This is a genomic window from Leisingera sp. SS27 (assembly GCF_028368855.1).
GTDB lineage: Bacteria > Pseudomonadota > Alphaproteobacteria > Rhodobacterales > Rhodobacteraceae > Leisingera.
This window is the reverse complement of record NZ_JAQNCY010000009.1, coordinates 56,425-151,888: the sequence shown is the minus strand read 5'-3', so window position 1 is coordinate 151,888 and position 95,464 is coordinate 56,425. Positions and strand designations below refer to the sequence as shown.

General features: G+C 63.1%; 95 protein-coding genes, 1 other RNA gene, 1 pseudogene and 1 riboswitch (1 of these 98 cut by a window edge). Of the genes and pseudogenes, 43 read left to right on the top strand and 54 right to left on the bottom strand.

Annotated features, from left to right (window positions below; all coding sequences use genetic code 11):
* Positions 1–993, top strand: a 993-nt coding sequence (gene eno / locus N6L27_RS17800) for a phosphopyruvate hydratase (RefSeq protein ID WP_271908692.1), incomplete at its 5' end; no start/stop codon positions are given.
* Between the two features lie 225 nt (positions 994–1,218).
* The gene (locus N6L27_RS17795; RefSeq protein WP_271908691.1) at positions 1,219–3,561 is read left to right on the top strand and encodes a methyl-accepting chemotaxis protein; all 2,343 of its coding nucleotides are present in this window, start codon (positions 1,219–1,221) and stop codon (positions 3,559–3,561) included.
* A 272-nt stretch (positions 3,562–3,833) separates the two neighbouring features.
* Here N6L27_RS17795 and N6L27_RS17790 read toward each other — a convergent pair whose 3' ends face one another.
* Positions 3,834–4,466: a tyrosine-type recombinase/integrase gene (locus N6L27_RS17790; RefSeq protein WP_271908690.1), complete on the bottom strand. Its 633-nt coding sequence runs from the start codon at positions 4,464–4,466 to the stop codon at positions 3,834–3,836.
* 564 nt (positions 4,467–5,030) lie between these two features.
* Positions 5,031–5,239, top strand: a riboswitch (cobalamin riboswitch).
* A 159-nt stretch (positions 5,240–5,398) separates the two neighbouring features.
* Here N6L27_RS17790 and N6L27_RS17785 point away from each other — a divergent pair.
* From N6L27_RS17785 to N6L27_RS23305, 10 genes are all read left to right on the top strand, one after another.
* Positions 5,399–7,282: a TonB-dependent receptor plug domain-containing protein gene (locus N6L27_RS17785; RefSeq protein WP_271908689.1), complete on the top strand. Its 1,884-nt coding sequence runs from the start codon at positions 5,399–5,401 to the stop codon at positions 7,280–7,282.
* A gap of 3 nt (positions 7,283–7,285) precedes the next feature.
* Complete coding sequence (locus tag N6L27_RS17780) at positions 7,286–8,122, top strand: ABC transporter substrate-binding protein (RefSeq protein WP_271908688.1); 837 nt, start codon at positions 7,286–7,288, stop codon at positions 8,120–8,122.
* A complete protein-coding gene (locus N6L27_RS17775; protein ID WP_271908687.1) occupies positions 8,119–9,102 on the top strand; it encodes a FecCD family ABC transporter permease in 984 nt (327 codons plus the stop codon). The genes N6L27_RS17780 and N6L27_RS17775 overlap by 4 nt, the downstream gene beginning before the upstream one ends.
* Positions 9,099–9,854, top strand: a complete 756-nt coding sequence (locus N6L27_RS17770) for an ABC transporter ATP-binding protein (protein ID WP_271908686.1) — start codon at positions 9,099–9,101, stop codon at positions 9,852–9,854. The genes N6L27_RS17775 and N6L27_RS17770 overlap by 4 nt, the downstream gene beginning before the upstream one ends.
* Positions 9,854–10,510, top strand: coding sequence for an adenosylcobinamide amidohydrolase (locus N6L27_RS17765; protein ID WP_271908685.1), 657 nt, complete (start codon positions 9,854–9,856; stop codon positions 10,508–10,510). Before N6L27_RS17770 ends, N6L27_RS17765 begins: the two co-directional genes overlap by 1 nt.
* Complete coding sequence (locus N6L27_RS17760) at positions 10,503–11,504, top strand: DUF6925 family protein (protein ID WP_271908684.1); 1,002 nt, start codon at positions 10,503–10,505, stop codon at positions 11,502–11,504. The genes N6L27_RS17765 and N6L27_RS17760 overlap by 8 nt, the downstream gene beginning before the upstream one ends.
* Before the next feature lie 11 nt (positions 11,505–11,515).
* Positions 11,516–12,157, top strand: coding sequence for a MotA/TolQ/ExbB proton channel family protein (locus N6L27_RS17755; RefSeq protein ID WP_222505944.1), 642 nt, complete (start codon positions 11,516–11,518; stop codon positions 12,155–12,157).
* Positions 12,154–12,534 carry an ExbD/TolR family protein gene (locus tag N6L27_RS17750; RefSeq protein ID WP_271908683.1) on the top strand — a complete coding sequence of 127 codons (381 nt, stop codon included), beginning with the start codon at positions 12,154–12,156 and terminating at the stop codon, positions 12,532–12,534. Before N6L27_RS17755 ends, N6L27_RS17750 begins: the two co-directional genes overlap by 4 nt.
* Positions 12,535–12,539: 5 nt before the next feature.
* Positions 12,540–12,923, top strand: a complete 384-nt coding sequence (locus tag N6L27_RS17745) for a biopolymer transporter ExbD (RefSeq protein WP_222505942.1) — start codon at positions 12,540–12,542, stop codon at positions 12,921–12,923.
* A gap of 422 nt (positions 12,924–13,345) precedes the next feature.
* Positions 13,346–13,711, top strand: coding sequence for a TonB family protein (locus N6L27_RS23305; RefSeq protein WP_158525098.1), 366 nt, complete (start codon positions 13,346–13,348; stop codon positions 13,709–13,711).
* Between the two features lie 872 nt (positions 13,712–14,583).
* On the opposite strand, the gene N6L27_RS17740 is transcribed toward N6L27_RS23305, so the two are convergent.
* From N6L27_RS17740 to N6L27_RS17720, 5 genes are all read right to left on the bottom strand, one after another.
* Positions 14,584–15,531, bottom strand: a complete 948-nt coding sequence (locus tag N6L27_RS17740; RefSeq protein WP_271908682.1) for a DMT family transporter — start codon at positions 15,529–15,531, stop codon at positions 14,584–14,586.
* Positions 15,532–15,763: 232 nt separating this feature from the next.
* A complete protein-coding gene (locus N6L27_RS17735) occupies positions 15,764–16,759 on the bottom strand; it encodes an endonuclease/exonuclease/phosphatase family protein (protein ID WP_271908681.1) in 996 nt (331 codons plus the stop codon).
* On the bottom strand, positions 16,740–17,438 hold the full coding sequence (locus N6L27_RS17730; protein ID WP_271908680.1) for a molecular chaperone DjiA: 699 nt from the start codon (positions 17,436–17,438) through the stop codon (positions 16,740–16,742). The genes N6L27_RS17735 and N6L27_RS17730 overlap by 20 nt, the downstream gene beginning before the upstream one ends.
* Positions 17,439–17,447: 9 nt before the next feature.
* The gene (locus N6L27_RS17725) at positions 17,448–17,969 is read right to left on the bottom strand and encodes a GNAT family N-acetyltransferase (protein ID WP_271908679.1); all 522 of its coding nucleotides are present in this window, start codon (positions 17,967–17,969) and stop codon (positions 17,448–17,450) included.
* Positions 17,966–18,574 (bottom strand): VOC family protein, encoded by a 609-nt coding sequence (locus N6L27_RS17720; protein ID WP_271908678.1) that lies wholly within the window; start codon positions 18,572–18,574, stop codon positions 17,966–17,968. The genes N6L27_RS17725 and N6L27_RS17720 overlap by 4 nt, the downstream gene beginning before the upstream one ends.
* Positions 18,575–18,703: 129 nt before the next feature.
* On the opposite strand from N6L27_RS17720, the gene N6L27_RS17715 reads away from it, so the two are divergent.
* Positions 18,704–19,666, top strand: a complete 963-nt coding sequence (locus tag N6L27_RS17715; protein WP_271908677.1) for a hypothetical protein — start codon at positions 18,704–18,706, stop codon at positions 19,664–19,666.
* Between the two features lie 88 nt (positions 19,667–19,754).
* Here N6L27_RS17715 and scpA read toward each other — a convergent pair whose 3' ends face one another.
* Positions 19,755–21,884: a methylmalonyl-CoA mutase gene (scpA, locus tag N6L27_RS17710; RefSeq protein WP_271908676.1), complete on the bottom strand. Its 2,130-nt coding sequence runs from the start codon at positions 21,882–21,884 to the stop codon at positions 19,755–19,757.
* Entirely contained in the window at positions 21,850–22,782 is a 933-nt protein-coding gene (locus N6L27_RS17705) for a hypothetical protein (protein ID WP_271908675.1), read from the bottom strand. Before N6L27_RS17705 ends, scpA begins: the two co-directional genes overlap by 35 nt.
* Positions 22,783–22,959: 177 nt before the next feature.
* Here N6L27_RS17705 and N6L27_RS17700 point away from each other — a divergent pair, with 177 nt between their 5' ends.
* Positions 22,960–23,394 carry a DUF4174 domain-containing protein gene (locus N6L27_RS17700; protein WP_271908673.1) on the top strand — a complete coding sequence of 145 codons (435 nt, stop codon included), beginning with the start codon at positions 22,960–22,962 and terminating at the stop codon, positions 23,392–23,394.
* Between the two features lie 19 nt (positions 23,395–23,413).
* On the opposite strand, the gene N6L27_RS17695 is transcribed toward N6L27_RS17700, so the two are convergent.
* The 3 genes from N6L27_RS17695 to N6L27_RS17685 all read right to left on the bottom strand — a co-directional run bounded on the left by N6L27_RS17695 (position 23,414) and on the right by N6L27_RS17685 (position 26,442).
* Positions 23,414–23,917 carry a hypothetical protein gene (locus tag N6L27_RS17695; RefSeq protein WP_271908672.1) on the bottom strand — a complete coding sequence of 168 codons (504 nt, stop codon included), beginning with the start codon at positions 23,915–23,917 and terminating at the stop codon, positions 23,414–23,416.
* Positions 23,918–24,064: 147 nt separating this feature from the next.
* A complete protein-coding gene (locus tag N6L27_RS17690) occupies positions 24,065–26,110 on the bottom strand; it encodes an acetyl-CoA carboxylase biotin carboxylase subunit (RefSeq protein WP_271908670.1) in 2,046 nt (681 codons plus the stop codon).
* 128 nt (positions 26,111–26,238) lie between these two features.
* On the bottom strand, positions 26,239–26,442 hold the full coding sequence (locus tag N6L27_RS17685) for a hypothetical protein (protein ID WP_039186172.1): 204 nt from the start codon (positions 26,440–26,442) through the stop codon (positions 26,239–26,241).
* Between the two features lie 677 nt (positions 26,443–27,119).
* Here N6L27_RS17685 and N6L27_RS17680 point away from each other — a divergent pair.
* Positions 27,120–28,262: a DcaP family trimeric outer membrane transporter gene (locus N6L27_RS17680; protein WP_271908669.1), complete on the top strand. Its 1,143-nt coding sequence runs from the start codon at positions 27,120–27,122 to the stop codon at positions 28,260–28,262.
* An 83-nt stretch (positions 28,263–28,345) separates the two neighbouring features.
* Here the strand turns inward: N6L27_RS17680 and N6L27_RS17675 are convergent, their stop codons facing one another.
* From N6L27_RS17675 to N6L27_RS17635, 9 genes are all read right to left on the bottom strand, one after another.
* Positions 28,346–28,690: a hypothetical protein gene (locus N6L27_RS17675; RefSeq protein ID WP_271908667.1), complete on the bottom strand. Its 345-nt coding sequence runs from the start codon at positions 28,688–28,690 to the stop codon at positions 28,346–28,348.
* 69 nt (positions 28,691–28,759) lie between these two features.
* Positions 28,760–28,900 (bottom strand): hypothetical protein, encoded by a 141-nt coding sequence (locus N6L27_RS17670; RefSeq protein ID WP_222502801.1) that lies wholly within the window; start codon positions 28,898–28,900, stop codon positions 28,760–28,762.
* Positions 28,901–29,114: 214 nt separating this feature from the next.
* Positions 29,115–29,498 carry a DUF6497 family protein gene (locus tag N6L27_RS17665; protein ID WP_334312507.1) on the bottom strand — a complete coding sequence of 128 codons (384 nt, stop codon included), beginning with the start codon at positions 29,496–29,498 and terminating at the stop codon, positions 29,115–29,117.
* 107 nt (positions 29,499–29,605) lie between these two features.
* A complete protein-coding gene (locus tag N6L27_RS17660) occupies positions 29,606–30,034 on the bottom strand; it encodes a hypothetical protein (protein WP_271908661.1) in 429 nt (142 codons plus the stop codon).
* Positions 30,031–30,411 carry a hypothetical protein gene (locus N6L27_RS17655; RefSeq protein WP_271908659.1) on the bottom strand — a complete coding sequence of 127 codons (381 nt, stop codon included), beginning with the start codon at positions 30,409–30,411 and terminating at the stop codon, positions 30,031–30,033. Before N6L27_RS17655 ends, N6L27_RS17660 begins: the two co-directional genes overlap by 4 nt.
* A gap of 8 nt (positions 30,412–30,419) precedes the next feature.
* Positions 30,420–31,952: an acyl-CoA carboxylase subunit beta gene (locus tag N6L27_RS17650; protein WP_039186168.1), complete on the bottom strand. Its 1,533-nt coding sequence runs from the start codon at positions 31,950–31,952 to the stop codon at positions 30,420–30,422.
* A 167-nt stretch (positions 31,953–32,119) separates the two neighbouring features.
* Positions 32,120–33,328, bottom strand: coding sequence for a hypothetical protein (locus N6L27_RS17645; RefSeq protein ID WP_271908658.1), 1,209 nt, complete (start codon positions 33,326–33,328; stop codon positions 32,120–32,122).
* A 10-nt stretch (positions 33,329–33,338) separates the two neighbouring features.
* Positions 33,339–33,716 carry a hypothetical protein gene (locus tag N6L27_RS17640; RefSeq protein WP_271908657.1) on the bottom strand — a complete coding sequence of 126 codons (378 nt, stop codon included), beginning with the start codon at positions 33,714–33,716 and terminating at the stop codon, positions 33,339–33,341.
* The gene (locus N6L27_RS17635) at positions 33,713–36,487 is read right to left on the bottom strand and encodes a hypothetical protein (RefSeq protein ID WP_271908655.1); all 2,775 of its coding nucleotides are present in this window, start codon (positions 36,485–36,487) and stop codon (positions 33,713–33,715) included. The genes N6L27_RS17640 and N6L27_RS17635 overlap by 4 nt, the downstream gene beginning before the upstream one ends.
* A gap of 177 nt (positions 36,488–36,664) precedes the next feature.
* Between N6L27_RS17635 and N6L27_RS17630 the strand changes: the two genes are divergently transcribed.
* On the top strand, positions 36,665–37,876 hold the full coding sequence (locus N6L27_RS17630) for a multidrug effflux MFS transporter (protein WP_271908653.1): 1,212 nt from the start codon (positions 36,665–36,667) through the stop codon (positions 37,874–37,876).
* A gap of 75 nt (positions 37,877–37,951) precedes the next feature.
* On the top strand, positions 37,952–39,340 hold the full coding sequence (locus tag N6L27_RS17625) for a helix-turn-helix domain-containing protein (protein ID WP_271908651.1): 1,389 nt from the start codon (positions 37,952–37,954) through the stop codon (positions 39,338–39,340).
* Between the two features lie 81 nt (positions 39,341–39,421).
* Here N6L27_RS17625 and N6L27_RS17620 read toward each other — a convergent pair whose 3' ends face one another.
* Positions 39,422–39,682 carry a hypothetical protein gene (locus N6L27_RS17620; protein ID WP_271908649.1) on the bottom strand — a complete coding sequence of 87 codons (261 nt, stop codon included), beginning with the start codon at positions 39,680–39,682 and terminating at the stop codon, positions 39,422–39,424.
* Positions 39,683–40,123: 441 nt separating this feature from the next.
* On the opposite strand from N6L27_RS17620, the gene N6L27_RS17615 reads away from it, so the two are divergent.
* The gene (locus tag N6L27_RS17615) at positions 40,124–40,603 is read left to right on the top strand and encodes a DUF1579 domain-containing protein (protein WP_271908647.1); all 480 of its coding nucleotides are present in this window, start codon (positions 40,124–40,126) and stop codon (positions 40,601–40,603) included.
* Between the two features lie 94 nt (positions 40,604–40,697).
* Here the strand turns inward: N6L27_RS17615 and N6L27_RS17610 are convergent, their stop codons facing one another.
* The 5 genes from N6L27_RS17610 to N6L27_RS17590 all read right to left on the bottom strand — a co-directional run bounded on the left by N6L27_RS17610 (position 40,698) and on the right by N6L27_RS17590 (position 47,217).
* A complete protein-coding gene (locus N6L27_RS17610) occupies positions 40,698–40,937 on the bottom strand; it encodes a YdcH family protein (RefSeq protein WP_019295698.1) in 240 nt (79 codons plus the stop codon).
* A 164-nt stretch (positions 40,938–41,101) separates the two neighbouring features.
* The gene (gene betA, locus N6L27_RS17605; protein WP_271908645.1) at positions 41,102–42,757 is read right to left on the bottom strand and encodes a choline dehydrogenase; all 1,656 of its coding nucleotides are present in this window, start codon (positions 42,755–42,757) and stop codon (positions 41,102–41,104) included.
* A gap of 103 nt (positions 42,758–42,860) precedes the next feature.
* The gene (betB, locus tag N6L27_RS17600) at positions 42,861–44,318 is read right to left on the bottom strand and encodes a betaine-aldehyde dehydrogenase (protein WP_271908644.1); all 1,458 of its coding nucleotides are present in this window, start codon (positions 44,316–44,318) and stop codon (positions 42,861–42,863) included.
* A gap of 56 nt (positions 44,319–44,374) precedes the next feature.
* Positions 44,375–45,883, bottom strand: coding sequence for a choline-sulfatase (gene betC / locus N6L27_RS17595; protein ID WP_271908643.1), 1,509 nt, complete (start codon positions 45,881–45,883; stop codon positions 44,375–44,377).
* Between the two features lie 125 nt (positions 45,884–46,008).
* Positions 46,009–47,217: a BCCT family transporter gene (locus tag N6L27_RS17590; protein WP_271908641.1), complete on the bottom strand. Its 1,209-nt coding sequence runs from the start codon at positions 47,215–47,217 to the stop codon at positions 46,009–46,011.
* 159 nt (positions 47,218–47,376) lie between these two features.
* Between N6L27_RS17590 and betI the strand changes: the two genes are divergently transcribed.
* Complete coding sequence (gene betI / locus N6L27_RS17585; protein WP_271908640.1) at positions 47,377–47,952, top strand: choline-binding transcriptional repressor BetI; 576 nt, start codon at positions 47,377–47,379, stop codon at positions 47,950–47,952.
* Between the two features lie 16 nt (positions 47,953–47,968).
* On the opposite strand, the gene N6L27_RS17580 is transcribed toward betI, so the two are convergent.
* The 4 genes from N6L27_RS17580 to N6L27_RS17565 all read right to left on the bottom strand — a co-directional run bounded on the left by N6L27_RS17580 (position 47,969) and on the right by N6L27_RS17565 (position 51,650).
* A complete protein-coding gene (locus N6L27_RS17580; protein WP_271908639.1) occupies positions 47,969–48,982 on the bottom strand; it encodes a DUF1036 domain-containing protein in 1,014 nt (337 codons plus the stop codon).
* Positions 48,983–49,047: 65 nt separating this feature from the next.
* Positions 49,048–49,968 (bottom strand): DMT family transporter, encoded by a 921-nt coding sequence (locus tag N6L27_RS17575; protein ID WP_271908638.1) that lies wholly within the window; start codon positions 49,966–49,968, stop codon positions 49,048–49,050.
* 50 nt (positions 49,969–50,018) lie between these two features.
* A complete protein-coding gene (locus tag N6L27_RS17570) occupies positions 50,019–50,963 on the bottom strand; it encodes a pirin family protein (RefSeq protein ID WP_271908637.1) in 945 nt (314 codons plus the stop codon).
* A gap of 84 nt (positions 50,964–51,047) precedes the next feature.
* Complete coding sequence (locus tag N6L27_RS17565) at positions 51,048–51,650, bottom strand: LysE/ArgO family amino acid transporter (protein ID WP_271908636.1); 603 nt, start codon at positions 51,648–51,650, stop codon at positions 51,048–51,050.
* An 89-nt stretch (positions 51,651–51,739) separates the two neighbouring features.
* Between N6L27_RS17565 and N6L27_RS17560 the strand changes: the two genes are divergently transcribed.
* The 3 genes from N6L27_RS17560 to N6L27_RS17550 are packed head-to-tail and all read left to right on the top strand — an operon-like array spanning position 51,740 to position 54,195.
* Positions 51,740–52,624 (top strand): LysR family transcriptional regulator ArgP, encoded by an 885-nt coding sequence (locus N6L27_RS17560; protein WP_271908635.1) that lies wholly within the window; start codon positions 51,740–51,742, stop codon positions 52,622–52,624.
* A gap of 16 nt (positions 52,625–52,640) precedes the next feature.
* Positions 52,641–53,333, top strand: a complete 693-nt coding sequence (locus N6L27_RS17555; protein ID WP_271908634.1) for a nitroreductase family protein — start codon at positions 52,641–52,643, stop codon at positions 53,331–53,333.
* Positions 53,334–53,346: 13 nt separating this feature from the next.
* The gene (locus tag N6L27_RS17550; protein WP_271908633.1) at positions 53,347–54,195 is read left to right on the top strand and encodes a hypothetical protein; all 849 of its coding nucleotides are present in this window, start codon (positions 53,347–53,349) and stop codon (positions 54,193–54,195) included.
* A gap of 24 nt (positions 54,196–54,219) precedes the next feature.
* Here the strand turns inward: N6L27_RS17550 and N6L27_RS17545 are convergent, their stop codons facing one another.
* Positions 54,220–54,693 carry a GNAT family N-acetyltransferase gene (locus tag N6L27_RS17545; RefSeq protein ID WP_271908632.1) on the bottom strand — a complete coding sequence of 158 codons (474 nt, stop codon included), beginning with the start codon at positions 54,691–54,693 and terminating at the stop codon, positions 54,220–54,222.
* Between the two features lie 87 nt (positions 54,694–54,780).
* Positions 54,781–55,521: a YebC/PmpR family DNA-binding transcriptional regulator gene (locus N6L27_RS17540; protein ID WP_271908631.1), complete on the bottom strand. Its 741-nt coding sequence runs from the start codon at positions 55,519–55,521 to the stop codon at positions 54,781–54,783.
* A 122-nt stretch (positions 55,522–55,643) separates the two neighbouring features.
* Between N6L27_RS17540 and N6L27_RS17535 the strand changes: the two genes are divergently transcribed.
* On the top strand, positions 55,644–57,419 hold the full coding sequence (locus N6L27_RS17535) for an SLC13 family permease (protein WP_271908630.1): 1,776 nt from the start codon (positions 55,644–55,646) through the stop codon (positions 57,417–57,419).
* 22 nt (positions 57,420–57,441) lie between these two features.
* Here the strand turns inward: N6L27_RS17535 and N6L27_RS17530 are convergent, their stop codons facing one another.
* The 4 genes from N6L27_RS17530 to N6L27_RS17515 form a co-directional block, all read right to left on the bottom strand.
* Positions 57,442–57,567, bottom strand: coding sequence for a hypothetical protein (locus N6L27_RS17530; RefSeq protein ID WP_260015436.1), 126 nt, complete (start codon positions 57,565–57,567; stop codon positions 57,442–57,444).
* Positions 57,568–57,684: 117 nt separating this feature from the next.
* Positions 57,685–59,463: an SLC13 family permease gene (locus N6L27_RS17525; RefSeq protein ID WP_039186117.1), complete on the bottom strand. Its 1,779-nt coding sequence runs from the start codon at positions 59,461–59,463 to the stop codon at positions 57,685–57,687.
* 209 nt (positions 59,464–59,672) lie between these two features.
* Positions 59,673–60,485 carry a TIGR00282 family metallophosphoesterase gene (locus tag N6L27_RS17520; protein ID WP_271908629.1) on the bottom strand — a complete coding sequence of 271 codons (813 nt, stop codon included), beginning with the start codon at positions 60,483–60,485 and terminating at the stop codon, positions 59,673–59,675.
* A gap of 196 nt (positions 60,486–60,681) precedes the next feature.
* The gene (locus N6L27_RS17515; RefSeq protein WP_271908628.1) at positions 60,682–61,206 is read right to left on the bottom strand and encodes a hypothetical protein; all 525 of its coding nucleotides are present in this window, start codon (positions 61,204–61,206) and stop codon (positions 60,682–60,684) included.
* Positions 61,207–61,310: 104 nt separating this feature from the next.
* On the opposite strand from N6L27_RS17515, the gene N6L27_RS17510 reads away from it, so the two are divergent.
* Genes N6L27_RS17510 through N6L27_RS17485 form a run of 6 tightly spaced genes read left to right on the top strand, consistent with a single transcriptional unit; the run spans position 61,311 to position 66,864 of the window.
* Positions 61,311–61,532: a hypothetical protein gene (locus tag N6L27_RS17510; RefSeq protein WP_271908627.1), complete on the top strand. Its 222-nt coding sequence runs from the start codon at positions 61,311–61,313 to the stop codon at positions 61,530–61,532.
* Positions 61,532–62,992 (top strand): TolC family protein, encoded by a 1,461-nt coding sequence (locus N6L27_RS17505; protein ID WP_271908626.1) that lies wholly within the window; start codon positions 61,532–61,534, stop codon positions 62,990–62,992. Before N6L27_RS17510 ends, N6L27_RS17505 begins: the two co-directional genes overlap by 1 nt.
* A gap of 14 nt (positions 62,993–63,006) precedes the next feature.
* Entirely contained in the window at positions 63,007–64,365 is a 1,359-nt protein-coding gene (locus tag N6L27_RS17500) for a multicopper oxidase family protein (RefSeq protein ID WP_271908625.1), read from the top strand.
* A 38-nt stretch (positions 64,366–64,403) separates the two neighbouring features.
* Positions 64,404–65,102: a copper-binding protein gene (locus tag N6L27_RS17495; RefSeq protein WP_271908624.1), complete on the top strand. Its 699-nt coding sequence runs from the start codon at positions 64,404–64,406 to the stop codon at positions 65,100–65,102.
* A 55-nt stretch (positions 65,103–65,157) separates the two neighbouring features.
* Positions 65,158–66,408 (top strand): ABC transporter ATP-binding protein, encoded by a 1,251-nt coding sequence (locus tag N6L27_RS17490; protein WP_271908623.1) that lies wholly within the window; start codon positions 65,158–65,160, stop codon positions 66,406–66,408.
* A gap of 15 nt (positions 66,409–66,423) precedes the next feature.
* A complete protein-coding gene (locus N6L27_RS17485) occupies positions 66,424–66,864 on the top strand; it encodes a c-type cytochrome (protein ID WP_271908622.1) in 441 nt (146 codons plus the stop codon).
* A 331-nt stretch (positions 66,865–67,195) separates the two neighbouring features.
* Here N6L27_RS17485 and N6L27_RS17480 read toward each other — a convergent pair whose 3' ends face one another.
* The gene (locus tag N6L27_RS17480) at positions 67,196–67,753 is read right to left on the bottom strand and encodes a 5-formyltetrahydrofolate cyclo-ligase (RefSeq protein ID WP_271908621.1); all 558 of its coding nucleotides are present in this window, start codon (positions 67,751–67,753) and stop codon (positions 67,196–67,198) included.
* Positions 67,754–67,762: 9 nt separating this feature from the next.
* On the bottom strand, positions 67,763–69,151 hold the full coding sequence (mgtE, locus tag N6L27_RS17475; RefSeq protein ID WP_271908620.1) for a magnesium transporter: 1,389 nt from the start codon (positions 69,149–69,151) through the stop codon (positions 67,763–67,765).
* A 142-nt stretch (positions 69,152–69,293) separates the two neighbouring features.
* Here mgtE and guaD point away from each other — a divergent pair, with 142 nt between their 5' ends.
* On the top strand, positions 69,294–70,589 hold the full coding sequence (gene guaD / locus N6L27_RS17470; RefSeq protein WP_271908619.1) for a guanine deaminase: 1,296 nt from the start codon (positions 69,294–69,296) through the stop codon (positions 70,587–70,589).
* Between the two features lie 10 nt (positions 70,590–70,599).
* Here the strand turns inward: guaD and N6L27_RS17465 are convergent, their stop codons facing one another.
* The 4 genes from N6L27_RS17465 to N6L27_RS17450 form a co-directional block, all read right to left on the bottom strand.
* A complete protein-coding gene (locus N6L27_RS17465; protein ID WP_271908618.1) occupies positions 70,600–71,040 on the bottom strand; it encodes a CAP domain-containing protein in 441 nt (146 codons plus the stop codon).
* Positions 71,041–71,044: 4 nt separating this feature from the next.
* A complete protein-coding gene (locus N6L27_RS17460; RefSeq protein WP_271908617.1) occupies positions 71,045–72,382 on the bottom strand; it encodes an 8-oxoguanine deaminase in 1,338 nt (445 codons plus the stop codon).
* Positions 72,383–72,490: 108 nt separating this feature from the next.
* Positions 72,491–73,291, bottom strand: a complete 801-nt coding sequence (gene hisN, locus N6L27_RS17455) for a histidinol-phosphatase (RefSeq protein ID WP_271908616.1) — start codon at positions 73,289–73,291, stop codon at positions 72,491–72,493.
* A gap of 109 nt (positions 73,292–73,400) precedes the next feature.
* Positions 73,401–73,772 (bottom strand): helix-turn-helix domain-containing protein, encoded by a 372-nt coding sequence (locus N6L27_RS17450; RefSeq protein ID WP_019295723.1) that lies wholly within the window; start codon positions 73,770–73,772, stop codon positions 73,401–73,403.
* A 351-nt stretch (positions 73,773–74,123) separates the two neighbouring features.
* Here N6L27_RS17450 and N6L27_RS17445 point away from each other — a divergent pair, with 351 nt between their 5' ends.
* On the top strand, positions 74,124–75,089 hold the full coding sequence (locus N6L27_RS17445) for an NADPH:quinone oxidoreductase family protein (protein ID WP_271908615.1): 966 nt from the start codon (positions 74,124–74,126) through the stop codon (positions 75,087–75,089).
* 178 nt (positions 75,090–75,267) lie between these two features.
* Here the strand turns inward: N6L27_RS17445 and N6L27_RS17440 are convergent, their stop codons facing one another.
* On the bottom strand, positions 75,268–76,149 hold the full coding sequence (locus tag N6L27_RS17440; RefSeq protein WP_039186094.1) for a LysR family transcriptional regulator: 882 nt from the start codon (positions 76,147–76,149) through the stop codon (positions 75,268–75,270).
* Positions 76,150–76,274: 125 nt separating this feature from the next.
* Between N6L27_RS17440 and N6L27_RS17435 the strand changes: the two genes are divergently transcribed.
* The 3 genes from N6L27_RS17435 to N6L27_RS17425 all read left to right on the top strand — a co-directional run bounded on the left by N6L27_RS17435 (position 76,275) and on the right by N6L27_RS17425 (position 78,029).
* Positions 76,275–76,496: a DUF1127 domain-containing protein gene (locus N6L27_RS17435; RefSeq protein ID WP_271908613.1), complete on the top strand. Its 222-nt coding sequence runs from the start codon at positions 76,275–76,277 to the stop codon at positions 76,494–76,496.
* 197 nt (positions 76,497–76,693) lie between these two features.
* The gene (locus N6L27_RS17430) at positions 76,694–77,470 is read left to right on the top strand and encodes a Bax inhibitor-1/YccA family protein (protein ID WP_271908612.1); all 777 of its coding nucleotides are present in this window, start codon (positions 76,694–76,696) and stop codon (positions 77,468–77,470) included.
* A gap of 85 nt (positions 77,471–77,555) precedes the next feature.
* The gene (locus tag N6L27_RS17425) at positions 77,556–78,029 is read left to right on the top strand and encodes a GNAT family N-acetyltransferase (RefSeq protein ID WP_271908610.1); all 474 of its coding nucleotides are present in this window, start codon (positions 77,556–77,558) and stop codon (positions 78,027–78,029) included.
* 615 nt (positions 78,030–78,644) lie between these two features.
* Here the strand turns inward: N6L27_RS17425 and rpmG are convergent.
* From rpmG to gatC, 6 genes are all read right to left on the bottom strand, one after another.
* Positions 78,645–78,812, bottom strand: a complete 168-nt coding sequence (rpmG, locus tag N6L27_RS17420; RefSeq protein WP_008554190.1) for a 50S ribosomal protein L33 — start codon at positions 78,810–78,812, stop codon at positions 78,645–78,647.
* A 118-nt stretch (positions 78,813–78,930) separates the two neighbouring features.
* Positions 78,931–79,340: RNase P RNA component class A (rnpB, locus tag N6L27_RS17415), an RNA gene on the bottom strand.
* A gap of 186 nt (positions 79,341–79,526) precedes the next feature.
* On the bottom strand, positions 79,527–80,216 hold the full coding sequence (locus N6L27_RS17410) for an N-acetylmuramoyl-L-alanine amidase (RefSeq protein ID WP_271908609.1): 690 nt from the start codon (positions 80,214–80,216) through the stop codon (positions 79,527–79,529).
* Complete coding sequence (locus N6L27_RS17405) at positions 80,216–81,001, bottom strand: hypothetical protein (protein ID WP_271908608.1); 786 nt, start codon at positions 80,999–81,001, stop codon at positions 80,216–80,218. The genes N6L27_RS17410 and N6L27_RS17405 overlap by 1 nt, the downstream gene beginning before the upstream one ends.
* 40 nt (positions 81,002–81,041) lie before the next feature.
* Positions 81,042–82,529, bottom strand: a complete 1,488-nt coding sequence (gatA, locus tag N6L27_RS17400; RefSeq protein ID WP_271908607.1) for an Asp-tRNA(Asn)/Glu-tRNA(Gln) amidotransferase subunit GatA — start codon at positions 82,527–82,529, stop codon at positions 81,042–81,044.
* A gap of 87 nt (positions 82,530–82,616) precedes the next feature.
* Positions 82,617–82,904 carry an Asp-tRNA(Asn)/Glu-tRNA(Gln) amidotransferase subunit GatC gene (gatC, locus tag N6L27_RS17395; RefSeq protein WP_222478346.1) on the bottom strand — a complete coding sequence of 96 codons (288 nt, stop codon included), beginning with the start codon at positions 82,902–82,904 and terminating at the stop codon, positions 82,617–82,619.
* Between the two features lie 187 nt (positions 82,905–83,091).
* On the opposite strand from gatC, the gene N6L27_RS17390 reads away from it, so the two are divergent.
* Positions 83,092–83,784 (top strand): metal-dependent hydrolase, encoded by a 693-nt coding sequence (locus tag N6L27_RS17390; RefSeq protein WP_271908605.1) that lies wholly within the window; start codon positions 83,092–83,094, stop codon positions 83,782–83,784.
* Positions 83,785–83,888: 104 nt separating this feature from the next.
* On the opposite strand, the gene N6L27_RS17385 is transcribed toward N6L27_RS17390, so the two are convergent.
* From N6L27_RS17385 to N6L27_RS17370, 4 genes are all read right to left on the bottom strand, one after another.
* On the bottom strand, positions 83,889–84,512 hold the full coding sequence (locus N6L27_RS17385) for a DNA-3-methyladenine glycosylase I (protein ID WP_271908604.1): 624 nt from the start codon (positions 84,510–84,512) through the stop codon (positions 83,889–83,891).
* Positions 84,509–84,802 carry a YciI family protein gene (locus N6L27_RS17380; RefSeq protein WP_271908603.1) on the bottom strand — a complete coding sequence of 98 codons (294 nt, stop codon included), beginning with the start codon at positions 84,800–84,802 and terminating at the stop codon, positions 84,509–84,511. The genes N6L27_RS17385 and N6L27_RS17380 overlap by 4 nt, the downstream gene beginning before the upstream one ends.
* 20 nt (positions 84,803–84,822) lie before the next feature.
* On the bottom strand, positions 84,823–85,404 hold the full coding sequence (locus N6L27_RS17375) for a TetR/AcrR family transcriptional regulator (protein WP_271908602.1): 582 nt from the start codon (positions 85,402–85,404) through the stop codon (positions 84,823–84,825).
* A 97-nt stretch (positions 85,405–85,501) separates the two neighbouring features.
* Complete coding sequence (locus N6L27_RS17370; protein ID WP_271908601.1) at positions 85,502–85,951, bottom strand: nucleoside deaminase; 450 nt, start codon at positions 85,949–85,951, stop codon at positions 85,502–85,504.
* Here N6L27_RS17370 and N6L27_RS17365 point away from each other — a divergent pair.
* From N6L27_RS17365 to N6L27_RS17340, 6 genes are all read left to right on the top strand, one after another.
* Positions 85,950–87,023 (top strand): pseudouridine synthase, encoded by a 1,074-nt coding sequence (locus N6L27_RS17365; RefSeq protein ID WP_442915793.1) that lies wholly within the window; start codon positions 85,950–85,952, stop codon positions 87,021–87,023. The genes N6L27_RS17370 and N6L27_RS17365 overlap by 2 nt on opposite strands.
* Before the next feature lie 174 nt (positions 87,024–87,197).
* The gene (locus N6L27_RS17360) at positions 87,198–88,091 is read left to right on the top strand and encodes a 5-bromo-4-chloroindolyl phosphate hydrolysis family protein (protein WP_271908599.1); all 894 of its coding nucleotides are present in this window, start codon (positions 87,198–87,200) and stop codon (positions 88,089–88,091) included.
* A 16-nt stretch (positions 88,092–88,107) separates the two neighbouring features.
* A complete protein-coding gene (locus N6L27_RS17355) occupies positions 88,108–89,298 on the top strand; it encodes a toxic anion resistance protein (RefSeq protein WP_271908598.1) in 1,191 nt (396 codons plus the stop codon).
* A 23-nt stretch (positions 89,299–89,321) separates the two neighbouring features.
* Entirely contained in the window at positions 89,322–90,245 is a 924-nt protein-coding gene (locus N6L27_RS17350) for a DUF2927 domain-containing protein (RefSeq protein WP_442915795.1), read from the top strand.
* Between the two features lie 26 nt (positions 90,246–90,271).
* Positions 90,272–91,447: an SPFH domain-containing protein gene (locus N6L27_RS17345; protein ID WP_271908596.1), complete on the top strand. Its 1,176-nt coding sequence runs from the start codon at positions 90,272–90,274 to the stop codon at positions 91,445–91,447.
* Positions 91,448–91,521: 74 nt separating this feature from the next.
* On the top strand, positions 91,522–92,643 hold the full coding sequence (locus N6L27_RS17340) for a TFIIB-type zinc finger domain-containing protein (protein ID WP_271908694.1): 1,122 nt from the start codon (positions 91,522–91,524) through the stop codon (positions 92,641–92,643).
* A gap of 94 nt (positions 92,644–92,737) precedes the next feature.
* Here the strand turns inward: N6L27_RS17340 and N6L27_RS17335 are convergent.
* A pseudogene (locus N6L27_RS17335) lies at positions 92,738–92,875 on the bottom strand (Hsp20/alpha crystallin family protein); the annotation flags it as partial.
* Between the two features lie 474 nt (positions 92,876–93,349).
* On the opposite strand from N6L27_RS17335, the gene dtd reads away from it, so the two are divergent.
* Both dtd and N6L27_RS17325 read left to right on the top strand, forming a co-directional pair.
* On the top strand, positions 93,350–93,796 hold the full coding sequence (gene dtd / locus N6L27_RS17330) for a D-aminoacyl-tRNA deacylase (RefSeq protein ID WP_271908595.1): 447 nt from the start codon (positions 93,350–93,352) through the stop codon (positions 93,794–93,796).
* Positions 93,797–94,222: 426 nt separating this feature from the next.
* Positions 94,223–95,464 carry the 5' portion of an ABC transporter substrate-binding protein gene (locus N6L27_RS17325; RefSeq protein WP_271908594.1) on the top strand. The gene runs 342 nt beyond the window's last position, so 1,242 of the gene's 1,584 nt are visible here — the first part of the coding sequence; the start codon lies at positions 94,223–94,225; the stop codon falls past the right edge of the window.

The following is a 95,464-nucleotide window of genomic DNA, read 5'->3' as shown; positions in this document are numbered from 1 at the left end:
GACGGAACTGCCCGCAAGAGCCGCCTGGGCGCGAACGCAATTTTGGGAGTTTCTTTGGCGGCAGCCAAGGCAGCAGCTAAAGTAACTAACCAGCCGCTCTACCGCTATATCGGCGGCACCTCGGCCCGCGTGCTGCCGGTTCCGATGATGAACATCATCAACGGCGGCGAGCATGCCGACAACCCGATCGACATCCAGGAATTCATGATCATGCCGGTGGCCGCGGACAACATCCGCGAAGCCGTGCGCATGGGTTCGGAAGTTTTCCACACCCTGAAGAAAGAGCTGTCGGCCGCAGGCCTCAGCACCGGGATCGGCGACGAGGGCGGCTTTGCCCCCAACATCGGCTCCTCCCGCGAGGCATTGGACTTCATCCTGAAGTCGATCGAAAAGGCAGGCTACAAGCCCGGTGAAGAGATTTACCTGGCACTGGATTGCGCGGCGACCGAATACTACAAAGACGGCAAATATGTCCTGTCCGGCGAAGGCAAATCCCTGTCCTCCGAGGAAAATGCCGACTATCTGGCGGCGCTGGTCAATGACTACCCGATCATCTCCATCGAAGACGGCATGTCCGAAGACGACTGGGACGGCTGGAAGCTGCTGACCGATAAGATCGGCAACTCTGTGCAGCTGGTGGGTGACGATCTGTTCGTGACCAACCCGGCGCGTCTGGCTGAGGGCATCGAGCGCGGCGTGGCAAACTCGATGCTGGTGAAGGTGAACCAGATCGGATCCCTGACCGAGACCCTGAAGGCGGTCGATATGGCGCACGGCGCCCGCTACACCAACGTGATGTCGCACCGCTCCGGCGAGACCGAGGACGCCACCATTGCCGACCTCGCGGTTGCCACCAACTGCGGCCAGATCAAGACCGGCTCTTTGGCGCGGTCCGACCGGCTGGCCAAGTACAACCAGCTGATCCGGATCGAAGAAATGCTGGGTGAAGTGGCTGAATACGCAGGAAGATGTGTTTTAAAAAGTGGCAAATGATTGGAAAATAAATTGCGCGCCGCGCATTTTGGCATCTTTTTCCTTGGGTGTGTCTATTTGGAAAGTGGATGATTGGCGCTTTAACTTCCCGTTTCGTGACGAGTTGCGGTCCGCTAGGTTCCAGATTTCTAGTGACAGTGCATTCGTATTTGATGAGCAATCAAAAGGAAGAGGTGATTATCTTTCAGTTTAACCTGTCCCTCCCATACAATCAGGAATGATGCGATGAAACTTCTTACGAAAATCGCGGCTTCGAAATCTGCAATTGATAACCTTAGCACCAAAACAAAAATCGTTCTGGTCGCGCTTTTTCCATTGGTGTTGGTGTTGGCGGTCGGGATTCTTTCAGTGGTCAACCTGGGACGTATGGAAAAAGCAACTCAGATGGTTGCTGACACACAGGAAATATTAAGCGAGGCGCAGACGCTGGCAGAAGCAGCTTCTACGATGGAATCTGGACTGCGTGGCTATCTGCTCGCAGGCAGAAGTGAATATCTAATTCCTTATGACGCTGGAAAGACTAGGGTAGCACAATCTTTTAAAACTTTGCGGCAGATGTCAGTTGGTGAGGCAAACATTTTAGCACTATTGTCCGAAGCAGAACAAATACTTGCTGGGTGGCAGAGTGAAGTGGCCGTCAATGCTATAGAACTGCGCCATGAGATTGGCGATGCCATGACCATGAATGACATGGCCGATGAAGTAAAAAGAGCCAAGAGTAAAGTATACTTTGAAGAATTTCGTACACTTGTCGGCCAGATGATCGGCATGGAAGAGCTTCTTCTGGTAGATAATCGTGACTCTCTAACATCACGGATCACCGCGGGCCTGTCAGATCCAGGGCTACTCCAGGAGCCATTCCAAGATGTTGAAAGAAACTATCTTGTACTTGGCATGGCAAAAAACCTACTTGCCGCAGCTGTAGACATGGAGACTGGCATGCGCGGGTTTCTTTTGGCGGGAGAAGAGTCTTTCCTTACACCCTTTGTGCAAGGAACCCAGCGTTTCGATGCCGGTATAGATGCTTTCCGGGCCGCGATGCAGGAAGACATCCTGTTATTGGATCAGCTGGATGGAATTTCCGAAGTAATTGAAAAATGGCGCGGTGAGGTTGTGGTGCCAATGCTGGACTTGCGCCGAGAAATCGGCGACGCGGCCACAATGGATGACATGGCGGATTTTGTTGCCGAGGGACGCGGCAAGGCCTTTTTTGATAGTTTCCAATCCACTATGACGAAACTCCGAAATGAAGTTTCTGCGGCGATGGCTGCCAACCAAGCTGCCAACGAAGAGATCGCAGCTCAGACGCGCAAAATGATCCCTGCCGCCATTGTTGCTGCGATAATAATCGGTGCTGCAATGGCGCTGGTGACAGGATCCGGCATCGCTTCGGGCATTCAACGGATTGTAGTATCCATGCGTGGCCTGGCTGAAGGCAACAACGCAGTGGAAATCCGCGGCCAAAAGCGCGGCGACGAAGTTGGAGATATGGCCCGGGCGCTGGAGACGTTTCGCGCCGAATTGGTTCGTATGCAGGAGGTCGAACAGCAGAAGGCCCAAAGCAAAGACGCCGAATTGGCATATGTAGTGCAGCAGCTAAGCGAGCGCCTATCACGTATGGCAAATGGTGATCTAACCATACGCATCGCCGAGACATTCCCGGAGGAATATGAAAAACTGCGCGGCGATTTTAATGGCTCGATCGACAACCTGAACACCACAGTGCAGCAAGTGATCGAGGCTTCTTCGAGTATCCGTAACGGCGCGGCGGAAATCAGCCAAGCCTCGGATGACCTGTCGCACCGTACCGAAAGCCAGGCTGCTACCCTGGAGCAGACAGCGGCGGCGATTGATGAGCTTACAGCCAGCGTGAAATCTGCAGCCAAGGGCGCGCGCCGTGTAGAAAACACCGTCCGAGAGGCCCGCCAAGAGGCTGTAAGCAGCGGCGAAGTGGTGCGAAACGCAGTCGCTGCAATGGGTGCAATCGAGGAAAGTTCCAGAAAAATCGACCAGATCATTGAGGTGATCGACGATATTTCGTTCCAGACCAACCTTCTTGCACTCAACGCTGGGGTAGAGGCATCCCGTGCTGGTGAGGCCGGCCGCGGCTTTGCGGTTGTAGCCTCGGAGGTGCGGGCACTAGCGCAGCGTTCCTCGGATGCAGCAATGGAGATCAAAACGCTGATTTCCGACAGCTCCCGCCAAGTAGATCAGGGTGTCGATCTGGTAGGTCGGGCAGGCGAGGCTCTGCAGTCAATTTCCACCCGTGTCAGCCATATCTCGAAGCTGGTCTCCGATATCGCCGAAGGCGCGGAGGAGCAATCCACTGGCCTACACGAGATCAACACTGCAGTGACACAGCTCGATCAGGTGACTCAAAAGAACGCCGCGATGGTGGAAGAAGCCACGGCCGCAAGTCATATGCTGAACGCCAACGCGATCAATTTGGCAAAACTGGTAGCCCGGTTCAACGTCGATGGCAATGGTGCTGCACCCGTGGCCCCGGCAGTGAGAAAAGCGGTTGAAACACGCTCCTTAGCACACGGCAGCAAGGACTATGAGATCTAGACTAGCTCAAGCACTGTAAGTGCGGCGAAGGATCGGAAATTCCTGCGCCTTGTGATTTCGACGTTTGGTCTTCGCTGCGGCAAGCATGAATGACCGTTACTTCCCCTGCTCTGCGGCGCTGACATCTGAGCGCTTGCAGCATCTCTGTTGTTGCGTGCGCATGCAGCGCGAAATTCGACATTTCAGTTTGGGCTCGATCCGACCCACCGCTGCGCCGCGAACGCAGGTCCGCTCAGGATTGGCGAACGGCAAGAGCCGCCCGCCAACGTGGATCAAATGTCGATTTGCTCGGCAATGTTCAGCGCATCTTCGAGTTCGACACCAAGGTACCGTACTGTGCTGTCTACCTTGGTGTGACCGAGCAGAAGTTGAACCGCTCTGAGATTTCCGGTTTTGCGGTAAATCTCAGCTGCTTTGGTCCGGCGCAGCGAATGGGTGCCGTATCCACTGGGTTCTAGCCCAATCGCGGCCACCCAACCCCTCACAAGCCGGCCATATTGGCGCGTTGAGATATGCGGGCGGTCGTGAAACCGGCTGGGAAACATGAAGCGGCAGCCGATCATTTCCGGCAACTTGATCCATGCGGCGATGGTATCCCGCGTGTTTTCAGAGAGTTCGAACTGAACGGGCCGCTTGGTTTTGCTCTGGATCACGGACACGCGTTCGCGAACGCGACCGTCCCTCACCAAGTTGGTGACGGTCAGTTTCACCAGATCGCATCCGCGAAGCTTGCTATCAATCGCCACATTAAACAGCGCAAGATCGCGCAGGTTGCCCGCCAGTTCGAGCCGCGCGCGGATCGCCCAGACCTGTTTCGGCAACAGCGGCCGTTTCTGGCCGATGATCCGGCCCTTGTTCCAGGCTCTTCGTTTCGGGGTGACCGCGGGAAGTTGGACTCTTGGCATATTGCTCCCTCCAATCCTCCCGCCAATCCCAGACATCAACACAGCGCTGACGCCTCAGTTTACTGGTGGTTTGCATGGCCGTTGTCAGGTTGCGTGTACTTTGGGAAACGCCGCGGATGCATTGGGCTGGTCTGAGCCCATTCTACCGAATGCTGCGCCTGATCTCAGCGGCAGCTATGCGAGGAAAGTTGCGTTTCCAAGGTCGGCACTAGTCGACGCAATGGATCAGCCTGTCCGGACCATTTCAGACATTCCTCAGCATCGAAGCAGCCACAACTCGGCAGGCCCAAAGCAGCAGTTCTGCGGTAGATGCACTGATTGAGGTTCACCGCCGGCAGTGAGGCTGGCATGCGTTCATCCACTTCAATCAAATACTGCGATATACGTATGCACCTTTGCTTCCGAGTAAGGACTTTGAGCCTAACCGCATCAGTCCTCCATTTCCCGAAGTAGTATTCAGTTTTAACAATTTAACGAAATCAGTTTCTTGCGATGACGCCTTTTGGCGCCCCCTCTAAGCCGCCTCACTAGACTTTGGCGCTTGACAGAATAAGTTCAGTTTGCCTAAGTCCCGGCCATTCTGGTCCGGCTGGGAGACCACCCGGTTAAAAGGGAACACGGTGAGGTGTAGCCAACAGGCGCCGAATCCGTGACTGCCCCCGCAACTGTGAGCGGAGAGCAATGCTGCGATATGCCACTGCCCCAAGGGGCGGGAAGGCGCGGCAAAGCCTCGACCCGCAAGTCAGGAGACCTGCCAGGATGATCACCCTGTCCGGGTGCGGGGCGCGCCAAGGACAACGGACTTCCGTAGTGGTGGCAGTTTTCACCGTCTGCGGGGGCAAAGCCTTCCAAAGACCAAAATTTTGAACATGCTGCCCGGCATGGGCAGCCGCTTGGCCTGTGCTTGCTGCGCGGGCCGGGAGGAATGGAATATGCGCAAGGCAAGCTTGTCCCTGGCCGCCGCCCTGGCCGCCGCCCCTGTAATCGCAACCGCTCAGGATGAAGAAGTCACCGATCTGGGGGAGATCATCGTCTCCGGCGGCTTCACGCCGGTCGAGGCCCAGAAGTACGGCCGCTCCGTCTCGGTCCTGACCAGCGAGGAGATCGATGATCGCGGCATCACCACCGTCCAGGACGCGCTGCGTTCGGTACCCGGCCTGATGGTGAGCGGCTCCGGCGACAGCTTTACCCAGGTCCGCATCCGCGGCGCAGAAGCCAATCACACGCTGATCCTGATCGACGGCGTCGAAGCCTCGGGCGGTGACAGCGAGTACATTCTGTCCGGCCTAGACACTGCCAATATCGAGCGGATCGAAGTCCTGCGCGGCCCGCAATCGGTGTTCTACGGCTCCAACGCCTCGGCCGGTGTGATCAACATCATCACCAAGTCCGGCGGCATCGGCACGGAATACGGCGGCAGCGCGGAAGCGGGGTCCGACGGCTACCGGGCCTCGGCCCGGGTTTCGTCGCGGACCGAGCGCGGCGGTATCGCCTTCAGCTTCGCCCATGACAATGACGACGGCTATGACACCTCGGGCGATGGCGGTGAAGAAGACGGCATCCGCCGCAATACACTGCAATTGAAAGGCGACTACCTGGTCACCGACCGGCTGAAACTTGGCTTCAACTTCCGCACGTCGGATGAACGCTATGACAGCGACCGCACCTCCTTCACCGCAACGGATGCGGCCAGCTATGTCGTGGATGATCCGACGCAATTCAGTGACCGGGATGAGCAACTGGCTCAGGTCTATGCTGAACTGGACACATTGGGCGGCCGCCTGAAACACCGCCTGTCAATCGAACGTACTGACTTTGACCGGTCCCTCAATGGCGGTACCCCGACCGAGACCAAAACGGAAGCAGCAAAGTACCTGCTGAGCTTCGGCCTGGACGGGCAGTTAGCGGATCAAGCAGACCACCTTCTTAACGCGATGCTGGAATGGGAAGAGGACTCCAGCAGTTCCAACCCGGCCTTTGCGCGCGAAACCAATTCGATTGCCCTGGAATACCGCGGCAGCTTTGCCAACGGCCTGGACCTGCAGCTCGGGGTGCGCCACGACAACAACAGCGTATTCGAAGACGCCACCAGCTGGACCGCCAGTGTCTCCTACACTTTTTCTGGCAGCGGCGTGCGCCTGCACAGCTCGGCTGGAACCGGTATCGTGAATCCCTCTTACTTTGAGCTGTTTGCCAACAGCACATTCGGCTCCACCACCTACCTCGGCAATCCGAACTTGCAGCCGGAGGAAAACCGCAGCTTCGATTTCGGGGTTGAGGTGCCGTTCCTGCAAGGGCGCGGTCTGGTTGATGTGACCTATTTCGACGAGACGCTGACAGGCGAGATCGAGAGCTACATGGTGAACGCAACCACGTTCTCCTACCGCAACCAAGCCGGTGACAGTGATCGCAAAGGTGTTGAGCTGGCAGCAAGCCTGGAAGCCACCGAATACCTCGATCTGCGCCTGTCCTACACCTATTTGGACGCCACCAACCCAAATGGCTCGGTCGAGATCCGCCGCCCGGAGCACGAGCTTCTGTTGAGCGCCACTCTGGATACTTTCAACGGCCGCGGCTCCGTCACCGCGGACATCCGGCATGTGGCAGGCAATTGGGACAGCCAGTTCTTTGGCTCCTTTGCCACAACTGAGCTGCCGGATTACACCACCGTTGATGTGGCTGCTCAGTATGAGCTGACAGATAACGTGGTGCTGACCGGGCGCGTCACCAACCTGTTCGACGCGGACTACGCCGACGTCTGGGGCTACGCCAAGCGCGGCCGCGCCGCCTATGTCGGCGTGCGGGCGTCGTTCTGACCCATGCGCAGGCTGCCCGGCATAGTCCTGGCCCTTTTGTGGGCCGCCACCGGCGCCTTTGCCGGGCCGTCGCGCGTGGTGTCGATGAACCTTTGCACCGACCAGCTGGCGATGCTTCTTGCGGCGCCCGGGCAGCTGGCCTCGGTTTCTTATATCGCGCGGGATACACGCGCCTCGGCCATGGCGGAAAACGCCCTGGCCTATCCAATCAACCACGGGCTGGCCGAAGAAATTTATTTGCTGCAGCCTGACCTGGTGATTGCCGGCGCCTATTCGACACCGGCTACCACGGATATGCTGCGCCGTCTTGGCGTGCCGGTGGTGGTGTTCCAGCCCGCCAGCTCGCTGCAGGACGTGCGCGCGCGTATCCTGCAGATGGGTCAGGCTCTAGATCGAGAAGAGGCGGCCCGCGCACTGCTGGCAGGCTACGACCAGCGGCTGGCAAAGCTGGAGCAAGCCGGGCCGGAGGCACCACGCGCCGCGCTCTATGCTGCCAACGGCTTCACTTCCGGCAGTATGACCCTCGCGGGCCGGATCCTGCGCGCGGCGGGGCTGCGCAATATCGCGGATGAGCTGGGCTATGCGCACTCCGGTCATATGCCGCTGGAACTGCTGGCATTGTCGGCGCCCGAAATGCTGATCGGCACGTCGCCCTATCCGCGCGCCTCGCGCAGCGAGGACAATCTGGCGCATCCGGTGGTGCGGCAGCTGGCCGCCCGCAGCGGCGCCGGGCAGATACGCGATGCGGATTGGGTCTGCGGCACCCCGCATGTGCTGCGCGCGGTGGAAACCCTGGCCGCAGAGCGCCGGCTGTTTGCGGATAAGGAGAGCCGGGAATGACCCGTCTGATGCTGTCGCTGGCCGCAGCGGTGCTGGCGCTGTTCCTGCTGTCGCTCACCGTGGGGCCGGCTGATGTGGGCGCTGGCGAAAGCCTGGCCGCTCTGTTTGATGAGGGTTACGGGCCGCTCACCCTGGTGATGCGCGAAATCCGGCTGCCGCGGGCGCTGCTGGCGGTGATTATCGGCGGCGGGCTGGGGCTGGCGGGTGCCGCGATGCAAGGCTATCTGCGCAACCCGCTGGCTGAGCCCGGGCTGATCGGTGTGTCCTCCTCGGCGGCGCTGGGGGCGGTGCTGGCGATCAACACCGGGCTGGCGGCCAGCCTTACCCTGGGCCTGCCGCTGGCCGCTCTGGCCGGTGCTCTGGCGGGTGTCTTTCTGGTGATGGCGCTGGCAGGGCCGCAGGGCGGCTCGCTGACGCTGATCCTGGCGGGGATTGCGATCTCAGCGATGGCGGCGGCGCTCACGTCGCTGGTGCTGAACCTGTCGCCCAACCCCTTTGCCGCCAATGAGATCGTGTTCTGGATGATGGGCTCGCTGGCGGACCGTTCGATGCTGCATGTCTGGCTGGTACTGCCCTTTGCGCTGTCGGGGGGCGCAATCCTGCTGACGCTGGCGCGCGGTCTGGATGCGCTGACCCTGGGCGAGGATGCGGCGCAGACCATGGGGTTGAACCTGAACCGGCTGCGGCTGCTGCTGGTGGCCGGAACTGCCGCCATTGTCGGCGGCGCAACCGCGGTGGCCGGCGCCATCGGCTTCATTGGGCTGGTGGTGCCGCATATCCTGCGTCCGCTGGTTGGCGGCCAGCCGTCGCGGCTGTTGTGGGCCTCGGCACTTGGCGGCGCCATCATGCTGCAACTGGCTGACATTGCGGTGCGGATCATCCTGCCGTCGCGGGACCTCAAGCTGGGAGTGGTCACCGCCCTGGTCGGCGCGCCGCTGTTCCTGCACCTGATCTATAAGACGCGGAAGGGGCTGGCATGAGCGTGCTTTCGGTCCGGAACCTTTCCGTCACCTTGCGGAACCGCCCGGTACTCCGCGATGTGTCCTTTGAAATCCAAACAGGTGAATTCGTCGGCCTGCTGGGGCCGAACGGCGCTGGCAAAAGCAGCCTGATGCGTTCCGCCCTGGGGCTGATTCCGGCGCAGGGGCACAGCTCGCTGGCGGAGATGAGCGCCACGGAGCGCGCCCGCGCGGTGGCCTGGATGCCGCAATCTCGCGAAATTGCCTGGCCGGTCCCGGTGGAGCGGCTGGTAGCGCTTGGCCGCCTGCCGCATCTGCCTCAGGGGCTGCGGCTGCCGCCAGGCGATCAGGCGCTGGTCGACCAGTCGATTGAGCGCATGGGGCTCGGTCCGTTCCGCCAGCGCGCTGCGTCGCGCCTGTCGGGCGGCGAGCAGGCCCGCGCGCTGATTGCCCGCGCGCTGGCGCAGGACACGCCGCTGCTGATGGCCGATGAACCCGCCGCCGGGCTGGACCCGGCGCATCAGATCTCCACCATGGAGGTCTTTGCCAGCCTCTCGGCCGAAGGCCGCGCCGCGCTGGTCTCTCTGCATGATCTGGGGCTGGCGGCGCGCCATTGCACAAGGCTGATCCTGCTGGCCGAAGGCAGCATCCTCGCCGACGGGCCGCCCGCCGAAGTGCTGACTCCGGACCTGATGGCCCGCGCCTTTGGCATCTCGGTCTGGCATGAGATAACGGCGCAAGGGCCGGTGTTCCAGCCGCTGGAGGTTCTGTGATGGGCACGGTCACCCTGGAACGCCCCTGGATCGAGTTTGACCTCGGCGCAGAGATGCAAGTGCTGAGCTGGGCGGTGAACCGCCCCGGCCTTGTTACCGCCCGCCGCATCCTGTGGCGCGAGGTCAGGAACCGCGATCTGCCGCGGGAACTGGATGTGACCGAATGGTTTGCCGGTGAACTGGCACTGAGGGGCTGCGAGGATGCCGTGGCCTTCCTGACCTCGCGGGATGTGCGCCGCTATTGCGAGGCCTCAGCCGCTGTAGAAGGCATCAGCGCTCAGGCGGTGGCCACTGTCGGCCTGTCCAATGCCGAAAGGGCCGGCAGCCGGATGGATTACGCCAGCCGCAACTGGGGCACCATCAATGTCGCCCTGCGCCTCTCCGAAGGACTGACCCAGGCCGGACTGATCGAGGCGATGAGCATAGCGGTCCAGGCCCGCACCGCCGCAGTGATGGAGGCGGGCATCGCCCTGCCAGGCGGCATCGCGACCGGTACCGGAACCGACTGTGTTGCGGTGGCGGCACCGGCTGGTGCAACTTCCTATGCCGGGCTGCATACCGCTACCGGCGAAGCCATAGGCAAAGCCGTTTACCAGGCTGTCCATCTGGGCGCCCTGGAATGGAAATCAACCAACAGGAGGGCAGCACATGCCTGAGCTTCACCAAGTGCTGAAAGATGCGCTGATGCAAGAAGATTGCGGCTGGAACATGGGGTCTTTTGGCGCCATTGCCGAGTTCCATCATGTCTATGGCGACCCGGCCCCGCAGGAGCATGCCGGGCTTATGCAGGTAACCCCCCGCGGCGGCGTGCGCATCGACAACTTGGAGGGCGTGCGCCCGGTCGCCTATGAGACGCTCAGTCCAAAGCCGCACCGCTGGACGCAAGCCGTGTCGCTGTGCTTGCCGCATGACGCCGCCGCGATGAACCAGCGCGTTGCGCTGACCGCGCTTGGCCCCGACGAAGATGCGCTGCGCGACGAAGACCGCGGCACCCAGCTGTTCGACATGGGGCTGGGCCAGTATCAGGCGGATTTCTGCATCCGCACCGCCGACCCTGAGCTGCTGGAGGTTCTGAACGAAAACGCCGGCCGCTCGCTGTTTGAGCACGGCAACCCAGCGATGGGGGCAATCCTGAAGCACCATCCGCACCGGGTGCTGCCGACCCGCCTTGGCCGGGTCGAAGTTTATCAAATGATCGGCGGTCCCGACACCGGCGGCAAGTCTCCCGAAGGCCCGCACACCCATGTGCTGCCCAAACTGCTGCGTGCCGAGCGCACCCATTCCGCCAACACGCCCATCCCCGAAGGCTGGGTGCCCTGCTGCGGCGTCCATCCTGAGAACCCGGTGATAGGCCGCCTGGGCGAGGACAAGGTCTTCAACCGCGCCGCCTTTGACGCGTTCCAGAAACTGCTGAGCACTTGGGGCGCCGAAGCATACTGCCAGGGCAAGCAGGCGGTCTGGGAGCTGCTGGAGACGGAAATTCCGGCTGAGGATGCCGTAGAGCCCGACACCCGCGAAGGCCGGGCCGGCTGGCGCAATGGCATCCGGCAATGGCGGGTGCTGCATGGTCCGAACCGGCTGACCGAGGCTTACGCCGAACGCTTTGACCGCGGCACTGAGCAAACTGATCCGGAAAACCCGGGCCACTGACGGAGGCTGCGATGTCCCTAGCCCCTCTCCTCGATTTCATGGCCCGCGGCGGCCCCGCCCTGTGGGTGATCGCGGCGCTGTCGGTACTGACCCTGGCGCTGTTCTTCTGGCGGGTGATCGGGCTTGCGCAGGCGGGTGCCTGGCGCAAACCGCAGGCTGACGCCTGGCTCGGTCAATGGCGTGCGGGGGGCACCCCGCCCAACAGCGCAGGCCGCACGCCGCTGGACCGGGTGACGCAGTCCGCGATGCGGGCGCTTCTGACACCTGAGTTCAGCCCAGACACCGCGGAAAAAGAGACCACCCGCATTGCCAAGGCAGAGCTGGCGGGCCTCCGCCGCGGCCTGCGCCCGCTGGAGCTGATTGCCGCCGTAGCGCCTCTGGTCGGGCTCCTTGGCACCGTGCTGGGGATGATCGGCGCGTTCCAGGCCCTGCAGGAAAGCGGCAGCGGCGCTGACCCTTCGGTGCTGGCCGGCGGCATCTGGGAGGCGCTGCTGACCACGGCGGCGGGCATGGCGGTGGCAATCCCGGCCTCGGCTCTTGCCTCCTGGATAGAGGGGCTGGCTGAGCGTGAGCAAGCCGCAATGGAGGACGCCGCGACCCGTGTGTTCTCCGCGGCAGCCGCCCGCCCGGCACTGCGGCACGCCGCAGAATGACACTTGCCTTTGGAACACCGCGCGCGAAAAAGCGCCTCAGCCTCGCGCCGATGATCGACGTGGTGTTTCTTCTGCTGGTGTTCTTCATGCTCGCCTCGCAATTCGGCCGCGACCGGGTGGTGCCATTGGCCATGGACGGCGCGGGCAGCGCCTATCAGGGGCCGCCACGTCTGGTTCAGGTGACCGCCGAAGGGTTGCGGCTGAACGGGGTTCCAGCGGAGGAAGAAGCCCTCGCGGAGCGGTTGACCGCGCTGACCCGCAAGAAATCGGATGCGATCATCCTGCAACCGGACACCAAGGCTTCGCTGCAGCAGCTGATGGATGCGGCAGGTCTGCTGTCCGGAGCCGGCTTCACCGGCCTGGTGGTGATGGAGTGAGCGGCATGAATTTCTCAACACCCAAGAAGCGGCAAGCAGGCGAGCCAATCCTGCCGATGATCAATGTGGTGTTCCTGCTGCTGATCTTCTTCCTTCTGTCCTCACAAATCGCGCCACGCGCGCCCTTTGCGGTGACCCCGCCGGAGCTGGAAAGTGGTGAACCTCCGACGCCGGAGGCGGTGCTGTTCATGGCCGCAGACGGCCAGCTGCATTTCTCCGGAGCTGAAGGTGGGGACGCCCTGGCCGCTGTTGCGGCGCAGGCAGCAGAACTTGAGGTCCTCACACTGCGCGCCGATGCCGGGGTGCCTGCCCGCGAGGTTGCGGCGCTGATCTCCCGGCTGCGCGACGCAGGCATCAAGGCTGTCAGCCTGACAGGTACAGGCTCTTGACCCGGCGCGCCTTGTTCCCCGCCTGCCTTGCCGCCGCCGCTGTGCTGCACGCCTTGCCATTTCTGACAATGCGCGAGGGCGGCACAAGGGCAGCCGGCTTCGGCAGCAGCGGCAGCGGGCAAGTGACACTGGCGGCCGCCTCTGAGGCGCTGACGCAGCAGGTCTCTGACTGGAACCGTCCGCCGGAGGTCCACACGCCAGCTCCTGCCAAGGCCCCAGCCGACCCACCGCAGCAGCCTGTGCAGGCTGCCGCTCCGGCTGCGCCTTATGCCCCGCACGCTCCGGCAGCTGTCAGTTCGCCTGTGCTTGCCGCTGCACCCGCCGCGGACACAGCACCTGCGCGGCAAGTATCACCGCCGCCTCCACCACCTCCGCCCGCTGCAGCGGCACCCGCCCCATCCCCCGCACCTTCAACGGAAAGTATGCAAGAGCAAGCTGCCGGCAGCAGCCGCCAACAGGCCAAGGGCGACGGCGGCGCAGATGCGGCCACCACCGGAGATACAAAGCGCACTGCCAGTCTCAAGAACCGCTGGGGTGCAGCAATCATCTCGCGGATCGAGCGGCAGAAACGCCCGCCCCGCGGTGGCGGGGAGGGGACAGTACGGCTACACCTAACGGTCTCAACCCAGGGGCGTTTGATGACCGTTTCTATTACCCGAAGCTCCGGCAACGCAAAGGTAGATCAAGCGGCAGTAGCCGCGGTAAAAAGAGCCCGTGTGCCGCGTGCTCCCAAAGCCCTGGCGCCCGGCAGCTACAGCTTCACATTCCGCACGACATTTACCGGCTGATTGCAGCTTTCTCCGGCCCTCTTCACATTGTGGAACACATCTAAGGTGTAAGTAAGTGCCAGCTTGTTGACACACTTAGATGTTTCAACCGCAAAAGCATTAGGTATGTCTGCGAAGGGTATAGAAAGAGACAAGCTTTATACTGTCCCAAAAACTGTCATCCCAGCCCGCTGGCAATTTTCAAAGGATCGATGTTTCGTTTTCAATAGATCGACAGACCTCCAATTTGAACGTCCGATTTAATGGCGCAAAGTTTGTGGCTGGTTGGCTGCAGCGAATTTTTTCTTTCCGCCCAGCGAGCATGAACGACCCCGGTGATCTGCTATTAGGACGAAGGTTCGCAATACGGCGGCCTGCAGCCATTGTCCCCGGCGACCGGAGCGACGGCTTTGTCCCGCGACATGTGAATTGCCGCCACGATCTTTGCTGCGCTTTGCATCAACGGCCGTTTTTCCCGCCGCACAGCGGCACAGGGATTTGCGCTGCCGCAGCAATTTTCGCGCTGCGTGCGCTCGCAGCACAAAATAGAAATGACCGTCTTGGGCTCAACGCAGAGATGTCACCAACCAGAGGCGGCTGCCCACAACCGACGCAGAGCGCCGTTAGACGCCGTGCGGCGTTCGAGCGGGATGGGACTTAAGAGCGGAAACATTGCGCAGGAGCCTGCCTTTGCAAGCTTTGCGCAGCTTTCTAGAAACGGGCACTGAAGCTGATTGCAGCCACCAGCGAGTCTGAACCAGTTTTCAACCGTTGAGACACCCTCGGGAAAGCTCAGGCATTAAAAAAGAGCCCGACGCAAGGCCGGGCTAAGCCGTGGCGGAGGATCTCGCCACTCAGGAAGGGTAAGCTGTGCCACTTAACATAAGGCGCCTCTATTCAGCTTGCTGCGGTTTTCGCCGGAAAATGCGGGAGAACAATCGTCCGTCTGTGACAGCAAAACCCAAAGCAATAATGCCAAACCCTATCCAGGCTTCCGGCTCCATCCGCTCACTGAGGAACATCACACCAAGCCCGATAGCAAAGGGCGGGATCAACAGAGTGACCAAAAGCAGATTGGCAGCCCCTGCCCGCGCCAGAATTGCAAAATAAAGGACGTACGCCAGTGCAGTTGAGAGAGCAGCCATGCCCAGAAGAGCCCCCCAAATGCTTAGGGACAGGGCAATATTCGGGGGGCCATCAACGGCGAAGACAACTGGGATCATGAGAGCCGTGCTGCCAGCCAGCATGCCAAACGCGTTAACCAGCGGGGGCTGGCCGGACAGCGCTGTTCTTCCCCAAACTCCCGCAAAAGCATAAGACAGAGTGGCACCAAGGATTGCGAGTTGCGCCAGATTTCCGGGATTGAATTCAGTCACCGCACTTGGCCCCATTATGAATGCCACCCCTGCGATACCCAGTGTGGCCCCCGCAATCTTCTTCGGCGTCAGAGGTTCGTCCTTGAGCAACAGCCCTGCGACAACTGCGGCGAACATTGCCGTCGTTGCATTCAAAATTGATGCCAGCCCGCTGTCGATCTGCGTCTGCCCCCAAAAGATCAGCGAAAAAGGAATAGCATTGTTGAGAGCCCCCATGACGAGGTAAGCGCCCCAAACCTTTGGTGACAAGGGAATACGCAATCCTTTGAAGCGAACGATGATGGCAAGGAGCGGAACAGCCCAGAACACCCTGTGAAGGGTGATTGTGAACGGTGGAACTTCTGACAACGCAACTTCGCCAAAAAAGAACGACCCACCCCATACTGCGGCAAGCAGCAGCAGCATGGCCGCGGCCTTCAAATCCATTGATGTCATCGGTGGCTGGTTCATGTCTTGCGTTTCCATCGGAAGGTTTCCTGAATGCCAAATTAGCTTTCAACGCGAAGCGAAAACGACCCGTTTCTTGCGCATTGGCTGTCCGGTTTCGGTATTGCTGCCATACGGTCTGATGACCGCTTCGGGCAGTGTTCGATCTGCTGCGGCAGCAAAGTGAAGGGCCCGAGCAACGGCGGCAGTGGGCTCACAATTGCCATTTCCTCCTTAGCAGCAGCTTTGCGACCAGGGCAGCCCCTTCCCCTCACCCGACCTCAATATCCAGCGTCACTGGAAAATGGTCGGAGGCATCCAAGAGCGCCTGGCGTATCTCCTCATCCGCGTAGCACTCCGCGTCTTCGAACGGGTGCCAGATGCGCCACTGGGGGCGCAGGCCCATCAGGCTTTGCGAGATCATCACGTAGTCCAGCAGCGCCCGGGTGAAGCGTTTGGTTTCCGCATTGTAGAACCGCGAAGTGCTGGGCGGGATCGCAGGGCGCGGCTGCAGCAGGCTCTGGGCGTGGGGATCGTGCAGCAGAGCGCCCATCACAATCTCGACCGAGGACTGGCCGAACAGCTGTTCATACTGGTCGAGGCCGGGGCCGTCGTTGAGGTCGCCCAGCACCACCACATGCTCATCTGCGGCCACATGCTCCTCGACACGGCGGTGCAGCCAGATTGCCTGCGCCAGCTGCTTGCGGCGGTTGGCGATGGCGGCGGCGGTGATCTCAGCCTCGGTTCTGGCCCCATGCGGCGCCTTGGATTTCAGATGCGCGCCGATCAGCCGCAAGGCGGTGCCGCCCTTGGTGGTGACGGCCAGTTCCAGCGGCGGTTTGGAGAACTCGACCTGATCCAGCCGCTCATCCACATCGAGGTCGATCTCGAACACCCCGTCAAACCGTGGCGCGGCAGGGCTGGAGCGGGCATCATGGCGGGCGTCCAGCACATCCGGATCATAGAGCAGCGCGATTTCCTGATGGGTATCGTTCGGAAAGCCGCTGACGGCCTCGCGCGCCCTGAGGCCCGCCTCTGCCGCAAAGGCCTCAAGCGCCCGGGTGGTGCGCTGCGTGCGGCCCGTATTCGGCGCCTCGACCACCATGATGGCATCGGCATCAATGCGCTGCAGCACATGGGCAATGGCGCGCCCCTGGGTGTAGCGGTCGACGCCGTGCACGCCCGAGGGCTTGGCGTCCAGCATCAGCCTGTCGTTCTTGTCGAACAGATAGGCGAACCATTCGATGTTATACGTGGCGATCCGCATTGCCGCCGCATCCGCTGATTTCATCCCAGGCTCGGTTGATGTCGATCATCCGCTTCTCCGCCAGCCGCACCGCTTCTTCCGGCACCCCGCGGGCGATCATCGCATCCGGGTGCGTGTCGCGCACCAGCTTGCGCCAGTGCTTGCGGATCTCGTCACGGGTCATCTCAGGGGAAACGCCCAGCACCGTATAGGGATCCTTGGGCGCATCCGGCACGAAACGCGCGCGCAAGGCTAGAAACTGCTGCGGGGTCTGGCCGAAGATGCGGCTCACCTCCTCCAGGAACTCGTTTTCGCCGGGGTGATAGAAGCCGTCCGCCATGGCGATGTGAAACAGCCCCTCCATCAGGTCGCAGAGCGTGGTGGGATCATTTGCAAACATGCTGTGGATGCGGCGGGCGTATTCCTGGTAGCCCGCGACGTCGGTGCGCGCCATGTTGAACACCCGCGCGGCGCCGGCCTCGTCATCGCGGGCGATCTGGAACACCTCGCGGAAGGCGGTGACCTCATCCCGTGTGACCTGGCCGTCGGCCTTGGCCATCTTGGCGCCAAGAGCAATAACGGCGATGGCAAAGGCCACGGTGCGTTCGGGCGGCGCACGCAGCTTGTCAAAGACGTCGGTGAGGCTTTCACCTGCGGCAAGCGCGGCCAGCGCGTCGGATATGCGGGTCCAGAGTGACATGCGGCGAGCCTATCCGGGTTTCGCGGCACTGTCAGGGGCGGGAATACCCGGCGTCAGGATTTTCTGCATGAAAACAGTGTCGAGCCAGAGACCGTTCTTGCAGCCAAGCTCCGGCATCCGGGCGGTTTCCACGTAGCCGAGGGCGGCGTGAAAGGCGATGGCGCCCGGGTTGGCGCTGCTGACGCTGGCGATCAGCACGTGGATCTGCGATTCCTTGGCCTTGCTCTCCAGTGCCTGCATCAGGCGGCGGCCGGCGCCCTGCCCCTGTGCTGCGGGCAGCAGGTGGATGGTGTGCTCAGCCGTGAAGCGGTAGCCGGGGCCGGCGCGGAACGGGAAGAAATGAGCATGGCCGAGGATTTCCCCGTCCTGCTCCGCCACCAGATAGGCGCCGTTGCTTGCGGTGATCTGCTGGCGCACCTGTTCCGGGGTCTTCTCGATGGTGTTGAAGGTCGCCAGTGTGTCGCGGATCACCCAGTTGGCGATGGCGCAAACGGCTTCGGCGTCGGCCTCGGTTGCGGAGCGGATGATCACCGCAGCACCCTCGCCCCGTGCGGCGTGTCGAATTCCGCCATCATTGCGGGGGCGCCCTGCTCCACTGCGATGCGCGGGTCCGCGATGATCCTGTCCAGTGCCTGCTGCAAAGCCGAAGCCTCGGGGTGGCTGAGGATCAGGCGGGTCAGGCGGCAGCCCGATTGCGGCAGTTTCGCTGCAGGCGGCTCCCCTTGCCATTGCAGGGCGGCGGGGAAGAGGTTGTCGAACGGCAGCAGCCCGTCGGCAGGCACCGTCATCAGCCACTGGAGATCGCCGCGCTGCATCGCCACATGGCGCTGCGCATGGGGCGGCAGCAGAGGCTTCTCAGCCTCAAGGCTTTCGCTACGCAGGATCCAGTTGTTAAGCCTTGCGGGGCCTTCAAACCGGTCGAGATTGAACCAGCGCGGCTTCTCCTGCGGCTGGACGTCCGGGTCGACGGCGATGGCTTCAAGGTACAGCCCGTCCTCCAGCCCGATCAGCCGGTTATGGGTGCCATAGCGGGCATGCTTTCCGCCGGAACCGAGCGAGATGCCAAGGGCCTCTTCAGTATGGGCAACGGCCTCTGCCAGCGGTTCGCCTGCCACGGCCAGATGATCGAGTATCATTCGCGCCTCCCCTTTTGCGGGCTGAGACTAGCGGCGCTGCGGCAGGGTGCAAGGCAGGAATTGCTACTGTAAAGGCGTGCCGGAAATCAGGATTAGCCCCACTTGAGTTTTGGAGCTCTCCCTATAATTGTGGCAGATACCAACCCGACCTTTTCCGTTTCTTTCAAGCTTCTGCCCTCAATGACCTCATTCGATTTCAGAAATTACCAAGCCCTGTCGGACCTTCATCAGGTGCACAAGTTCCTCGGGCCGGCATCGATCTACCCGATCACCCAGAACAACAACGCTCTTTTCAAAGAGCTTACGCTGTTTCTGAAGGACCCGTCGCAATATTCCGGCATGTGTTTTTCACAGGCCATGAATGACGCGCTCTGGCTGGCTGCGGTGTCGCCCGAAACCAACCCTGACGCCGTCCTGACAGCCGCGTCTGTCCTGATCATGGCTTCGCTTTCAAACAAGGATTCCGCACAGGATCTGAGCTGGCTTTGGGAGGAGTACAAGGACATCTACCGAGCCGCAACGCCGCCGGTCCGGGCCGCGTTGATGAACGGGTTTAAGCGGTTGCGGCACTCACGCCTTCTGCCGGATGACTGCAAACCCTCAGAGGAAGACTTGCTGACCCGAGCGCTCTCTGACGTGGAAGAAATACTGATCCCCATCGCCCGGAGCATGACGTCGGCTGAGATCGAAAGCGTCGCCGCCGCAGATTATGGAATGGACCTTGAAAAGCACATGGGCGCGCTGACCGATCTGTTGGACAGCCCGACATTGGCTTATCCGCCGGGCGAACGCTGGTTCCCCGCGGAGGTCGTAGAACTGACGTCTCATGTTCAGGGGCGGACCGGCTGGCTTCCCTGTTCCGCAATTATGCTGCTGGATGCCGTCCGGACCTTGGACAATCGGTCAAATGCCGAGTTCAGATTTGAAAGTCAGTGGCGGGACTACCGCCGACTTCCGGCGCGAGAGCGGGCAGCCTTTCACGCCGCGCTCAGGTATCTGTATGAAAGTGACGCGTTCAATCCGCAGTTCCCAAACTATCACTGCTTCGATACCGACAATGATGTCAGTCTTTGCTGGAACGAGTGGCCTTAACCGCCATAGCAGACTGGGCGTCCGCTTCTTTCTGGTCCGAAATACCCCCGGGGGGGGACCGGGGGCAGGCAGCCCCCCCCTGCTCTGTTCAGCTGCGCGCTTCGCGGATCAGGCGCAGGATGTCCTGGGCGGCCTCGGGGATGTTGGTGCCGGGGCCGAAGATTGCCTTGACGCCCTTGGAGTACAGGAACTCGTAATCCTGCTGCGGGATCACGCCGCCGCAGATCACGATGATGTCGCCGGCACCCTCCGCCTTCAGCGCCTCGACCAGCTGCGGCGCCAGCGTCTTGTGGCCCGCCGCCTGGGACGAGATGCCGATCACGTGGACGTCGTTGTCGATGGCGTCCTGGGCGGCCTCGGCCGGGGTCTGGAACAGCGGGCCCACGTCAACGTCAAACCCGATGTCGGCAAAGGCGGTGGCAATCACCTTGGCGCCGCGGTCGTGGCCGTCCTGGCCCATCTTGACCACCAGAAGACGCGGGCGGCGGCCCTCTTCCTCGGCGAAGTCCTCGATCGACTTCTGGATCGCGGCAAAGCCCTCGTCGCCCTCGTATGCGGCGCCATAGACGCCGGCCAGGGTTTTGACTTCCGCGCGGTGGCGGCCGAATTCCTTTTCCATTGCCATGGAGATCTCTCCGACTGAGGCCCGCGCGCGGGCGGCTTCGACTGCGGCTTCCAACAGGTTGCCCTCGCCTGATGCGGCGCGGCGGGTCAGTTCATCGAGGGCGGCCTGGCAGGCGGCCTCGTCGCGGGTCTCGCGCATCTTTTGCAGGCGGGCGATCTGGGCGTCGCGCACCGCGTGGTTGTCGACATCCAGGATGTCGATCGGGTCTTCCTTGTCCTTGCGGTACTTGTTAACGCCGACGACCACTTCCTCGCCGCGGTCGATCATCGCCTGGCGGCGGGCTGCCGACTCTTCGATGCGCAGCTTGGGCATGCCGCTCTCGACGGCCTTGGTCATGCCGCCCATCTCCTCGACCTCTTCCATCAGCGCCCAGGCCTTGTCGACCAGCTCAGCCGTCAGGCTTTCGATGTAGTAGGAGCCGGCCAGCGGGTCGACGACGTTGGTGACGCCGGTTTCCTCCTGCAGCACCAGCTGGGTGTTGCGGGCAATGCGGGCGGAGAAATCGGTGGGCAGCGCGATGGCTTCATCCAGCGCGTTGGTGTGCAAGCTTTGGGTGCCGCCGAGGACTGCCGACATCGCCTCATAGGCGGTGCGGATCACGTTGTTATAGGGGTCCTGCTCCTGCAGTGACACGCCGGAGGTCTGGCAGTGGGTGCGCAGCATCTTGGAGCGTTCGGACTTGGCGCCGAATTCGGTCATCACCCGGTGCCACAAGGTGCGGGCGGCGCGCAGCTTGGCGATTTCCATGAAGAAGTTCATGCCGATCGCAAAGAAGAACGACAGGCGCCCTGCGAACTTGTCCACGTCCATGCCCGCGTCCAGCGCGGCCCGCACGTATTCGCGCCCGTCGGCGATGGTGTAGGCCAGCTCCTGCACCAGGTTCGCGCCGGCCTCCTGCATGTGGTAACCGGAGATCGAAATGGAGTTGAACTTGGGCATCTCGTTCGAGGTGTACTCAATAATGTCCGAGATGATCCGCATCGAGGGTTTCGGCGGATAGATATAGGTGTTGCGGACCATGAACTCCTTGAGGATGTCGTTCTGGATGGTGCCCGCAAGCAGGGATCTGTCGTGGCCCTGCTCCTCGCCCGCAACAATGAAGGACGCCAGCACGGGGATCACTGCGCCGTTCATGGTCATCGAGACCGAGACCTTGTCGAGCGGGATACCGTCGAACAGGATCTTCATGTCCTCAACTGAATCGATGGCAACGCCCGCCTTGCCGACATCACCGACCACACGGGGGTGGTCGCTGTCATAGCCGCGGTGGGTGGCGAGGTCGAAGGCGACCGAGACGCCCTGCTGGCCCGCGGCCAGATTGCGGCGGTAGAAGGCGTTGGATTCTTCCGCCGTGGAGAAGCCCGCATACTGGCGGATGGTCCAGGGGCGGCCTGCGTACATGGTGGCCTTCACCCCGCGGGTGAAGGGGCCGAAACCGGGGAGCGTGCCCATGTGGGGCAGATCCCTGGTGTCGTCTTCGGTATAGAGCGGCTTGACCTCGATGCCTTCCAGCGTCTGCCAGTTGAGGTCGTCGACCGCCCGTCCGCGCAGCTCTTTCTCAGCCAGAGCCCGCCATTCGTCTTTGTTTGTCATCAGGTCTTCCTCTTGTCAGTGCGATACGGGGCGGGTTCGTGCCCGCCGCCTGTTTATCCGGGTCTTTTGCCAGCTCCGCGAGGCCGTCCGCCCCGCCCGCTAGCCACATCATGTCGTCGGCATAGGCCTCGCGCAGGGCAGCGGTCTGGGCGTCGCTGAAGGGGCGCCAGCGGCCTGTCCCTTCGGGCAGGTCGGCTGCCACTGCCGGCGGCAGGCTGGCGCGCAGGTCCTGCAGGCACAGCGAGGCGTTGAGGCGCACCCGCGCATGGGCGCGCGGTGCCTTGATGCCGGTGAGGGCTGTCAGCGCCGCCTCAGGCCGGGTGCCGAAGGTTTCAAACGGCAGCACATGCAGGTTCACGCCGGGCATGGCCGCAGCAATGTCGGTGATCACGTCGCGCCAGCTGCGCGCGGAATACGCCAGCCGGTCGAGGCTGTCGGCGGTCGGCATCTTGTGCCCGCGCGCCACCGCAAAGGCGAGGCCGGAGGTCCAGTAACTGTCGAGGCTGCGGATCGAGAGCGCCACATCGGTCACTGCGCCGCTGAAGGCCTGCGCGTAACGCGCCATCCGTTCGCCGACGCCGCCGTAAAGGTCGCCAAGCCGCAGATTCTGGCGCACCGCGCCGATCATGTTTTCCTCGCTCACCAGCAGCTGTGTGATGCCGCGTTCGCGGCAGCCCGCCAGGCGGATCTGCAGCCTGCCTTGCGCACGCTGCACCAGATCGCGGCCCGTCACCTGCGCCGGGCCCGGCTGGATGCCATGAAACAGCCCCTTGCGCGTGCGGTACGGCCCCCAGAAGCCGATGCCCTGCCGGTTCAGGCCGAGCACGTTCTGGCGCATGTATTCCTGGAACGATGTGGTGGCGCAGCGGTGGGCGCCGGTGTGCAGGATGACTTTCATAGCGTTACGGGGCCTCTGATGGAGGGCCGCAGGCCGCAGCCCGGTCAAGGGGAATGGCACGATCATGGCCGGCAACCCCTCATTATCCCGTTAACGAAGATGTTTTTTGTCCAAGTGGCGGTTTTCACAGTCGCATTTGCCGCCGGCGCACATATATTCAACACAACAGGAGAGATCATGAGAGCAATCCTAAGCGTTGTTTTGGCAGGCTTCCTGCCGCTGGCGGCTGCGGCGGCAGATGGAACTGCGGCCGATTTGATCAAGCCCGGGTATGATGTGGAACTGGAGGAATTCCAGTGGACGCACCGCCCAGTGGTTGTGTTTGCCGACAGTCCCGAGGACCCGCGGTTCCATGAACAGATGGAACGGCTGATGGAGGGCATCGAAGCACTGAAGACGCGCGATGTCGTGGTGCTGACCGATACCGATCCGGCTGCCAAGTCCGCCCTGCGCAAGAAGCTGCGGCCGCGCGGCTTCATGCTGGTTCTGGTGGGCAAGGACGGCGGCGTCAAGCTGCGCAAGCCGCACCCCTGGACGGTGCGCGAGCTGTCCCGCACCATCGACAAGTTCCCTGAGCGTTTGCGCGAAGTGGAAGAGCGGCGCGGCGGGTGAACCCGCCCGGCGCCGCGTGTCAGCCGTTGCCGCGGACGTAGATCAGCGCCATCGCCTGCTTGTCCAGCACCACCATCGCGCCGGTTTCCGGCACGAACACCAGGCTGGAGCCCGGATTGCGGATTGCCTGGTAATAGACGGATTTGACCAGATCGGTCATGCAGCCGACCCCCGCCAGCCCGGAATTCAGCACCCCCAGCCCCTGCGGCAGGTCGCGGGACATGATTTCCTCTGTCACCGTATTGGGGGATTTTCCGGCCACGGCAAACATCACCGGCTTGCCGGTCTCCAGCATTTTCATGCCGGTGTTGAGCGAGCGGGCGCGGTCCACCAGCGAGGTGATGCGCGGATTTTCCGCGGTGTGAAACACCGCTGCGGTGCAGCTCATCGAGCTTTGGAAAAAGAACGTCTCCCCCAGCTCCACCCAGGCAGAGAGCTGGGCGCGCAAGGCCTCTTCCTTGTCCAGCGCGCAGGCGGACAGCACGGCCAAAGCGGTCAATAGACAGGTCAGGAGACGGATCATGCGGCACCTTGGGATCGTCAAACGCCCGCAATGTCGCATAAAAACCTGAAGATTTGGTGCACGGCACCAGCAAATGCGGGGCAGGCACAACTGCAGGGGCGGGAAAACCCGCCTGCCCGGCTGTATATGTGCCTGCCCCGAGGTGCATTATTCGAATTCCATGATCACATCGTCGACCGCCAGGCTGTCGCCCGCCGCCGCATTGATCTTGGACACCACGCCTTTCCGCTCCGCGCGCAGGATGTTTTCCATCTTCATCGCCTCGACGGTGCAAAGTGCCTGGCCCTCCTGGACCTCCTGCCCCACTTCGACGTCGACCTTCACAATCAGGCCGGGCATCGGGCACAGCAGCATCTTGGAGGTATCGGGCGCGACCTTCTCCGGCATCAGCTCGGCCAGCTCAGCCTGGCGCGGAGTGCGCACCTTGACGGCCAGATCGGCGCCGCGGGAACGGACGCGGAAGCCCTGGGTCACCTTGCCGACCTTCAGCACCAGGGTTTCGCCGTCCACATTCAGCGTGGCCAGCTGGTCGCCCGGGGTCCAGTCAGAGGTCACACGGTAGCTGCCGCCGCCCTCGAAATTGACGGTGGCGCCCTCGCGGTCGGCGTCAATCACCACGTTGAAGGACTGGCCCTGCAGGGCGACAACCCAATCGGTGCCAACCTTGCGCTCGTGGTTGTCCATCCGGCCGGAGACGCGGGTGCGGCGGATTTCGGCAACCCGGTGCATCGCGGCGCAGGCGGCGGCGATCTTGCGCAAATCGTCGCTGTGCAGCTCAACACCCTCGAAACCGTCGGGATACTGTTCCTCGATGAAGGCGGTGGTCATGGAGCCTTCGATAAAGATCGGGTGGTCCATCACTGCCGACAGGAACGGCAGGTTGTGGCCGATGCCCTCCACCTCGAAGCTGTCGAGCGCGGTGCGCATGGCGCCGATGGCGTCCTCGCGGGTCGGTGCCCAGGTGCAGAGCTTGGCGATCATCGGGTCGTAATACATCGAGATCTCGCCGCCCTCATAGACGCCGGTGTCGTTGCGCACGGCGGTCTCGCCCGCAGGCGCATCACCCTGCCACTTGCCGTTGATCAGCATCGGGCCTGCGGCGGTTTCCGCCGGCGGGCGGTAGCGGGTCAGGCGGCCGATGGAGGGCAGAAAGCCGCGATACGGATCTTCGGCGTAAAGGCGGTTTTCGATCGCCCAGCCAGTCAGCTTGACGTCTTCCTGGCGCATCGGCAGTTCTGCGCCGTCGGCGACACGGATCATCTGCTCCACCAGGTCCACGCCGGTGATCAGCTCGGTGACCGGGTGCTCCACCTGCAGGCGGGTGTTCATTTCCAGGAAGTAGAAGTTCTTGTCGCCATCAACGATGAATTCCACGGTGCCTGCCGAGGAGTAGCCCACGGCCTTGGCCAGAGCCACCGCCTGTTCGCCCATCGCCTTGCGGGTCTCCTCGTCAAGGAACGGCGACGGGGCTTCTTCGACGACTTTCTGGTTGCGGCGCTGGATCGAGCATTCGCGCTCGCCCAGGTAGATGCCGTTGCCGTGCTTGTCGCAGAGCACCTGGATTTCGATGTGGCGCGGCTGGGTGACGAATTTCTCGATGAAGATCCGGTCGTCGCCAAAGGAGTTCGCGGCCTCGTTCTTGGAAGACTGGAAGCCTTCGCAGGCCTCTTCGTCGTTCCAGGCAATCCGCATCCCCTTGCCGCCGCCGCCGGCGGAAGCCTTGATCATCACCGGATAGCCGATCTCGTTGGAGATCTTCACCGCCTCGTCAGCGTCGGCAATCAGGCCCATGTAGCCGGGCACAGTGGAAACGCCTGCTTCCTGAGCAATCTTCTTGGAGGTGATCTTGTCCCCCATCGCCTCAATCGCGCCTTTCGGGGGGCCGACAAAGGCAACGCCCTCGGCCTCAAGCGCCTCGGCGAACTTGGAGTTCTCGGACAGGAAGCCATAGCCCGGATGCACGGCCTGGGCGCCGGTCTGGCGGATCGCCTCCATCACCTTGTCGATGACGATATAGGACTGGTTGGCGGGCGGCGGGCCGATGTGGACGGCCTCGTCGGCCATTTGCACATGCAGGGCCTGCTTGTCGGCGTCGGAGTAGATGGCGACGGTCTTGATACCCATCTTGCGCGCGGTTTTGATCACACGGCAGGCGATCTCGCCCCGGTTGGCGATCAGGATCTTATCAAACATAGGCAGTCCCTTGTTCCTTGGTCTTCCGGAATGCAAAACGCCGCGCCCGGGGAGAGCCCGGACGCGGCGTTTGCGCGATGTCAGAAGCGGCCCGCGACGGGCTGCTGTTCAGAGCGGCGGCAGGTGCGTCAGCACTTGCGCGGGTTTTGCTCGCAGTAGATGAGGTTTGCGGCCACGCCGACAGCGGCGCCGGTGACCAGGTTGGCATCCAGCACGGCTGCGCCAAGCGCACCTGCGCCGCCGCCGTAGATGATGCGTTCGCCGGTGGTGTCGCCACAGGCCGCCACGAGGCCGCAGAGCGAGAGCGCCGCGATGAGAGATTTTGCCCGCATGTCCAGGTTCCTTCTTCCGGGGACGTTACTGTCCCGGCCGAATTTGCAGGCTGCAGGGAACGGTGCAACGCTGCGGACACAAACTGCGGATGTTGAGCGGAGGCTTGCCGCACCGGGGGGGAGATACGGCAAGCTTCCGCCAATGCCTGAAGGGGATAAAAGACGGGCAGGCCGCGGATGGGGGCGCGTACCTGCCCGTTCAGGCGAAGGGGCCGGAACAGATGCTCGGCACAGCAGCGTGGCTGCGCTGCTTGACTTACGATGCACCGGCGGGCGGCGGCTGTAAGCCCCTGAACCAAGGGCTCCCGGTTTTTGGCAGATTCCTGCTGAAACACGCAAAGCATGTGCAGTTTCACGCCGAAATTGCCGGGCTGAGCAGGGCGTCCGGCGCGATTGCGCGTCAGCGGCGTCACATCGCTGTGACAAGACTGGCGCCAGACAGCCCCGGCCGCAGTGCTGCCGGTTGCAGCGCGTGAGCGGAAAGGCAGGCCGCCGCGGGAAAAAACCGGCAGCGCCAACAGCTTGCACTGACGGGTCACAGCGGCGGGACTGCGCCGCGAGGATCTGTCACGTTTTCGGGCGCGAATCCTCACAGCGGCTCGCCTCAACGTCATTTCCCCCCTCGTTTTTCTCGTGGAAGCGTGGCCGCACGTCACTGAAGGAGGAGGGATAACCCCATGAAACAGGTGCTTAAGGGACGCTTTGTCCTGGCTGCTGCTGCACTTGCCGGCAGCGCTGGTCTGGCGCAGGCGGACACCACGTCCGAACTGCAGGATCTGCGCGCGCGGATCGAGGCCCTGGAGGCCGAAAACCAGCAGGCAGCCAGCATCCCCGGCGATTTCCGGCTGGGCAATACGGCGGTCGATATTTACGGCTATGCCAAGGCCGATTTCTATTACGACTTTGACTTCATCCAAGGCGACACGGCCTTCGTCAACAATATCGGCGAGCCGGTCAACGCCACCGACGGCGACTTCGGCGCCACGGTGCGCCAGTCGCGTCTGGGTATCCGCACGACCACCGAAAGCGATATCGGAACCCTGCAGGGGCAGCTGGAATTCGACCTGTTTGCCTCGGGCGGCCGGTCCGAACTGCGGCTGCGCCATGCCAACATCCAGGTCGGCGATCACTGGACCTTCGGGCAGACCTGGACCAACTTCATGCCGCTGGGGCAGTACCCCACCAGCGTGGAGTTCAACGGGCCGGTCGGCATTGCCTTTGCCCGGGTGCCGCAGATCCGCTACAGCAACAGCTTTGGCGAGGGCTTCGACTACAGCCTGTCGCTGGAGGAAAACAGCTCCGCGTCCAGCGATCCGGTGTTCACCGCAGCTGCGCAGTACAGCAATGACCGGTTCACGGCACGGATTGCCGGCCTGACCGGCACCATCGAAAGCGGCGGCGTTGAAGTGGACCAGACCGGTGTCACCCTGTCGGGCTCTATCACCCCGTGGGACGGCGGGCTGTTCCAGGCCACCTATGTGAACGGTGAAGCCCTTGGCCCGCTGCTGATCGGCGTTGGCGATGCCATTGTCGGCGGCCAGGCAAACGACGTCGAGGGCTACACCCTCGAGTTCCGCCAGGACATCGGCAACAAATGGAACGTCGGTATCGGCTACGGGCGCGAGGATTACGATCTGGCGACCTCGACCGGCAGCCTGTCGTTCACTGAGCTGGAGACCATTCACGTGAATGCGTTCTACAGCCCCACCGACAATCTGACGCTCAGCGCCGAGTACATCTTCGGCGAACGCAATGACGCGGCTTCCGGCAATACGTTCGACGGTGACCGTGTCCAGCTGGCAGTGCAGCTGAACTTCTGAGACGCGGCGCCCCGGACGCTGCAGCAGGCATCGCGGAGCAATCCGCGGTGCCTTTGCCATCATATGCGTCCGGGGCCGCGCCATCAGTCAAACGCCTCCGGGAAGGACGCGCGCGCAACCGCCTCGTTGATGACCAGCAGCGCCTCATAGCTTTCGGGATCAAAGGGATCTTCGGCCGGGATCACCTCGCGGCCGAACAGCCAGCTGAGACGGCCAGCATCAAGGTTGCCGCGCTCAAACGGCTGATCGCCGAAATGTTCCCACAGCGCCTGCATGAACGTTTGATCGACACGCCTGTCGACGTTCTTGCGGTCGCGGAAGCGCTCGCGCCGGGTCAGCGGCGTGACCCCTTTGGGGTTGGGGCGGCGGATGGTGAATTGAAAATCTGTGCCGGGCATACGGCCCGGAAACCCGCGGTGTTTCAGCATTTGGGTGCCTCCGGTCCGGCACCCCACGGGGCGGCGGGGGCCGGCCGCAGGGCCGGACCCCTGAAGTGATTAGTTGTACTTGCCGGTGAAAACCGGTTCTTCGCTGACCGGCTGCGGCTCGACAACGACGAACTCTTCTTCCTGCTGGGCGCAGGCAGTGACGGCGGCCAGCAGGCCTGCCAGGGCGATAAGCTTGATGCTCTTGGACATTTCTGTCTCCTGATAAATTTTGAGAAACCTGCGGCGGCGCTGCCGTCCGCGTGCCTCAACCTCAATGCAAAGGCAGCCGCGCGGCTGCCCGCGGCGAGGATACCCGGCTTTGCAGGCAAGTCACATGCAAATCGCGGCAATTGACCGGGCTGTGGCTGCAAAGCCGCAAGATTCCGCCGGTTTAGCCCATGGCCCGCAAGATATTGTGGAAACATCAGAAAGCCTCCCACATGCAGGCTGCGCCTTCGGGGCGGTAGGCCTCAAAAAACTGCGTCGCCTCAGGGTCCTGGGCGCCAAAGGGCACCATCCGGTCGGAAAGCGAGATCACCACCCGCGCCGCGGACAGGCCGTGCTCGGCCAGATAGGGCAGCGCGATGCTGCCGCAGAGATGGTCCATGTCGGGGGCCGCTGCTTCATAGCTGACGGTGCCGGTGCCGCGGGCGATCTGCGGCGCCAGGAAGCGGAACCGCGCCCAGGTTTCGCCGGGCTGGCCGGGGGCATCGTCCAGCAGCACCTCCGACAGCGTCACCGGCTGGCCCGAGGGAACAAGCACGGCATCCGCCGCGGCGGCGGTTAAAGTCCAGAAAACAAGAGGGATCGCCGCCAGATATCCGCAGCCCCGGCCCCCGGTTGCCCGGGCTCCTCCGGCCGGAGCTGCAGGCGCTGCGCAAGTGGCGCGCGCTGTCTGATATCGGCTGGGGCGGATCATGACGCTGATTCGCTCTTCATGTCAATTTTTGCCGCGATTCTGCGCGAATCCTTCGCATCTGCACGGGAATCGGGCAGTTGGGCGCCCTGCACCCGGCTGGCATGGCGGATCCAGCGGGCGCGGCGGGCGGGGTTATCCAGAACGTCCGCGATCTGCCCGGCGGCATTGGCGGGCACCCGGCCCATCACCTGGCCGCCTGCACGCACCCGCAGCCCCTGCCCTTCGGCGGTTATTTCGACCACCGGGGAGAAACCGCGCAGGGACTGCAGCTTACGCCACATGTCCTGGCGGATCTGGTGCGCCAGCCGCAGGGGATCAGCGGCAGGCAGCACCGTTTCCACCGCCACGTCGAACCGCGCAGGCAGGCGGCGCGACAGCGTCAGGGCGCCGTCCGTGCGGGTGATATGCCAGGGGGTGCGGTTCATTCAGACACTTCAATCCGGTTCAGATCGGCGGTTTGCCAGCTTTCGTTGTCGAGGCCAAAGACCACCCGCCGCGTTGGCGGAATGGTCCGGTAGTCTGCCTCAGCTCCGTCTGCCAGTTCCACGAAGTAGTCGTCAGGAAGGCCTGCGTCAGTCGTAGCGGCAAGCTGCACCATGAGAGAGACGGTTTGGCGTATCGACGCCGCTTCCTGCGGAGATGGCGCACGGGCATTCAGTATGCTGCCAAGATCAGAGCGGAACACGGCAAGCATAACTTCGCGAGCATCGGAGCCGTTGGAAATCTCAAAGAAATCGAGATATTCCAGCGGCGTGCGATCTGCACCGAAAGTCACTGCCTCGATTTCGCTCTGATCCGTCATTTACCCACTCACAGCGGAATGTTGTCGTGCTTTTTCCACGGGTTTTTCAGCTGCTTGCCCCGCAAGGAAGCAAAGGCGCGGCTGACCCGTTTGCGCGTGGACTGGGGCATGATCACCTCGTCGATGAAGCCGCGCTCCGCCGCCACGAAAGGGTTGGCAAAACGGTCTTCATAGTCCGCCGTGTGGGCCGCGATCTTGTCCGCATCGCCAAGGTCGGCGCGGTGGATGATCTCGGTGGCGCCCTTGGCGCCCATCACCGCGATCTCCGCGGTCGGCCAGGCATAGTTAAAATCGCCGCGCAGGTGCTTGGAGGCCATCACGTCATAGGCGCCGCCATAGGCCTTGCGGGTGATCACAGTGACCTTGGGCACGGTGGCTTCGCCATATGCGAACAGCAGCTTGGCGCCGTGCTTGATGACGCCGCCGTATTCCTGGGAGGTGCCCGGCAGGAAGCCCGGCACGTCGACGAAGGTCAGGATCGGGATCTCGAAACAGTCGCAGAAGCGCACGAAACGGGCAGCCTTGCGGCTGGAATCGATGTCGAGGCAGCCCGCCAGCACCATCGGCTGGTTGGCGACGACGCCCACGGTCTGGCCCTCAAGGCGGATGAAGCCGGTGATGATGTTCTTTGCGAAGTCTTCCTGAATCTCATAGAAATCCCCCTCATCCGCGACTTTGGTGATCAGCTCCTTCATGTCGTAGGGGCTGTTGGGGTTTTCCGGGATCAGGGTGTCCAGGCTTTCCTCGATCCGGCCAGGCTGGTCGAAGAACGGGCGCACCGGGGGCTTTTCGCGGTTGTTCAAGGGCAGGAAGTCGACCAGGCGGCGGACCTCTGCAAGGGCTTCGACATCGTTTTCAAAGGCGCCATCCGCGACGGAGGACTTCTTGGTGTGGGTGGAGGCGCCGCCCAGTTCCTCAGCCGTCACCACCTCGTTGGTCACGGTTTTCACCACGTCCGGGCCGGTCACGAACATGTAGGAGGTGTCCTTGACCATGAAAATGAAGTCGGTCATCGCGGGCGAATAGACCGCGCCGCCGGCGCAGGGGCCCATGATGACAGAGATCTGCGGGATCACGCCGGAGGCCATGATGTTGCGCTGGAAGATCTCGGCGTAGCCTGCGAGCGCATCGACACCTTCCTGGATGCGGGCGCCGCCAGAATCGTTGATGCCAATGACCGGCGCGCCGTTCTGCACGGCCATATCCATGATCTTGCAGATCTTCTGGGCATGGGTCGCGGAGACCGAGCCGCCCAGCACAGTGAAGTCCTGAGAGAAGACATAGACCTGGCGGCCATTGATAGTGCCCCAGCCTGTGACCACACCGTCGCCGGCCGGCTTGTTGTTTTCCATGCCGAAATCGGTGCAGCGGTGGGCGATGAACATGTCGAACTCTTCGAAGCTGCCCTCGTCCAGCAGCAGTTCGATCCGTTCGCGGGCCGTCAGCTTGCCGCGCCCGTGCTGCGCGTCGATGCGGCGCTGGCCGCCGCCCAGCCGCGCGTCCTGGCGGCGGTCTTCCAGCTCGGAAAGAATGTCTTTCATGGCTCATGTCCCCTGTCAGTTTCAGCGCGACCATATATTGCGCTGCGGCGAAGCCAAAGGACATTATCGCAAATTTGCAAACCGTTTGCATACGCGGTTGGCAAAGTTGAAAATTAGCAAAGTCAGAGGACAACTTCCGGCCCCTTCTCAGGACCGGAAAGCGGCGGTCAGGCGGCCTTGGCAATTCCGGCGATCTGGCGCAGGGCGTTGCCCAGCGGCGCCCGGACTGGCGCGGAGATGCCAAAGGGGTTCTCCTCCACCAGCGCAATCACCGGATCATCCTTGAGAAACTTGCCGTAGGCGGCAACCTGCGCCAGCAGTGCCTGCGCCGCTGTCTTGCGGGCCTCGCCGCCGGCGGAGTTCATCTCGAACAGCGCCTTCATCAGCGCGGTCTGATTGCCGCCTGTGACGCCTGCCAGCCCGGCATCAGCGATCCGCGCCAGCACCGGATGGTTCTGGGAGCGCAGCGCGGCCTGCAATACGGAGATGCCGCGGTCCACGTCTTCCTTGGCGGCCTGCCAGATTGCCATGACATCCTCCCCGGGCGCTTCAGCCGCAGCCGGGGTCTTCAGGGCCTGTGCCAGCACCTTCAATCCAGCGGCGGCATCCCCCAGCGCGCCGGATTTCAGCTGTGCGGCAATTTCCTTGGCCCGGGCCGCCAGAGGTGCGGCCTTTTCCGGCGGCAGCGCTTTGATCCTGGCTGCCTGTTCCTTCAGAAGCTTGCTGAGCCGGGCCGACTGCTCCTGATCTGATGAGGGTTTTGCAGACTGCCCCTGAAGCTTGGCCAGTGCTGCCTCCAGACGTGTCAGGCGGGCGGCGCAGCCCTCATGATCGCCCTGCCCCAAGAGCTTGACGCTGGCCTTTACTTCCGGCGCGAGCTTACCGGTAAGATCCGGGTTGCCCAGCGCCTTTACCGTTTCCGCAGCAGCGGCGATGCGCTGCTTCAGAGCTGCGGCAACACCGTCGTCCGCCTGCGCCGGTGCGGCGGTCTCCTGCGCTTCGGCGTCGTCATCCGGCAAGGCTTCCTCGTCAATTACGCTGCCGTCGGGGCCAATCAGGACTGGTTTAAACTTGACCATTCCCTCCTTCATGAACCGCTTCTTGAGCTGCTTGACGATGCCCTTCAGCGGTTTTACGGGCTGCAAGAGAACCTCGTTCTCCTCCACCCGAAGGGTGCCGAAGCAGGTTTTCTTGATACCCGGCATTTTCTTCAGGTCGCCGCGCAGCACCTTGCCCGGCTTACGCAAGTCGATCATCAGCCCGCAGTTCTCGGGCTTGGCCCCCAAGCCGAAGGCAAAGGGCAGCTCCTTACCGGAGGCCTTGGATTTCTTGATGAGTTTCAGGACGGCATCGGCGTCAAAAGACTGGTCGGACATGGCAATTCCCTCAGGCGCCGGTGAAGGCGTCCCACTCCTCTGCGCTCATTTCGACAAACTCCAGATCGGCCTCGTCACCGGGCTCTGACAGCGGCTGGTCCGGCCAGATCATGCCATAGGCACGGCGGAACAGCGCCTCCAGCTCCGGGCCGGAAAACGGGTACTGCTGACCTGCAAACTGGCTGATGCGCCCGTCCGGACTGGCGATTAGCGCATCCAAAGCGAGACGCAGCCAATCCAGGTTGCCCTCCTTATGGGCGCGTTTGTGCATGGCGCGGATGTCGGCGTCGAATTGCGCCAGATCAGCCATCGGATCAGGCGCATTCACAGCCCTCCCCATGGTCAGGAGCCGCGTGTAGCCTTCGATCAGTTCCTTGCGGATTTTCATGGGATCATGTTCCCCGGATTGCCATTGGTGTAGGTCTTGGTTTCGTTGTCCCAGCCGTCAGCGACCGGGTATTGCTGCATCATCACCCAGCGGCCCCTGATCCGGGCTGGCGGGGCCCCGTGGCGGGTGGTGTACTTTGCCACGTAGTCGGCGTTATCCTGCGCTTTTTCCTCGTCGTAATGCGTGCCCGGCGCGGGGTGGCCGGTGGTCTCGTCCGGCAAAAGCTCCGGCTCCCAGATGAAGTTCACATAGGCGCGGGTCAGCCCCTCGATCTCCTCGAAGGTTTCATAGGTCTTGTCGGAGATCGGCTCGCCGCTGTCATCCAGGCGCACATGTTTCTTGTGGCCGATATAGGCCTTATCGATCGGGCGGCCGTGCTCGACGGTGAAATCGGCGTTTTCGTCCGGGTCGGTCAGCGGATCCCCGGTGAAAGTCATTTCCGTCTCTGTGATGTCGATGCCGTTGGCCAGCGCCGCTTGCGCCGCCAGCTCGCGCCCCGCGAGCCAGTCCTGCGGGCTGTGGAACTTGGACGAGGCGCCGGTATAGGAGCGCTCATCATCGGAATGGGCGTTCGGAGGCTTGCCGGTCTTGAGGCGGGTGATCAGGTCCTCGTCGCTGACATCCGGACCGTGGCGGTCCAGGGAGTGGCCTGCGTTGCTGCCTGCCCCATCCGCGGCTTCGCAGGCTTCTGCCGTCTCGGTGCTGAGATCGGCAAGATCCCCGCGCAGCGCGTCAAACAGCGTTCTGGCTTCGGTAAAGTCAGGCTTGGCGGCCTCTGCTTCCGCGGCGGCGGCGCGGAGTTCGAACGGGTCCAGTTTTTCCGCCTCCACCCCTGCCCGCCGCAGCGCGCCAAGAATGCCCTGCACCTGAAACCGTGCGGTCGCCATCGGCTTCACCTGCTTCAGAAGCGTCAGGTGCTGATCGAGCAGCAGGAAGGCGTCGCCGTACTCCCCGTCATCACCGGCCCGGTCGGTGGCGGTCTTGAGCGAGGCGTCCAGTGCGTTTTCGGCCTCCGGCAGCTTGAGATACTTCTTGGTCCGGGTGTGTTCCTTTTGGACCTTGGCGAGTTTGGCATTGTAGTCGGTCATGGCAAGCGCCAGATCCAGATAGTCGGTTCCGTCCAGCACGCCCCGCAGGTCCGACGCTGCCTTGGCCGGGTCGCCGCCGCGGGCGGTGAGGTCTGCCGCCTGCATTGCGTCATCAAGCGTGCTGCGCAGGTCTGCCGGATCACCGGGCAGCGCGGCCAGCAAGTCCAGCGCAGTCTGGCGCAGGGCAAGATAGCCTGGCATCATCTGCAGTTTTTCCAGCGCCCCCGGCGCAGCCGCAACTGCCGCCGGATAGTTCGCCCCGGCCAGGGCATCGGTCACCGGCCTGTGAAAATCATACCCCTCCGCCGCCGGATGCCGGCGCAGGATCGCGTCCATTTCGCGGCGGCTGTCGGTTATCGCTTCCAGCTTGAACAGCTGATCGAGCTTGGCGTGGTGCTGCGGCGCACCGGTGTTCATGTCGAAGTCACCGGCCTCGGCCAGCAGTCTGTGCGCCTCCCAGGTGGTGTTCAAGTCTGTCAGCTCAGGCTCCTTCAGCACTTGCTTCAGCGCGTCATAGCGCTTCTGCAGGGCCTTGAGGATCTGGGTGGAATAGCTTTGCCCCATGATCGCGGGATGCGAATTGACCCAGGACTTCAGATCCTTGAGCGCTTTCTTGGGATCATTGTCCCCGGCAGCGGCCTGCTTGGTCTGGGCCGCCAGCACCGCATTGCGGAACTCCGCATTCGGCATCATCGACATATCAAACCCGCGCAGGAACTTGGCCAGTGCCGCGCGCTCCTTGGTGCCATAGGCGATCAGGGCGTTCAGCTTGGCCTCTGCCTCCGGGAACTTGCTGTCTTCATAGGCCAGTTTCTTGGCGTCTTTCAGGTGATTGCGGAAGTCACCAGTGTCGCGCAACTGGCTGCTGAGGATGTTCTGGCAGCGCTTGTGGTGATTTGCTTCGTAGCCGCACAGAAGGGCGTCGAAGCTGACAGCAGCCGCCAGGTGGTCCTCGGTATCAAGGTTGCTTTTCCAGACCTCCAGCGCCGCCTTGGCACCATCGAAATCCCCCGTCTTCGAGAGCGCTGCCGCGGCCGCCATCCGTGCCGCGCGTTCGGTGGTTGCGGTTTCCTTGGCCGGATCATCCATCGGCTTGATCAGCAACAGCGTGGCACGGGTCCAATTGTCAAAGAAGACTCCATAGGCCCGGGCCTCCTCTGCTTTGGCGGCGATGTCCTTGGCCTGCGCCTCCACCGCTTCGAAATCGGCGGCTGAGACGGCGGCGGCCATGGCCTTTTGCGCGGCCTTGATCAGAATTTCGAGGAAGGTGAACGCGCCCTGGTCAAGGCTGTCGCGCTCCTTGGCGAATTTTTCCTCTGCCGCGGCAAGCGCGGCCTGCGCCTTGCCGCGGGCGGCGGCAATGGCCAGTTGGGCGGTGATCTGGTCTTTCAGCGCCTGAATGCCGCTGTCAATCTGATCAAAGGCCTCCGCCGCGTCAGCGCCTAGGATCTGCTTTTTCAGCGCCTTGCGCCCGCCGGCCAGGCTGCGCCGGGCACCCGAGCTGAGTGCAGCGGGCACGCCGGTCTTGTCCAGCTCTGCCAGTGCCGTGGTGCGCCGCGCTTCCAGCACCTCCCCGCCGGCTTCCGGCGTGTCCGGCATGTCCCACGCCTTGGCGTCATAGAAGCGTTCAGCCCAGAGGCGGATGGCAGGGTTGTTGGCAAGCGGATCGGGGGCATTGGCCATGGATCACCTCGGCAGCAAATAGGACGGGACTGAAAAACAAGAAAAAATGCAGTAGTGCCCCCAGCATAGGCGGCGCATTGTTTGGCAGGCAAGTGTCTTCTGACGCGGCGTCACCCCTGTGCGCCGCTGCACATGCGGCAGATGGACAACCCCGGCCGACTGCTCTAACCCGATGGTATGTCCACATATGATACCCGGGCCCCTGGCCAGCGGACGCCTCCGCGCATTTTCACCCTGATCCTGCTGGCAGGCCTGTCTGCGCTTGGCATGAACCTGCATCTGCCGTCGCTGGCAGGGATGGCAGAGTATTACGCGGTGGATTACCGGGTGATGCAGCTGTCGGTGGCGCTCTATCTGGCGGGCAATGCGGTGGTGCAGATCTTTGTAGGGCCGATTTCCGACCAGATGGGGCGGCGTCCGGTCATTCTGATCAGCATCGTTTTGTTCCTGCTGTCCACATTGGGCTGCATATTTGCGCCGACGGCAGAGTTGTTCCTGCTGTTCCGGGTGGCGCAGACGGCGGTGGCCGCAACCATGGTGCTGAGCCGCGCCGCGGTGCGCGACATGTATGACACCAACGAAGCCGCCAGCATGATCGGCTATGTCACCATGGGCATGGCGGTGGTGCCGATGATCGGCCCCGCCATTGGCGGCTTCCTGGATCAGTGGATGGGCTGGCAAGCCAATTTCTGGCTGTTGTTCCTGGTCGGCGCGGCGACGCTGCTCATCACCTTCAGCGATTTCGGCGAAACCGCGCACAAGAGCGGCAAGACGCTGGTGGCGCAGTTCCGCGAATATCCGGAACTGCTGCGCTCGCCGCGTTTCTGGGGCTATTCGCTGTCGTCCGGTTTGGCGTCGGGTGCGTTTTTTGCCTATCTGGGCGGCGCGCCTTTTGTCGGCACCGAGGTCTACGGCCTCAGCACCGCGGAGCTGGGCGTCTGGTTCTCGGCGCCTGCGGTGGGGTATTTTGCCGGCAACTTCATTTCCGGACGGTTTTCCACACGGCTAGGCGTCAACCGCATGGTGCTGTGGGGCTGCGTGATCAATGGCGGCGGGGTTCTGATGTCGCTGCTGATTGCAATGGCAGGCGCAGACAGCGTGTTCACCTTCTTTGGCCTGATGTGCTTTGTCGGGCTGGGCAACGGCATGGCGATCCCCAATGCAACTGCCGGCGCGATTTCGGTGCGGCCGCATCTGGCAGGCACCGCCTCAGGCCTCAGCGGCGCCATCATGATCGGCGCAGGCGCCGCGCTCAGCGCCTTTGCGGGGATGCTGCTGGTGCCGGGATCGACCGCGGTGCCGCTTTTGGTGATCATGTTCGCCACCGCGACGATGGGGCTGGTTGCCATTCTGCTGGTGGTCTGGCGGGAGCGGCAGATCCGCGCATGATCCCGGTCACGGGCTTGCAGGGGTGAGTTTGCAATTATACCATTCGCAAGAAATGGATTTGCAAAGGCTCACCTCATGGCCACCCAAAAACTTTACGCAGGCGCCAAGCTGCGCGAGATGCGGCAGCGGCTGGAGCTGACGCAAAAGGATTTTGCTGCCAAGCTGGGGGTCTCCCTGCCCTATCTGAACCAGATGGAGAACAACAACCGCCCGGTGTCAACCACGGTGGTGCTGGCGCTGGCGCAGGAATTCGGCATGGATGTGACCGAATTGTCAGCTGGGGACAGCGAACGGCTGGTCAGTGACATGCGCGAGGCGATGGCGGATCCGGTGTTTGCCGATGATGCGCCGCCGCTGGCGGATCTGCGGCTGACCGCCTCAAACGCGCCGGCGCTGGCGCGGGCGTTTCTGGCGCTGCACCGGGCCTACCGGCAGACCCATGAACGCCTTGCCTCATTGGATGAGGCGCTGGGGCGGGAGGATGCGCGCATTCAGGCCAGCCCATGGGAAGAGGTGCGCGATTTCTTCCACTACTGCGACAACTACATCGACGCGGTGGACCACGCTGCTGAGCGGTTTGCGGCCACCAGCGACATCCGCGCGGCAGCGATTGCAGAGCTGGAGCGCGGCGGTATCAAGGTGCGCCAGACCGAAATGGAGGGGCTGCGCCATTACGACGCCGAGGCGCAGGTGCTGCATCTGTCGAACCGCTCCGCGCCGCAGACGCAGCTGTTCCAGATGCTACTGCAGGTGGCGCTCCTGGGGCAGAACACCTTGCTGGAAGCCACCCTCGATTTTGCAAAGTTTCAAAGCGAGGAGGCCCGCGCCATCGCCAAGATCGGCCTGGCCAATTATTTCGCGGGTGCGGCGCTGATGCCCTACACACGGTTTCTGGAGGCGGCGCAGGCCTGCCGGCATGACCTGGAGCTGCTGGCGATCCGATTTGGCGCCTCGATTGAACAGATTGCGCACCGGCTGTCGACCATGCAGCGTCCCGGTGCCAAGGGGGTGCCGTTCTTTTTTGTGCGGGTGGATCAGGCGGGAACGATCACCAAGCGGCACTCAGCCACGCGGTTGCAATTTGCCCGCTTTGGCGGCGCCTGCCCCCTGTGGAACGTTCACCGGGCGTTTGAGACCCCGGGCCGGTTCCTGCGCCAGCTGGCGGAGACGCCGGACGGGGTGCGCTATATCTCGCTGGCGCGGGATGTGTCCAAGCCGGGCGGCTCGTTCGGCGCGCCGGTGCGGCGCTATGCGATTGCCCTGGGGTGCGAGGTGCGCCACGCGGACGCGCTGGTCTATGCGGACGGGATGGATGTGAGCCAGGACAGCGCCTATGAGCCGATCGGCATCTCCTGCCGCATCTGCGAGCGCAAGGATTGCCACCAGCGCTCTGTGCCGCCGCTGGAACGGCGTCTGACGATCAACACCGACCAGCGCGGTGTTCTGCCCTATGAGGTAAGCTGAGGGCGCCGCTGGCGGCGGCAAATTTCTTTCAGGATATTTGCCAAGGACAATCGAGCATCCTTGGCCGAGGAAGCGGGAAATTCAGGCGCGCAGACGGTTCAGCAAGCGGGACATCAGCGCACGGTCCTTTGCGGCCGCTGCCCGCGGCGGCTGATTGGGCTGAACTGCTTCGGCTGTTTGCCATTGCTGCACCCGGCCGGGAGCGGGTTTCTGCTCTTGCACCGGGTCTTCAGCGGCCGTTCTGACCACGCTGCGGACCGCTGCCAGCATGTCCGCATCAGAGGTTTCGTCGGGTACGCCTTCGATCTCTTGCCAGCGCCCCGGCTGATAGACCTGTCCCATTGGTTTACTCCTTCACACAACTGCACAGCAGGCACTCTGAGACCGTATTTCCTGCTGCAGGCAAGATATAGAGCGACCGGTCACATTTTTGACGAATTTGCCTTAATTTAACCTGATTTGCCGGAAATTACGGAGAATCCTTCCAACATTCCCTGTTGAATTTGAACACTGTCTCCAAATCAAGATCAATCCGGCAACTGCGATTCGCACATAGGTTGAAACCAGAGCGCCATTCCCGCGTGAGCGGCGAAGAGGCGCTCGGCTGCGCGGCAGAAATGAGGGCAGAACCAGCGAAACGCGCAAAGAAGGCATCACCCATCAAAAGAACGCACGCGGACTGTCCTGCGTCCAATCAATTGCTGAGCGCGAGGGTATCGTTGACTTTTTCAGCAATTGAGAACAAAACAGGAACGCAATTCACCATCGGAAGAAAGGCACCCCATGGAAGAGAAGCTCAGCACATCCCGGGATTTCGATTTTGAAACCGGCCGTTGGAATGTGCGTCACCGCAGGCTGAAAGAGCGGCTGACTGGCTGCCGCGAATGGGAAGAGTTTCAGGGAACCTCGGAAACCCGGGCGGTACTGGGCGGCAATGGCAATGTGGAAGACAACCTTCTCAACTTCCCCGGGGGAGCGTACCGCGCCATTGCCTTGCGGTCTTTTGATCCTGCCAGCGGGACCTGGGCGATCTGGTGGCTGTCGGCAAACGCCCCGCACCAATTGGATGTTCCCGTGGTTGGCAGGTTCGAGGACGGCACCGGATCTTTCTTTGCAGAGGACACGCTGCGCGGCGAACCCGTGTCAATCCGGTTCCTGTGGCTGCAAACGGACACAGAAACACCGCGATGGGAACAGGCCATGTCACGGGACGGCGGCAAGACCTGGGAAACAAATTGGACCATGGATTTCACCCGCGCGTAATTGGCGCAGCCGCCCCTTGCAGCAAGGCCGAAGGGGAAAGATAGAAAAGGGGCACCATTGGTGCCCCCTGCGTTTTACCGCCTGCCTGAAGGTCTCAGGCCTTCGACAGGATCCCCCAGATCTCATCCTTCAGCGCGGCACGCTGTTTGCGCAGATCGGTTTCGGCCTGGGCGCTGACCGGCTCCACGTTGGTTTCCGCCCGGTGCACGGCGCGGTTCACTTCGTGGTATTCATCCGACAGCTTGGCGAAATGCGCATCCGACTGTTTCAGCTGGCTCATCAGCGCCGCTTTTTCCGGGAATTCCTCGGCCAGTTCATGGGGAGTGTTGGACACCTGCTCGCTCCTTCTTCCTAGGGTCGTCTGCAGGGTATTGCCTTCCCCGGCCCGCCACTTTGACGCGGATCAAAAGATGCGGGAAAGGCGCTGATTTTTGAGGAAAAAGTAAGCCGCCCGCACAAAGGGGAGGTGGCGGGCGGCTTGCTGGCAGTGCAACAGGATCAGCGTTGCGCTTCACGCCAGTTCGGGTTGAACCACGGCTCTGCGTTGGAGGACGGCAGGCGGCGGCCCAGGATGTGGTCGGAGGCCTTCTCTCCGGTCATGATCGAGGGGCCGTTAAGGTTGCCGTTGGTGATCCGCGGGAAGATCGAGCTGTCGGCAACGCGCAGGCCGTCGACACCGATGACACGGCATTCCGGGTCAACGACCGACATCGGATCATCCGCCGCGCCCATCTTGCAGGTGCCGCAGGGGTGATAGGCGCTTTCCACGTGCTCGCGTAGGAAGCCGTCGATCTCGTCGTCGGTTTGCAGATCGGTGCCCGGCTGGATCTCGTGCTTGAGGAACGGCTTCATTGCGTCCTGGGCAAAGATTTCGCGCGTCAGGCGCACGCATTTGCGGAAATCGATCCAGTCCTGCTCGGTCGACATGTAGTTGAACAGGATGTTCGGCGCGTCCTTGGGATCTTTCGACGCCAGCGTGACCTCGCCGCGCGAGGGTGAGCGCATCGGGCCGACATGGGCCTGGAAGCCATGCCCCTCTGCCGCCGCCTGACCGTCATAGCGGACCGCGATTGGCAGGAAATGGTACTGGATGTCGGGGTAGTCGACGCCCTTGTCGGAGCGGATGAAGGCGGCGCTTTCGAACTGGTTCGAAGCGCCCAGGCCGGTCTTGGTGAACATCCACTGGGCCCCGACAAGGCCCTTGCCCAGCAGGTTCCAGTACTTGAACAGGGTGATCGGCTGCTTGCAGGCGAACTGGAAGTAGAATTCCAGGTGGTCCTGCAGGTTCTGGCCGACGCCAGGGCGGTCGGCGACCACGTCGATCCCATGCTCGGCCAGGTGCTTGGCCGGACCGATGCCCGAGAGCATCAGCATCTTGGGGGAGTTCAGCGAGGACGCGGCCAGGATCACCTCGGCATTTGCGCGGATCACCTCAACCTTGCCGCCGCGTTCGATCTCGACACCCACGGCGCGGCCGTCCTCGATCACCACCTTGCGGGCGAAGGCGCGGATCAGGTCGCAGTTCTCGCGTTTCAGAGCGGGCTTCAGATAGGCGTTGGCGGCGGACCAGCGGCGGCCCTTGTAGACCGTCATCTCCATCGGGCCGAAACCCTCCTGCTGCTCACCGTTGTAGTCGGAGGTGACCGGGTAGCCCGCCTGCTCGCCCGCCTTGACGAAGGCGTCGTGCAGCGGGTTGTCGCGGGGGCCGCGGGTCACATGCAGCGGACCGTCCTTGCCGCGCCAGTCCGCATCGCCGCCGTGGCCGCGGTCGTTCCAGGTTTCCATGCGTTTGAAGTAGGGCAGCACGTCGGCATAGGACCAGCCTGCGGCGCCCGACTCGGCCCAGTGGTTGTAGTCGCCTGCGTGGCCGCGCACATAGACCATGCCGTTGATCGAGGAGGAGCCGCCGATCACCTTGCCGCGCGGGCAGACCAGCTCACGGCCGCCCAGATGCGGTTCGGGCTGGGATTTGTAGCCCCAGTCATAAAACGGCATGTTCATCGGGTAGCTGAGCGCGCCCGGCATCTGGATAAACGGCCCGGCATCGGTGCCGCCGTGTTCGATCACCAGCACCTTTTTGCCGGCTTCGCTGAGCCGGTAGGCCATGGCACAACCCGCAGAGCCGGCTCCGACAATCACATAATCCGCGTTCATTTCTTCTCTCCGTCGCTGAGACCGGGGGCTGCCCGCCTGCCCGGCTCTGCCTTAGTTCGGTGCAGGGCCGCCGCAGCGGCACCTGCCATTCTTACTGCCCGGCTCAGAACGCCGCTTCGACGTCGCCCATGCGGACGTAGACGGATTTCACCTGGCTGAAGTGCTTGATCGCCTCTTTCGAATTCTCGCGGCCCACACCCGATGCCTTGACCCCGCCGAACGGCGCCTCGACCGGCGCATCGTTGTAGGAGTTGATGAAGCAGCTGCCCGCTTCCAGCTGGCCGATCACCCGGTGGGCGCGGCTGAAGTCGTTGGTGAAAACGCCGGCGGACAGGCCGAACTCGGTGTCATTGGCGCGGGCGATCACCTCTTCCTCGGTGTCGAAGTCAAGGACGGACATGACGGGGCCGAAGATTTCCTCGCGCGCGATGGTCATGTCGTCGGTCACATCGGCAAAGACGGTCGGCTGGATGTAGTAGCCGTCCATGTCCGCACGCGCGCCGCCGCAGACAACGCGGGCGCCTTCTTCCTTGCCCTTTTCGATATAGCCCAGAACGATGTTCATCTGGTTCTCGGTGACCATCGGGCCAAAGCTGGTGGCCTCATCCATCGGGTCGCCGAGGATGGCGTTGCCGGTACGCTCCGCCAGGCGGGCCAGGAATTTCTCCTTGATGCCTTTCTGCACGAACACTCGGGTGCCGTTGGAGCAGACCTGGCCGGAGGAGTAGAAGTTGCCGTTGATGGCGCCGCCGACGGCGTTGTCGATGTCGGCGTCATCAAAGATGATCAGCGGCGACTTGCCGCCCAGTTCCATGGTGACGTGTTTCATGCCTGCCGCTGCGGCGGCATAAACCTTCTTGCCGGTCGGCACCGAGCCGGTCAGCGAGACCTTGTCAACACGCGGGTCGGCAACCAGCGCACCGCCGACCTCGCCCATGCCCTGGATGACGTTATAGATACCGGCCGGGGCGCCGGCCTCGTGCAGGATCTCGGCCACTTTCAGGGCGCAAAGCGGCGTGGTCTCGGAGGGTTTGAACACCATCGAGTTGCCGCAGGCCAGCGCCGGTGCGCCTTTCCAGCAGGCGATCTGGGTCGGGTAGTTCCAGGCGCCGATGCCGACGCAGAGGCCCAGCGCCTCGCGCACGGTGTAGACCCAGTCCTCGCCCATCGGGATGTGCTCGCCGGTCAGGGAGCCCGCGAGGCCACCGAAGTATTCCAGCGCGTCGGCGCCGGAGGTGGCGTCAGCCACCAGGGTTTCCTGCAGCGGCTTGCCGGTGTCGTAGGTTTCCAGAACGCTGAGTTCATGGTTGCGCTCGCGCGTAATGTCGGCAGCGCGGCGCAGGATGCGGCCGCGCTCGGTGCCGGTCATCTTGGCCCATTCTTTTTGGGCCGCCTTGGCGGTGGAGAGCGCCTGTTCGACGATTGCCGGCGTGGCGGCGTAGACAGTGGCGATCTGCTCACCTGTCGCGGCATAGATCACCGGGATCGGGGTGCCGGCGGTATCCTCGACGTATTCGCCGTTGATGAAGTGGCTGGCCTTGGGCTGTGCGGGATGTGTCATTTTGTGTGTCTCCAGCGGGGGTCTTCAGCAGGGGAGATGCTGAGTAGTTGCTATGGTTATTCTCCGCGGGGAAAGCGTTTGCTTTCCTCGAGGTTGTCGAGATTCATGTGGTTGCGCATGTAGCGCTCCGAGGCTTTTTGCAGCGGCTGGTAATCCCAGGGGTAGTAGCCGCCCTGGCGCAGGGCCTCGTAGACGACCCAGCGGCGGGCCTGACTGGCGCGCACCTCTGCGTCGAAGGTTTCCAGGTTCCAGCGGGCCTCCGACTTGGCGCGCAAGGATTCCAGCGTGCCGGCATGGGCCGGATCATCTGCCAGGTTGTTGAGTTCGTGCGGGTCGGCTTCCAGATCAAACAGCTGGTCGGGATCCAGGGCGCAGCGGTTGTATTTCCACTTGCCGTAGCGGAGCGACACCAGCGGCGCGTAGGACGCCTCAGCCGCGTATTCCACGGCGACCGGCTCGGTGCGTTCCGTTCCATTGGCCAGCGGCACCAGGTTCTGGCCGTCGGTCCAGGGTTCGATTTCTGCCATGTCGACACCGGCCAGCGCGCCCAGCGTCGGGGTCACGTCCAGCGTGGACACCGGGGTCTCAATCAGGCCCACGGGCAGGTCCGGCGCCGAGATCATCAGCGGCACGCGGGAGGAGCCCTCGTAGAAGCTCATCTTGAACCAGAGGCCGCGCTCGCCCAGCATGTCGCCGTGGTCGGAGACGAACAGGATGATCGCTTCCTGCCTTGTGGTTTCCAGCACGTTCAGGATCTCGCCGATCTTGTCATCCAGATAGGAAATATTGGCGAAGTAAGCGCGGCGGGAGCGTTTGATGTTCTCTTCAGTAATGTCGAAGCTGCGCCAGTCGTTGGCGTCAAAGATCCGCTTGGCGTGGGGGTCGTGGTCCTCGTAGTCCATGGCGGGGACTTCAGGCAGCAGGTGCTCGCAGTCCTCATAAAGATCCCAGTACTTGCGGCGCGCCACATAGGGATCGTGCGGATGGGTGAAGGAGACGGTGACGCACCAGGGGCGCTCGTCGAGGCCGCGCGACAGCTCATACAGCTTGGCGGTGGCGTTGTAGGCGACCTCGTCGTCGTATTCCATCTGGTTGGAGGTTTCCGCCACCCCTGCCCCGGTAACGGACCCCATGTTGTGGTACCACCAGTCGATCCGCTCGCCCGGCTTGCGGTAGTCCGGGGTCCAGCCGAAATCGGCCGGATAGATGTCGGTGGTCAGCCGGTCCTCGAACCCGTGCAGCTGGTCGGGGCCGACAAAGTGCATCTTGCCCGAGAGGCAAGTGTAATACCCGGCGCGGCGCAAGTGGTGGGCGTAGGTCGGGATGTCGCTGCGGAATTCGGCGGCGTTGTCATAGACGCCGGTGCGCGAAGGCAGCTGGCCGGACATGAAGGAGGCGCGGCCCGGGGCGCAGAGCGGCGACGCGGTATAGGCGTTCTTGAAGCGGGTGGAGCGTTCCGCCAGCTTTTTCAGGTTCGGAGCATGCAGCCACTCGGCGGGGCCGTCCGGGAAAAGCGTCCCATTCAACTGGTCAACCATCAGGATCAGGATATTCGGGGCACTCATCGCGGACCTCCCAAGTATTGGCGATGCTTTGCAAAGGCGCCTGGCAGGCCCGAAGGCGCTGCCAGGCAGTTTGGTGGCCGGTCCCGTCATTCGGGGAAACTTGGGGCCCAGCCGGGAGACCGCCCTTAGTGGGCTGTCTTGATCTTTTCGAAGTCGAGCGTGTTTTCCTCGGGCGAGGCGTCGATGCTCATGACTTCGCTGCGCTTGAAGGCCACGATGTAAGCCAGGCAGGCCACGTAGATGGCGATCACGATGGTGCCGATCCACTGGATCTGCAGCCACTGGCTCTGGAATGCCAGGGTCAGGCCAAAGAGCACAACCGCGTTGCCGAGCACGTAAGGAATGGTGCCGAAACGCTTGGCCGTCAGGTTCAGGTTGTCGGTGTAAAGGCGGATCAGCGAGTCAAAGGAGTTGACCACAAAGATGATGCCCACAGCGACCATGGAGACGTTGATCAGCAGCGTCGTTTCGATGCTGTTCAGGTGGTAGTAGTACAGGACCGAGAACCACACACCCAGCGGGATCGACGGGAAGATCAGCAGCGCTGCCAGAACCTGCCAGGTGCGCAGACCGCCGACAAAGCGGGAGGTGAACTGGCCGATCATGATCGACCACGCGAACCACCAGAACAGGTAGAATTCATGATAGTCGGTCAGCGGCAGGATGAATTTGTGGATGTTGGCGAAGTAGCCGCCGATGTTGGACGCTGTGTCCGCAAAGGCGCCAAGGCCCATGCCTGCATAGGCCCACATGCCCAGGATCAGCGCCAGGAACAGCGCAGTGGAGCCGACCGACAGAATACGAACGTATTTGATGTCGGTGGAGGAGAAGGCGGCAAACAGGATCACCAGGAAGGTGATGACATAGAAAGCCGGGATCACGGTTTCGCCGTCACCCATGAAGGTGGCGTAATACGGCAGGTAGATCAGGAACAGCGCGCCGGTGAAGGCGCAGGTGCCGATGATCACGATGTTGTTGATCCATTTCACCAGCGGGATCTCAAAGAACTTCACCCGCGGTTCCACCACGCAGAAATAGAAGGTTGTCAGGAAATAGAAGCCCCAGATCAGGAAGCCCCAGAAGCCGAACTCCAGCGCAAGCGGGTTGGTGAAGCCATAGGCCGGTTCCGCCGCGGTGTCCGCATAGAGCGGGAAGTCCCAGGCCAGCGGGAACATGATCAGGCCCACGTCCAGACCGGAGGTGAACAGGATTGCGATGAAGGTGAAAAGGTGAACGGGGGTCACGCCGACGTTGCGGACGTTCCACCACTTGATCACGCAGAACGCCACCAGCGCAAAGGCCAGCAGAATCCCGAACGAGATGATTGAAGTCATATGTCCCTCCCATTTCCGGGCGGTTTCCGCCCTCAGACATGGATCGGTTACATATCACAGCAGACTGAAGCGCCAAACAGTTTTTTAAACGGTCATTCAAGTTTCAGAATCGCGCGAACAACAGTTGAAACGCCGCCCCAATTGCCGCACAACTTAATCATGAGCAGGAAACGCATCCGGGACATCCGCAACGAAGAGCTGATCGAAGCCACCATCGTTGCCGTGCACAAGCGCGGCTACGGTGTTGTAACCATGGCAGAAATCGCACGGGAAGCCGGAGCGTCAGCGGCCTCCATCAACTATTATTTCGGCTCCAAGGAAGGGCTGATGGAAGCCACCATGCTGCACCTTCTGGGCAAGCTGCGGCAAGCGATGAGTGCAGGCTATGCAACCGCGCGCACCCCGCGCGAGCGCTTGTATGCGGTGATGGATGCGAACTTTGCGGACGGTCTGTTCACCGTCCCCCAGTGCAGCATCTGGATGCAGTTCTGGGCAAATGCCCCTTACTCAACGCGCCTCAGCCGCCTGCATCGAATCAACCGGGCCCGGGTCCGCAGCCATTTCCTTGCCGAACTGCGGGCCCTGCTGCCAGAGGACCGGGTGGAGACCGCGCGCCAGGCGCTGCAGTGCTACATGGACGGGGTCTGGCTGCAGGCGGCACAGTCGGAAGAAGCGCTGGACCCGGATGAGGCCCGTGCCGCGGCGCACCGGGTGGTGGACCTGGTGATCCCCTGATCCTGGGGTCAGGGGTTCAGCGAATCCGCCGGTAGTCCAGCCGGATGCCATTGGGAATATAGACCAGCGTTATCCGGTCCTGTGTCAGCGCCTCGATCCGGTAGCAAAGGCTGCTTCCGCGCAGACTGTCCCAGGCCTGGAGATACTCACCCTCACCGCGCGCCTTCCCTTCACAGCTGGTCCGCACCGAGAGGAACTCCGGCGTCATCTGGCGCCCTCCATAGCTGGCCCGGCGCACGGCACCGGAAACGATGAACCGGTCGAGCGGATTGCGCTCAGACTGCCACCGGCCCTGCATCTGATGCAAGATTTCATCCAGGCGGCCCGGCACCCGCGGCGTCACGCTGTGAAGATCCAGTTCACCGAACGACCCGAAACGGGAGGTCATCTCGCCGTCGATCACCATTGAAGTGCCGCGCAGCACACCCAGCAAGTAGGTAAAGAGCGGGTCGCTGACCTGCAGCCGGCCCTGTGCGGCGAGCTCCATGCCGTCGCCAACGAACTGGCAGGTAGCGGTTTCCTTGCGGGGGTTCAGCCTGCAGCCCTGAAAGATGACCTCAGCCGTATAGTGCTGCCCGCCTGTCCGCAGATGATGCGGGTCCTTCCCCCGTGCCGCAGCCCGTCCCGCACCGCCGGCTGAGCGTTTACTGAGCAAGACCTTCTGATCTGAGGATGCCTTGGCAAAGCGCAGGGGCACCTGATTTTCGCCGGTGCAATCGCCACCATGCGGGATGCGGAACCGGCCCGGTGCAGTACAGAACCGCACACTGTCATCACGGAAACGGTATCCGGGGCTTTCGGAGCGGAAATAGAGAAACTTGCCCTGATACTGGCGCGGCGCCGCCTCCATGCATTCACCCGGATGCAGATGCTGCCAGCCCTGCGCCACCCAGCCGCCACGGTCGCGCAGGACCACTGCCAGATGGTGCAAGGCATCCGTATCATTGCAGATCCTGGCACCCGCCTGGGCCTCCGCCAGATTAAGAAATGCTGCCAGCAGCAGTGCAGGCAGCCAAAGGCATTTCATCATTCAAGGCTCCTGCAATCCTCCGCAGGCGCAAGAGGCTACCAGGGTCAGTAACGTCAACAAGGCGATTAAACGCCCGCGGCATTACCGGAAGATGAAAGAGCCTTCTTTTTGATCCTGGCTTCACGCAGGGAAATGAAACTGACCGCAGCCAGGATCAGCCCGCCGCCGGAGACGACCCAGATGTCTGCAGGCTCCCCAAAGGCCAAGGCGCCCAGCAGAGTGGCCCAGACCAGCTGCAGGAATGTGACCGGCTGGGTGACAGCCACAGGCGCGGCGGCAAAGGCCAATGTCATGGTGTAGTGGCCCGCGGTGGCGAAGCAGGCGACACCGAAAAGGATCGCAACCTCTGCCAGTGTCGGTGTCACCCAGACTGCCAGGGCAAAGGGGGCAAGGCCGATGGTGACAAAGACCGACAGCATCCCAACCACCACCGCCGGACTGTTGCTGCCAACGGTGAACTTGGCGATCAGGTAGGAGGCACCAAAGGAAACCGCTGTGAACAGCATGGCGATGTGGCCAGAGGAGACCTCACGGAAGCCCGGACGCAGGATGATCAGCGCGCCGATCAGCGCAACAGCGATGGCGGAGATGCGGCGGAAGGCCAGCTTCTCCCCCAGGAACAGGGCAGCTCCCAGCGTGACATAGACCGGCGACAGGTAGTTCATCGCCGTGACTTCAGCCAGCGGGATCTGCGTCATGGCGTAGAACCACAGGATCACACCCGCCGTGTGCACCACACCGCGTCCGGCAAACAGCGCCCAAAGACGCGGGGTGAGATGCGCCCTGCGCAGCGCGCCAGCCATCGGGATCAGGAACACCAGCCCGAGGAGATACCTCAAAAAGGCGCTTTCGGCAGGCGGGATGCGGGTGCCGAGCGATTTGACCAGAGCTGTCACCGCCACGAAGCAGAGGCCGGTCACAACCATCCAGAACACGCCCCTGAGCGGGTTCTGTGCATGCTGGACGGGGGCGGAGGATTGGCTCATGGGCTGACAGAACACCCGTTCGGGCGGCGGCGCAAGGCTTCACATGTGAATTATTTCCGGCCCTCGGGAAGCGGGATAAATTCTTCGTCATCGCCGGGCGGCAGCTGGAAGCGGCCATGCCGCCAGTCGCCTGCAGCCCAGGAAACCTTGGCCGCTTCGATCCGGTCGCGTGAGGAGGCAACGAAATTCCACCAGATATAACGCGGCCCGTTCAGCGTCTCACCGCCCAGCGCCATCAGCCGGGCGCCCTCAGGCCCGGCGGTCACGGTGATCTCATCGCCAGGGCGGAACACCATCATGCGGCCCGCCTCAAAGGTGTCGCCGGCGATCTGCACCGAGCCTTGCGTAACATAGAGCCCCCGGTCCTCGTGATCGGTAGGCAGCGGCAGCCTGGCACCCGGGTGCAGCATCACATCGGCATAAAAGGTTTCTGAATAAAGGGTTGCCGGGGCTTTCTCACCCCAGGCATTGCCGAGGATCAGGCGCACGGTCTTGCCCTCGCCCTCCAGTACCGGCAGCGCCTCCTTGCCATGGTGCTCAAAGGCCGCTGGAACATCTTCGTGACTGTCGGGCAGCGCGATCCAGGTCTGAATGCCGAACAGGCTGCTTGGGTTCTGGCGGGTTGCGGCAGAGGTGCGCTCGGAATGGGAGACGCCCTGTCCCGCAACCATCCAGTTCACCTCGCCCGGATAGATCATCTGGTGCGTGCCGAGGGAGTCCATGTGCTCAAACTCGCCCTGATAGAGGTAGGTGACAGTTCCGAGGCCGATATGGGGATGCGGGCGCACGTCGATGCCCTGGCCGGTCAAAAACTCGGCAGGCCCGGCCTGGTCGAAGAAGATGAACGGCCCGACCATCTGGCGGCGCGGTGCAGGCAGCGCACGGCGGACCTCAAATCCGCCGATGTCGCGGGCGCGCGGAATGATCACCGTCTCGATGGCATCAAGGCTGCCCGCATCAGGGCATTGCGGTTCCAGTGCCGGGTTCCAGCTCATCCTTCCCTCCTGTCGGCTGTCATGGGGGAAAGGTAGGGCTTTTGTGCGCAGGCGTTAGGCCCGCCTGCGCACAAGTGCTATTCGTCACATCAACAGGAGCTTGGCGGCAATCGCCCACATCGTGAGGCCGACGAGGGCGTCCAGCATCTGCCAGGCGCGCGGGCGGGCAAAGACCGGGGCCAGCAGGCTGGCGCCATAGCCCAGTGAGAAGAAGAATGTGAAGCTGGCGACGGCGGCTCCGGCGGCGAAAATCAGCGGGTCGGGATACTGGGCAGAGATCGAGCCCAGCAGAACCACCGTGTCCAGATAGACATGTGGGTTCAGCCAAGTGAGCGCCAGAACGGTGGCCAGCACCGGCAGCAGCGCCGCGCCTGCACCTTCTTGCGCGGCCTCCAGCGTTTCGCCTCCGCGCCAGGCGCTGCGCAGGGCGCGGGCACCGTACCAGATCAGGAAGGCCGCGCCGCCCCAGCGCATCGCCTGCTCGAACCAGGGCACCGCCACCGCCAGGGAACCGAAGCCCAGGACCCCCGCGGTTATCAGCAGCGCGTCGGACCCGGCACAGGTCAGGCAGATCCAGAACACATGCTGGCGCCGCAATCCCTGGCGCAAGACAAAGGCATTCTGGGCGCCGATCGCCATGATCAGGCTGAGGCCAAGGGCAAATCCGGCAATCAGGCTGGGGGGCATTGCAGTCTCCATCGTTGTGATGGGGTTTGACTACCGCCCGCCATGACATTAATCCAGTTAAAGAGCTTAAGGGTAGATTAGAGCTTCTAATGCAGATGGACCCCAGCCAGCTGGCAGCACTGAGCGCGGTGCTGCGTCTTGGCTCGTTTGAGGCGGCGGCGCATTCCCTGAATGTGACGCCTTCAGCCATTTCACAGCGGATCAAGGCGCTGGAGGACAGGACCGGCACCGCGCTGGTACTGCGCGGATCGCCCTGCACCGGCACAACGGCAGGCCTCAGGATTGCCAAACATGCCGAAGACATTGGCCTGCTGGAAGCGCAGCTGGCGCGGGAACTGGCGCTGGAGGCAGGCCACGGCCCGGTACGGCTGCGGATTGCGGTCACTGCCGACAGCCTGGCGAGCTGGTTCATTGATGCGATGGCCGCGGTGGAGGGCGTGCTGTTCGATCTCTTGGTGGATGACCAGGACTACAGCGCCGAATGGCTGAAACGCGGCGAGGTCTCTGCTGCTGTGACCGCCAGTTCCAAACCCGTGACCGGTTTTGACGCCTATCCGCTGGGTGCGCCGGAGTATGTGGCAACCACAAGCCCGGCCTTTATGGACCGCTGGTTTCCCGGCGGGGTGACACCGGAGGCCGCCGCAAAGGCCCCTTGCCTGATCTTTAACGCCAAGGACAACCTGCAGCGGCTGTGGCTGGAGCGCAATGTGGCCCCCGGTCTGGCACCGCCCGCGCATTTTCTGCCATCGACACAGGCGTTCATTGATGCGGCCGCGGCAGGCCTGGGCTGGGGGATGAACCCGCTGGCAATGGTTGAAGGGGACATCCGCGCGGGCCGTCTGGTGCCGCTGATCCCGGAGACCACGCTGCCGGTGCCGCTGACCTGGCAGGTGGCGCGGGTGATGGCCCCGGCCCTTGCCGAGGTGACCCGCGCCGTGCAGAAATCGGCAAGAGAGTATTTGACGCAGAGCTAATCCGGAAAGACCGCCTATGTTTGCCAAAGACGCGCTCAGCTATGATCCGCTGCCGCTCCCCGACAGGGCGGAATATTCCGACGCTCAGATGCAGGAAAAGGCCGCTGCGTTCCTGGCGCATATGCAACGGCGGCACACGGTGCGGGACTTCACCGAACAGCCCGTGCCGCGGGCAGTGGTCGAGACGTGCATCCGTGCCGCCGGAACCGCACCCTCGGGCGCCAATCACCAGCCATGGTTCTTTGCCGCAATCTCCGACCCCGCGCTGAAGTCGCAGATCCGCGCAGAGGCCGAGGAGGAAGAGCGCCGGTTTTATGCGGGCGGCGCCGGTGATGAGTGGATCAAGGCGCTGGAGCCAATCGGCACCACTGCCGATAAGCCGCATCTGACCACAGCGCCCTGGCTGATCGTGGTATTTGCCCAGCGCTGGGGAGAGTTTGCGGATGGCACGCGATACAAGAATTACTATGTGCCAGAAAGCGTGAACATTGCCACCGGTGTGCTGCTGACGGCGCTGCATACGGCTGGGCTGTGCACATTGACCCACACGCCGAACCCGATGAAATTCCTGAACGGCGCCCTTGGCCGCCCTCCTTCAGAAAAACCCACTATGATCATCGCTGCGGGCCACCCGGCAGAGGATGCCGTGGTGCCTTCCGTTGCCAAGCTCAAGAAGCCGCTGGAGCAGATCTGCCAGGTGTTTGAATGAAACCGGCTGCAGGATGAAGGGCGCCCCTGCCGCCCTGCCCCGCAGCCTGGCGCTGCAGGTGGTGCTGCCGCGGGCAGCTGTGCTGCTGGTTTGGCTGGCGCTGAACCAATGGATCAAACTGCCGCTGATACTGGCCTATGCGCTGATGGCGGCCGATGCGCTGCTCCACCTGTGGCAGTTTCGCGCCTATCAGCTCAGCGCTGACGACCATGTCCGCAGCACCGGTGCCATGGCCCCGGTCTGGGGCGGTTACCTGCTGCTGCTGTTTGCGGGTTTTGCGTCGCTGACCCAGTGGTGGGATGCCCTGCTGATTGCCCGCGAGGTGGAGGAGCCTGCCTATGCCGAGCAGTTGAGGCTGGAGCGTGAGGCACTTTATCAGCTCACGGTTTCCGCGGATGGCAGGACGCTGGTCTTTGACGGCGAAATTACCTTTGGCCTGACAAAACGGCTGCGGAAGTTGGCCGAAGACAACCCGGGCCTGATGCAGATGGATCTGACCGGCCCCGGCGGGCTGATTGCCGAGGCCCGCGGCGCTGCACGGCTGATCCTTGAGCAGGGCTGGAACACCCGTGCGGCAGGGCTATGCGCTTCTGCCTGCACGCTGGTTTTTGCCGCTGGCAGCCAGCGCACATTGGGGACCGGCGGGCAGCTCGGCTTTCACAGCTATGCGCTGCAGTTCGAGAGCGGGCTGCCGCAGATCGACCTGCGGCGCGAACAAGAGAAGGATCGCGCCTTCCTGCTGCAGCAAGGGGTCAGTATGGAGTTTGCTGAACAGATATTTGAAATGCCCAGCGCAGAGCTATGGGTGCCCAGCAGAGATGAGTTGCATCGTGGCGGGCTCATCAGAGCGGGCACGCGCTGATCACTGACACCTCGGCACCGAAGGTCAGCGGGTGAGTTGCTTGGTCATCTGGTAGTTATGCAGGGTCACTCCGCGGCGTTCGATTTCGCGCCGGGTTTCAGCCGTAAACCCCCGGCGCAGAAAGAACCGGCGGGCAGCCTCGCTGGCCTCCACAAAAAGTGCGGTGAGACCGAGACTGCGGGCTTCGGCTTCCAGCCGCTCGTACAGCATCGCTCCCGTACCGGTGCCCGCCGCCTCAGGCTGGCAGTAGAAACAGTCGATATGCCCGTCCGTCTCCAGTTCGATGAAAGCCTGCGGCTGGTCCTGCGCATCCGCGGCGACAAAGACCCGGCGGCCATCAGCGGCGCGGCTGGCCCAAACCTCTGCCGGGGCAGGCTCCGGGCTCCAGGCGCTGAGCTGTTCGGGACTGTAGTCCCGGGCGCCTATGACATGGACCGCGTCATGAAAGATCTGCGCCAGCGCTGCAGCGTCTTCGGGGCGGAACTCTCTGATCTGCATCGTGCAGCCCTTGTTCTTTTTCGTGCGCTTTGAAGCGAAAAAGGCCCGCCGGGCTGGCGGGCCTTGAAAATCAGGTCAAGCGCCGGCTCAGAGCTGCGCCATCACCTCGTCAGTGGCCTCGAAGTTGGTGGTGACGCGCTGCACGTCGTCGTCGTCTTCCAGCGCATCGACCAGCTTCATCAGCTTCTGCATGCCTTCCAGGTCCAGCTCGGTGGTGGTGCTGGGTTTCCAGACCAGTTTGGTCGACTCGGATTCGCCCAGCTCGGCCTCCAGCGCGTTGGAGACGTCGTTGAGATCACTGTCAGCACAGTAGATGATATGCCCGTCCTCGGAGCTTTCGACATCCTCGGCGCCTGCTTCGATCGCTGCCATCATAACAGTGTCGGCGTCGCCTGCGGAGGCCGGATAGGTCACCTCGCCCTTGCGGTCGAACATGAAACCGACAGAGCCGGTTTCGCCCAGGTTGCCGCCGTTCTTGGAGAAGGTGGAACGCACGTTGGAGGCGGTGCGGTTCTTGTTGTCGGTCATCGCTTCGACGATGACCGCAACACCGTTGGGGCCATAACCCTCGTAACGGATCTCGTCATAGTTCTCGGCGTCGCCGCCGATGGCCTTCTTGATGGCGCGTTCAATCACGTCCTTGGGGACGGACTGGCTCTTGGCTTCTTTCACGGCCAGGCGCAGGCGCGGGTTCTTGTCGGGATCGGGGTCGCCCATCTTGGCGGCCACGGTGATCTCCTTGGCCAGCTTGGAAAACAGTTTCGACCGTGCCGCATCCTGACGGCCCTTGCGGTGCTGAATGTTAGCCCATTTTGAATGGCCTGCCATGGTGCATCCTTGCTGCTGAATATCTGAATTGGCGCCCATATAGCCCTGCAAGGCGGGGGCTTTCAAGCGCCCCTGCTCCGCTTTGCCCTTGTTCCGCGGGGTTTCGGGGATAAGCTGGCGCCATGACATATGATCAAGCCGTTTTATTTGCGTTATTTGCTGCCGTCTTTGCTCTGCTCCTTTGGGGGCGTTTCCGCTACGATCTGGTGGCCTTTGCCGCGTTAATGGCAGGCGTGGTGCTGGGGGTTGTGCCTGCGGGCGAGGCGTTTGCGGGGTTCGGCCACCCGGCGACGTTGGTGGTGGCGCTGGTGCTGATCGTCTCCGCCGGGCTGGTGCGGTCCGGCGCCGTGTTCCTGATCACCCGGACACTGGTGGACAGTGCCCGCGGCCTGGGCGGCCATATCGCGCTGATGGGCGGGGTTGGCGCTGTGCTGTCTGCCTTCATGAACAATGTGGCTGCGCTGGCGCTGCTGATGCCAGTCGACATCCAGACCGCCAGGAAGGCGGGCCGTGCGCCGGGGCTTAGCCTGATGCCGCTGTCCTTTGCCACCATCCTGGGCGGCATGGTCACGCTGATCGGCACGCCTCCCAACATAATCATTGCCGCAATCCGCGGCGAGACGCTGGGTGAGCCGTTCAAGATGTTCGATTTCGCCCCGGTCGGCGGAATTGCCGCGCTGGCGGGGCTTGCCTTTGTGGCGCTGATCGGCTGGCGGCTGATCCCCGCGAGGGAGAACGCGGCCGGTGCCTCGGAGGCCCAGCTGGCGCCCTATATCGCCGAGCTGACGGTGGGCGAAGGCTCTGAGCTGGTTGGCAAGCGGCTGGGCGAGCTGGATGAGGAAGCCGAGAAAGCCGATGTTGCCATCCTGGGCCTGATCCGGGACGGCAAGCGGCGTTATGGGCGCTCTGCTGCTGCCACGCTGCGCGAGGGCGACACGCTGGTGATCGAGGCAGAGCCTGAGGCGTTGGACGAGTTCCGCAGCGCGCTGAAGCTGGAGTTTGCTGATGCTGCGCGGGCCGAGAAGCTGACGGCGGCAGGTGACGGGCTGGAGCTGACAGAACTGGTGGTGCCGGAAACCGCCCGCATCCGCGGGCGGACCGCGCAGTCCATCGGGCTCGCCTGGCGCCAGAGCGCGGTGCTGCTCGGGATTTCCCGCCAGGGCACGCGGATCACCCGCCATATCCGTCAGACAGAGGTTCAGGCCGGTGATATCCTGCTGCTGCTGACCCCGCGCGGGCGCAGCGCCGATGTGGCGGACTGGCTGGGCTGCCTGCCGCTGGCCGCGCGCGGGCTTGCGGTGACCGCCAACGACAAGACCTGGGCCGCCATCGGGCTGTTTGCCGCCGCAGTGCTGGCGGCCTCTGTCGGGCTGCTGTACCTGCCGGTGGCGCTGGGGCTGGTGGCCATCGGCTATGTGCTGCTGAAGATCCTGCCGGTGGCAGAGATCTATGACCACGTGGAATGGCCGGTCGTGGTTCTGCTGGGGTCGATGATCCCGCTGGGGGCTGCGCTAGATAGCTCCGGCGGCACGGCCTTGATCGCCAACGCGCTGACCGGCCTGACCGCGGGCCTGCCCGCCTGGGCGGTACTGACGGTGCTGATGGTGGTCACCATGACACTGTCGGATGTGCTGAACAACACCGCCACGGCGATTGTGGCAGCGCCTGTCGGCATCCAAATGGCGGAAACGCTAGGGGTCTCTCCGGACCCCTTCCTGATGGCGGTGGCAGTGGCGGCTTCAGCCGCGTTCCTGACCCCGATCGGGCACAAGAACAACACGTTGGTGCTGGGGCCTGGCGGCTATCATTTCGGCGACTACTGGCGGATGGGACTGCCGCTGGAAGCGCTGGTTATCGCTGTGTCCATACCGGCCATTCTGGTATTTTGGCCACTGTAGGAACAGCCGGCGCTCGGCCTCGTTATTGCGATTGTTCCTGCTGAAGAGGCACCGCACGGGCGGCGCCGCTGGTCTGGACTTGCGACACCAGAGCAATCGCAGTGGAGCCTGCGAGAACGACAAACAAAAACACTTTTCTGAAACTCATGGGTTTGGCCCTTATGAAGAGACTGCTCCTCTCAATATGGGCAATAGTTTAACAGTTTCATGTAACCGCGGTCACAGAAGGCGGAGTTTCGCCGCCTTTTTGCTGGCTTGGGCAGGTTCAGAGCGGCCAGAAGAACGGAATGAGCAGCGAGGCGACCATGCCGACGGTCAGGTTCAGCGGAATGCCGACGCGCAAGAAATCGGTAAACTTATAGCCGCCGGGGCCATAGACCAGCGTGTTGGTCTGATAGCCGATCGGGGTCGCAAAAGACGCCGAGGCCGCGACCATCACCGCCACCACAAGGGGGCGCGGATCAACGCCCATCGCCTGCGCGAGGCCGATAGCAATCGGGGTGACAACCACGGCAACGGCGTTGTTGGACACCAGCTCCGTCAGCACCGAGGTCAGCAGATAAACCGCCCAGACCAGCAGGAACGGCGGCAGCATCGACAAGCCTGGCGCGATGGCGTTGACGATCAGGGCCACCGCGCCTGAGCTTTCCAGCGCCGCTCCGATGGCCAGCATTGAGAAGATCAGCGCCAGCAGCCGCCCGTCAACAAAGGAAAACGCCTCATCCGCGTCAATGCAGCGTGTGATAAAGACCAGCGAGACCATCAGCAGTGACAGCATCAGGATCGGTGCAACCCCGAAGGCCGCCAGCAGCACGATGCCAAGCAGCGCAACGACCGCAATCGGCGCGTGGCTGCGGCGGTAGGCGCGCTGGGTCGGCTGCGAGACATCGGCCAGGTCCATGTCAGCCGCCAAGCGCTGGATATCGGCGGGCGCGCCCTCCAGCAGCAGGGTATCGCCGATCCGTACCACCAGATCGTCAAGCTGCACGCCGATATTCTGGTTCCGCCGGTGCACTGCCAGCGTGTAGACACCATAGCGGCGGCGCAGGCGCAGGGCGCCGAGGCTGCGGCCGACCATGCGGCAGCCGGGGGTGATTAGCACTTCGACGGTTTGGGTTTCGATGGCGGAGACCTGATCGACCCGCTTCAGCTCCTTGTTGGACTGCAGGCTCAGAAGCTCTGTCATCCGGGTCCGCAGCACCACCCGGTCGCCGACCTGCAGCTCCACGCCCTTGAGGTTGCGGCGCAGCGAGGCATCGCCGCGGATCACGTCAATGAGGCGCACGCCGGGACGCTTGAACAGCTGCACGCCGGTGACTTCGCGGCCGATGAGGTTGCTTTCGGGCGGAATGACCGCCTCGGTGAAGAATTTCATCTTCGATTTGTCGCTCAGCAGCTCTGCCATGCTGTCGCGCGCAGGCAGCAGGCGCGGCGCGATGAAGCGCAGGTAGATCATACCGTAGGCAACGAGGATCAGCCCCAGCGGCGTGACCTCGAAAATCGTGAAAGGCTTCAGCCCCTGGGCGCGGGCCACACCATCCACAAGCAGGTTGGTCGAAGTCCCGATCAGCGTCAGCGTGCCGCCGAGGATCGCCGCATAGCTGAGCGGTATCAGCATCTTGGAGGCGGAGACATTGAGGGTGCGGGCGATCTGGATGAAGACCGGGATCATCACCACAACCACCGGCGTGTTGGACACCACGGCAGAGGCGGTGACGACAAACGCCATCAGCAGGGCCACGGCCAGCTTGGGGTTTACCTCCGCCTGTTTCTTGGCGATCTGAGTAAATGCATCCAGCGCCCCGGTGCGCACAAGCGCCCCCATGATGATGAACATCGCGGCAATGGTCCAGGGCGCCGGGTTCGACAGAACCGGCAGTGCCTCGCCATAGGGCAGAATGCCGGTGGCCAGCATCGCCGCCACGCCGGTCAGCGCCACAACTTCAGTCGGATAGGTTTCGCGCAGGAATGCCACGAACATCGCCAGGACTATGGCCAGCGCCAGAAATGCGCTGCCGGTGTCACCAAGTTGGAAGTACTGCATATACCGTGACTTTGCCCATTTTGTTCAAGGCAGACTGCGCCCCGCAGACGCACCGCCATCGCGCAGTTTCCCCGAAACCGGAAGCCTGAGCAAGAATTTCCGCAATTGCAGCCGCTTAACCGCCTGCATTCGGGATTTTTTACGGCAAACGGCCGCCACAGCAGCAATTCCTCCCGTCAACAAGCCGGGCCAAGGGCACAAAGTGCGGCTTAGGGGGCGGCTTCCTGCAGCAGTCCGCCGTTGCGCACCATGCGAATCTGCTTGGCCGCGCCGGTGCGGTCATCGGTCTCGACAAACACGCCGGACAGCGTCGCCTCGCCGTTCGCCGGGGTAAAGCGGACCTTGGGCATGCCGGTCAGGAACCGGCGCATCGGCTCGGCCTTATCCATGCCAATGACGGAATTGTAGTCGCCGCACATGCCGGCGTCAGTCAGATAGGCCGTGCCCTCGGACAGGATCTGTGCATCTGCCGTGGGCACGTGGGTATGGGTGCCCACCACCAGCGAGGCACGGCCGTTGCAGAAGTGGCCCATCGCCATCTTCTCAGATGTGGCCTCGCAATGCATGTCGACGATGACCGCCTGCGCCAGCCCGCCGCGCGGATGGGATTTCAGCACTGCCTCCACCGCACCGAAAGGATCGTCGAAGGCACGTTTCATGAATACCTGCCCCAGCGCCTGAACCACCAGCACCTTGCGTCCGCCCGGCGCGGTGAACAGCCTGAAGCCACGGCCAGGCGCGCCTTTGGCAAAGTTCAGAGGCCGGATGATGCGCTGTTCTTTCTCGATGAACTGCAGCATGTCCTTCTGATCGAAGGCGTGGTCCCCCAGCGTCAGGCAATCGACGCCTGCATCCAGCAGCAGCTTGGCATGCTCGCCGCTCAGCCCCATGCCGTTGGAGGCATTTTCGCCGTTCACCACAACAAAATCGAGCCGCCACTCGTCACGCAGCCGCGGCAGGGTTTCGGTGATGGCACGGCGCCCCGCGCGGCCCATCACATCGCCAAGGAAAAGAATACGCATGCCCGGCTGGTAGGCAACGCGGTGCCAAAGAGCAAGGCCCCGCGGTACGATTTCACCGCCATGTGGTGCCGGACGCATTCCTTGCGCCGCGCAGTATTCCCCAGATTTCAGCGACGTGGAAACAGGCAGTTCGGCAGATGTCGGATACCGGCCTAACTGACCAGCCCAGCACACGAATCACCACTTGCGCCCGGCCTCAACCCTCCTGCGCTGGAGAGTTGGAGGATCCGTCCAAAGGCCTGCGGCCAAGCCGGAAATCTGAGGAAAAACATGTCTGAATTACGCAAATTTGTGCTCCCAATGCATGATTGCCGTCTTGACGCGGACCAGTCCCGTCAGGAGAAATACCGGCATGGCGTTTCTGGCAGATATTTTCCGGCTCATCAGGCTGACCGTTGCGTGTGCAGCGATCCTGGCGCTGGGTTTTACGTTGCCATCCGCTGCGCATTCCATTGCAGGTCACCACAGCAATGCCGCTGCCCTGCATTCCGGGGACAGCCATACTGGTCCAGCAATGGCCGATGCGGCACATGATGCTGCCCGGACCGGTATAGCGAATGGCCAGGACGCACCCCTGAACCCTGACAGTGCGAATTGCTGCGCAGGTGCCTGCATGGCGGTCGCCGTGCTGTCTCTGCAGCCGGAAGAATTCTTTGTAACCCAGCCAATTCGCTGGAAGCAGGAAAATGCGCAGCTGCCGTCCCGGGAACAGCTCGCGCATTTGCGGCCTCCAAGAACCTGAGATTTCTGAACCGCTTCTGCGGTCTCTAACCCCCTCCTGCACGCAGATGCAGGAGCCGTGCGGATAATTCTCAGGAAAATCACATGAAATATCTTCTACTGGCCGGGGCAGGCACCCTGCTGCTGGGCGCGTGCGCCAATTCACCGGCGTTGCTGCCCGATGCTGCTGCCTTGCAGAAGGCTGCCGCACCAACTGGCCCCTACCGCAGCTTGAACTACCGGTCTCCCTTTTCGGGGTTTGAAAGCCACGAGCCAAGCGGTCCCGCATCCTGGCGTAAAGTCAACGAGCAGCAGGGGACTAACTGATGTCAGCAAAAACTTGGCACGTCCTTCTGGCGTCGCCCTTGGTTCTGGCCGCCTGTTCTGCGGCGGTGCCGGAAAAATTCACCAGCCCACAAGCCGGGTTTCAGGAGGTCGCCAGCCAGACCTCGGCCGCCATCGGCAAGCGCACGGCCTTTGCGCAGACACAGGCCCAGACCGAAGCGCTGGCCGAGGAAGTGCGGCAACTGGTTCATGGCAAGACAATCTCTGCGGATACGGCTGTGCAGGCGGCGCTTTTGAACAACAAGGGGCTGCAGGCGTCTTTTGCTGCGGTTGGCCTTTCGGCTGCAGACGTTTGGCAGCAGATGACGCCGGAAAACCCCGTGGTCTCAATCGGCCTGATGGGGATCGGCGCGCCGGAACTGGGCCTGTACCGGGCGCTGGAATCGACCATTGCCGTGAACCTGCTGGACGTGAAGACCCGCAAACAGCGCATCGCGGTGGCTGAGGCGCGGTTTCAGCAGGCGCAGCTGAACGCAGTGAACGATACATTGGCGCTGGCAGGCCAGACCCGGACTGCCTGGATCAATTCCGTGGCCGCGTTTGAACGGCTGAGCTATCTGCGCAAGGCCAGCGGGACGGCTGCAGCCGGGGCCGAGCTGGCCAGCCAGCTTGGCAAGACCGGTGCGCTGAACAAGGCGGGACAGGCGCGGGAGTTCGCCTTCAATGCGGAGCTAGCGGGCCAACTCGCCCGTGCCAGGCTGGAGGCGCAGCTGGCCAAGGAAGAACTCACACACCTGATGGGCCTGTGGGGCAGCGATGCCAGCTATTATGTGCCCGATGCGCTGCCACCCCTGCCGAAGTCCCTGCCGCGGGTTGCGTCGATCGAAAAGGCGGCACTGGCAAACCGTGTCGATCTGAAAGTCGCCAAGCTCGGTCTGGAAGCACAGGCCCGCGCCTTTGGCCTGACGGACCGGACCCGGCTGGTCACTGATCTGGAGCTGATTGCCGGGGCCGAGGCGGAACGTGAGAGGGAGGATGGCGAAACCCATACGGAAACCCTGCCCCAGCTGGAACTGGAGTTCGCCATTCCGGTATTCGACACCGGCAAGGCCCGGATGCGTAAGGCAGAGCTCGCATATTTGCAGGCGGCGAATGCTCTGGCGGAACGGGCGGTCAATGTCCGGTCTGAGGCCCGCAGCGCAGAGCTGGCCTATCACTCCTCCTATGAGATCGCGCGCCACTACCGCGATGTGCTGGTGCCGCTGCGCAGGACAATCGAGGAGGAAGGGCTGCTCAGTTACAACGGCATGATCACCAGCACCTTCGAATTGCTGACCGACGTGCGCGAGAAGCTGGCGGGTTCGCTGGAGGCGGCCAATGCCAAGCGCGATTTCTGGCTGGCCCAGGCAAATGTCAGCGCCGCGATCTACGGCGGCAGCGCAGGATCAGCCCCGCAGAGCGGCAGCGCTGAAATCGCCGCCGGCAACGGCGCAGGCCATTGAAAGGATCACATAACATGATGAACAGACGTCAACTGCTTGGGGCCGGTGCCGCGGGTGCTGCGCTGGTGTCCAGCCAGGCCTGGGGCAAGACCGCCAACATGGGCCTGCCTGAGGCCGCAACCATGGACAGCGCCGCCACCCAGCCGCCGCTGACCCCCGCGACCGGGCCGGACTACAACCCGGTGGTCACCTTGAACGGCTGGACCCTGCCGTTCCGGATGAACAACGGCGTGAAGGAATTCCACCTTGTCGCGGAACCGGTCGAGCGCGAGCTGGCCGAGGGCATGACCGCGCATCTGTGGGGCTATAACGGCCAATCCACCGGCCCCACCATCGAGGCGGTGGAGGGCGACCGGGTGCGGATTTTCGTGACCAACAAGCTGCCCGAACATACCACGGTGCACTGGCACGGGATGATCCTGCCTTCGGGCATGGACGGGGTCGGCGGCCTCAGCCATCCGGGCATCCCGCCCGGCAAGACTTTTGTCTATGAGTTCGACCTGATCAAATCCGGCACCTTCATGTACCACCCGCACGCGGATGAGATGGTGCAGATGGCGATGGGGATGATGGGCATGTTCATCGTGCATCCCAAGGACCCGGATTTCATGCGGGTGGACCGGGATTTCCTGATCATGCTTAACGCCTTCGACATCGACCCGGGCTCCTATGTGCCGCGGGTGATGGAGATGACGGACTTCAACCTGTGGTGCTGGAACAGCCGGATCTTCCCCGACATCGACCCGCTGGTGGTCAATCAGGGCGACCGGGTGCGCGTCAGGACCGGCAACCTGACCATGACCAACCACCCGATCCACATGCATGGCTACGACTTCGAGGTCACCTGCACCGACGGCGGCTGGGTGCCCGAAAGCGCCCGCTGGCCGGAGGTGTCGATCGACATCCCCGTCGGCGCCATGCGCGCCTATGAGTTTGACGCGGTGCATCCGGGCGACTGGGCGATCCATTGTCACAAGTCGCACCACACGATGAACGCGATGGGCCACGACGTCCCGACCTTCATCGGCACCGACAAGCGCAAGCTGACGGGCCAGATCCGTAACCTGCAGCCCGAATACATGCCGATGGGCACCGCAGGCATGGCGGATATGGGCGAGATGTCGATGCCGCTGCCCGACAACACCGTGCCGATGATGGCCGGCTGGGGGCCCTACGGGCCGCTGGAAATGGGCGGCATGTTCTCGGTCGTGAAGGTGCGCGAAGGCATTGATGCAAACGACTACAGCGATCCCGGCTGGTACGAAAACCCGCCCGGCACCCAGGCCTATGAATGGACCGGCGAACTGCCGGACTTTACCCGCGCCGAAGACGCACAGACCCGTATTTCCCCGAAACCATCCGCCAAGGGCTGACCCTTTGGCATCCAATCAAATCTGACGAGGAAACAGACATGAACAAGATACTATCCGCAGCCCTTGCTGGCGCTCTTTTCGCTGCTCCGGCTTTTGCCGGCGGCACTCACGGCGGCGGCCATCACGATGAGATGGAAGTCGGCAAGCCCGGCGAAGCCGCCCATGCGGACCGGGAAGTCGCCGTCACCATGAAGGAAACCGACGACGGCGAGATGCTGTTCGAGCCGTCCAGTTTCTCCTTTGCCAGGGGCGAAACGGTCAAATTCGTGATCACCAACGCTGGCGAGCTGGAGCATGAGTTCGTGCTGGATACGGCTGAGCGCAATGTCCATCACAAGGCGATGATGGCAAAGATGGAGATGGAGCATGACGACCCGAACTCGGTGCGCCTGGACCCGGGCGCCAGCGGCGAAGTGGTCTGGACTTTCTCCAACGAAGGCACCTTCGAGTTCGCTTGCCTGATTCCGGGCCACTATGAATCCGGCATGCACGGGCCGGTCGCTGTTCTGGCGGACGGCGGCGGCACCTTTACCGCGGGCACGGTCAAAAAGGTCGACGCCAAGTCCGGCAAGGTCACCATCATACACGAAGAACTGGTGGACCTGGACATGCCGGCAATGACCATGGTTTTCCGGGTCGCCGATGACGCGATGCTGGACCAGCTGAAGGCCGGCGACGCCATCGAATTTCTCGCCGAGCGGATCAAGGGCAAGCTGACCGTGACAGCGCTGAAATAGGCTAAGACGGGAGGCGGGCCATCCCCGCCTCCCGGTACACAGACCTGAGAAAACGATGCCTGAATTTCACACTCTTGCGCATGACGCGGCGGCGGCGCTGGGTTTCAGCTACGACAGCAGCGCGCCGGCCTGGCTGCATCCGATGATGCATCTGGTGCTGGTTCTTGCCCCTGCGCTGCTGGCGGCAACCCTTGCTGTCCACGCGGCCATGCTGCTGCGCAGGCGGCATCAGGCGGCTTCTGCAAATGTTCGCCCTCCGGTGCTGAACGCAGCCGGCAATTGGCCCAGCCTGCCGCGGCAGATAATGCGCGCCACTGGCAAGCAGCAGGCGGCCCTTGTCCTGCTCAGCCTCACTGCCATGCCGATCCTGTACCTCACGCTCGAACTGCCCAAACAGATCGTGAACCGTGTCTTAGAAGGCCAGGACGGCGCGGTTCCGGTCCTGCAGTATGAGCTTACACAAGTTTCGCTGCTGTTTCTGCTCTGTGGTGCCTATTTGGCGGCAATTTTGCTCAATGGCCTCAACAAATACTGGCTTAACATCTGCAAAGGACGGGCCGCCGAACGCTTCGCGCGCCGGATACGGCTGGCGGTCTACCGCCAATGGCGGCGGGATCAGCCCGCGCAACGCCAGCCCGCCATCATGCCGGTTCTCGGCGCCGAGGTTGAACCAGTCGGCGGCTTTGCTTCTGAACTGCTGGCCGTTCCGCTGCTGCAGGGCGGCACCCTGGCGACAATCCTCCTGTTCATGTTCGTGCAGGATCCGATCCTCGCCGCGGCCGCCCTTACGGTGCTTCCGCTGCAGCTGATCATCGTGCCGCGGCTGCAGCGGCAGGTGAATGCCGTGTCCCGCGAAAGGATCCGAGCGATGCGCCAGCTTGGCGTTCATCTTGACCAGCAAATGCGGGAGGCAGGCCAAGGCACGCTGCCTGTTTCACAAGGCTTCCGGCAACTGCAGCAATTGCGCCTGCAGATTCACCGGCTGAAATTTCTGGCCAAGGCCATCAACAACTTCCTGACCGCCCTCACCCCGTTCCTTTTCTATTCGCTGGGCGGTTACTTCGTGCTGCAGGAGCGGGTTTCGCTGGGTGCGCTTGTGGCGATGCTGGCGGCGCACAAGGATTACTCCTCTCCGTTGAAGGATCTGTTCCGTTTCTACCAGCAAAGCGAAGATGTGCGGATCCGCTATCAGGAAATCCGCGCCTTTGCATCCCGCTCCGGCGGGGCACGCGGGCCGGCGCCTGCAGCAAGCCGGCACAGCCTTCCCCCAACTCCTGCCGCGCGCGGCATTTCACTCCCCAACTAAGAAAAAGAGAGCCTCATGAGGAAAATTATTGCCATTACAGCTGCCGCAACCGTGTCAGCGGCGGCAGCTTACTTTGTGTACAGCAGCGCAGGCGGAAAAGGTGCAACCACGCAGCGCACAGTTCTGGAGCCGGGCGCCCCGCTTGCCGCTGTCCAATTGCCGCCGGAGTTGAGCGCTCCAGCAGTTATCGGCAAGCGTGCCTTTGATGCGGTCTGCGCCGAATGCCATGGCGACAATGGCGCGGGGCGCAACGGTATGGGGCCGCCGCTTGTTCACAAGATCTATGAACCATCCCACCATGGCGACGCGGCCTTCCTGCGCGCGGTCCGCAATGGCGTGAGGGCACACCACTGGAACTTCGGCAGCATGCCTCCGCAACAGGGGCTGACAGACGGAGACGTCAAGAGCATCACCCGGTATGTGCGGGAACTGCAAAGGGCAAACGGCACCAACTAAGCAAGCGGAAGAAGCAGGATCATGCTTCCGGCGCTTTACTGGTCCGTCCTCACAATTTCACTTTATGTTCGCCTTGGCAGGATGGGCGCTGAAAAACCGGCTATGGCAATTCACTGGCGCAACGTTGTCGCGGCCCGGAGCACGCGCGAGACGCATTCGCGCGCAAGCGCACTGCTCTGCCATTTGCCGCATCTTGGGGCAGTGCTCTTGGAAGAGCCCGATACTCCGCGGGATACCAAAGCTCCTCTATGCCGCGCATTCTGGTTCTTGAACTACGCCCTTTCAGAACTGCCGCTGTGCCTGCATCGTTTTCCGGCAGCCCGCTGGCGCGTCAGAACTGCAAAATACGGCTTTCGGTGACGATCATGTCCAGCGGTTGGTCGGTCGGCTCCAATGGCAGGTTTTCTGCCTCCTGACCATCGAAGGCAAATCCGATGGCCAGCGTGCCCCGCTTACCGCGCAACAGTTCCAGCGTGCGGTCGTAGAAACCGCCGCCATAGCCGAGCCGCCCGCCCTTGGCGTCAAAGGCGACCAGCGGGACAACCAGGATTTCCGGCTCAAAGAAGTCATCGACCTCAGGCACCATGGCGCCAAAGGGCCCTTCGCGCAGCGCGCCTTCGGGCTGCCAGCGGCTGAACTTCAGCGGCTGCCCCGCGCCCAGGATCACCGGCACGCCAACGGGCCCGTGCGCCGCAGCCTCGGCCATCGCGGGCAGCGGGTCGATCTCAGTCCGGATCGGCATGTAGCCCGACAGCGGCACGCCGCGGTAGCCGGCCAGAACCTCTGACAGGTGGCCTGCGGCGCCGGGAATGTTGCGGGCATGAGCCTCCTTGCGGCGGGCAAAGGCGGCCTTGCGGGCGGCGGCCTTGATTTCAGTCAGATCCGTCATGGCGGTCTCCTAAAGCAAAAGAGCGGCCGCAAGGCCCAGGAAGGCGAAAAAGCCCACCACATCGGTCACTGTGGTCACAAATGCGCCGGAGGCCAGCGCCGGGTCAATTCCGGTTTTCTCCAATAGAACCGGGATCACCGTGCCCGCCAACCCCGCCACGACCAGATTGACCACCATAGCGACGGCAATCACCACGCCCAGCATCGGGGAGCCGAACCAGGCCAGCCCCACCAGCCCCATGACGATGGCAAAGATCACCCCGTTGACCAGGCCCACCAGCACTTCCCGGCGGATAACGCGCCAGACGTTAGAGCCGGTGAGGTCGCGGGTGGCAATGGCGCGCACCGCAACGGTCAGCGACTGGGTACCGGCATTGCCGCCCATGGAGGCAACGATTGGCATCAGCACGGCCAGCGCCACGATCTGGGCAATCGCTGCCTCGAACTGGGCAATCACCAGCGAGGCCAGCACCGCCGTCACCAGGTTCACCGCCAGCCAGGGAAAGCGGCGCTTGGTGGTCTCGATCACCCGGTCGGCGAGCGAGCTTTCCTCGCCAACACCGGCGAGGCGGAGGATGTCTTCCTCGTGCTCCTCGTCCAGCACGATCATCGCATCGTCGATGGTGATCACGCCGACCAGCCGCCCCTCGTCATCGACCACCGGGGCCGAGATCAGGTGGTACTGGTTGAAGGCGTAGGCAACGTCTTCCTCGTCCTGATCGGCGGGAATGACCTGGAAGGTATCCTCGACCAGATCAGTCAGGGTCACATGGCGCTTGGCGCCCATGATCCGGCCCAGGGTGACATTGCCAACGGGATGCAGACGCGGATCGACCAGCACCACATGATAGAACTGCTCCGGCAAATCGTCGGAGTTGCGCATGAAATCAATGGCCTGCCCGACGTTCCAATGCTCGGGCGCCATCACCACCTCGCGCTGCATCAGGCGGCCGGCGGAGTTTTCCGGGTAGCTTAGCGATTGTTCGACCGCGACCCTGTCAGCGTCTTCCAGCGCGTCCAGAATGGCTTCCTGCTGCGGCACCTCCAGATCTTCCAGCAGGTCGACGACGTCGTCGCTGTCCATCTCCCGGACCGCGTCGGCCAGCACCAGCGGGTTGAGGATCTCGATGACTTCTTCGCGGATGCTTTCATCCAGTTCCGACAGAATCTCGCCGTCGAATTCACGGTCATACAGGCGGATCAGCCTGGTCCGGTCGTCGGAATCGATCTGTTCCAGAAGGTCGGCGATGTCGGCTGCGTGCAGGTCTTCCAGCAGCTCTGTCAGGGTTTGCTGATCGCCCTGCTCCACCGCGTCCAGAACCTGCGCGACCATCCTGCGGTCGAGGTCATAGGCATCTTCCTGAGACTGGTCGCCGGTGATGTTGTCGCCGCTGCTCATCTGATGCCCCCGGTATTTCCTGGTCTTTGCGTGCAAAATAGAAGAGCCCGCCACTGGAAAACAATGGCAATGCCGCAATTTACCCGCACCCCTTCGGCGGGTATCCTGCGCGGAGCCAATTTGCAAGGAAAGGGTTCAGCGCATGGGCACCGGTTTCATCCTGAAGGGGCAAGTTCTTGCCTTTGCCGCCTCTCCCTTTTCCGGGGAGCGCCCAGAGGACGCAACCCTGCTGCGGGAAGCCGTCGCATTGAAGGACGGGAAGATTGCGGGCGCCGGCACGCTGGCAGAGATGCAGGCGCTGCTGCCGGAGGCGGAGCTCGTGGATCATGCCGGCAAGCTGATCCTGGCGGGGTTCGTCGATGCCCATGTGCATTACCCGCAGACCGCTATCATTGCTAGCTGGGGCAAGCGGCTCATCGACTGGCTGAACAGCTATACTTTCCCCGAGGAGATGCGGTTCAGCGACCGCAGCTATGCAGACGAAATCGCAAGCCGGTACTTGGACTTGACCACAGCCCACGGCACCACAACGGTTTGCAGCTATTGCACAATCCACCCGGAAAGCGTGGATGCGCTTTTCTCCGCCGCGCAGGTGCGCGGGCAGCGGGTGGTGGCGGGCAAGACCTGCATGGACCGCAATGCGCCGGAGGGGCTGCGCGACACCGCGCAGTCAGCCTATGACGACAGCGAGGCGCTGATTGCACGCTGGCACGGCGTGGACCGGCTGGAATATGCGATCACCCCGCGGTTTTCGCCCACTTCAACCGCGGAACAGCTGGAGGCAATGGGGGCGCTGTGGGCCAAGCATCCGGAATGCCTGATGCAGACGCATCTCAGCGAGCAGACGGATGAGATCGAGTGGGTGAAATCGCTGTTTCCGCAGGCCCGTGATTACCTGGATACCTATGAGGAGTTCGGCCTTCTCGGTGCCAAAGGGCTGTATGGCCATGCAATCCACCTGGAGGAGCGCGAGCGGCACCGGCTGCGGGAATTCGGTGCGGCGCTGATCCATTGCCCGACATCCAATACCTTCATCGGCTCCGGCCTGTTCGACATGGCAGGACTGATGGCCGAAGGCCAGCGGATCGGCCTTGCCACCGACACCGGCGGCGGGTCGAGTTTCTCAATGCTGCGCACGATGGCAGCGGCCTATGAGGTCGGCCAGCTGCGCGGCACCCCGCTGCACGCGGCGCAGCTGTTGTGGCTGGCGACGCAAGGATCGGCCACGGCACTGCGGATGGAAGGCAAGATCGGCAACATCGCGGCAGGCATGGAAGCAGATCTGGTGGTGCTGGACCTGGCCTCCACCCCAGCCATCGCCCAGCGGTCCGGGCGGGCCGGAGATGTGTGGGAAGCAGTGTTCCCGACCATCATGATGGGTGATGACCGGGCCATTGCCGAGGTCTGGATCGGCGGCCAGCCGGTCAAGCGCAGCTAGCAGCGCCGGATCAGCAGCCCGGGCGGGCCAGCACCATAACCCAGATATTGCCCGCGCCGCGGGCGACGGCGACCTCGGTCACCTCGCGGCTGAGCATGTTTTTGCGGTGACCTCGGGAAGCCTGCCAGCTGGCCATCGCTTCAGTCAGCCCTGGCTGGCCCTTTGCAATGTTCTCGGCCGCCGCGCACCAGCCGTAGCCAGCGCGCGTCAGCCGGGTGCCTAGCGTGCTGCCGCTGCTGCCGGTGTGAGAAAAGAACCCATTGCGCGCCATGTCCCCTGCATGGGCCAGCGCGGCCTGTTCCAGAGCGGCGGAATAAGCCAGCGGCGGCAGGCCGGAGCCTTCACGCAGCCCGTTGACCCCGGCCAGCGCAGCAGCATGGTCCACGTCCTGCGCCTGCGCCTGGGCTGCCCACAATAAGAGAAAGGCTGCGCCAAGCTGCCGTTTCTTCATTGTGTCATCCTTCCATCAGCTTGTGCGCCAGCTTGCCGTGGCGTTCGATCAGCCGCGGCAGCTCCAAGGTCGTCAGTTCGCCGCCGCGGATGATCTGCCTGCCTTCGACAAACAGGTGTTTGACCCGGGTTGGGCCGGCCAACAGCAAGGCGGCGGCGTCCCAGCTGCCGCTGGAGGCCACGCCCCTGGTGTCCCAGATGGCAATATCGGCGCGCTTTCCCGGCTCGAGCCGGCCGCAGTCGGGACGCCCCAGCACGTCAGCACCGCCGCGGGTGGCGATTTCCAGCGCTTCATATGCGCTCATAGCGTCGGCCCCGTTTGCAACCCGTTGCAGCAGCATGGCCTGACGCGCCTCGGCGCTGAGGCTGGCCATGTCGTTGCTGGCAGAACCGTCAACGCCCAGACCCACCGGCACGCCTGCATCCCGCATTGCACGCACTGGCGCAATACCGCTGCCAAGGCGGCAGTTGGAACACGGGCAATGGGCAACCCCGGTGCGGGTTCTGGCAAAGAGATCAATCTCTTGCGCGTCAAGCTTAACACAATGCGCGTGCCAGACATCATCGCCGGTCCAGCCCAGCTCCTCTGCGTATTGGCCGGGGCGGCAGCCGAAGTTAGCCTCGGAATAGGCGATATCCTCATCGTTCTCGGCCAGGTGTGTGTGCAGCATCACGCCTTTGTCGCGGGCCAGCAGGGCGGCATCCCGCATCAGCTCGCGGCTGACGGAGAACGGCGAGCACGGCGCCAGGCCTACACGGCACATGGAACCTTCAGATGGATCATGAAAGGCATCCACCACCCGGATCATGTCGTCGAGAATGGCTCGCTCATCCTCGACCAGGCTGTCCGGCGGCAGGCCGCCGTCGCTTTCGCCGATGCTCATGGCGCCGCGGGTGGGGTGGAAGCGCAGACCCACATCGCGGGCCGCGTGGATTGTATCCTCCAGCCGGGAGCCATTGGGGTAGAGATACAGGTGGTCGGAGCTGAGGGTACAGCCGGACAGCGCCAGTTCGGCAAGACCCAGCTGGGCGGAGATGAACATTTCGTCCGGACCAAAGCGCGACCAGATCGGGTACAGGGTCTGCAGCCAGCCGAACAGCAGCGCGTCCTGTCCGCCCGGCACCGCGCGGGTCAGGTTCTGGTACAGGTGGTGGTGGGTGTTCACCAGGCCTGGGGTGACGACGCAACCGCGGCCTGAGACCACGTCGCCGCTGGTCTGCAGCCCCTGCCCCACCCCGGCAATCACACCGCCGCGGATCAGCACATCCGCACCGCGCAGCACACGGCGGGCATCGTCCATCGTCAGGACGGTATCGGCGTTTTGAATCAGAATCTCTGTCATATCCACACACTCCAATAGACAGCCCGCTTCATGGGAATGTGTGATCGGCCGATGGAAAACGGGCGAAGAACCGGCCTTCGTTGAAACTAGAGGCCGGGGCCGCCCGTTTCAACCCGCTTGCGTCTGCCGCAACAGTTCCAGAGCCGCGGCGTGAATATCCGCATTGGCTGCGGCCAGAGCCCGGCCGCCGTTGTGTGCCGGGTTTCCGTCCCAGTCAGTCACGATGCCGCCCGCCGCCTGGATCACAGCTATTGGCGCCTGAATATCATAGGCGTTGAGACCCGCCTCGATCACCAGATCCGCCTGGCCTGCCGCCACCAGCGCATAGGCATAGCAATCCATGCCATAGCGCGTGAGCTTGGCTTGCTTTGCGACGCGTTCAAACCCTGCCCGTTCGTCCTCGGTTCCGACTTCGGGAAATGTGGTGAACAGAATTGCTTCGGAAAGTGCAGCAGTGCTGCGGGTCCGCAGCGGCATTTCACCCAACGGACCTGTCATTGCAGCAATCTCCGCCCCGCCGCAAAAACGCTCGCCGGTGTAAGGCTGGTCGATCACGCCGAGAAACGGACCATTGTCATCAGCCAGCGCAATCAGCACTCCCCAGGTCGGTGTGCCGCTGATGAAGCCGCGGGTGCCGTCGATCGGATCCAATACCCAAGTGCGGCCGGACCTGCCGGCCGCGGCGCCGAACTCTTCGCCCAAAATGCCGTCATCAGGGCGCAGATCTGCCAGCACCGTACGCATCGCCTGTTCGGCAGCGCGGTCGGCCACGGTCACCGGATCAAACCCGCTTTCGAGCTTGTTCTCGGTATTCAGGGAGGGGGTTCTGAAATGCGGCAGGATGGCAGCGCGTGCCGCGTCTGCCATCCTGTTCGCTACGTCGAGGTCCGTGAGTGATGCCTGTGTCATACCCGAACGGGTGCCACTCAGGCGCTTTCATTGCAAGCGCAAACCCCGCCACTCACCGGTTCCGCGCAGCAATTCCCCTACAGGGGCCGGATCCGGCCCCTGTCCCGTCTCAGGCGACGTCGCTCAGCACGCGGGCCAGTTCAAACAGGCGGCGGCGCTGATTTTCAGGAATCGAGTAATAAGACCGCACCAGATCAAGGGCTTCCTTGTCACCCATCAGGTCCTCTGGCACGGAGGCCTTTTCCGCCGGGGCCTTGCCCTCTTCCTGCAAGCCTTCGAAGAAGAAGCTCACCGGGACTTCCAGCGCGTCGGAAATATCCCACAAACGGGAAGCGCTGACCCGGTTGGCACCGGTTTCATATTTCTGGATTTGCTGGAATTTAATGCCGACCTGCTCGGCAAGTTGCTGCTGCGTCATTCCAATCAGCCACCGGCGGTGACGGATACGCTTTCCCACGTGCACGTCTACGGGATGAGCCATGCGTTTCTCCTAAACTGTCATTTTGGCCAAAACCCGGACCGCTCTACCAATCAAACCGTTCTGGCAGCTTGCAATGCCTGCCGGAAACACGTTTCCCCATCAGCGCGATCAGTCTTCAACCTCTGAGCAAAAGTGTACAACCCTTGCGGTTGATTGCAAGACTGCCGTCGCGCATGACGAGGTCCAACACCCCAAGCGCATGATTTCACGCAGCATTTTTCCAAACGTTTTATTGCCAACCGGCTGCGGATCGCGTACCTCCCCAGAAATAGCGAGGTGCAGGCCGCAGGTGCGCACCGGCAGTGTGCCCCGGCGAATCACACTGATTCCCGCAAAAGGTGAGGAGAACACATGCAGGCTTTCCAAGTCTCCGCGATTGGCACACCGCCAGTGCTGACGGAAACGCAATGTCCGGCACCCGGAGCGGGCAAGGCGGCCGTTGCCCTTCATGCCTGCGGCCTGAACTTTGCCGATCTGCTAATGATAAAGGGCACCTATCAGGATACACCTGAGCCCCCCTTCACCCTGGGGCTGGAAGCGGCCGGGGTGGTGACGGCGCTTGGCAGCGGCACCGCAGGTTTTGCCATTGGCGACCGGGTGGCAGTGTTCGGCGGCTCCGGCGGACTGGCCGAAGCGGGTGTCTTTGATACCGCGCGGCTGACCCGGATCCCGGACACGATGAGTTTTGAGCATGCCGCGGCGATACAGATCGCTTATGGCACCAGCCATATGGCCCTGGATCACTGTGCCCGCCTGCAGCCTGGTGAGACCCTGCTGGTGACCGGAGCCGCAGGCGGCGTCGGGCTGACCGCGGTGGAAATCGGCAAGCTGATGGGGGCAACCGTGATCGCCCAGGCCCGCGGCCAGGACAAGCTGGATACAGCCGCGGCCGCAGGCGCTGACCATCTGATCGATGCCGGCGAGGACCTGCGCAGTGCGGTCAAGGCGCTTGGCGGGGCAGATGTGGTCTACGACGCCATTGGCGGCGACGTTTGGAAAGCCGCTTTCCGCTCTGCCAATCCCGGAGCACGGCTGCTGCCGGTCGGTTTCGCCGGAGGCGAAGTGCCGCAGATCCCGGCCAACCATCTGCTTGTAAAGAACCTGACGGTGATCGGCTTCTACCTGGGCGGCTACATGAAGTTCCGCCCCGAAGCGGTGCGGCAGTCTTTTGAGACGCTGTTTGCCTGGCACGGCGAGGGCCTGATCAAGCCGCACATCAGCCACACCCTGCCGCTGGCGCAGGCCGCGGAAGGGCTGGAACTGCTGCGCAGCCGCAAGTCCACCGGCAAAGTGGTGATCACCATGGGCGGCAACTGACAATCCCAGCGGCCGCCGTAAGGGCTCCCGCCCGCAACCAGCGCATTTCTGCGAAATGCACTGCAGCGGTTGGGCCAGGCTCAGCGCCTGTGGCGCTGAGCCTGGCCCAAGACCGCCAAGGGTGCGCTGGCAAAGCCAGGGCAGCCTGCGGGCGCGGGAGCTCCGCCCTGCCAGCGGTTCAGCTGGCGGCGCGCAGCGGTGTTGACCACAGCCCCTGGAAACCCTGCCGGATGAACGCCGCCAGTTCCTCGACATAGGGCGCATGCACGCGCTCCGCCCCGTACAGGTTGATATGCTGCATCGGCAGTTCCGGCAGGCTGCAGCCCGGGCCGATCAGTTCCTGATAGGACGGCTGGGTGCCCTCCAGCAGCACTCCGACGGCCAGGTCGGCGCTGACCGTTGCCTCGACAGTGCGGTCCGAGTCGCTGTCCAGCGCCATTTCCCATTCGATACCGGCCTCATCCAGCGCCGCAGTCGCCACCGGGCGGAAACTGCAGTTGCGGCAGAAGCCGAGCCGCAGGGGCCGCTGCCGCCAGACCGCCCCGTCCGGCGCGCCAACCCAGCGCAGGGGCATGCTGTGAATGGTCTCACCGCCCTCGCCCGCGCCGGTTTCGGTGGTCAGGATCAGGTCAAAGGCACCGCGCGCGAACTCGGTCTTGAGATCCCGGGTATTTGAGGTGCAGAGGTTCACATTGACCCGCGGATAGCTGAGGCTGAACCGCTTCAGCACCTGCGGGATGACCGGGTGCACCACATCATGCGGCACCCCCAGCAGAACCTCGCCCTCAAAGGCCTGGTCGGTCAGCCGGCTGATCACCTCATCATTCAGCGCAACCATCTTGCGGGCATAGCCCAGCATCTGCTCGCCCTCGGCCGTCAGCGCAATGGTGCGGCCGGACCGGTCCAGCAATTCCAGCCCCAAGAGCTCCTCCAGCCGCTTCATCTGCATGGAGACCGCCGACTGGGTCAGATGCAGAAAACCGGCGGCACGGGTCACCCCGCCGTATTCCGCCACCGCCACAAAAGAGCGGAGCGTGGTGATATCGAGATTTCTTACCATCACAGAACCTGATTCATTGGATCAAAAACATTCGTTTTCAAAATATGCCATAGCACCCCATATTCATCAACACAATTGATCACCCAGAAGGGATGCATCACAAACCCAACTGAAGGACCAAGCCAATGACCCTCGCGACCTCTACCTGCACCACCTCTTGCCACGGCGCCAAGCCCCAGCTGTCCCTGACCGCCCGCCTGCGGCTGCACATGGCTGCCTGGCGCCAGCGCCGACAGCTGGCACGGCTGGATGACCGCGCGCTGAAGGACATCGGCGTGACCCGTGCACAGGCGGACGCAGAGGCCCGCGGCGGGTTCTGGAAAGCACCGGATCACTGGCGTTTCTAAGAAAGCCGCCCCATTCCTGGCGCACTATTCCGGACGGGCCGCCGCAGCGCGGCCCGTTTGGTTGTTTTTTCATGTATTTCTTTGTCTGAAATACTTGAACCGAAGCCTGCTTCACCCGATATTTGGCGGGAAAGCTGAGGCCCGCGGTCCCATTCGTGTGTCGGCAGCGAGGGAGTAGATTACGGAGACCATTCAATATGGCACAATTCGACACCATCCGCTCTGCTGCGGGCGCCCGCGCCCAGCAGATTGATGAGGGCCTCCGCGCCCATATGAACAAAGTCTATGCCACCATGTCGGCAGGCACGTTCATCACCTTCCTGGCCGCCTGGGCGGTTGCAGGCCTGGCCGTCACCTCGGACCCGGCCAATGCCGTGGCTGAACTGAGCACTGGCAAGTATCTGACCAGCCTGGGTTCAGCAATTTACCTGTCGCCGCTGCGCTGGGTTATCATGTTTGCGCCGCTGGCCTTCATCTTCGGCATCGGTGCGGCCGCTAATCGCATGTCCGCTGCCGGCGTTCAGCTGCTGTTCTATGTTTTTGCCACCGTGATGGGCCTGTCGATCAGCTCGATCTTCCTGGTCTTCACCGGCGAGAGCATCGTGCAGGTGTTCCTGATCACCTCCATCGCCTTCGCGGGCCTGTCGCTGGTGGGCTACACCACCAAGAAGGACCTCAGCGGCATGGGCTCCTTCCTGATCATGGGTCTGATCGGCCTGATCGTGGCCTCGATCGTCAACATTTTCCTGGCGTCCTCCGCCATGGCGTTTGCGATCTCCGTGATCGGCGTGCTGATCTTTGCAGGCCTGACCGCCTATGACACCCAGCGCATCAAGAACGACTACCTGCAGATGGCCCACGCGGGCGACCAGGAGTGGCTGGCGAAGTCCGCGATCATGGGCGCGCTGAGCCTGTATCTGGACTTCATCAACATGTTCATGATGCTGCTCCAACTGCTTGGCAACCGCGAATAACCGCAGGCCACATACCAAACAGCGAGGGGCGGACCGCAAGGATCCGCCCCTTTTCATTTGAACAACAATAACAGGGGACACACCCATGGAAATCATTGAGATCCCGGCGGCAGAGGCAGACCGCCTGCTGCCGCTCTTGCAGGACCTGCACGCGCTGCACGCCGAGCACCAGCCGGAGCGCCACATTCCAGCCCCTGGCGGCGGCGACCTGGCCGCCTGGCTGCAAGGCTGGCTGCAGCAGGACAACGTCCATGCGCTGGCCGCTGAGAGCCCGCAGGGAGCGCTTCTGGGCTACCTGATCTATGAACTGCAGAACCGCCCCGCCCTGCCCGTCCGCGCGGCTGAGACACGCGCCATGCTGCACCACATTTCCGTCATCGAAGCCTGGCGCCGCATGGGCGTGGGCAAGGCGCTGGTGGAGGCCATGAGGACGCAGGCGCTGGCAAATGGGGCCACTGTGATTGCGGCCACCTATGCGCCATTCAACGGCGCCTCAGCCGCGCTGATGCAGGGCATGGAGATGGAGCCTGTGCTGACCGTCGCTGAATGGCGCGCCTGAGGTCAGGCGCCTGAGCAATCAAGGCCGGCGGAGATGGCAAGTGTCCCCTGCCGGCCGGCAACTCTCTGCGGGAGCCCGTTCACACGGCAACCGGAAGCGCTGCGGATCATTTCCAGAAATTCGACCTCCGCAATCACGGGCAGCACTGGCACTGCGCTTGTCCTGGCAGCCTGCAGCACAGCCACTCCGGCGCTGCCGTCGCGAACAAGGCTCAAAGTCAGTTTCCGCCCGTTGATGCGGACGCCATGTTCGGAAACGATCTGCTGCGCCTGTGCCTGCTGCCTTGTATTTTTTGCGGCCGCAGGCAAAGGCTCAGCGCTGACCGCCGGGGGCAGCGGCACGCCCGGCTTGGTCTCGAAAAAACTGGAGACCGGCGCACCGGCCACTGATATTACCGCTGCCAAGAAGAAAACCCGCACTGCACATTCACCCGTTCACTTGTTCACCCAGGGCATCAGGCTAGGTGTGAATTGGGGCAAGAAGGTGCCGGGGCGCGGGACAATGCGCGCAGCATTTTCCGACAATTGCAGGCAGCGGGCCCATGCGGCCGTGCGCACAAAAGAAAACGGGCCGCGCAGCGCGACCCGTTTCCGGAAATCAGTCAGCAAAGAAGGCTTACTTGATTTTGCCTTCTTTGTACTCGACGTGCTTACGCACAACCGGGTCGTACTTCCGCACAACCATTTTCTCGGTCATGGTGCGTGCGTTTTTCTTGGTCACATAGAAGTGGCCGGTGCCCGCGCTCGAGTTCAGGCGGATCTTGATTGTGGTCGGCTTCGCCATGGTGCTTCTCCTGCGTCCGAAAAGGCAGGGGCCTCTCGGTAAATTCCTATCTGAAGCCCGGCTTTTACCGTCCCCAGCCCCCAAGTCAATAGGATTCTCCCCATTCTCTGAGGGATTAATGCGCAGAAGGCCTGTAAGCCGGATCCTGTCCCCCCTGCCCCGTAAAGCAGGGATCGATGACCATTCATCTAGGCGGCGCATTGCTGCGCCGCTCAAGCTGCCAACCCGGTCCCTCTCGGCTGAAGCGAACCTAGCGGCGGTATCCCGGAAACCCGGAACCTGCCCGCGCGGGGACCCTATTTGGCATTGCTCCCGGTGGGGCTTGCCGTGCCGCCCCTGTTGCCAGGGGCGCGGTGGGCTCTTACCCCACCGTTTCACCCTTACCAGCCCGGAGGCTGGCGGTCTGTTTTCTGTGGCGCTTTCCGTCGGGTTTCCCCGCCCGGGCGTTACCCGGCACCGCTGCTTCATGGAGTCCGGACTTTCCTCCCGCGCAGGTCTCCCCGCGCCGGCGGCCATCCAGCCTTCTGCGCGACGGGAGGCGTAGGAACAACGGCGCGCGGCGTCAAGCGGATAGTGCAGCGGCAGGGGCTTTGCCCCTCTTGGCGAAGGGCCAATTCACCCCAGGATATTTTCAGCCAGATGAATATTGGATCCGCCCTTCATCTGGCCCCCAATATCCCGGAGCGCGAGGCAGAGCCTCGCTAAAGCCCGGCCCTAGCGGACCAGAGGACCAAGAGGCAGAAAGTCCTCGGTGCAGAGCGGGCCGCGTGCCCAAGGGCGGAATCGCAGCCGCACTGCGGTCAGAAGCGTTTCGTCCTCTGCCGGAGCCGTAAAGCCGGCCGCGGCGGCTGCAGCCCGGAAACGCGGGAATGCCACCTTTTCCGGAACTGCCGAGCCTGCCGACCCTGCAGCCAGCCCCTGCCGGGCAAGGCGCGCCCAGTCAAAGCGCGGGCCGGGATCGCATTTGCGGCCCGGCGCCATGCAGGAATGGCCGATTACCCCTTCAGCCGGAATGCCCCAGCGCAGCATGACACCGCGCATCAGCGCCTCCAGCGCTGCCATCTGCGCCTCGCTGAACGGATGCGTGCCGCGGTTGTCGAGCTCGATGCCGATGGAACGGGAGTTGACATCGTCCTGCCCGGCCCACTCTCCGGCACCGGCATGCCACGCGCGGCTGCTCTCGGCGACCATCTGCCAAAGGGTGCCGTCTGCACCGATCAGATAATGGGCGGAGACCTCCGCCGCGGGATCGCAAAGCCGCTCCAGTGCCGCACGCGCACTGTCCATGGCAGTGTAGTGCAATACAATCAGGGACGGCGTCAGACCGTCCCTGCGCGGCCCGAAGTTCGCGCTGGCGTGCCAGATGGCGCCGGGCTGGTCAGCCCTGCCCGCATCAGGCGGCATCAGTTCTGGACGGCCAGCCGGTAGGGCGCCGGATCCCAGCCGCAGGCAAAGCCGTCGCCATCCGGGTCCAGCACCTTGCGGTCGCGCTGAGGGCCGCCGCTTTCCAGGAAAGCAATCTGGGCCTGGTCAGGCGAAGCGAACTCAGCACAGTTGCGCTGGCTGCGGGCCCGCAGGTTGATGCCCGCCCGGGTATAGAGGCGCACCCCCTTGGGATTGGACGTGCTGAGCGCATATTTCACGATGTTCGGCCCGGTATCACCGCCACGTTCCGGCACTGCGGTGGGCTGCACCTGCTGATACTGCGACCGCTGGCGTTGCAAACGTTCGGCATCGCTTTCGATCGACTGGCGGGCGGACACCGCCTGAAAGTCGTTCTCGTCCGAGATCCCCGCGTTGCCGATCAGCTCCGGTGCCGGGTTGGAGGGGCTTGCATCCAGCGGCGCAGTGCCAGTGCTGGAACTGCTGCGCGAAGCTGCCAGGGCTGCCTCTGTCTGGCGCGCGATGTCGGCGTCGCTGGACGACGCCGCAGCGGTGCTGAAGGTTCCGGCTGCAGTGGTGGAGGCGGTGCTGCGCGGTGCCGTCCCGGCGTGGGAAGGAACGGTTTCGGTGGACACCCGCGCCGGCGGCACAAGCGGATCGCCATTGATCGTGGTGCCTGCGGCCGGCGGCGGCGCGAACGGGTCGCCGTCGATGCCAACGCCCGCGACGCTGTCCGGAACCTGGGGGGAACAGGCAGCCATAACCAGAAGGCTGCCTGCGGCGGCGTAAGATGCGAATGCGCGCATGGGGTACCTGTCAGCTCTGCTCAATTGCTTGCGCAGATGTTTACCACCATTGCTGCGGCTTGGCTACAAAGCCCGCCGCATTCTCCAGCGCATAGGCAGTGTTCAGCAGATCGCCCTCTTCCCAGGGCTTGCCAATGAGCTGCAGCCCCAGCGGCAGGCCCTGGCTGTCCAGGCCCGCAGGCACCGCGACGCCGGGCAGGCCCGCCAGGTTCACGGTGACGGTGAAGACGTCATTGAGGTACATCTGCACCGGATCCGCCTCAGTCATCTCGCCCAGGCCAAAGGCCGCGGACGGGGTGGCCGGGGTCAGGATCGCATCGACGCCGGCGGCAAAAGCGTCCTCGAAGTCCTTCTTTATCAGGGTGCGGACGCGGCGGGCGCGGTTGTAATAGGCGTCATAGAAGCCTGCCGACAGCACATAGGTGCCGACCATCACACGGCGCTGCACCTCGTGGCCGAAGCCCTCGGCGCGGGTCTTCTCGTACATCTCGGTGATGCCGTCGCCCGCGTCCAGCGTGGCGCGGCGGCCATAGCGGACACCATCATAGCGCGCCAGATTCGAGGACGCCTCAGCCGGGGCAATCACGTAATAGGCGGGCAGCGCGTATTTGGTGTGGGGCAGCGAGATATCAACGATCTCGGCCCCGGCGGCCTTCAGCATCTCGGCGCCGTCGGACCACAGCTTCTCAATCTCGCCCGGCATGCCGTCCATGCGGTATTCCTTGGGGATACCGATCTTCTTGCCGCGGATATCGCCGGTCAGCATCGCCTCGAAATCCGGCACCGCCAGTTCGGCAGAGGTCGAATCCTTGGGGTCGTGGCCGCACATGGTTTCCAGCATGATCGCCGCGTCGCGCACTGATTTGGTCATCGGCCCGGCCTGGTCCAGCGAGGAGGCAAAGGCGACGATACCCCAGCGCGAGCAGCGGCCGTAGGTCGGCTTGATGCCGACGGTGCCGGTAAAGGCGGCGGGCTGGCGGATCGAGCCGCCGGTGTCGGTGCCGGTGGCCGCCAGGCACAGGTCAGCCGCCACGGCAGAGGCGGAACCGCCGGAGGAGCCGCCCGGGGTCAGCTGGGCCTCGTCATTGCCGCGGCGCCAGGGGCTGACGGCATTGCCGTAGACGGAGGTTTCGTTGGAGGAGCCCATGGCGAACTCATCCATGTTCAGCTTGCCCAGCATAACGGAGCCGACATCGGCCAGTTTCTGGCTGACGGTGGATTCGTACTCCGGCTTGAAGCCTTCAAGAATCTTCGAGGCCGCCTGCGACGGCACGCCCTTGGTGCAAAACAGGTCCTTGATGCCGATCGGCAGGCCGCACATGGACGGCGCATCGCCCGCCTTGATGCGGTCGTCCGCCGCCTTGGCGCGTTCCATCGCCAGTTCAGGCGTCTTGTGCACAAATGCGTTGAGCGCGTCAGCCGAGTCGATTGCCTTGAGGCAGGCTTCGGTCAGCTCAACGGAAGTGGTGTCGCCCTTGCGCAGCGCGTCGCGGGCCTCTGCCAGGGTCAATTTATTGAGTTCGGTCATTTTATCGCCTCTCTTAGGCAAATGTCATTGGGCTCCGCCCGTTCACAGCTGAAACCGTCCCCCGGACGGTTTCCAGGACGCTGCTCACTACTCCACGACTTTGGGCACTGCAAAGAAGCCTTCGCGGGCGTCCGGCGCATTGGCCAGAACCTTGTCCTGCTGGTTGCCGTCGGTGACTTCATCCGCGCGGCGCTTCAGGCGCTGCGGGGTGACGGAGGTCATCGGCTCAACGCCCTCGACATCCACCTCGTTCAGCTGCTCGATGAAGCCCAGGATGTTGTTGAACTCGTCTGCCAGCGCCGGCAGAGCGTCGTCCTCGACCTTGATCCGGGCCAGTTTGGCCACCTTGGCGGCGGTGCTTTGGTCAATCGACATGGAAACCCTCATCTGGTGTTGGCTAGGCATTTACCGCCGTGCCGCCTGCGCTGCAAGCCTGCAACGGGCGGCCGGGCAGCAAACGGGGTGGCGCACCCATTTTCTGGCACGTTTGCATTCCTTTTCACCCGCAGCCTGTTAGGCTGCCGCCAAGAACGGCATTAGGGCCAACGGGAGGAGAAAACCGATGAAGATCATTTGGCTGGGGCATGGCTCATTCCGTATCGAAGCAGGCGGCCTGGTGCTGCTGGTGGACCCCTGGCTGAGCGGCAACCCGGTGCTGCCGGAGGAGAGCCATGAGGCCGCAATTGAAGGCGCTACCCATATCCTTCTGACCCATGTGCATTTCGACCATGTGGTGGACGTGCTGCCGCTGGCCAAGCGGCTGGAGGTGCCGGTGGTGGGGCAGTACGACCTGATGGGGCTCTGGGGCGAGACCGAAGGGGTGCAGACCACCGGCTTCAACAAGGGCGGCACGGTGGACCTGGGCGGGGTCAAGGTTGCGATGGTGCCGGCCTCGCACAGCTCCACCTTCAACACCCAGGACGGGCTGCGCACCGGCGGTTCGGAAGTGGGCTACATGCTGATGGCGGAGGGCAAGACGGTCTACCTGTCCGGCGACACCGCGATCATGGCCGACATGGAGTGGATGGGCGATTACTACAAGCCGGATGTTGGCATCCTGTCGGCGGGCGGGCATTTCACCATGGACATGAAACAAGCCGCCTATGCGGCGAAGCGTTATTTCAATTTCAAAACGGTGATTCCCTGCCACTACAAGAGCTTCCCGGTCCTGGAGCAGGACGCCAAGGACCTGATCGAAGGGCTGCCCGGCGTCGATGTCATTGAGCCGGAAGTGATGAAGGCTATCGAAGTCTGAGCCGCGCGGGGTGAAGGCACTCTCCCGCCCGTCGCCGGATCTGTCAGGCAGATCCGCTCCCGTTGGGCGTGGCGCCGGACCTGGCGGTCCGGCGCGGACAGGTTTCAGGCCGCCGGTTTCATCTGCGGCACGGTGAACGCCGCACGGGCCACGGCGGCCTTCTCCCTGCAGATGCAGCCGCGAGCGTGGTCGTTGATCAGCCCCATCGCCTGCATGAACGCAAAAACCGTGGTCGGGCCGACGAATTTCCAGCCGCGTTTCTTGAGCGCCTTGGACAGCGCCACGGATTCAGGGCTGGTGGAGGCGGTCTGCGGCTCCGGCAGGTCTTCCGGGTTCGGCTCATAGCTCCAGAAAAACGCGGCAAGGGACCCCGCCTCCGCCACCAGCTCCTTAGCGCGGGCAGCATTGTTGATCACCGCCTCGATCTTGCCGCGGTGGCGGATGATGCCCTTGTCCTGCAAGAGCCGCTCCACATCCGCCGCACCGAACTCCGCCATCCGGTTGAAATCAAACCCGGTAAAGGCGGCGCGGAAGTTCTCGCGCTTGTCCAGAATGGTCCGCCAGCTCAGCCCGGACTGAAAGCTTTCAAGGCAGACCTTCTCAAACAGGCGGATGTCATCGCCCACCGGGTAGCCCCATTCCTCGTCGTGATAGCGCAGGAAATCGGGCGCCGAGGCGGCCCAGGCGCAACGGGGATGTCCATCAGGAGCGGTGTACAGGCGGCTCATTCGCCGGCCCGCAGGAAATCAAGCCGGGGATCCATCATGGTCGGCGCCACGCCGATGATCTCCGGCTCCACCACGCCCCCGGTCACAAAGGGGTCCTGCGCGACGCGGGCAAACAGGGCCTCTTCGCTTTCACCCACGGCGAGGATTGCGCCGCCCTCACCGTCAGTCATGGATCCGGCGGCAAGGAAAACCCCGTCCGCGAACCCCTGCTGCAGCCAGGCTTTGTGGCCGTCCAGAAACTCGGCCAGGCGGCCTTTCTGCTCTGCGAATGTCAGCAAAATGAAATACATGTTTTTCTCCTGTGATGCGTTTAACGGGGGTGACCCTGTGGCAGCTGACCCCTGAGCCAGTCCTGCATCAGCGCCACTTCGCGGTTGATGAATTCCACATCGCCAAATGCCTGCGCCAGCGCCGCCGCCCCCTGACTGCGCGCCAGCAGGTGCATAGCCAGGGCATCCGATTCCGTGCCGCACCCCAGCTCTACGAACTGGCGGCAGAGCCACGTCCGGAACAGGGTGAAAACCGCATTGGCCTGATCCTGCGCCGCATGGTTCAGCTTGCCAAGCTCCGCAACCAGTGTCCCGACCGGACAGCCGTAGAGGGTGATCTTGGCCTGGTTGGCGATCAGGATGCGGATAAAGCAGATGACCCGCTGCTCCGGGCCGGCGCCTTCCGCCTGCCAGGTGTTCAGCATGGTGCGGGTTGCAGCCAAGCGTCGCGCGATCACCGCTTCAAGGATCTCGTCCTTGGTCTTGAAATGATAGTAGAAATTGCCGCGCGAGATGCCGACAGCCGCAGCGATATCCGCAAACGATGTGGCCTCGAACCCGCGTTCATAGAACAGCTGGTCCGCGGCCTCAGCGATCCTGTCTTTGGTTGCTGGCTGTTGCATTCCCACCCCTAGGACGTTTGACCTAAAAGCAGCCTAGGACACTTGACCTACAAGCGCAACCGGCAGGCGCCGCGACGGCACGTCACCGGCTATTTGATCAGCGTTTGCCGGCAAAGAACTCCTTGAGCAGCGCGCTGGCCTCGCCCTCCGCAATCCCGTCATAGACCTCAGGCGCGTGATGCGCCTGCGGATGGGAGAACACGCAGGCGCCATGCGCCACGCCGCCGGACTTGGGATCAGCGGCGCCGTAGTACACCCGGCGGATGCGGGCGGCGGCGATGGCGGCGGCGCACATCGCGCAGGGCTCCAGCGTTACATAGAGGTCGTATCCAGTGAGGCGTTCGCTGCCCAAAGCCGCACAGGCCGCGCGGATGGTCAGGATTTCGGCGTGGGCGGTGGGGTCGTTCAGTTCGCGGGTGCGGTTGCCCGCCAGCGCCGCCACCTGCCCGTCCGGTGCGATCAGTGCGGCGCCCACGGGGACCTCGCCGCGCTTTGCAGCCGCCCGCGCCTGTTCCAGCGCCTTGTCCATATGCGATTTGAATGCCATGCCCCTTCCTGCCCGCGAATGCCCGCTTTCGCAAGACGGCGGAATGCTCTATGGCACGGGCATGAGCAAAACACCCGCATCCCCCAAGGGCAAACCGGCCCCGAAATCCCAGCCCCGCAAGGCGACCGCCAATCCCGAAGGCACAGCCCCCGAGGGCGACCGCATCGCCAAGGTCCTGTCGCGCGCAGGCGTCGCCTCGCGCCGCGAGGCCGAGCGCATGATCGCCGAGGGCCGTGTATCGGTGAACGGCAAGAAGATCGACAGCCCAGCCCTGAACGTGACCGCGGCTGACCGGATCAGCGTTGACGGCCAGCCCCTGCCGGAAGCCGAAGCGCCGCGGATGTGGCTGTATTACAAGCCAACCGGCCTTGTGACGTCGAACAGCGACGAAAAAGGCCGCAAGACCATCTTTGACGAGCTGCCGGAGGATATGCCGCGGGTCATGACAGTCGGCCGACTCGACCTCAACTCCGAAGGGCTTTTGCTGCTGACCAACGACGGCGGCATCAAGCGCAAGCTGGAGCTGCCCGCCACCGGCTGGCTGCGCCGCTACCGGGTGCGGATCAACGGCCGCCCCAAGGACGAGGATTTTGCCCCCTTGCGCAAGGGCCTGGTGATCGAGGGCGAGAAATTCCAGCCGATGACCGTGTCGCTGGACCGCCAGCAGGGCGCCAATGCCTGGTTGACCGTGGGCCTTCGCGAAGGCAAGAACCGCGAAATCCGCCGCGCGATGGAGGATATCGGCTACAGCGTGAACCGGCTGTTGCGGGTATCCTACGGGCCGTTCCAGCTGGGCGATCTGAAACCGGGCGAAGTCGAGGAACTGCGCCCGCGTGTGGTGCGCGACCAGCTGGGACTGGAGCCAGAAGAGGAAAAGCCGGCCGACCGGCCCACCCGTTCCCGCAGCGGTAAGCCTGGAGGCCGCCCGGCAGGCAAGCCCGGCAGCAAACCAGCGGGCAAGGCGCCGGCGAAAGCGGGCAAACCGGGCGGCAAGCCCGCAGCGCCGCGCAGCGACCGCCCCGCCCAGCGCGGTGGCGGCAAACGTCCAATCGGCAAGAATCCCCGCCGCTGAGCCAATTCCCGCAGACTTCCCCCTAGCAACACCGACTGCTATCCCCTAGATTTCCAATCAGTTAATCTTTGCTGGCGGTTTGGGGGAACTTTCGCGTGCAGAAACTTGCCTATGCTGCCCTGTTGATCCTGATGTTCGGCCTGAGCACCGGCTGGATCGTGGGAGGCTGACCGCATGGCACAGCGTTTTGGCGGCAAATACAGCCCGGACGGCAAACCCGCCGCTCAGGATACGCCCCCGCAGCAGTCTTACCGCAATGCGCAGGTGGACCCGGCCGGGATGCGCGCCAACGTGCTCTTTGTGCCGCCCGCGATCCTCACCCTTTTGTCCCTGAACGACGGCGCCACCGGCCTGGCACTGGGGCTGATCGGGGCGGGCCTGTGGACCGGCGGCGCTTTTCTGCTGCGCGAAGGGCTCAAGGCCGAGGCAGCCTATGCCGCCCGCAAAGTGGCGCGCAAACCCGCCCTTCCCCGCAAGATCCTGGCAGCGCTGCTGACTGGCGGCGGCGCAGCACTGGCCGCATGGAAGGCTGAACCCGGCATTCTGATCGCCGCCATCTATGGCGCCGCGGCGGCGGGACTGCATATCGCCGCCTTTGGCATCGACCCGCTGCAGGACAAGGGTGTCGAGGGCGTCGACGATTTCCAGCAGTCCCGGGTGGCCCGAGCGGTGGATGAAGCCGAGGAAAACCTTGCGGCGATGAAAGACGCCGCCCTGCGCGCCCGTGACCGGACTGTCGAAGCGCGGGTGGAACAGTTCCAATCCGTTGCCCGCGATTTGTTCCGCACGGTGGAGGAAGACCCCCGCGACCTGACTGCCGCACGCAAGTATCTGACCGTCTATTTGCAGGGCGCCCGCGACGCGACAATAAAATTCGCTGACATCTATGCCCGCAGCCAGGACGCCCAGGCTCGCGCCGATTATCTGGCGCTGCTGGACGATTTGGAACAGAACTTTGCCGCGCGCACCCGCAAGATGCTGGTGGAAGACCGCACGGACCTGACCATTGAAATTGATGTGCTGCGCGACCGGTTGCAGCGTGAAGGGGTCCACTTGGACCAGAACTGATTAAGGGGAGCCATTCATGTCTGAAGCCGTTCAACAGAAGGCCGCCCAGGCCGAAGCCCTGGTAACGGAAGTCACCGCCATTGAACTGCCTGAACCCGTGACAGAGATTCAGCCGCTGGAACAGGCTGATGAACCCACCAGCAAGGCGATCCGGCAGCGGATGGACCAGATCGACATGGGCGACACCAACTCGATCATCCATTTCGGCTCTGCCGCCCAGGCTGAGCTTCAGACGATCAGCCAGGCCATGCTGTCCGACGTGCGCAACAAGGATGTGGGGCCTGCGGGCGACTCCTTACGCAACATCGTGACCACGATCCGCGGATTTTCGGTGTCCGAACTCGACATCCGCCGCAAGCCGACCTTCTGGGAAAGGCTGTTGGGCAAGGCTGCGCCTTTTGCCAAGTTCACCGCGCGTTATGAGACCGTGCAAGGGCAGATCGACAAGATCACCGATGACCTGCTGGGACATGAGCATATCCTGCTGAAGGACATCAAGTCGCTCGACCTTCTCTATGAAAAGACGCTGCAATTCTACGATGAGCTGGCGCTCTATATCGCCGCAGGCGAAGCCAAGCTGGCAGAGCTGGACGCGACTGCGATACCGGCCAAAGAGGCGGAGGTGCAGGCCGCCCCGGAAGGCGATCAGGTGATGAAAGCGCAGGAACTGCGCGACTTGCGCGCCGCACGCGATGATCTGGAACGCCGGGTGCATGACCTGAAGCTGACCCGTCAGGTCACCATGCAGTCGCTGCCCTCGATCCGGCTGGTGCAGGAAAACGACAAGTCGCTGGTGACCAAGATCAACTCGACCCTGGTGAACACCGTGCCGCTGTGGGAGACCCAGCTGGCGCAGGCGCTGACCATCCAGCGCTCGGCCCAGGCGGCGGCGGCAGTGCGCGATGCCAATGACCTGACCAATGAACTCTTGACCTCCAACGCCGCGAACCTGCGTCAGTCGAACGAGATGATCCGCCAGGAAATGGAGCGCGGGGTGTTTGACATCGAAGCGGTGAAACAGGCCAATGCGGATCTGATCGGCACCATTCAGGACAGCCTCAGGATCGCGGATGAGGGCAAGGCCAAACGCGCCGCGGCAGAGGAAGAGCTGCAGAAAATGGAAGCGGAGCTGCGCGACACCCTGGCCGCTGCCAAAGCCCGGCGCGACGGGGTTGGCGACAACGCCGGCACCGCAGTTCCGGGTTAAGAAAGGCAGCGTAAGTGCAGGCAATCCGGACACTTTGGAAAAGCGCGGCGGTCCTTTCAGGGCTGGCCGCTCTTACGGCCTGCCTGCCCTTTGACCAGGCGGAATCGCTGGTGCCGCAGGCCCGGCCCGCGGTGCCCCAGCCTGCCGTCTACAAACCTTCTGCCGACAGTGCCCAGCTGGCCTATTACTACAATGCCTTGCAGCGCGACCTGCTGACCCGCGGTCTCTTGCGCACCGATGGCGGCGGGCCGGACACGCCTTATGACGCAGAGGATCTGGCCAGAAGCTTTGAACAGCTGGCCTTTTATGACGAATACGGCGGTGCGGGCATCTCGGGCGGCCTGGGCCGCTGGTCCGGGCCGGTGCGCATTGCGGCAGAATTCGGCCCCTCGGTTCAGGCGGGCCAGCGGGCTCAGGACCGGGAAACGCTTGCGGACTATGCCGCGCGGCTGGCCCGTATCACCGGCCATTCCATCAGCACCGTCAGCGGGCGCGCCAATTTCCACGTGATCTTTGCCAGCCTCGACGACAGCGCCTATGTCGCCGAAAGGGTGCGAGAACTGCTGCCCGCGATCAGCGCGCGCGACCTGTCGCTGCTGGCAGCGCCGCCGCGCAGCTACTATTGCCTGGTGGTGGCAGGCGGGCCGCAAACCGATCCTTTGTCCTATACCCGCGGCGTTGCCCTGATCCGGGCCGAGCATCCCGATCTGGTGCGCAAGAGCTGTGTGCATGAGGAAGTGGCGCAAGGTCTGGGCCTCAGAAACGACAGCCCGCGCGCGCGGCCGTCGATCTTCAACGACGACGACGAGTTTGCACTGCTGACCAGCTTTGACGAAAAACTGCTGCAGATGCTGTATGATCCAAGACTGAAGGCGGGGATGAGCCTGGAAGAGGCCCGCCCCATCATCCGCATTCTCGCCCGCGAAGCGATGGGCCAGGAACTATAGGCCGCCACTGGAAGAGGACCTGAAACATGGGTATTTTCGATTTTCTCAAAGGCGAATTCATTGATGTCATTCACTGGGTGGACGACACCCGTGACACCATGGTCTGGCGGTTCGAGCGCGAAGGCCACGAAATCAAATACGGCGCCAAGCTGACCGTGCGCGAGGGCCAGGCGGCTGTGTTCGTGCACGAGGGACAGCTGGCAGATGTGTTCACCCCCGGTCTCTACATGCTGGAGACCAACAACATGCCGGTCATGACCACGCTGCAGCACTGGGACCACGCCTTCCAGTCGCCGTTCAAGTCTGAGATCTACTTTGTCGATACCACCCGGTTCAGCGATCTGAAATGGGGCACAAAGAACCCGATCATCTGCCGCGATCCGGAATTCGGGCCCGTCAGGCTGCGCGCCTATGGCACCTATACGATCAAGGTCGCCGACCCTGCCCGCTTCCTGAGCGAGATCGTCGGCACCGATGGTGAATTCACCATGGACGAGATCTCCTATCAGATCCGCAATATCATCGTGCAGGAGTTTTCCCGCGTCATTGCAGGCTCCGGCATTCCGGTGCTGGACATGGCCGCCAACACGGCTGACCTTGGCAAACTGGTGGCTGCGGAGATTTCAGGCACTCTGGCGGAATACGGGCTGTCCATGCCCGAGCTGTACATCGAGAACATCTCGCTGCCGCCCGCGGTGGAAGAAGCGATGGACAAGCGGACCCAGATGGGCGTGCTGGGCGATCTTGGGCGCTACACCCAGTTTTCGGCAGCCGAGGCAATGACCGCCGCGGCAAAGACCCCGAACAGCGGCATGGGTGCCGGCATGGGAATGGGCATGGGTATGGCGATGGCGCAGCAGATGGGCCAGGCGCTGCAGGGCGGTGCCGCCTCTCAGGCAGCGGGTCAGCCGTCCGGGCCATGGGGCGCACGGCCCGAACCCGCTGCACCGCAAAGGCCGGCGCCAGCGGCACCGCCCCCACCGCCGGTCGAGCATGTCTGGCACATCGCGGTGGATGGGCAGACCTCCGGCCCGTTCTCCAAGGCACGGATGGGCCGGATGGCGCAGGACGGCACGCTGACGCGCGAAACCCACGTCTGGACCCCCGGCCAGGACGGCTGGAAACGCGCAGGCGAAGTGATAGAGCTGGCGCAGCTGTTCACCATTCTGCCGCCGCCCCCGCCACCGTTGCCAGCCGGGTAACGCCGCTGCCGGGCAGCCAGCCGCTGCCCTGCCTCCTGACTGACACTGCCCGACAGGTTCCCCTACCCGTGACGATGCCCCCGCCGCCGCCCGCCGAAACCGTGCCCGCTGCCGAAGAAGAAACCCACCGTTTCCCCTGCGAGCAATGCGGCGCGGATTACACCTATGACCCGGCCAATAGCACCCTGACCTGCGGCCATTGCGGTCATACCGAATACATTCGCAGCGGACCCTGGAAAGGCTCCGCCCTGCAGGAGCTGGACTTTCGCACCGCGGCAGCCGAGCAATTGCCCGAAGCGGAAATCGAAATAACGAGGGTTTCCACCTGTCCCAATTGCGCCGCGCAGGTGGAATTCGACCCGGACACCCACGCCAAGGAATGCCCCTTCTGCGCCACACCCGTAGTGACCGGCACCGGCGAGAACCGGCATATCAAGCCCAAGGGGGTTCTCCCCTTCGCAATTGAGGAACGCACAGCGCATAAGGCGATGGCAGACTGGCTGGGCGGTCTGTGGTTTGCCCCGAACGGCCTCAGGGAATATGCCCGCAAGGGGCGCCGGATGCAGGGCATCTATGTGCCCTACTGGACCTATGACGCCCAAACCCGCAGCAGCTACACCGGCCAGCGCGGCACCGTCTACTACGTGACCGAAACCTTCCAGCAGGACGGCAAGACACAATCCAGGAAAGTGGCCAAGGTGCGCTGGACACCAGCGTCCGGCCGGGTGCAACGGTTCTTTGACGATGTGCTGGTGCTGGCCTCAAAAAGCCTGCCCAAGAAGTACACCGAAGGGCTGCAACCCTGGGATCTGGCGCAGCTGGAACCTTACCAGCCGCAGTATCTGGCGGGCTTCCGGGCCGAAGCCTACACAGTGGATCTGGAGGCAGGGTTTGCCGAGGCCGGGCAGAAGATGGACCGGGTGATCGAGCGTGATGTCCGGTTCGACATCGGCGGCGACCGCCAGCGGATTGCCCATATCGACACCAAGGTGTCAGATGTGACCTTCAAGCACATCCTGCTGCCGGTCTGGCTCGCCGCCTACAAGTACCGCGGCAAGACCTACCGCTTTGTGGTCAACGGCCAGTCCGGCCGGGTGCAGGGTGAGCGGCCCTATTCGGTCTGGAAGATCGCATTTGCCATCCTGCTGGCACTGCTGGCCGGCGCCGGGATCGCTCTGGTGGCCAGCCAGCAATAGCGGGCAAAGCGGAAGGGGGCACAGTTGCCCCCTTCCTGAACCGGCCGGTTCCTTTCCCCGGATTCTGAGCCGGAACCTGCGGCCGGCCTCCCTGTCAGCCTTTGCTGATTTCAATCCTGCGGGCGGTATCCGGCTGCTCCAGCGCCTTCTTCGGCACCGCGATATGCAGCACGCCGTCCTCCATCCGGGCCGAGGCCCCCTGCCCGTCCGCGTCCTCCGGCAGACGGAAGGACCGGCGGAACGCCCCATACTGGCGCTCGCTGAAATACCAGGTGTCGCCCTTTTTTCTGACTCGGTCTTCTTCTCGCCGCGGATCGTCAGCACGCCGTTGTCGACGGTCAGCTCCACATCCTCCAGCGAAACTCCCGGAAGCTCCATCGCAATGTCATAGGCCTCCTTGCCAGAAGACGCCTCGGTTGCCGGGGTGAGCCAGTCGGCAAGCCGCGCGCCGAAGCTGCGGAAAGGATCATAAAGCGACGGCCAGAAGCCGCCATGTTCGGTTTTTTCCACCATTCTTCAGCCTCCTTTTTTGCTGCGTCCCATTGTACTACCTGCACGGCCGCCCTGCCTTGATCCGGCGCAATCGCCAGGCCTGCGCAGGAAGGTTTCAAACGGTGCACTCGCCTGAGCGCAGCAAAGGGGCTAAAGCTGTTGCAGACCTGTCCGGAACAAGAGCAGGCAAGCCGGATCGTCAAAAGGAGCAAACATGCGGGCACTCATTCAGCGGGTCAGCGAGGCCTCGGTCACAGTTGACGGCGAGGTCATCGGCGAAGTGGGCCCCGGCCTGCTGGTGCTGGTCTGCGCCATGGCAGGCGACAGCGAGGCGCAGGCGGAGCAGCTGGCCGCCAAGATTTCCAAGATGCGGATTTTCAAAGATGAGGGCGGCAAGATGAACCGCTCTTTGCTGGATACCGGCGGCGGCGTGCTGGTGGTCAGCCAGTTCACCCTGGCCGCCGACACAAGGCGCGGCAACCGGCCCGGATTTTCCACCGCTGCCGCCCCAAGCGAGGGCGAACGGCTCTATGAACATTTTGCCGCTCAGCTGGCAGCGCTGGGTTTGAAAATGGCAAAAGGACGGTTTGGCGCAGACATGAAAGTCAGGCTGCTGAATGACGGCCCGGTGACTGTCTGGATGGACACCGAACAAGTCTGACAGCGGCCAGCCCGCCGGAACGCAGACATGCCGCAAACGGCCGGCGCGCACAAACCGGCCTGTGACGGCGCGCGGAGCCGCCTGGCCGCGAAAGAGGCGTTTTTTGGCCAGAAAGCATCGATTCTGTTCCTCGGCAGGCGAACCGGGCTGGCTTGCCGGTCAGATTCACAAAAAAATCGCAAAACCACCGCAGGAATATTTCCTGTCGCATTCCAGCAGTTTCTTTCTTTTCCGAGGCACCTAAATCGCAAAAACGGCACCTTGACCAAAAAAGGCGACACTTGCGGATCTGCCGGGACTGCCCCGCTCAGGGGCCTGCACCTGCGCAACGCTAATAACGCTTGCGAGTTAGCGGTAAATACGCAAATCTTAAATCGCCAATCAAAAAACAGGTGCCTGAGCACCGCAACCAATCGGGAGATCTTCATGAACCGTCATATGCAGTATCTGGCCAGCCAGGCCGCGGCAGGCAAACTGTCGCGCCGTGACTTTCTGGGCAAGGCCGCCGCACTGGGCTTTACCGCCGTGTCCGCAAACCTGCTGCTGTCCACCGCCGCCAAGGCGGCCGGCCCGCAAAAGGGCGGCACCATCCGTCTCGGCCTGCAGGGCGGCTCCACCACCGACAGCCTGGATCCGGCACTGGTCACCAACACCGTTGGCCTGATGGTCACCCGCCTGTGGGGTGAGACCCTGGTTGAACTGGCCGATGACGGCGGCATCGAAGGCAAGCTGGCGGAAAGCTATGAAGCCTCCGCCGACGCCAAGACCTGGACCTTCAAGCTGCGCTCCGGCGTGACCTACTCGAACGGCCAGAACGTCACTGCCGACGACGTGGTCAAGACCATGGAACGCCACAGCGGCGAAGACACCAAGTCCGGCGCCCTGGGCATCATGCGCGGCATCAAGGACGTGCGCGCAGACGGCGACAGCGTTGTCTTCGAACTCGACAGCCCGAACGCCGACCTGCCCTATCTGCTGGCCGACTACCACCTGATCATCCAGCCGAACGGCGGCAACGACGATCCGGCAGCCGCCATCGGCACCGGCCCCTACATCATGAAGTCCGCCGACATGGGCGTGCGCTTCGTGGCCGAGAAGAACCCGAACTACTGGGGCGATCTGGGCAACGCGGACACCGTGGAAATCATCGTCATCAACGACGACACCGCCCGCGTCGCAGCCCTGCAGTCCGGACAGGTGGACGTGATCGACCGGGTGCCCCCGCGCACCGCGAAACTGGTCGACCGCGCGCCGAACATCACCGTGCACTCGACCTCCGCGGCCGGCCACTACGTGTTCATCATGCATTGCAACACCGCACCGTTCGACAACAACGACGTGCGCATGGCGCTGAAGTACGGCATCAACCGGCAGGAAATGGTCGACAAGATCCTGAACGGCTACGGCACCGTCGGCAACGACACCCCGATCAACGCCTCCTATCCGATGTACACCGAGCTGGAACAGCGCCAGTTCGACCCGGACAAGGCGATGCACCACCTCAAGAAGTCCGGCCACGACGGTTCCATCCTGCTGCGCACCTCGGACAACTCCTTCCCGGGCGCACCGGATGCCTCCGCCCTGTTCCAGCAGTCGCTCTCCAGCGCCGGCATCCAGCTGGACGTCAAGCGTGAGCCGAACGACGGCTACTGGTCGGAAGTCTGGAAC

What these genes read in the sequence shown, in the direction of transcription:
- N6L27_RS17535 (WP_271908630.1), top strand. Translation starts at nt 55,644, where the DNA reads ATGACATATGATCAAGCCGTTTTATTTGCGTTATTTGCTGCCGTCTTT.
- N6L27_RS17670 (WP_222502801.1), bottom strand. Translation starts at nt 28,900, where the DNA reads ATGTCCAAGAGCATCAAGCTTATCGCCCTGGCAGGCCTGCTGGCCGCC.
- N6L27_RS17620 (WP_271908649.1), bottom strand. Translation starts at nt 39,682, where the DNA reads ATGGGACAGGTCTATCAGCCGGGGCGCTGGCAAGAGATCGAAGGCGTA.
- N6L27_RS17565 (WP_271908636.1), bottom strand. Translation starts at nt 51,650, where the DNA reads ATGCCCCCCAGCCTGATTGCCGGATTTGCCCTTGGCCTCAGCCTGATC.
- N6L27_RS17435 (WP_271908613.1), top strand. Translation starts at nt 76,275, where the DNA reads ATGACCCTCGCGACCTCTACCTGCACCACCTCTTGCCACGGCGCCAAG.
- N6L27_RS17615 (WP_271908647.1), top strand. Translation starts at nt 40,124, where the DNA reads ATGGAAGAGAAGCTCAGCACATCCCGGGATTTCGATTTTGAAACCGGC.
- N6L27_RS17525 (WP_039186117.1), bottom strand. Translation starts at nt 59,463, where the DNA reads ATGCAGTACTTCCAACTTGGTGACACCGGCAGCGCATTTCTGGCGCTG.
- N6L27_RS17385 (WP_271908604.1), bottom strand. Translation starts at nt 84,512, where the DNA reads ATGAGCCGCCTGTACACCGCTCCTGATGGACATCCCCGTTGCGCCTGG.
- N6L27_RS17360 (WP_271908599.1), top strand. Translation starts at nt 87,198, where the DNA reads ATGGCACAGCGTTTTGGCGGCAAATACAGCCCGGACGGCAAACCCGCC.
- N6L27_RS17545 (WP_271908632.1), bottom strand. Translation starts at nt 54,693, where the DNA reads ATGCAGATCAGAGAGTTCCGCCCCGAAGACGCTGCAGCGCTGGCGCAG.
- N6L27_RS17450 (WP_019295723.1), bottom strand. Translation starts at nt 73,772, where the DNA reads ATGGCTCATCCCGTAGACGTGCACGTGGGAAAGCGTATCCGTCACCGC.
- N6L27_RS17480 (WP_271908621.1), bottom strand. Translation starts at nt 67,753, where the DNA reads ATGACGGATCTGACTGAAATCAAGGCCGCCGCCCGCAAGGCCGCCTTT.
- N6L27_RS17655 (WP_271908659.1), bottom strand. Translation starts at nt 30,411, where the DNA reads ATGACGGATCAGAGCGAAATCGAGGCAGTGACTTTCGGTGCAGATCGC.
- scpA (WP_271908676.1), bottom strand. Translation starts at nt 21,884, where the DNA reads ATGACAAACAAAGACGAATGGCGGGCTCTGGCTGAGAAAGAGCTGCGC.
- N6L27_RS17730 (WP_271908680.1), bottom strand. Translation starts at nt 17,438, where the DNA reads ATGTCACTCTGGACCCGCATATCCGACGCGCTGGCCGCGCTTGCCGCA.
- rpmG (WP_008554190.1), bottom strand. Translation starts at nt 78,812, where the DNA reads ATGGCGAAGCCGACCACAATCAAGATCCGCCTGAACTCGAGCGCGGGC.
- N6L27_RS17630 (WP_271908653.1), top strand. Translation starts at nt 36,665, where the DNA reads ATGTCCACATATGATACCCGGGCCCCTGGCCAGCGGACGCCTCCGCGC.
- mgtE (WP_271908620.1), bottom strand. Translation starts at nt 69,151, where the DNA reads ATGAGCAGCGGCGACAACATCACCGGCGACCAGTCTCAGGAAGATGCC.
- N6L27_RS17690 (WP_271908670.1), bottom strand. Translation starts at nt 26,110, where the DNA reads ATGTTTGATAAGATCCTGATCGCCAACCGGGGCGAGATCGCCTGCCGT.
- N6L27_RS17500 (WP_271908625.1), top strand. Translation starts at nt 63,007, where the DNA reads ATGATGAACAGACGTCAACTGCTTGGGGCCGGTGCCGCGGGTGCTGCG.
- N6L27_RS17485 (WP_271908622.1), top strand. Translation starts at nt 66,424, where the DNA reads ATGAGGAAAATTATTGCCATTACAGCTGCCGCAACCGTGTCAGCGGCG.
- N6L27_RS17375 (WP_271908602.1), bottom strand. Translation starts at nt 85,404, where the DNA reads ATGCAACAGCCAGCAACCAAAGACAGGATCGCTGAGGCCGCGGACCAG.
- guaD (WP_271908619.1), top strand. Translation starts at nt 69,294, where the DNA reads ATGGGCACCGGTTTCATCCTGAAGGGGCAAGTTCTTGCCTTTGCCGCC.
- N6L27_RS17720 (WP_271908678.1), bottom strand. Translation starts at nt 18,574, where the DNA reads ATGATACTCGATCATCTGGCCGTGGCAGGCGAACCGCTGGCAGAGGCC.
- N6L27_RS17340 (WP_271908694.1), top strand. Translation starts at nt 91,522, where the DNA reads ATGCCCCCGCCGCCGCCCGCCGAAACCGTGCCCGCTGCCGAAGAAGAA.
- N6L27_RS17560 (WP_271908635.1), top strand. Translation starts at nt 51,740, where the DNA reads ATGCAGATGGACCCCAGCCAGCTGGCAGCACTGAGCGCGGTGCTGCGT.
- N6L27_RS17550 (WP_271908633.1), top strand. Translation starts at nt 53,347, where the DNA reads ATGAAGGGCGCCCCTGCCGCCCTGCCCCGCAGCCTGGCGCTGCAGGTG.
- N6L27_RS17765 (WP_271908685.1), top strand. Translation starts at nt 9,854, where the DNA reads ATGGGCACGGTCACCCTGGAACGCCCCTGGATCGAGTTTGACCTCGGC.
- betA (WP_271908645.1), bottom strand. Translation starts at nt 42,757, where the DNA reads ATGAACGCGGATTATGTGATTGTCGGAGCCGGCTCTGCGGGTTGTGCC.
- betB (WP_271908644.1), bottom strand. Translation starts at nt 44,318, where the DNA reads ATGACACATCCCGCACAGCCCAAGGCCAGCCACTTCATCAACGGCGAA.
- N6L27_RS17700 (WP_271908673.1), top strand. Translation starts at nt 22,960, where the DNA reads ATGAGAGCAATCCTAAGCGTTGTTTTGGCAGGCTTCCTGCCGCTGGCG.
- N6L27_RS17675 (WP_271908667.1), bottom strand. Translation starts at nt 28,690, where the DNA reads ATGCTGAAACACCGCGGGTTTCCGGGCCGTATGCCCGGCACAGATTTT.
- N6L27_RS17745 (WP_222505942.1), top strand. Translation starts at nt 12,540, where the DNA reads ATGAATTTCTCAACACCCAAGAAGCGGCAAGCAGGCGAGCCAATCCTG.
- N6L27_RS17635 (WP_271908655.1), bottom strand. Translation starts at nt 36,487, where the DNA reads ATGGCCAATGCCCCCGATCCGCTTGCCAACAACCCTGCCATCCGCCTC.
- N6L27_RS17795 (WP_271908691.1), top strand. Translation starts at nt 1,219, where the DNA reads ATGAAACTTCTTACGAAAATCGCGGCTTCGAAATCTGCAATTGATAAC.
- N6L27_RS17505 (WP_271908626.1), top strand. Translation starts at nt 61,532, where the DNA reads ATGTCAGCAAAAACTTGGCACGTCCTTCTGGCGTCGCCCTTGGTTCTG.
- N6L27_RS17770 (WP_271908686.1), top strand. Translation starts at nt 9,099, where the DNA reads ATGAGCGTGCTTTCGGTCCGGAACCTTTCCGTCACCTTGCGGAACCGC.
- hisN (WP_271908616.1), bottom strand. Translation starts at nt 73,291, where the DNA reads ATGACACAGGCATCACTCACGGACCTCGACGTAGCGAACAGGATGGCA.
- N6L27_RS17465 (WP_271908618.1), bottom strand. Translation starts at nt 71,040, where the DNA reads ATGAAGAAACGGCAGCTTGGCGCAGCCTTTCTCTTATTGTGGGCAGCC.
- N6L27_RS17460 (WP_271908617.1), bottom strand. Translation starts at nt 72,382, where the DNA reads ATGACAGAGATTCTGATTCAAAACGCCGATACCGTCCTGACGATGGAC.
- N6L27_RS17495 (WP_271908624.1), top strand. Translation starts at nt 64,404, where the DNA reads ATGAACAAGATACTATCCGCAGCCCTTGCTGGCGCTCTTTTCGCTGCT.
- N6L27_RS17425 (WP_271908610.1), top strand. Translation starts at nt 77,556, where the DNA reads ATGGAAATCATTGAGATCCCGGCGGCAGAGGCAGACCGCCTGCTGCCG.
- N6L27_RS17530 (WP_260015436.1), bottom strand. Translation starts at nt 57,567, where the DNA reads ATGAGTTTCAGAAAAGTGTTTTTGTTTGTCGTTCTCGCAGGCTCCACT.
- N6L27_RS17645 (WP_271908658.1), bottom strand. Translation starts at nt 33,328, where the DNA reads ATGTCCGACCAGTCTTTTGACGCCGATGCCGTCCTGAAACTCATCAAG.
- N6L27_RS17650 (WP_039186168.1), bottom strand. Translation starts at nt 31,952, where the DNA reads ATGAAAGACATTCTTTCCGAGCTGGAAGACCGCCGCCAGGACGCGCGG.
- N6L27_RS17705 (WP_271908675.1), bottom strand. Translation starts at nt 22,782, where the DNA reads ATGAAAGTCATCCTGCACACCGGCGCCCACCGCTGCGCCACCACATCG.
- betI (WP_271908640.1), top strand. Translation starts at nt 47,377, where the DNA reads ATGAGCAGGAAACGCATCCGGGACATCCGCAACGAAGAGCTGATCGAA.
- N6L27_RS17640 (WP_271908657.1), bottom strand. Translation starts at nt 33,716, where the DNA reads ATGAAAATCCGCAAGGAACTGATCGAAGGCTACACGCGGCTCCTGACC.
- N6L27_RS17780 (WP_271908688.1), top strand. Translation starts at nt 7,286, where the DNA reads ATGCGCAGGCTGCCCGGCATAGTCCTGGCCCTTTTGTGGGCCGCCACC.
- N6L27_RS17740 (WP_271908682.1), bottom strand. Translation starts at nt 15,531, where the DNA reads ATGGAAACGCAAGACATGAACCAGCCACCGATGACATCAATGGATTTG.
- N6L27_RS17510 (WP_271908627.1), top strand. Translation starts at nt 61,311, where the DNA reads ATGAAATATCTTCTACTGGCCGGGGCAGGCACCCTGCTGCTGGGCGCG.
- N6L27_RS17750 (WP_271908683.1), top strand. Translation starts at nt 12,154, where the DNA reads ATGACACTTGCCTTTGGAACACCGCGCGCGAAAAAGCGCCTCAGCCTC.
- gatC (WP_222478346.1), bottom strand. Translation starts at nt 82,904, where the DNA reads ATGTCGATTGACCAAAGCACCGCCGCCAAGGTGGCCAAACTGGCCCGG.
- N6L27_RS17515 (WP_271908628.1), bottom strand. Translation starts at nt 61,206, where the DNA reads ATGCGCGAGCTGTTCCCGGGACGGCAGCTGCGCATTTTCCTGCTTCCA.
- N6L27_RS17685 (WP_039186172.1), bottom strand. Translation starts at nt 26,442, where the DNA reads ATGCGGGCAAAATCTCTCATCGCGGCGCTCTCGCTCTGCGGCCTCGTG.
- N6L27_RS17540 (WP_271908631.1), bottom strand. Translation starts at nt 55,521, where the DNA reads ATGGCAGGCCATTCAAAATGGGCTAACATTCAGCACCGCAAGGGCCGT.
- gatA (WP_271908607.1), bottom strand. Translation starts at nt 82,529, where the DNA reads ATGACCGAACTCAATAAATTGACCCTGGCAGAGGCCCGCGACGCGCTG.
- N6L27_RS17365 (WP_442915793.1), top strand. Translation starts at nt 85,950, where the DNA reads ATGCCCCTTCCTGCCCGCGAATGCCCGCTTTCGCAAGACGGCGGAATG.
- N6L27_RS17695 (WP_271908672.1), bottom strand. Translation starts at nt 23,917, where the DNA reads ATGATCCGTCTCCTGACCTGTCTATTGACCGCTTTGGCCGTGCTGTCC.
- N6L27_RS17775 (WP_271908687.1), top strand. Translation starts at nt 8,119, where the DNA reads ATGACCCGTCTGATGCTGTCGCTGGCCGCAGCGGTGCTGGCGCTGTTC.
- N6L27_RS17405 (WP_271908608.1), bottom strand. Translation starts at nt 81,001, where the DNA reads ATGCGCGCATTCGCATCTTACGCCGCCGCAGGCAGCCTTCTGGTTATG.
- N6L27_RS17370 (WP_271908601.1), bottom strand. Translation starts at nt 85,951, where the DNA reads ATGGCATTCAAATCGCATATGGACAAGGCGCTGGAACAGGCGCGGGCG.
- N6L27_RS17660 (WP_271908661.1), bottom strand. Translation starts at nt 30,034, where the DNA reads ATGAACCGCACCCCCTGGCATATCACCCGCACGGACGGCGCCCTGACG.
- N6L27_RS17440 (WP_039186094.1), bottom strand. Translation starts at nt 76,149, where the DNA reads ATGGTAAGAAATCTCGATATCACCACGCTCCGCTCTTTTGTGGCGGTG.
- N6L27_RS17590 (WP_271908641.1), bottom strand. Translation starts at nt 47,217, where the DNA reads ATGACTTCAATCATCTCGTTCGGGATTCTGCTGGCCTTTGCGCTGGTG.
- betC (WP_271908643.1), bottom strand. Translation starts at nt 45,883, where the DNA reads ATGAGTGCCCCGAATATCCTGATCCTGATGGTTGACCAGTTGAATGGG.
- N6L27_RS17625 (WP_271908651.1), top strand. Translation starts at nt 37,952, where the DNA reads ATGGCCACCCAAAAACTTTACGCAGGCGCCAAGCTGCGCGAGATGCGG.
- N6L27_RS17570 (WP_271908637.1), bottom strand. Translation starts at nt 50,963, where the DNA reads ATGAGCTGGAACCCGGCACTGGAACCGCAATGCCCTGATGCGGGCAGC.
- N6L27_RS17345 (WP_271908596.1), top strand. Translation starts at nt 90,272, where the DNA reads ATGGGTATTTTCGATTTTCTCAAAGGCGAATTCATTGATGTCATTCAC.
- N6L27_RS17790 (WP_271908690.1), bottom strand. Translation starts at nt 4,466, where the DNA reads ATGCCAAGAGTCCAACTTCCCGCGGTCACCCCGAAACGAAGAGCCTGG.
- N6L27_RS17430 (WP_271908612.1), top strand. Translation starts at nt 76,694, where the DNA reads ATGGCACAATTCGACACCATCCGCTCTGCTGCGGGCGCCCGCGCCCAG.
- N6L27_RS17680 (WP_271908669.1), top strand. Translation starts at nt 27,120, where the DNA reads ATGAAACAGGTGCTTAAGGGACGCTTTGTCCTGGCTGCTGCTGCACTT.
- N6L27_RS17410 (WP_271908609.1), bottom strand. Translation starts at nt 80,216, where the DNA reads ATGCCGCCTGATGCGGGCAGGGCTGACCAGCCCGGCGCCATCTGGCAC.
- N6L27_RS17580 (WP_271908639.1), bottom strand. Translation starts at nt 48,982, where the DNA reads ATGATGAAATGCCTTTGGCTGCCTGCACTGCTGCTGGCAGCATTTCTT.
- N6L27_RS17555 (WP_271908634.1), top strand. Translation starts at nt 52,641, where the DNA reads ATGTTTGCCAAAGACGCGCTCAGCTATGATCCGCTGCCGCTCCCCGAC.
- N6L27_RS17575 (WP_271908638.1), bottom strand. Translation starts at nt 49,968, where the DNA reads ATGAGCCAATCCTCCGCCCCCGTCCAGCATGCACAGAACCCGCTCAGG.
- N6L27_RS17380 (WP_271908603.1), bottom strand. Translation starts at nt 84,802, where the DNA reads ATGTATTTCATTTTGCTGACATTCGCAGAGCAGAAAGGCCGCCTGGCC.
- N6L27_RS17445 (WP_271908615.1), top strand. Translation starts at nt 74,124, where the DNA reads ATGCAGGCTTTCCAAGTCTCCGCGATTGGCACACCGCCAGTGCTGACG.
- N6L27_RS17735 (WP_271908681.1), bottom strand. Translation starts at nt 16,759, where the DNA reads ATGCGGATCGCCACGTATAACATCGAATGGTTCGCCTATCTGTTCGAC.
- N6L27_RS17755 (WP_222505944.1), top strand. Translation starts at nt 11,516, where the DNA reads ATGTCCCTAGCCCCTCTCCTCGATTTCATGGCCCGCGGCGGCCCCGCC.
- N6L27_RS17520 (WP_271908629.1), bottom strand. Translation starts at nt 60,485, where the DNA reads ATGCGTATTCTTTTCCTTGGCGATGTGATGGGCCGCGCGGGGCGCCGT.
- N6L27_RS23305 (WP_158525098.1), top strand. Translation starts at nt 13,346, where the DNA reads ATGCAAGAGCAAGCTGCCGGCAGCAGCCGCCAACAGGCCAAGGGCGAC.
- dtd (WP_271908595.1), top strand. Translation starts at nt 93,350, where the DNA reads ATGCGGGCACTCATTCAGCGGGTCAGCGAGGCCTCGGTCACAGTTGAC.
- N6L27_RS17390 (WP_271908605.1), top strand. Translation starts at nt 83,092, where the DNA reads ATGAAGATCATTTGGCTGGGGCATGGCTCATTCCGTATCGAAGCAGGC.
- N6L27_RS17490 (WP_271908623.1), top strand. Translation starts at nt 65,158, where the DNA reads ATGCCTGAATTTCACACTCTTGCGCATGACGCGGCGGCGGCGCTGGGT.
- N6L27_RS17785 (WP_271908689.1), top strand. Translation starts at nt 5,399, where the DNA reads ATGCGCAAGGCAAGCTTGTCCCTGGCCGCCGCCCTGGCCGCCGCCCCT.
- N6L27_RS17355 (WP_271908598.1), top strand. Translation starts at nt 88,108, where the DNA reads ATGTCTGAAGCCGTTCAACAGAAGGCCGCCCAGGCCGAAGCCCTGGTA.
- N6L27_RS17760 (WP_271908684.1), top strand. Translation starts at nt 10,503, where the DNA reads ATGCCTGAGCTTCACCAAGTGCTGAAAGATGCGCTGATGCAAGAAGAT.